Genomic DNA, 105,604 nt, shown 5'->3' on the forward strand with positions numbered 1-105,604 from the left:
CGCCGACGGCCAGATCGTCGACGAGATGCGCGACCCCACCGCCGACCGCGTCCTGGACCGGATGCGCGGCTTCGACGGACAGGGCCGCACCTCATGACCGTCCTCAAGACCTCACTGCGCAGCTTCTTCGCCCACAAGTGGCGGATGCTGCTCTCCGGGATGGCGGTCGTCCTCTCGGTCGCCTTCGTCTGCGGAACGCTGGTCTTCACGGCCACGATGAACAACACGTTCAACAAGCTCTTCGACGTCAGCGCGTCCAACGTGGTGATCAGCTCCGCCGACGCGGACTCGGCGGACGAGTTCAGCCCGGGCGGCTCCAGCGGCAAGCCGGACACCCTGCCCGGCGCGCTGGCGGACGAGCTGGCCGGGCTGCCGGGCGTCGACGTGGCCACCGGGGTCATCACCTCGACCTCGGCGATGGCCATCGACTCGGAGAACGAGAGCGTCAGCCCCACCACGGGCGCCCCGACCATCGCGACCCACTGGTCGCCGATCGACGAGCGCTCGATGACCGTCACCGAGGGCGCCCCGCCGGAGGGCCCCGACCAGGTGATGGTCGACGCCGACACGGCCGACAAGTCGGACCTGGCGGTGGGTGACCCGCTGCGGCTGCTCACCGCGTTCGGCGACTACGAGCTGACGATCAGCGGCATAGCCGGGTTCGAGACCACCAACCCGGGCGCCGCGCTGGTCTACGTGGACGGCGCCAGCGCCAGCGAGTACCTGCTCGGCGGGGCCGACGAGGTCACCAACGTCTTCGTGGACTCCGACGGCAGCGTCTCCGACGACGAGTTGAAGGAGACCATCGCGGCCACGGTCGGCTCCGACACCTACAAGCTCCAGACCGCCGACGAGTACATCGAGGAGAACAGCGACGCCGTCGGGCAGGCGCTGTCGATCTTCGAGTACGTGCTGCTGGGCTTCGCCGGTATCGCGCTGCTGGTCGGGATCTTCCTGATCGTCAACACCTTCTCCATGCTGGTCGCCCAGCGCACCCGCGAGATCGGCCTGATGCGCGCCATCGGGTCCAGCCGCCGCCAGATCAACCGCTCGGTCCTCATCGAGGCGCTGCTGCTCGGTGTGATCGCCTCGGTGATCGGCTTCGGCCTCGGCATAGGTCTCGCCGTCGGCCTGATGGCCGTGATGAGCGCCGTCGGCATGGAGCTGAGCACCGACGACCTGCTGATCGAGCCGTCGGTGCCGATCATCGGCATCGTGCTGGGCGTGCTGGTCACCCTGATCGCGGCCTACATACCCGCGCGTCGGGCCGGCAAGATCAGCCCGATGGCCGCCCTGCGGGACGCCGGGATGCCGGGCGACGCCCGCGCCGGCCGCATCCGGGCCGCCCTGGGCGCGGTGATGACCGTCGCCGGTCTCGGCTTCCTGGCCCTGACGGGCTCGGTCGACAAGGCCTCCGAGGGCGCCGGCTATCTGGCGCTCGGCATCCTGCTCAGCCTGATCGGCCTGATCGTCGTCGGCCCCGCGCTGGTGAGCCTGGTGGTCAAGGGCCTGAGCGTCGTGCTGCTGCGGCCCTTCGGCCCGATCGGCCGGCTCGCCGAGCGCAACGCGCTGCGCAACCCCCGCCGCACCGGCGCCACCGCGACCGCGCTGATGATCGGCCTCTCGCTGGTGGCCGGCCTCTCCGTGGTCGGCTCCTCGATGGTGGCGTCCGCGACCGACCAGATCGACTCCTCGCTCGGCGCCGACTACGTGGTCAGCACGCAGACGATGGGGGAGATCGTTCCCAACGTGGTCGAGGCGGTCTCCCCGGACCAGATCTCCGAGCTGGACCACGTCAGCGAGTACCGGCTCGTCGAGTCCGACGTGACCACGGCCTCCGGCGACGAGTTCGAGGTGATCGCCGGGGCGGTGCCCGAGAGCTTCGCCCAGGACATCGAGATGGAGGTCGTCGAGGGCGACATGGCGTCGGCCTACGCCCCCGGCGGGATCTCCGTCAGCGAGAGCGACGCCGAGGACCACGGGCTCGCCATCGGTGACGAGGTCACGGTCGCCTTCCAGGTCGGCGGCGAGGTCTCCCTCACCGTCCAGGCCATCGTGGCCGACGGCAGCGGGATGTTCACCGGCACCTGGCTCTTCAACGAGCAGGCGTTCCTGGACAACGCTGGGGAGCAGCTGCTTCCCAGCGCCCTCTACATCGGCGCGGCCGACGGCCAGGAGGAGGCCGCCCGCGACGCCCTGGAGGCGGCCGTCCAGCCGTACCCGCAGATGGAGGTCCGCGACCAGGCCGAGTTCAAGGAGATGATCGAGGGCCAGGTCAGCCAGATGCTGAACATGGTCTACGGCCTGCTGGCGCTGGCGATCATCGTCGCGGTGCTCGGCGTGATCAACACGCTGGCCCTGTCGGTCGTCGAGCGGACCAGGGAGATCGGTCTGATGCGCGCCATCGGCCTCTCCCGGGTGCAGCTGCGCCGCATGATCCGGCTGGAGTCGGTGGTGATCGCCCTCTTCGGTGCGCTACTCGGCCTCGGCCTCGGCATGGCGTGGGGCACCGCGGGCCAGCAGCTGCTGGCCCTGGAGGGGATGCCGATCCTGGAGATCCCCTGGGGCACCATCATCGCGGTCTTCCTCGGCTCCGCCGTGGTCGGGCTGCTGGCGGCGCTGATGCCCGCCTTCCGCGCCGGCCGGATGAACGTGCTGAACGCGATCGCGACGGACTGAGTCCGGGCGAGTCCGCTCGCCCACGCGCTCCAGGCGGGGCCGCGCTTCGTGTCTTGTCTCACGGGCAACGAGCTTGCCTAGGGGGCAACGCTCGTGGCTCAATCGGACCGTGGCACCCACGACTTCCATCGAGCACCCCGGCGTCGGAGCGCGGCTGCGTGAGCTGCGCCGGCTCTCCGGGCTGACCCTGGAGGGGGCGGCGCGCCGCGCCGAACTGTCGACCGCGCATCTCTCCCGGCTGGAGACCGGCCAACGCCAGCCGTCGCTGCCCGCGCTGCTCAGCCTCGCCCGTGTCTACGGCACGACGGTCTCCGGTCTGCTCGGCGAGACCCCCGCCCCCACGGACGTGGTGGTCAGGGCCGACGAGGCGCCGGCCAGGGAGGCCGGCGGCTGGCGTTACCGCTCGGTCGGCGGCTCCGGGCGGGCCATGCAGGCGCTGCGGGTGCACGTTCCGCCCGGCACGGGCCAGGGCGAACTGGTGCGGGTCCACCCGGGGGAGGAGTGGCTGCACGTGCTGACCGGCCGGCTGCGGCTCTTCCTCGGCGAGTCCGAGCACCGGCTCGCGGAGGGGGACAGCGCGCACTTCGACTCGTTGACCCCGCACCGGATCAGCGCCGTGTCGCCGGGCGGCGCGGAGCTGCTGTTCGTCCACACGTTGTTGCGGAGTGCGGACACCATGATCTGCCTGGGCGCGGAGGCGCGCCCAGGCGGTACCGGCGGTACCGGCGGTACCGGCGGTATCAGCGACTCAGGGAAGGAACGTCGCCATGTCGAAGATGCGTAGGGAGACGATCCCGAGGGGGCTCTGGATCAGGGTGCTGCTCTACGGCCTGGTGGGTCACCTCTTCGCGGCCTTCCTGATCTTCCTCTTCTCCGTCGGCAAGTAGCGCCTCCGGCGGGGGTGCTGGCGACTACCGGCCTGGCCGGTCTGGGTGGGTTGTCGTCTGCGGCCCGGTGTGTGGTTGCTCGCGCAGTTCCCCGCGCCCCTGGGGTGGGTGGGCGTGGTCGGTCAGGTGCGGGTTCACGTGCGGTAGGTGGCGGCCTGTTTGGGGGCGCGGGGAACGGCGCGGTGCATTCGTGGCGGGGGTTGGTCGACTACTGACCTTGCCGGTCTGGGTGGGTTGTCGTCTGCGGCCCGGTGTGTGGTTGCTCGCGCAGTTCCCCGCGCCCCTGGGGTGGGTGGGCGTGGTCGGTCAGGTGCGGGTTTACGCGCGGTAGGTGGCGGCCTGTTTGGGGGCGCGGTGCATTCGTGGCGGGGGTCAGTCGACCCCGGTGCGCGCCGGCAAGGCGGGTTGTCAGGCGGGGTCCGCGACGCGCGGCTGGCGGCGGCAGGCGCGGGCCGAGGGGGCCACCCCGGCGTGGCAGGCCGCCGAGGCCACCCCGGCCAGCGCGACCAGCGGCCAGTGCGTGGCCAGCGCCGCCGCCACCGTCAACGCGAGCGCCGAGCCGGCCATCGCGCCGCTCGCCGCTGTGCCCAACCAGCCCACCGCGTCGGGCAGTCGGCGCGGGACGGAGAGCCAGCGGCTGGCCCGCCCCGTCACGGCCAGCGCCAGCAGCGCGCCCAGCGCGGCGACGCCCGCCACCCCGGCCAGCCCGGCGGCCAGCGCCTGGGCCGACTGCGGCAGCCAGCCGTCCCGCGCGGTCTCGGCCTGCCCCAGGAGATACCAGCAGGCCAGCGGCAACGGCGCGGTCGACGCCACCACACCCGCGGTGTGCCGCACCTGCGCGAGGGTCAACTCCCGCTGGCAGGAGGCCGCGACCTCCTCGGGCGTGCCGAACTCCGCCTCGGCCCGCCGCGCGGCGCCCGCCTCGTCGAAGCCGGCGGCGCGCCATGCGCGCACCGTGTCGGCGAAGCCGTCGGCGACCTCCTCGACCAGCCGCGCCCTGGCCCGCGCCGGCCCCCGCAGCAGCCGGGCGAACCGGTCGCGGTAGGCGACGACGGCGTCGCCGGCACCGTCGTCCCCGCTCATGTCGCGCTCCCGGGCGCCGGGTCGAGGACCGCGCCGATCGCGGAGGTGAACGCGCGCCAGTCCGCGCGCCGCTCCGCCAGGCCCGCGCGCCCGGAGTCGGTCAACCGGTAGCTGCGGCGGCGCCGTTCACCCGTCGACTCCCAGTCGCTGGCGAGCAGCCCCTGCCGCTCCAGCCGGTTGAGCGCCGGATAGATCGTGCCGGTGCGCAGGTCCAACGCGCCGCCGCTGCGCCGCTGCACGGCGGTGATGATCGCGTAGCCGTGCAGCGGGCCCTCTTCCAGGACGGCGAGCAGCAGCCCGTCGAGATGTCCGCGTACCGCGTCTGCCTTCATGGGTAGGCAGCCTACCTAAGCATCCGATTGGCGTGCTACATATTGGCTGCCAACGTATAACCGAGACCGCACTGGAGTCCCCGGTGGCCAAGCTGCTGCTGTCCCTGCACGTTCTGGCGGCGATCCTGACGGTCGGCCCGATCACCGTCGCCGCCTCGCTCTTCCCCCGCTACGCCCGCCAGGCCGCCGCGCCGGACGGGGGCGGAGCGCCGTCCGCCCGTTCCCTCGCCGTCGCGGGGGTGCTGCACCGGATATGCCGCGGCTATGCCGCCGTGGGAATCGCCGTGCCCGTCTTCGGGCTGGCCACCGGCGCCCAGTTGGGCATCCTCACCGACGCGTGGCTGGTGGCGTCGATGGTGCTGACGGCGCTCGCCGCCGCGCTCCTGGTGCTGGTGATCCTGCCGCGCCAGGAGGATCTGCTCCCCGAGGGCGACGGGCCCGCCGAGCCCCGCGCCCGCGCGCTCGCGGCCCGACTGGCCATGACTACCGGGGTGTTCAACCTGCTGTGGGCGGTCGTCGTCGTGTTGATGATCGTGCGCCCCGGCTCGACGACCAGCGCCTGAGCCCCCGCCCCGGCCCGCGCCGGCGGGCCGGAGGGCCCGCGCGCCCGAGTCGCCCCGCGGCTCAGGCTCCGCGCGCCGCCGGGCCGGTGGACTCCCGGACGAGAAGGCCGGGGGGTCGGACCGCGGTGGGTTCCACCGGCTCGCTGCGGCCGGAGTCCAGCAGCCCGAACATCGCGGTCGCCGCCGCCCGGCCGAGCTGGACGAGGTCCTGGCCGATGGTGGTCAGCCGGGGGTAGACCAACTCGCCGACCGGCAGGTCGTCGTAGCCGATCACCGACAGGTCGCGCGGCACGTCGAAGCCCAGCCGCCGGGCGGCGCTCATGCCGGCCACCGCCATCGTGTCGTTGGCGAAGAGCACGGCCGTCGGCCGCCGGTCCGGCTCGGCGAGCAGTCGGCGCACCGCCTTCACGGCCGCGTCCGCCGTGAACTCGGAGATCACGATCCGCGTCGGCCGCAGCCCCCGTTCGCCCAGGGCGGCCTCGAAGACGCGGCGGCGGAAGACCGTGTGCACCCGGTCCTCGGGGCCGGAGACATAGGCGATGTGCCGGTGGCCCAGCTCGGCGAGGTGGTGGACGGCCTCCCTGATGCCCGCGTCCTGCTCGCCGCCGGCGCGGACCGAGACGATCGGGTCCTCCCGCCAGGGCGTGCCCACCAGCACGGCGGGCAGCCGCAGTTGGCGCAGCAGCTCGAACCGGCTGTCGCCGATGCGGCTCTCGGTGAGGATCACGCCGTCCACCCGCCGTTCCTCGGCCAGCCGCCGGTAGGCGCGCTCCTCGGCGCCCGGCTCCTCGCCGACGATGTGCAGCAGCAACCCGTAGTCGGCGGGGGCGAGTTCGGCCTCTATCCCGGAGATCAGCACGGAGAAGTGCGGGTCGGCGGCGAGCACGTCGGCCGAGCGGCCGGCGACCATCCCGATCGCGCGGGTGCGCGCGCCGCGCAGCGCCACCGCCGTCGCCGAGGGCGACCAGCGCAGCTTCTCCGCCGCGTCCCAGACCCGCTGGCGGGTGGGCGGGGAGATCCCGGGGCGGTTGTTGACCACCTTGGAGACGGCGGAGACCGAGACCCCGGCCAGCGCCGCCACGTCGGCGATCGTCGGCTTGTCGGTCCGGCTTCCGCGTCGGGTGCGGGGGGAGGTGCTCTGCTGAGTGGCCACGCGTCGTCCGTCCTGTGCGGTTCTCGCGCGTCGCACGCCCGGAGCGGGTGGACGGGGGATCGGTGACGCGCCGCGAGAAAACGTTGTCGAGCGGGGAGTTGGACCGGCATCGTAGCCCGTTGTCCCGATGGGCTCAATCTCTCGACAGCCGCCGGGTAAAACGATATACCGAGGGGGTCAGGCTGCCGACCACGAGGGACTCACAGGCATGAGGCGTAACGCGGCGAAGCTCCACACCGCCCCCGGGACCGGGTCGGTCCCCACCACCGGCCCGGACGGCGCGACCGTCTGGATCGGTGTCAACTACTGGTCCCGCACCGGGGGGCCGCTGATGTGGCGGGACTACCGTCCCGAGGTGATCGACGAGGAGCTGCGCGTGATGCGGGAGCACGGCATCACGCTCACCCGCTCGTTCTTCTTCTGGCCGGACTTCATGCCGGCCGAGAACACCCTCGACCCCGCGATGCTCGCCCACTACGACGACTTCCTGGACCGCCACACCGCCCAGGGGATGCACACCATCCCGACGTTCCTCGTCGGCCACATGTCGGGGCAGAACTGGGACCCGGTCTGGCGGGGCGGACGCGACATCTTCGGCGACCCGTCGTTCGTCGCCCAACAGGAGTGGTATGTCCGCGAGTTGGCCGAGCGCTGGAAGGACCACCCGGCGGTCGCCGGCTGGCTGCTGACCAACGAGATCCCGATCTACGGCGACTGGCGCTCCCGAGGCATCGGGACGCTGGACGCGACCACCGTGACCGCCTGGGCGAAGACGCTGGTGAACGCGGTCCGTTCCACCGGGGCCCGGCAGCCGGTCTCGATCGGCGACGGCGCGTGGGGCGTGGAGATGACCGGCGCGGACAACGGGTTCCGGGTGCGGGACCTGGAGCCGTTGATCGACTTCCACGGCCCGCACGTCTACCGGATGGAGAGCGACCCGGTCAGGCTGCACCTGGGCGCCGCCTTCGTCTGCGAGCTGCTCGACATCGGTGGAAAGCCGGTGGTCATGGAGGAGTTCGGCGTCACGTCCGACTATGTCTCCGAGGAGAACGCCGCCCACTACTACCGGCAGATCCTGCACAACACGCTGCTCGCCGGCGCCACCGGCTGGATGCCGTGGAACAACACCGACTACGACGCGCTGTGGGACCAGGAGCCCTACAGCCACCACCCGTTCGAGATGCACTTCGGCATCACCGACGACACCGGCCGGCCCAAGGAGCAGCTGCGCGAGGTCAAGCGGTTCACCGAGCTGCTGGCGCGCGTCGACTTCCCCCGGCTGAGCCGCCCGGACACCGGGGTGGCGCTGGTGGTCTCCTCGTTCCTTGAGGCGCGCTACCCGTTCACCCAGCCCGAGGACGCCAGCAGCGTGCTCAACCACACCCGGCAGGCGTATGTCGCGGCCCGCGAGGCCGACCTGCCGGTGGGCGTGGCACGGGAGGCCGACGGGCTGCCGGACGACTGCGCGCTCTATCTGCTGCCCTCCGCCAAGCAGTTGACGGCCGGCGGCTGGCGGCAGCTGGTGGCGCGGGCCGAGGCGGGGGCGACGGTCTACGCCTCGTTCTTCACCGGCGAGCACGTCGTGCAGCGCGGCCCGTGGTGGCCGAAGCTCGACGAGACGTTCGGCGTGGTGAAGAAGCTGCGGTACGGGCTGACCGAGCCCATCGAGGACGAGGAGCTGACCCTCACCTTCGTGCGGGACTTCGGCACCATAGCCGCCGGCGAGAGCCTGGTCTTCGCCGTCGCCGGCACCGAGCACTCCCGTTCCTACCTGCCGGTCGAGCCGGCCGGCGCCGAGGTGCTGGCCACCGACGCGCACGGCCGCCCCGCGCTGCTGACCCGGCGGGTCGGCGAGGGTCAACTGGTGCTCTCCACCTACCCGTTGGAGCACATGGCGGCCGTCACCCCGCGCGTCAACCCGGAGCCGACCTGGCGGCTGTACGCCGCGCTGGCCGCCGAGGCCGGCGTCACGCCGGAGGTCGCGGTCGACGACCCCCGGGTGCTGGTCGGCGTGATGACGCACGAGGACGGGCGGGCGTTCGTCTGGTTCGTCAGCCAGCACGAGGAGCCGCTGGCGGTGGCCCCGACGCTGGCCGCGGGACGGCTCGCCACCCTGGACGGCGAGAAGCTGGACACCGTCGAACTGCCGCCCTTCGGCGTGCTGGTGGCCGAACTCGTCGACGCCCCCGCCGCCCAGGTCTGAGACAGGACGCCGCACACGCCGCACAGGCCGCACGAGAAAGGGGAGGACACCCACCATGTCACCCAACGAGACACCCCACCGGATCATCTCCGCCGAGACCGTCGTCACCAGCCCGGGACGGAACTTCGTCACCCTGCGGATCACCACGGCCGACGGCGTCACCGGCCTCGGTGACGCCACGCTGAACGGCCGCGAGCTGGCCGTCGACAGCTATCTGCGCGACCATCTCGTCCCGCTGCTGATCGGCCGGGACGCGTCGCGGATCGAGGACACCTGGCAGTACCTCTACCGCGGCGCCTACTGGCGGCGCGGCCCGGTGACCATGGCCGCGATCGCCGCCGTCGACACCGCGCTGTGGGACATCAAGGCCAAGGTCGCCGGGATGCCGCTGTACCAGCTGCTCGGCGGCGCCTCCCGCACCGGGGCGCTCGCCTACGGGCACGCCTCGGGCCGCGACATCCCCGAGCTGCTCGACTCGATCCGCGCCCACCTGGCCGCCGGCTACCGGGCGATCCGGGTGCAGACCGGCATCCCCGGGCTCGACTCGGTCTACGGCGTGGCCGCCTCGGCGGCGGGCGACGGCGAACGCTACGACTACGAGCCGGCCCGGCGGACCGCGCTGCCCGTCGAGGAGAGCTGGGACACCCGCGCCTACCTGCGCCATCTGCCGAACGTCTTCGAGGCGGTGCGCCACGAGTTCGGCCCCGAACTGCCGCTGCTCCACGACGGCCACCACCGGATGACCCCGATCCAGGCGGCGAAGCTGGGCAAGGCGCTGGAGCCCTACGACCTCTTCTGGCTGGAGGACGCCACCCCCGGCGAGGACCAGGCGGCGCTGCGGCTGATCCGGCAGCACACCACCACCCCGCTGGCCATCGGCGAGGTCTTCAACACCGCGCACGACTACACGACGCTGCTCGGCGAGCGGCTGATCGACTACGTGCGTTCGGCCGTCACCCACACCGGCGGCGTCACGGCCATGAAGAAGCTGCTGGACCTGGCGGCGCTGTACGGGGCCAAGTCCGGCATCCACGGGCCGACCGACATATCGCCGGTCGGGATGGCCGCCGCGCTCCATCTGGACCTGGCCATCCACAACTTCGGCATCCAGGAGTACATGCGGCACGACCCGCGCACGCTGGAGGTCTTCCGCACCTCCTACACCTTCGACGACGGGCTGCTGCACCCCGGCGAGAACCCGGGGCTCGGCGTCGAACTCGACGACGAGGCCGCCGCCCGCTTCCCCTACGAGCCGGCGTATCTGCCGGTGAACCGCCTGCTGGACGGCACGGTCCACGACTGGTGACCCCGGTGCCGGCCGGGCACGCGCCCGGCCGGCGACCTCAGTCCGCCGCCTCGCGCGACTCGTGGCCCGGAAGCCGGCTCAGCCGCGTCTCCAGGTCCCCCAACGCGGCGCCGCTCCCGCCCAGTCGCTCGGCGAGGTCCCGCGCGCGCCGGAGGGAGCGCCGCGCCGCCTCGACGTCACCCAGCTCCAGGAGCGCGGCGCCGAGCCGGCTTCTGACCTCGGACTCGTAGTGCCAGTCCTCGCACGAGGCGTAGAGGTCGGCCGCCTGCCGCCAGGCGTCGACGGCGCGTTCCGGCGCGCCGTCGCCGGCGTGCGCGACACCGAGCTGGTCGAACGCCTCCGCCCTGGCCTGCGCCTGAGACGCCAGGGGCATGGCCTCGACCGCCGCTTCGAGATGTCGGATCGCCTCCGCCCACCGTTCCAGCCCCACCTGCGCCCAGCCGATACCGGCCAGGGCGACGGCCTCCTTGAACGTGCTCCCCGCCCTGCCGTACAGCTCCCGCGCCCTGGTGAAGTCGTTCAGCGCCTCGCCGAACGCGCCGAGGTCGATGTGCAACGTGCCCAGGTTGTTCGCCACGGCGGCCTCGCTGTACTCGTCCCGCGCCGCGCGGAACACCGCGACGGCCCTTCGGAACACCGCCTCGGCCTCCTTCGTGCGGCCGACCTCCACGTAGGCGGGGCCGAGGAGGTTGAGCGCACGCCCCTCGGCCGCCGGGTCCCGCAGCGCGGTCGCCGCCGCGAGCGCGGTCTCGCCGGCCGAGACCCACGCGTCGAACAGCCGCCGCGTGGAGAAGTAGCTGAACAGCGTCCAGGGGAGGTACCACGCGTGGCGGTGCAGACCGTGGGCGAGCGCCAGCTCGGGGAGGGCCAGCAGCGTCGCGCGTTCCTCGTCGCACCAGGCCAACGCGGCACCCCGGTCCGCGAACTCCGCGACCGGCGCCTTGGTCAGGCGCGGCGGCTCGACCGCCCGGTCGCGTGGACGCACGCGTCCCATCGCGTGGTGCGCGCTGGTCGTGTACCAGTCGACGACCCGGGTGATCGCCTGGGAGCGCTGTTCCTCGCTCTCCTGCCGCACGGCCTCCTCGTGCGCGAACACGCGGAGCAGGTCGTGCAGTTCGTACCGGGCCCAGGCCGGCTGCTCGACCAGATGGTGTGCGTGCAGCCTGTCCATCGCCCGCCGGGCCACCGCCTCCTCCCAGCCGGTGAGCGCGGCGACCGCGGCGACCGAGACCCGCTCCGGTGGAAGCAGCGCCAGCAGCCGGAACACGCGGGCCAGGTCCTCGGGAAGCTCACGGTAGGAGGCCCGGAAGATGGTGCGCAGGTCGGACCCCAGGTCGTCGTCGGCGCTGAACGCCGCCAACCGGTCCCTGCCGTCGCGCAGTTCCCCGACCACCTCGCCGAGTCCCGCGCCCGGCACCGAGCTGAGCCGGTCCGCCACGACGCGCAGCGCGAGCGGAAGCCCCGCGCACAGCTCCGTGAGCGCCGCGGCGGCCTCCGGCTCGCGCGCGACCCGCTCCTCCCCGAGCATGTCGGCGAGCAGCAGCCGCCCCTCCCCGGTGGCCAGCCCCGGCACCGTGATGCGGCGCCCCGCGTCCCGGCCGATCAGCCCGGGAAGCCGGTGGCGGCTGGTGATCAGGGTCGTGCAGCCGGCGCCCGGCAGCAGCGGGCGCACCTGCTCGGCGTCGTGCGCGTTGTCCAGCACCACGAGCACCCTCCGCCCGGCCACCGTCGAACGGAACAGGGCCGCCAGCTCGTCCAGGCCACGGGAGCCCTCCGAACGGTCCACCCCCAGCGCCCGGAGGAACCCCTCCAGCGCGGCCGTCGGCGACACCGGCCGTCCGGCCCCGTAGCCCCGGAGGTTGACGAAGAGCTGTCCCTCGGGGAAGGAGTCGGCCCGAAGCCGCGCCCAGTGCAGCGCCAGCCGGGTCTTGCCGACACCTCCCATGCCGGTGAGCAGCACCGGCCCGCTCGCCGCCTCGGGCTGGCGCAGCCGGTCGGCCTCCGCCTGGTCGAGCGCGGCGAGCAGCTCCGCGTGACCCACGAACAGCCCCGACTGCGCGGGGAGTTGACGCGGCGCCGGGGGCGTCACCGGCGGCGGTCCCGGGGCTCTCTGCCCCTCGCCGCCGTTCGGGGGAGGCTCCGCGTCCTCGCGGAGGATGCGGCCGTGCAGTTCCGTCAGTTCGGGGCCGGGCTCGATCCCCAGCTCCGCCACCATCACCTCACGCGCCGCCCGGAACGCGTCGAGCGCCTCCGCGCGTCGGCCCTCCGCCCACAGGGCCCTCATCAGCAGGACATGCGCGCCCTCCCGGAACGGCTCGTGGCGCAGCAGCCCGCGGAGTTCGGCGACCGCCTCCCGGTGCCGCCCCAACTCCACGAGGGCGCCCGCCAGTCGCTCGACCACCGACCACCGTTCCTCCCACAGCGGGCGGCGGACCATCTCGTCCACCCAGCGGGAGTGGACGCCGGCCATCGGCTCGCCGCTCCAGCAGTCCAGGGCGGCACGCCAGCGGCGCAGCGCCTCGGCGGGGTCCGCGGTGGTGGAGGCGGCGGCGACAAGGCCACGAAACCGGTGCACGTCCACCTGGTCGCGCCCCACGACCACGCGGTACCCGCCGGAACCCGTCTCGATCAGGCCGGGCAGGTGGCGACGCAGATGGGAGACGCGCACCTGGAGCGCGCCACGCGCCGACGAGGGAGGCTCCTGCCCCCAGCACGCCTCGATCAGTCGCTCGACGGAGACCGTCTGCCCCGGCTCCAGAAGCAGCACACCGAGCACGCACCGCGCCCCCGGCCCCGGCAACTCGACGGACCGCTCTCCTGACCACGCCCCCACGGGGCCCAACAACACGAAACCCAGCTCGTCGTTCGACACCGCGCCCGACGATACAGCGCGGCAGGGCGGGGCGCGTGCCCCCCTCCGAGACGCGCCCCGCCTGACCAGGCCCGTCGCCGCCGCGCGACCCCCCCTCCGCGCGGCGGCGACGGGGGATCAGCAGACCACCGGCTTCCGCCCGTTCGCCCCCGTGTCCCAGATGGCGAAGTTCACCGCGTCGCCCATCCGGACCTCCGTAGAACCCGCCGCATCCCCCTCCGGTGCGGCGCGTTTCGTACTCTCCCGGTCGCCTCCTACCGTTCGCTTACGAAGCGCTTACCGCCCCGCGCGGCCACGCGCGGGGCAGGCTGCCAGACCGCTGGCCGACGGGACCCGCCGGATTCTGGCCGATTCCGTCCGCCCGCCTGGAGTAGAGGCCGCGTTCGCCCCTGCGGGGCCGCTGGTGCCGGTGGTGCGCGTGGTGCGCGGGTGGCTGGTTCCGAGGCGGTCGGCGGGACGGCGCCGACAGGGAAGGTAACGTTGAGTGTCGTGGTTGTGACGGGACGCGCAACCCTGGTGCGAGGCGGGGAGTTTCGGCGTGAGCGGAGAAGAGGACGACTGTTCGGGGCCACACCGGCAGTGCCAGGCGTGCAGCGGCCAGCGGGTCGAGATCCGCGAGACGCTCTACCTCTCCGACACCGGGCAGGCCCAGGGCGTCGCCGCTCCCCACGGCTGCTGGCACTGCGCGGGATACGGCTTCTACTGCACGGCCGCGCCCCGCTGCGTCCGGCCGCTCGTCGGCTGACCCCCGTCCCCGGAGCGGTGGGCCACGCCGCCCGCCGGCGTGGGAAGGGGCGCGGGGAACTGCGCGAGCGACTGCCCGCCGGCGTGCGGTCGACAACTCACCTGTCCGGTCCGGCGCGTTGGTCGCCTGCGGCCCGCCGCGTATGCACCGCGCAGTCCCCCGCGTCCCCGAGCCGCCCAGCGGCGTGGGAAGGGGCGCGGGGAACTGCGCGAGCAACCGCCCACCGGCGGTCAGACGACAACCCACCCGCCCGCCCCCCCACCACACACCGACGCCACAGAGAGAACCCAACCCCAGCAACCCCCCAGCAACCACTCAGCAGCCGTTCAGAACCCCGCTCAGCGCACTCTTCTCCGCCGAGTCGACCGACAGGTCATAGTGCTTCTTGACCTGCACCCAAGCCCGCGCGTACACGCAGTGGTAGGAGCTGCTCGGCGGCAGCCACTCCGCCGGGTCCTTGTCGCCCTTGGACTGGTTGACGTTGTCCGTGACGGCCAACAGCTGCGGCCGGGTCAGGTCGTTGGCGAACGCCTCGCGCTGCGCGGTGGTCCAGTCGCCGGCGCCGGAGTCCCATGCCTCGGCGAGGGGGACCAGGTGGTCGATGTCGACGTCGGAGGCGGCGGACCAGGTGGCGCCGTCGTAGGGGGAGTACCAACTGCCGCTGACGGCGGCGCAGCTGTTGTCGGTCTCCACGTTCTCGCCGTCGCGCTGGAGGATGACCTCGCGGGTGTTGCAGTTGTCGCCCTGGTTGCTCCAGTGCGGGAAGAGGTCGCGGTCGTAGCCGGTGCGGTCCTCGGTCTCGACCGTGAGTTGGGAGAGATAGGTGCGCGCCGTGGAGGCGGCGATGGGTTCGGGGAGGGCGGCCTGTGCGCTGGGTCCGTGGAACAGGGCCGCCAGGGATATCAGTCCGGTGAGCGCCGCCAGCAGGGACAGCTTGCGACGCGCGTAGACGCGCGGGGTGCGGGACACGCGAACTCCCTCTTCGTGGGGGTGACTTCGGCGCGGCGGAACCGCGCACGGCAACAGCGGTTCATCGTGCCGCCGTAACGTTTCCGCTCGACGTGGCCCAGGTTACAAGTCGGGGGCATGGACACGTCAGGTGTGGGATGTGGTGAGCCTGTGACGCTTCTCCCGCGCCTCGGGAGAGGGAGACTGAACCGAGACACCGTTATCGCACCCTGGAGGTCAGATGCGTCAGCCGCGGGATCACCGCTACTCGGTCGGGGTCGCCTGGACGGGCAACACCGGTGAGGGGACCGCCGGCTACCGGGGGTTCGCGCGCGACCACCGGGTGGTCGTCGCCGACAAGCCGGTGATCGAGGCCAGCGCCGACCCCGCCTTCGTCGGCGACCCGGCCCGTTGGAACCCGGAGGAGCTGCTGGTCGCCTCGCTCGCCCAGTGCCACATGCTGACCTATCTCGCCCGGTGCTCGCTGCGCCGGGTCAGGGTGGTCGCCTACCGGGACGCGGCCGAGGGGCTGATGCGGGAGTCCGGCGGGGTGGGGGAGTTCGTCGAGGTGACGCTGAACCCGGTCGTCGAGGTGGCCGACGCCTCCATGATCGATCTGGCCAGCGCGCTCCACGAGGACGCGCACCGGGACTGCTTCATCGCCCGTTCGGTCTCCTTCCCGGTGCGCCACCTGCCGACGGTCACCGTCGCCGGAAGTTGATCACCGGGCCGCACGCGTACCCTGGAAGACCCCCGGCCCGCGGCGCGTGCCGGGTGCTTCGCGTTGCCCCGCGTGCGCGGCTTCCCTGATCGGCTTCCCCGATCGGGCCGCCGTGGCGGGGCCGGTCAACCGGGATGGAAACCCTCATGAGCCTGCACGGCCTGCTCGACGCCGTCATCCAGGAGCCCGCCCTGGGCGAGGCGGTCGCCGCCGCCAAGGGCAAGGGCGCCGGACACCTCGACCTGGTGGGTCCGCCCGCCGCCCGCCCGCTCGCCGTCGCCGCGCTCGCCGGTGCCGGCGGGCGGACCGTGCTGGCGGTCACCGCCACCGGCCGGGAGGCCGAGGACCTGGCGGCGGCGCTGCGCTCGCTGCTGCCGCCGGACAGCGTCGTCGAGTTCCCCTCCTGGGAGACGCTGCCGCACGAGCGGCTCTCCCCGCGCGCCGACACCGTCGGCCGCCGGCTCGCCGTGCTGCGCCGGCTGGCGCACCCCAGGGCCGACGACCCGGGCGCCGGCCCGGTCTCCGTCGTCGTCGCCCCGGTGCGCTCCGTGCTCCAGCCGCAGGTCGCGGGGCTGGGCGACCTGGAGCCCGTGGCCCTGCGCAACGGCCAGAGCGCCGACCTCTCCGAGGTGACCGAGGCGCTGGCCGCCGCCGCCTACACGCGGGTCGAGCTGGTCGAGAAGCGCGGCGAGTTCGCGGTGCGCGGCGGCATCCTCGACGTCTTCCCGCCCACCGAGGAGCACCCGCTGCGGGTGGAGTTCTGGGGCGACGACGTGGAGGAGGTCCGCTACTTCAAGGTGGCCGACCAGCGTTCCCTTGAGGTCGCCGAGCACGGACTGTGGGCGCCGCCCTGCCGCGAGCTGCTGCTGACCGCCTCGGTGCGGGAGCGCGCCGCCGAGCTGGCCGAGGCCCACCCGGAGCTGGACGAGCTGCTGGGCAGGATCGCCGAGGGCGTCGCCGTCGAGGGCATGGAGTCGCTGGCGCCGGTGCTGGTCGACCGGATGGAGCTGCTGCTCGACGTGCTGCCCGCCCAGAGCACGGTGATGCTCTGCGACCCGGAGCGCATCCGTTCCCGCGCCGCCGACCTGGTGGCCACCAGCCAGGAGTTCCTCCAGGCGTCCTGGGCCGCCGCCGCGATGGTGGCCAGCGGCGAGGCGCCCATCGACGTGGGCGCCGCCAGCCTGCGCGGCCTGGCCGAGGTGCGCGAGCACGCCGGCGAGCTGGGGCTGCCCTGGTGGTCGGTCTCGCCGTTCTCGCCCGACGAGGAGCTGGACCCGGAGACCGTGCGGCTCGGGCTGCGCGCGCCCGAGACCTACCGGGGCGACATCTCCCGCGCGCTCGCCGACACCAAGGGGTGGCTGGCCGACGGCTGGCGCGTCGTCTATCTCACCGAGGCCCAGGGGCCGGCGGCCCGCACGGTCGAGGTGCTGGGCGGCGAGGGTGTCGCGGCCCGGCTCGACCCGAGCCTGACCGGCGAGATCGCGCCCTCCGTCGTCCATGTCTCGTGCGGCGCGCTGGAGCACGGCTTCCTGGCGCCCGAGGTGCGGCTCGTGGTGCTCACCGAGACCGACCTCACGGGCCAGCGCGCCGCGGGGCGCGAGGGCGCGCGGATGCCGGCCCGCCGGCGCAAGGCGCTGGACCCGTTGACGCTGGAGACGGGCGACCACATCGTCCACGAGCAGCACGGCGTCGGCCGCTACATCGAGATGGTGCAGCGCACGGTGCAGGGCGCGACCCGCGAGTACCTGCTGGTCGAGTACGCGCCGGCGAAGCGGGGGCAGCCGGGCGACCGGCTCTTCGTCCCGACCGACCAGCTGGACCAGGTGACCAAGTACGTCGGTGGCGAGGCCCCGACGCTGCACCGGCTCGGCGGCGCCGACTGGACCAAGACCAAGGCGAGGGCGCGCAAGGCGGTCAAGGAGATCGCCGCCGACCTGATCAAGCTCTACTCGGCGCGGATGGCCGCCCCCGGGCACGCGTTCGGCGGGGACAGCCCCTGGCAGCGCGAGCTGGAGGACGCGTTCCCCTACGCCGAGACCCCGGACCAGCTGACCACCATCGGCGAGGTCAAGGAGGACATGGAACGTTCCGTCCCCATGGACCGGCTGATCTGCGGCGACGTCGGCTACGGCAAGACGGAGATCGCGGTGCGCGCCGCGTTCAAGGCCGTGCAGGACGGCAAGCAGGTCGCGGTGCTGGTGCCGACGACGCTGCTGGTGCAGCAGCACTTCGGCACCTTCTCGGAGCGCTACGCGCAGTTCCCGGTGAAGGTGCGCCCGTTGAGCCGCTTCCAGTCCGAGTCCGACGCGCGGGCCACCCTGGAGGGGCTGGCGGACGGCGCGGTGGACGTGGTGATCGGCACGCACCGGCTGTTCTCGTCCGAGGTGAAGTTCAAGGACCTCGGCCTGGTGATCGTGGACGAGGAGCAGCGGTTCGGTGTCGAGCACAAGGAGCAGCTGAAGAAGCTGCGGGCCAACGTCGACGTGCTGACGATGTCGGCGACACCGATCCCCAGGACGTTGGAGATGGCGGTCACCGGCATCAGGGAGATGTCGACGATCACCACCCCGCCCGAGGAGCGGCACCCCGTGCTGACCTTCGTCGGCCCCTACGAGGAGCGGCAGATCGGCGCGGCGATCCGCCGCGAGCTGCTGCGCGAGGGGCAGGTCTTCTACATCCACAACCGCGTCGACTCCATCGACCGCGTCGCCGCCCGGCTCCGCCAGATCGTGCCGGAGGCGCGGATCGCCACCGCCCACGGGCAGATGGGGGAGACGGCGCTGGAGCGGGTCGTCGTCGACTTCTGGGAGAAGCGGTTCGACGTGCTGGTCTCCACGACGATCGTGGAGTCGGGGATCGACATCTCCAACGCCAACACCCTGATCGTGGAGCGCGGCGACACCTTCGGCCTCTCCCAGCTGCACCAGCTGCGCGGCCGGGTGGGCCGGGGCAGGGAACGCGGCTACGCCTACTTCCTGTACCCGCCGGAGAAGCCGCTGACGGAGACGGCGCACGAGCGGCTGGCGACCATCGCGCAGCACACCGAGATGGGCGCCGGCATGTACGTGGCGATGAAGGACCTGGAGATCAGGGGCGCGGGCAACCTGCTCGGCGGCGAGCAGTCGGGCCACATCGCCGGGGTCGGCTTCGACCTGTACGTGCGGATGGTGGGCGAGGCGGTCGCCGACTACCGGGCGGCGCTGGAGTCCGGCGGGGAGGCGGAGGAGACGCTGCTTGAGGTGAAGATCGAGCTGCCGGTCGACGCCCATGTGCCGCACGACTACGCGCCGGGCGAGCGGCTGCGGCTCCAGGCGTACCGCTCGATCGCCGCCGCCAGCACGGAGGAGGACATCCGCGCGGTCCGCGAGGAGCTGGCCGACCGCTACGGCCCGCTGCCGGAGCCGGTGGAGAACCTGCTGCTGGTGGCGGGGTTGAGGATGCTGGCCAGGTCGTGCGGCGTGGGCGACGTGACGCTCCAGGGCAGCAGGATCAGGTTCTCGCCCGTGGAGCTGCGGGAGTCCCAGGAGCTGCGGCTGAAGCGGCTGCACCCGGGCTCGGTGGTGAAGGCGGCGAGCCGGCAGGTGCTGGTGCCGAGGCCGACGACGGCGCGGGTGGGCGGCAAGCCGCTGACGGGGCGGGAACTGCTGGCGTGGACCGGGGAGTTCCTCACCACGATCCTGGGGAGCTGACCGGCCGGGGGCCCGCCGCGAGAGGGGTGGGCTCCCCCGCCAGGACTCGAACCTGGACACTACGAGTCAAAGTCGTATGTGCTGCCAATTACACCACGGGGGAAGGCATCCACCGGGCGGCCCGATGACCGGCCGTCCGATCGACCCCCACACTATGCCAGCCCGCGCCCGGCGTCGCGACGTCATACCCCCTATCCTGGCGGAGGAGCCGGCCCGTATGTCACGGCCGGCCCGGGGAGGTGGGGCCCTCCCCAGCCAACCGCGGCGCCGCCGCCAACGGTCCCTGCTCGTGATCACGACGCCCGCGCACCCGGGCGCCGGTCGACGTGTGGGGAGTGAGCGATGACGGCCGACGGACGTGGCCACCGGGACGTCGAACCCGAGCCGATCGACCCCGACCTGCCACCCGAGCCCGGCCCCGGACGCGCACCCGTCCGCCCGCGCGCCGAGGCGCTCACACTGGCGGCCGTCGCCGCCGGCGGCGCGCTGGGCGCGCTGGCCCGGTACGGCGCCGCGCTGCGCTGGCCGACGCGCCCCGGCGCGTTCCCGTGGACGACGGTCGGCGTCAACGTCCTGGGATGCCTGCTGATCGGCGTGCTGCTGGTCGTGCTGACGGAGGCCGTCACGGCCCGCCCGCTGCTGCGCCCGTTCCTCGGCACCGGGGTGCTCGGCGGCTTCACCACGCTCTCCACCTACGCCGTGGACGTCGAGACGCTCTGGCGCGAGGGGCGCGCGGCGGCCGGCTTCGCGCTGCTGGGCGCGACCGCGATGCTCGCGATGCTCGCGGTGACCCTGGGCGCCTGGGGCACGCGCCGGGCGCTGCGCCCGATGCTCGCCCGCGGGGGCGCGCGCCCCGGCGCGGGGCGGCGGTCATGAGCGGCTGGGCCCTGGTCGCCGCCGGCGGCGCGGTGGGCGCCGCGCTGCGCTACGCCGTGGACCGGGGGCTGCGGCTGTGGCACGACGGTCCTTTCCCCTGGGGCACGTTGCTCGTCAACCTGCTCGGCTCGCTGACCCTGGGCGCGCTCACCGGCGCCCTGTGGGCCGGCGCGGCCGGGGAACGGCTCGGGCTGCTGCTGGGCACCGGCCTCTGCGGGGCGCTGACCACCTGGTCGACGTTCTCCTACGAGACGCTGCGGCTGGCGGAGACCGGCCGCTGGCCGGCGGCGACCGGCAACGTGCTGGCGTCGGTCGGCGGCGGGGTCGCCGCCGCCTGGGCGGGCCACGCGCTGGCGGTGTCGTGGTGGGGGTGAACTCCGGGGCTCCGGGGCCGCGATCCGCCGCCGGCCGGGCGGCGCCCGACGGGGAAGAGGCCCGCCCGCGCCCGTAGTCTGGTCGTCATGGATGCGAAGGGGGCACCCACGGCGGGGGAGGAATTCCGCCTGCTGTGGTGGACGCGGCGGCGCAGCGTGGCGCTGGACGCGGGACTCGCACTGCTGTCGGCGGTGGAGTGCGGGTCGCAGGGGGTGGGATTCGCCGGCCAGACCGGGCTGCCGGTCGCGCTGGTGGTGGTGCCGGGGGTGCTGGCCGGGCTGTCCCTGCTGGTGCGCAGGCGCTGGCCGCTGGCCGTCATTCTGATCTCGATCGCCGTGCTGCCGGCCAACATGGGCGTGATGCTGGCGCTGGTCGGCCTCTACACGCTGGCCACCACGGACGCGCCGCGCCGGGTGATCGCCGCGCTGGCCTCGATGGAGGGCCTGGGCACGATCATCGTCACCTATCTGATGCTGGACACCGACCCCGGCATCAGGGAGCAGGACTTCCCCGCCTGGTTCAGGCCACTGGTCGCGTTGCTCTTCGGCATCGCCTCGGTGGTGCCGCCGGTACTGCTGGGGATGTATGTCCGGGCCAGACGGCGGCTCGTGGAGACGCTGCGCGACCGGGCGCTCGGCCTGGAGCGCGAGCTGGGGCTGCTGGCCGATCGGGCCGAGGAGCGCGCCGAGTGGGCGCGGAGCGAGGAACGCCGGCGGATCGCCAGGGAGATGCACGACGTCGTGGCGCACCGGGTGAGCCTGATGGTGGTGCACGCGGCGGCCGTGCAGGCGGTGGCGCCCAAGGACCCGGAGAAGGCCGCGCGGAACGCCGCGCTCATCGGCGACATGGGCCGCCAGGCGCTGACGGAGCTGCGGACCATGCTGGGCGTGCTGCGCTCGGCGCCGGTGGTGCCGGACCGTTCCTCGGAGTCCTCCCGGGCCTCGTCCCGGCTGGCCGAGATCGCCTCGGGACAGGGCCGCGAGGCGCATGACGGCGCGGAGCCCGCGCCGGGCGGCGAGACGCCGGCCGCCCCCGGCCCGAACGGCGACGGGCCCCGGCTGACCGGGCTGCGGGCGCTGGTCGAGGAGTCCAGGGCGGCGGGGATGCGCGTGGAGCTGGCCGTCGAGGGCGAGCAGCGCGGCTATCCCGAGCAGGTGGAGTCCACCGCCTACCGGGTCGTCCAGGAGGCGCTGACCAACGTGCACAAGCACGCGGCGGGCGCCGCCGCCTGGGTGCGGCTGGCCCACCGCGAGGGCGAGATCGCCGTCCAGGTGCGCAACGCGGCGCCCGACGGCGCCGCCCGCCGCCGCGAGGAGGCGATGCTGCCCAGCGGGGGCAACGGCCTGGTCGGGATGCGGGAGCGGGTGACGGCGCTCGGCGGCGGCTTCGTCTCGGGCCCGACGGACGAGGGCGGCTTCCGCGTCTCCGCCGTGATCCCGGACCGGCCGGAGGGGCGCCCCGGTGGCTGAGACCGCGCACGGGGAACGGGCGGCGGAGCCCGGCCTGTTCGGGCCCGGCTTCGTGGCCGACCCGTACCCCGCCTACGCCTGGCTGCGCGCGCACGCGCCGGTGCACCGCGCGACGCTGCCCAGCGGCGTGGAGGCGTGGCTGGTGACCCGGTACCGGGACGCGCGCGCCGCGCTGGCCGATCCCCGGCTGAGCAAGAACCCGTCCCGGCACAGCGCCGACCGCCACGCCTCGGGGCGGGTCGGCATCCCCGGCGAGCGCGGCGCCGGGCTGATGACCCATCTGCTCAACATCGACCCGCCGGACCACACCAGGCTGCGCCGGCTGGTCTCCCAGGCGTTCACCCCGCGCCGGGTGGCCGCGTTCGAGCCCCGGGTGCGGGAGTTGACCGAGCGGCTGGTCGACGGCTTCGCGGGGCGTGGCTCCGCCGACCTGATCGACGAGTTCGCCTTCCCGCTGCCGATCTACGCGATCTGCGACCTGCTGGGCGTGCCGGCGGAGGACCAGGAGGACTTCCGCTCCTGGGCCGGGATGATGCTGCACACCAGCGGGAAGCGCGGCGGCGTGGGGCGCGCGGTGAAGCGGATGCGCGCCTATCTCGCCGAGCTGATCCACCGGAAGCGCTCCGAGCCGGGCGACGACCTGATATCGGGGCTGATCAGGGCCTCCGACCACGGTGAGCAGCTGACCGAGGACGAGGCGGCGGCGATGGCGTTCATCCTGCTCTTCGCCGGCTTCGAGACCACGGTCAACCTCATCGGCAACGGCGTTCACACCCTGCTCGGCCATCCCGCCCAACTCGCCCTGCTCCAGGAGGGGCTGGCGGCCGGCGACGACCGGCTGCTGGCCACCGCCGTGGAGGAACTGCTCCGCTACGACGGGCCGGTCGAGCTGGCGACGTGGCGGTTCGCCACCGAACCGCTGACCCTGGGCGGCCGTTCGGTGGGCGCGGGGGAGCCGGTGCTGGTGGTGCTGGCCGCCGCGGACCGGGACCCGGAGCGCTTCGCGGAGCCGGACACCCTGGACCTGACCCGAAGTGACAACCCTCACCTCGGCTACGGCCACGGGGTCCACTACTGCCTGGGCGCGCCCCTGGCCAGGTCGGAGGCGCGGACGGCGCTGGCCGTGCTGCTGCGGCGCCTGCCGGATCTGCGCCGGGCCGGTGACGCACCGGAGCCGCGCTGGCGCGGTGGGCTGATCATGCGTGGACTGCGTTCGCTGCCCGTGGAGTTCACCCCGGAGCGTGTGACGGAACGTCAGTAGTGTGATCCGCGCGTGATCTGCGCGGGATCGGCTTGTGATCGTGCGGTGCGGACGGCTAGGTTCCCCCTCAACCGCAACAGTGTTCGTTTGGGAGGATCCGCAGATGCGCTCCGGGTCAGGTCGTCATCGTCGCCCACGGCAGGCTCCTGCCTTCATCGTCGCAGCGGGCGTCACGAGCGCGGGCATCGCCATGCCGCTGCTGAGCGCCGGTTCGGCCTCCGCGGTCAGCGACGACGCGTGGGACCGCGCGGCGGAGTGCGAGTCGGGCGGGCGGTGGAGCGCCAACGACGGCAACGGGCAGTTCGGCGGCTTCCAGTTGACCCTGGAGCGCTGGGAGCGGTTCGGCGGGCTTGAGTTCGCGATCCGGCCCGACCTGGCCAGCCGGATGCAGCAGATAGCCGTGGCCGAGCGGATGATGGCCGAGATGGGCCACGGCGCCCTGCCGGGCTGCGGGGTGACCACCGGGGTCTGGAAGGAGTACCGGCAGGAGCAGCGCGACGAGGGGGACCGCGCCGAGGAGGCCGAGGAGGCCCAGGCCGAGGAGGAGATCGGCGCCTCGCCCGAGGACTCGTCCGGCGAGGCCGAGGAGGAGCCGGCGGGCGACGGGACGCCCGAGCCCGACCCGGTGGACGAGGCCCCGGAGGCGGGGGACCAGCCGGACGAGGAGCGCGCCGGTGATCTGCCGGACGAGCGCGAGGAGTCGACGTCCGGCGGCGGGCGCCACCGTGGCGACCCGGACCCGGCGGAGTCGGGGACCGGCGAGGACGCCGGGGACGAACGCGCCCAGGACGAGCGCGAGGAGCGCGCCGACGGCGCCGCGGACGAGGACTCCGCCGAGGAGTCGGGGGACGACCGGCGGCAGGGCGACGGCGAGGGCCGCGGCGACCGGACGGGCGACCGCGCCGACGAGCCGGCGGACGAGGCGGGCGACGGCTACCGGGTGGTGAAGGGCGACACGCTCTCCCAGATCGCCCTGGACCACAACATTTCGGGCGGATGGCCGGCCCTCTACGGAGGGAACGAAACGGTCATCGGGGGCGATCCCGACCTCATTCTTCCGGGGCAGCGACTCGACTTGACCGCCAGCGGTCGTTAAGCGGCGCGCGCCGGGCGCTTCTTGGCGACGCGCGCCCCGCCGTCTGTGTGACGATCCTCTCGGTCCGGGGTGGAGTGCCCCGCTCCTCCCGACTGCCCGTTTTGGTCGCTGACCTGCGAGAAGACTTCATCTGGCGGCCAAAAACGGTCAAGTTGGGGCGATGCGGTGATCTTGATCGTTCTTGAATCGTTAGGTCGCGTGTGTTTAGTGTCCCCTCGCTCGGCCTTCCGCCGGGCGTCCGGGCCGTTACGCCGAATCCTGCCGCCGGCCCGGGGACACCATCGCGCACCACCGCAGGCAGGAGCGGGGGACCCAGCACGGTCGCGGCCACCATGGCCGCACGCACCGACCGTGTCCGCCGGGCCGGCACCGCAGAGGGTGTCGGAACGGCTCGGGGTGAAGCCGGAGCGGCGGTCCAACCGCCCCCGCCGGCCGGGCAACTCACCAGTCCCGAACCCGACAGCTGACCTCGCAGGCGTCCGGTGAGAAGGAACGTCATGCTGTTCTCCGGCAAGGGGCGTCACCGCCGTCCCGGCAAGACCACCCGCATAGCCGCCGCGGCCGGCGTCACCGGGGCGGCCGTGGCCATCCCGCTGATCGGCGCCTCCGGCGCCTCGGCCGCTTCCGTCGACACCTGGGACGCCGTCGCCCAGTGCGAGTCCGGCGGCGACTGGTCCATCAACACCGGCAACGGCTACTTCGGTGGCCTCCAGTTCTCGCAGTCCAGCTGGGAGGCGGCCGGCGGCACCCAGTACGCCGCCAGCGCCGACCAGGCCAGCAAGGAGCAGCAGATCGCCGCCGCCGAGGAGCTGTTGGCCATGCAGGGCCCCGGCGCCTGGCCGGTCTGCGGCGCCCAGGCCGGGCTGACCTCCGGCGGCCCCGCGCCCGAGGTGGACACCGGTTCCGGCTCCGGCGAGGAGTCGGCTCCCGAGGCCACCCCGGAGCCGGAGCCGGCCCCCGAGCCGGAGCCGGAGCCGGCCCCCGAGCCGCGCTCGGCCCCGGCCGAGGACGGCGAGGGCTACACCGTCGTCAAGGGCGACACCCTCTCGCGGATAGCGGACGAGCACGGCACCAGCTGGCGCCAGCTGTGGGCCGACAACGTCGACGTGGTCGGCGACGACCCGAACCTGATCCTCCCCGGACAGGAGCTGACCGTCTGACGGCGACCGTCTGACCGGTTCCTCGCGAACCCCGGGGGAACCCCGAGCGAACCCGGGGAAAGCGCCTGTGCCCGGCCGGTGTTCACCGGCCGGGCACTCGATTTTCTTCAGTGGTTAAACAAAAAGCTTTCCCCCCGGCCGGCCCGCGTTGACCAGCGATTTCCCCGTTTCTCCCGAGGCGTGGCAGGCGCCGCATGGCGGTGGCGGGCGCCGGGACGGTTAGGCTCAGGGGGTCGTAGACGCGTGCGTGCCGCCACCGGACACGCGCGGGTCGACCACACACTCTGACCAAAGGAGAACCTCGTGCCGTCCATCGACGTCGTCGTAGCCCGCGAGATCCTGGACTCGCGAGGCAACCCCACGGTCGAGGTCGAGGTGGGCCTCGACGACGGCTCAACCGGCCGCGCCGCCGTCCCCTCCGGCGCCTCCACCGGCGCCTTCGAGGCGTTGGAGCTGCGTGACGGCGACACCAACCGCTACCTCGGCAAGGGCGTCGAGAAGGCGGTGCTGGCCGTCATCGAGCAGATCGGCCCCGAGCTGGTCGGCTACGACGCCACCGAGCAGCGGCTGATCGACCAGGCGATGTTCGACCTGGACGCCACCCCCGACAAGTCCTCGCTCGGCGCCAACGCGATCCTCGGCGTCTCGCTGGCCGTGGCGCACGCCGCCTCCGAGTCCCGCGACCTGCTGCTCTTCCGCTACCTCGGCGGCCCGAACGCGCACCTGCTGCCGGTCCCGATGATGAACATCCTCAACGGCGGCGCGCACGCCGACTCCAACGTGGACGTCCAGGAGTTCATGATCGCCCCGATCGGCGCGGAGTCCTTCTCCGAGGCCGTCCGTTGGGGAGCCGAGACCTACCACACCCTCAAGAAGGTGCTGAAGGAGCGCGGCCTGGGCACCGGCCTGGGTGACGAGGGCGGCTTCGCGCCGAACCTCTCCTCCAACCGCGAGGCGCTGGACCTGATCGTCGAGGCCATCCAGAAGGCCGGCTACACCCCGGGCCAGGACATCGCGCTGGCGCTGGACGTCGCCGCCACCGAGCTCTACTCGGACGGCACCTACACGCTGGAGGGCAAGTCCCTCACCGCCGAGCAGCTGACCGACTACTACGAGGAGCTGGTCGGCGCCTACCCGCTGGTCTCCCTTGAGGACCCGCTGGCCGAGGAGGACTGGGACGGCTGGGGCCTGCTCACCGCCCGGCTCGGCGAGAAGGTGCAGATCGTCGGCGACGACCTGTTCGTCACCAACCCCGAGCGGCTCCAGCGCGGCATCGACAACAGGTCGGCCAACGCGCTGCTGGTGAAGGTCAACCAGATCGGCTCGCTCACCGAGACCCTCGACGCCATGGAGCTGGCCCAGCGCAACGGCTTCAAGTGCATGATGTCCCACCGCTCCGGCGAGACCGAGGACGTCACCATCGCCGACCTCGCCGTCGCCACCAACTGCGGCCAGATCAAGACCGGCGCCCCCGCCCGTTCCGAGCGGGTCGCCAAGTACAACCAGCTGCTGCGCATCGAGGAGATCCTCGACGACGCCGCCGTCTACGCCGGCCGCAGCGCCTTCCCGCGCTTCAAGGGCTGAGCACCCACCGGGAGTCCGCCAGGAGTGCTCGGGTGGACTTCCCCCGGCCGTCGCCGGCAGCCTGACCGTGTCCCCGCCGTCCGTCCCGTACGGTGGCGGGGACGAGTCGTGGGCAGACCACCAGACGGTGCCAGGGAGGCGATGTGGCCGCGCAGCGTGACCGGTTCTCCACCGCCACCCGGCTGCGGGCGATCGGCGAGCAGGCGGCGGCCCGGGTCTACCGGGCGCAGAACCGCAGGCTCGCCGGCCCCCGCCGCCCCGGCGGCCCGCAGCGGCGCGGCCGGCTCACCGGAAGGGCGGCGCTGCTGGCGCTGGTGATCTGCTCGCTGGTGGTCGCCCTCGCCTATCCGCTGCGGCAGTACGTGCAGCAGCGCTCGGAGATCGCCGAGCAGCGGCGGCAGTCCCGGGAGGCGGCCGACCGCGTGGAGGAGCTGCGGGACGCCAAGGCGCGCTGGCAGGACGACGCCTACGTGGAGCGGCAGGCCAGGGAGCGGCTGCGCTATGTGCGGCCCGGCGAGATCGGCTACGTGCTTCCCGACGGCGCCCCGGGCAGCGAGTCCGGCTCGGACGAACGGCTGCGCAACCGCGGCATGTTGGCGCCCCAGCCCTGGCACCAGAACCTCTGGGACGGCGTCGACCGGGCCGACCGGCCCCGGTGATCCTCCGGCTCCGGGTCGTGCGCGGGGCCCGTTCTCTGTGACACTCGTGGGCGTCGACACTCGTGGTCGTCCGTGAGACACGTTGCCCTGTGAGAAGAGTTCATCCGTGGAAACCCCGACCCCGACCGATGTCTCGGTGATCCGGGAGCAGCTGGGGCGTCCGCCCCGTGGGCTGCGCGCGATCGCCCACCGCTGCGCCTGCGGCAATCCCGACGTGGTGGAGACGGCGCCCCGGCTGCCCGACGGCACGCCGTTCCCCACCACCTACTACCTGACCTGCCCGCGCGCCGCCTCCGCCATCGGCACCCTGGAGGCCAACGGCGTGATGCGGGAGATGACCGAACGACTGGGCAGCGACCCCGAGCTGGCCGCCGCCTACCGGGCCGCCCACGAGGACTACCTCGCGCGGCGGGACGCGATCGAGGTGCTGGTGGGCTTCCCCAGCGCCGGCGGGATGCCGGAGCGGGTGAAGTGCCTGCACGTGCTCGTCGCGCACTCCCTGGTGGCCGGCCCCGGCGTCAACCCGCTGGGCGACGAGGCGCTGGCGATGCTGCCGGAGTGGTGGCGTTCCGGCCGCTGCGCCACGGGGACGGCGCCGACCGGGCCGGCCGAGTCCGCCGAGTCCGCCGAGTCCGTCGAGTCCGTGCGAGGAGAGAACGCGTGAGCCTGACGACCGCCGCCGCCATCGACTGCGGCACCAACTCGATCCGGCTGCTGGTCGCCGACGCCGACCCCGCGACCGGCCGACTGGTCGACCGCGAACGCCGGATGGAGATCGTGCGGCTCGGCCAGGGCGTGGACCGCACCGGCCGGTTGGCGCCCGAGGCGCTGGAGCGCACGCTGGCGGCCTGCCGCGGCTACGCCGAGGTGATCGCCGCGCACGGGGTGACCCCCGACCGGCTGCGGTTCGTCGCCACCTCGGCCTCCAGGGACGCGGAGAACCGCGCGGAGTTCGTCGACGGCGTCCGCGCGATCCTGGGCGTCGAGCCCGAGGTGATCACCGGCGAGGAGGAGGCGGCGCTCTCCTTCACCGGCGCGACCAGGGAGCTGGCCGGCCGGCCCGAGGTGGCGCGGCCGTTCCTGGTGATGGACATCGGCGGCGGCTCCACCGAGTTCGTCCTCGGCGACGAGGGCGTGACGGCGGCCCGCAGCGTGGACATCGGCTGTGTGCGGCTGACCGAACGCCATCTGACGGCGCCGGACGGCACGGTGGCCGACCCACCGGGCGCCGAGGCGCTGGCCGCGCTGACCGCCGACATCGACGCGGCGCTCGAACTGGCCGCCGAACGCGTGCCGTTGGAGCGTGCCGGCACGCTGGTCGGCCTGGCCGGCTCGGTCACCACGGTGGCGGCCATGGCCCTCGAACTCCCCTCCTACGACCCGTCCGCCATCCACCACGCGGTGCTGGAGCGGGACCGCGTGCGGGAGATCGTCGACTGGCTGCTGACGGCCACCCACGAGGAACGGGCCGCCGTCCCCTCCATGCACCCCGGCCGGGTGGACGTCATCGGCGCGGGCGCGCTGGTGCTGCTGCGGGCGATGGAACGGGCCGACGTTCCCCGGGTGACAGTCTCGGAGCACGACATCCTGGACGGCATCGCCTTCCACGCGGCGGGCGAGGTGCGTTAGCGGCCCGTGGGAGCGTTCCGGAGGTCGCCGCGAAAAAGATCGTGAAGTTATTCACATGAGCGAGCTGCACGGGCGTCTCGAAAGCGCCCCGAACGGGGGGTGCGGCGGGATGGTGGCCGTCTCGGCGGCCCCGGTCGTGCGGGGCGTGGCCGGTCGGGTGAGTCGGGGGCGCGGCGCCCTGGAGGGCGGCGGTGCCGCTTCGACCTGGATCGTTCGCTTGTGAGGTGAGGGAGTGCCGGATTCCGGTGCTCCGTCCCGATCCTCACCGGAAGGCGTTCCTCCTCGGTGGGGCGCGAAGTGTAGCAGAAGCCCGGTCGAAGCTTGTGAAGCCCCTCACGAGGTCCCCGTCGAGGCGGGTGGATACTCGATGGCATGAGCACCACGGAGCGTCCGCGCATTCTCGTCGTAGGTGGGGGTTACGTCGGTCTGTACGCGGCCCGCCGCATTCTGAAGAAGCTGCGGTATGGCGAGGCCACCGTCACCGTCGTAGACCCTCGCTCCTACATGACCTACCAGCCCTTCCTTCCCGAAGCCGCTGCCGGCAGCATCTCCCCGCGGCACGTCGTGGTGCCCCTGCGTCGCGTGCTGCCCAAGGCGGAGGTCCTCACCGGCCGCGTCACCACCATCGACCAGGACCGGCAGGTCGCCACCGTGGCGCCGCACGTCGGTTCCTCCTACGAGCTTCCCTTCGACTACCTGGTGGTGGCGCTCGGCGCCGTCTCCCGCACCTTCCCGATCCCCGGCCTCGCCGAGCAGGGCATCGGCATGAAGGGCGTCGAGGAGGCCATCGGCCTGCGCAACCACGTCCTGGAGCAGATGGACAAGGCCGACTCCACCACCGACGAGGAGATCCGCCGCAAGGCGCTCACCTTCGTCTTCGTGGGCGGCGGCTTCGCCGGGGCCGAGACCATCGGCGAGGTCGAGGACATGGCCAGGGACGCCACCCGCTACTACACCAGCATCAAGCCGTCCGACCTGCGTTTCGTGCTGGTCGACGTGGCCGACCGCATCCTGCCCGAGGTCGGCCCCAAGCTCGGCGAGTGGGGCCTTGAGCACCTCAAGCAGCGCGGCATCGAGGTCCACCTCGGGACCTCGCTGAAGTCCTGCGTCGACGGCCACGTCGTGCTGAGCAACGGTGTCGAGGTGGACTCCAGCACCCTGGTCTGGACCGCGGGCGTCAAGCCCAACCCGGCGCTGGCCGAGTTCGGCCTGCCGCTCGGCCCCAGGGGCCACGTGGACACCGAGCCCACCCTCCAGGTCAAGGGCACCGGCCACGTCTGGTCGGCCGGCGACAACGCCCAGGTCCCCGACCTCGCGATGCGCGAGGCCGGCGAGGAGAACGCCTGGTGCCCGCCGAACGCCCAGCACGCGCTGCGCCAGGCCAAGGTCCTCGGCGACAACGTGATCTCCGGGATGCGCGGCTTCCCGCAGAAGGAGTACAAGCACGCCAGCATGGGCGCGGTCGCCGGCCTCGGCCTGCGCAAGGGCGTCGCCATGATCAAGCTCGGCAGGCTCTCCTTCCGCTTCCGCGGCCGGCTCGGCTGGTATCTGCACCGCGGCTACCACGGCATGGCGGTCCCGACGTGGAACCGCAAGGTCCGGGTCTTCGCCGACTGGACCCTCGGCCTCTTCCTCAAGCGCGAGGTCGTCTCGCTGGGCGCGATGGAGCACCCGCGCGACGAGTTCCACGAGGCCGCGGCCCCGCCGGCCGCCGCCAGGCTCGCCCCGCCGCCGGCCGCGCCGGCCGAGGACGGCAAGGCCAGGGAGCGTTCCGGCGCGAACGCCGGCTGACCCGCCGAGCGCACCGAAGCACGCCGAAGGGGCGGGCGACCCGAGTGGTCGCCCGCCCCTTCGGCGTCGCGTCGCGCCACCGCCGTGGGCCGGGCGGACCAATCCGCGCGCGGTCCCGGGGGAAAACGCCGGAATCGGCGGCGGATCAGCGGCGTTCCATGGTCACTGGACGCCAGGGTGAGCCCGGGCGCATGTCCATATCCACGGAGGTTTGTCCCGTGACTGTCGCTTCCCGTCTCTCAGCTCTGACCGAAGAACTACTCGGATCCCCGCCGCCGCTCCGTCTCCGGGCCTGGGACGGCAGCGAGGCCGGCCCCGCGGGGGGCCCGGTCCTCGTCGTCCGCCGCCGCAGGGCGCTGCGCCGGACACTCTTCCGCCCGGGCGAACTGGGCCTGGCCCGCGCCTGGGTGGCCGGCGACATCGATGTCGAGGGTGACCTGTACGAGGCCCTGACCGCGCTCACCGGCCTGGTCTGGGCCCGCCCCGACAGCGCGACCGTCCCCCGCTCCCGGATGGCCGCCGCCGTTCCCGAACTGCTCGCGCTCGCGGGCCCCCTGCCCCTCCCCGTCAGCCCGCCCCGCGAGGAGAACCGCCGCCGGTCCCCGGGGCGCGCGCACTCCCAGCGCCGGGACCGCGGCGCCATCAGCCACCACTACGACGTGAGCAACGAGTTCTACGAGCTGGTGCTCGGCCCCTCCATGGTCTACTCGTGCGCCGTCTGGGGTGAGGAGACCGACGACCTCCAGGACGCTCAGGCCGCCAAGCTCGACCTGATCTGCCGCAAGCTCGGCCTGCGCGAGGGCCAGCGGCTCCTCGACGTGGGCTGCGGCTGGGGCTCCCTGGTGCTGCACGCGGCCCAGCGGTACGGGGTGCGCGCGGTCGGCGTGACGCTCTCCACCGAGCAGGCCGAGTACGCCAGGGAGCGGGTCGCGAAGGAGGACCTGACCGACCGGATCGAGATCCGGGTGCAGGACTACCGGCGGGTGGACGACGGGCCGTTCGACGCGATCTCCTCGGTGGGGATGGCCGAGCACGTCGGCGACGCCAGGTACCAGGAGTACGCCGACCGCCTCTTCCGGCTGCTGCGCCCCGGGGGCCGGCTGCTCAACCACCAGATCGCCCGCCGGCCGATGGCCGACGAGTCCCGCTACCGGCTCTCCCCGTTCATCGACGCCTATGTCTTCCCCGACGGCGAACTCGCGCCCGTGGGACGCACGCTGGACCTGCTGGAGCGGGCCGGCTTCGAGGTGCGGGACATGGAGTCGCTGCGCGAGCACTACGCCCTGACGCTGCGCCACTGGGTGCGCCGTCTGGAGCGGGAGTGGGACCGCGCGGTGCGGCTGGTGGGCCCCGCCAGGGCGCGGATCTGGCGCCTCTACATGGCGGCCTCCGCGATCCAGTTCGAACGCGGCCGGATCGGCGTCAACCAGCTGCTGGCCGTCCGCACCCCGGACGACGGCCGCGCGCCGCTGCCGCTGCGACCGCGCGCCTGGGTGGAGCCGGCCTCGTAGCTCCGGGGCCTCAGACGCCGGTCGGCCCCGAGTGGCCCCTGGCGTCGTACCGCTTCATGTGTTCCAGCACCCGCTCGGCGGTGGGCTCCCGCATGTCGTCCACCACCCGGCCGTCGGCGAGGAAGACCGCGCGGTCCGCGTAGCCGGCGGCCACCGGGTCGTGGGTCACCATGACCACGGTCTGGCCCAGTTCACGGACCGAGTTCCGCAGGAAGCCGAGGATCTCGGCCCCGGCGCGCGAGTCGAGGTTCCCCGTCGGCTCGTCCCCGAAGACGATCTCCGGCTGGCCGGCCAACGCCCTGGCGACCGCCACGCGTTGCTGCTGGCCGCCGGAGAGCTGGGCCGGCCGGTGCTTGAGCCGCTTGCTCAGCCCGACGGTCGCGATCACCTGGTCCAGCCACGCGCGGTCGGGCCTGGTGCCGGCGATGCCCATCGGCAGCGTGATGTTCTCCAGGGCGTTGAGCGTCGGCAGCAGGTTGAAGGTCTGGAAGACGAAGCCGACGCGGTCCCTGCGGAGTTGGGTGAGCTTCCGGTCGCTCAGCCCGTTCAGTTCCGTGTCGCCGAGCCTGGCCGAGCCGGCGGAGATGCTGTCCAGGCCGGCCATGCAGTGCATCAGCGTGGACTTGCCGGAGCCCGAGGGGCCCATGATCGCGGTGAACCGCCCTCGTTCGAAGGCGACGCTGACCCCGTCGAGCGCCACCACCCTCGTCTCGTCGCTCCCGTAGACCTTGGTCAGCCCCTCGGCGCTGGCCGCGAAGCCGTGGGGGCGGGGGCGGGTCGAATCGGTGTGCTGGGCGGGCGCTTGGTAGGACACGGCGTACTCCAGCCAGGACGCGGGAAGGACTCCCCCATCCTGGGCCGAAACGCTCCGTCTGTGATCCCCCCGGTTGCCAACTCCTGGTTGTCCTCGGGGTGGAGACGGCCGGGTGCGTCGCCCTACCTGAGGAGGAGGTGATCCCTGAGTGTGCGGAAGGATGCGGAGGGTTGATTTGCGTCATTCCTCGGGGGCCGGCCGTGCGCCCTTTCGGCCAAAGACGCCTGTAGCAGCCCCAGCGCATACTGACGCGCCGTCAGCAGCTCATAAAATCAGACAACAGCGCTCCGGGGCACCGGTGTTCGGACCGAATCCGGCCGTTAAGCTCGAATGACTCCCTCGGCGCCCCGGCGCCCGGTTCGGCTTGGGATCTGTGCCCGGATGGTGGAATGCAGACACGGTGAGCTTAAAACTCGCTGGCCTTCGGGCCGTGCCGGTTCAAGTCCGGCTCCGGGCACCCAGAGCTTTCTCCTCGTCGAGCGGGGGCGTCGTCCCCGGCGCGGCACCGCTTCACCGTCCGTGAGGTTCGGCGGGTCGAACGGGCGGGCCGGTTCGTCGGCCCCGCGGCCCGGCAAGATCGGCCGGAGTGGACCCCGGGGCTGGGAACAAGACGCCTCTTCCAGTAGTTTCCATGGATGCACCTACCGTGCGGACTTTGCTAACGCATTACTCTGGTAGGCAAGGCCGCGCCGTGCGGCCATGGAGGAGTGAGATGAGGAGCAGCAACCCGGTCTTCACGCGTCGGGGGTTCAGTCGGGACGGCGGCTACGCCGGCTTCAACGCCGGACCGCAGCCGCAGACCGGGAATCCGTACGCGGGAAGCCCTGCCAACCCCTACGCGCCGCAGCCGGGTAACCCGTATGCGCAGCCGCAGGTGGGCCCCGACGGCGGATACGCGCCCACCCGCCCCAACGTGATGACGATCGACAGCGTCGTCTCGCGCACCGCGATCACCCTGGGTGCCGTGGTCGCCTCGGCGGCCGTCTCCTGGGTCGCCGACCTGCCGTTGGCGGCCGGCATCGTCTTCGCGCTGGTCGCCATGGGCCTCGGCCTGTGGCAGTCCTTCAAGCGCGAGCCGTCGCCGCCGCTGATCCTGGCCTACGCGGTCACCGAGGGCCTCTTCCTCGGCGCGATCAGCAACGCGATCAACCAGCAGGTGCCGGGCGCCGCGATGCAGGCGGTCATCGGCACGATGGCGGTCTTCGCCGGTGTGCTGTTCATGTACAAGCAGCGCATCATCCGGGTCAACGCCCGGTTTACCAAGTTCGTCCTCGCGGCGGCCCTGGGCTTCATCCTGCTGTCCATGGTCAACCTCGTCGCCCTGATGATCGGCGGCGGCAACGGCCTGGGCCTGCGGGACGGCACGCTCGGCGTCATCTTCGGCGTGGTCGGCATCATCCTCGGTGCCTGCTTCCTCGCCCTGGACTTCAAGATGGTCGAGGACGGCGTCGCCTACGGTGCCCCGGAGAAGGAGTCGTGGCTGGCCGCTTTCGGGCTGACCCTGACCCTGGTCTGGATCTACCTGGAGTTCCTGCGGCTGATCGCCATCCTTCAGGGCGACTGACCCCGCTGACCGCGCCGGCGCCGCCCAAGCGCCGCCGCACACGGCTTGAGGACCTCGACGACGGGGCCCCGACGAGATCACTCGTCGGGGCCCCGTCCGTCGTTCTCGGCGGCCCGGCGGCGCGTGCCCGCGCCGAAGGGCCTCAGACGGTGAAACCGTTCACCAGCCGCAGCGCCTCGGCCAGTTCGCGCTCCGCGCGCTCCCGGTCCTCGACGCCGGCGAGGGCGCGGGCCAGGTCGTCGCCGGTGACCGCGATCTGGTCGCCCACGGCCCACAGGCCCGCGTCGGGCACCCGCCGGGTGCCGCCCGCGTGCGGCTCCTCCAGCAGCTGCGCCCTGCGCGTCAGCTCGTCGGCGAGCGCGCGGCCCCGCTCGGCCGCGCCCCGGCGCAGCCGGCTCTCCGGCAGCCGCCGCAGGCGGTCCGCCGCGCGCTCCAGCGCGGCGGTCAACTCCGCCGTCTCCACGGTCATTCCGTCCGCCTCCCGTGCCGCTCGTGCCACCCGGGCATCGTACGGCGCGCCGCGGCCCTACTCGGGGCTGGAGGAGGCCACCACGCGGTCGGCCAGCAGATAGACGCTCTCCTCGTCCCCGCAGGAGAAGGTCAACGCGTAGGCGCCCGAGACGGCGGAGCCGCCCATCAGCACCGGCGGGTCGCCGTCGCGCAGCGCTGAGGCCAGCCGCTCGGCGGCCTCCTGGTGGCTGGGGGTGAGACAGAGCGTGGTGCCGTCGGCGAAGAGGAAGACGTCCAGGGTGCCCATCGGGCCCGGCCGGACGTCGGCCAACGGCACGCGCGCCGCCGCCAGTTCCGAGAGCCGGTCGGCGGTGGCCCACGGGTCGCGGGAACGGCCGCAGGCGGCCGGGTCCGCGCGGTCCACCGGCTCGCCGGAGAGGGTGAAGCCGGGGTGCGACGGGTGTCGGCGCCTGGCGGCGGCCAGCTCGGCCGACTCCCCGGACTCCGTCCCCTCCACGGAGTCCTCGACGCCTTCGTCGGCCTGCCGGGGCACGAAGAGCGAGCCGTCGCGGACGCCGGGCGGCAGCGCGGAGTCGCTCAGCAGATAGCGCTCCAGCAGCGCGTCCAGCAGCTCCTCGTTGTCGTCGGCCGCCACATAGCTCAGCCCGCGGCCCGCCAGCAGCGCGCCCGGGTCCTCCTCGTCCCTGGCGTCCTGCTCCGCCCAGTACGCCCTGGCCTCGGCCAGTTCGCGCTCGCGCTCCTCGGAGAGCGCGGCGGCGACGGCGTGCCTGACCTCGGCCGGGGACACCTCGGCCCGCGCCTGCGGCACCCGAGCCGCCTCGGAGGCCAACTCGGCGCGCAGCGCTGCCACGTCGCCGCGCAGGCCACGCACGGTGTAGAGGGACAGGCCGCCCAGCGTGACGGCGGTGGCTGCGCTCACCAGCAGGATGACGGATATGGCGCTCACGGACTCGCTCCCAGTGCTGTCGGTCCCTGACTTCTTATCTCAGGTTTCCGGGGCGCGGACACGGCGTGCAGTGCAAAACGTCATGAACTGGACAGGTCTTTGGTCCTTTACGCGCCCCCCTTTGGTCGCTGACCTGCGAGTTCGAGGGGTCGATACGGCATGGATCACATCCCGGGGCCGCTTCGGTATCGCCCGGATATACCGACGGCCGGACGGCCGCCCGCCGGCGCGCGCCCCCCTTTCGGGTGTGACCGAAGGCACAGAAGCCACAAGGGGGCGCGCGGCGGCCCGCGTTCTCAGCTGAGCCGCTCCAGCACCATCGCCATCCCCTGGCCGCCGCCCACGCACATGGTCTCCAGCCCGAACTGCTTGTCGTGCCAGCGCAGCGAGTTGATCAACGTGGTGGTGATCCGGGCGCCCGTCATCCCGAAGGGGTGGCCCACGGCGATCGCGCCGCCGTTGACGTTCAGCCGGTCCGGGTCGATGCCCAGGTCGCGGTAGGAGGGGATGACCTGGGCGGCGAACGCCTCGTTGATCTCCACCAGGTCGATGTCGTCGATCGTCAGCCCCGCCCGGTCCAGCGCGCGGCGGGAGGCCTCCACCGGGCCCAGGCCCATGATCTCGGGGGAGAGCGCGGAGAGCCCGGTGGAGACCACGCGGGCGAGCGGCGTGATGCCCAACTCCCTGGCGCGGGTGTCCGACATCACCACGAGGGCCGCGGCGCCGTCGTTCAACGGGCAGCAGTTCCCCGCGGTGATCCGGCCGTCGGGGCGGAAGACCGGCTTGAGGCCGGAGACCCCCTCCAGGGTCACCCCGGGGCGCGGGCCGTCGTCGGCGGCGACCACCGTGCCGTCGGGGGTGGTGACCGGGGTGATCTCGCGCTGCCAGAAGCCGTCGGCGATGGCGCGCTCGGCGCGCTGCTGGGAGCGCACCCCGAACTCGTCCATCTCCCGCCGCGAGACCCCCTTCAGCCGGGCCAGGTTCTCCGCGGTCTGGCCCATCGCCATGTAGACGTCGGGCAGCAGGCCGTCCTCGCGCGGGTCGTGCCAGTCCTCGGTGCCGTGCTCGGCGCGCTCGGCGGTGCGGGCCTCGGCGTCGGCGAAGAGCGGGTTGTGCGTCTCGGCGCCCTCCCTGGGGTTGGACGAGATCACCTCGACGCCGGCCGAGACGAAGACGTCGCCCTCGCCCGCCCTGATGGCGTGCATCGCCATCCGCGTGGTCTGGAGCGAGGAGGAGCAGTAGCGGGTGATGGTGGTCGCCGGCAGATGGTCCATGCCGAGCTGTACGGCGACGACCCGGCCCAGGTTGCTGCCCTGGGCGCCCGACGGGATGCCGCAGCCGAGCAGCAGGTCGTCGATCTCGGTCGGGTCGAGCTGGGGCACCTGGTCGAGCGCGGCGCGCACGATCCCGGCCGTCAGGTCGTCGGGGCGCATCTCCCTCAGCGACCCCTTGCCCGCCCGTCCGATCGGCGAGCGGGCTGCTGAGACGATCACTGCTTCGGGCACGGCTTCCTCCGGGGTCGGAAACGGGGCCGGCGCGGCCCACTCGAACGAAGTTACCGGCAGGTAGCGCCTATGTCACGGGCTCGCTCGACCGTCCCGCGCGCCCCCCTGGGCGCCCGTCCGCCGCCTCGTCGTCCTCCTCCGGCCGCCCCAGGGGCTCCGTCGACTCGTCGGGCAACGGGCGCCTGCGCCGGCGCTTGAGGAGCGCCCAGGGCGCGCGACGGCTGCCGCGCTCCGCCGAGCTGACCTCCGTGCCCCCTTCGAGCACCGCGCGCGCCGCCGCCCGGTCCACCGGCAGCAGCCGTTCCCCGCGTGGCACCCCGGGGCGCCGCTCCTCCGGCCAGGCGCCGAGCGCGGCGCAGAGCGTGGGCAGCACGGCCATCGCGGCCGTCGCGTAGCCGGCGGCCGAGGGGTGGTAGCGGTCGGGGCCGAACAACTCGCCGGGGTGGGCGGCGAACTCGGGCCCCAGCAGCGTGCCGAGCGAGACCGTCCGCCCGCCCAGCTCCACCACGGCGATGGTCTGCGCCGCCGCCAGCTGCCGGCACAGCCGCCGCGCCACCCAGCGCAGCGGCTGCCCCACCGGCTCGACCGAGCCCAGGTCGGGACAGGTGCCGACGACGACCTGGCAGCCGGCGGTGCGCAGCCGGGAGACCGCCTCGGAGAGGTGGCGCACCGACTCGGCGGGCGAGACCCGGCCGGTGACGTCGTTGGCGCCGATCATGATCACGCACACGTCGGGGACCGGCGCCCGGCCCGGCTCGGTCAGCAGCAGCGAGACCTGGCGCTCCAGGTCGAGCGACCTCGCGCCGGAGAGCGCGACGCTGTGCAGCTCGACCGGCCGTTCGGAGACCGCGGCGAGCCCCGAGGCGAGCAGCGCGCCCGGGGTCTGCCGCGCCCGGTCGACGCCGAGCCCGGCGGCCGTCGAGTCGCCGAGCACCGCCAGCCGCCAGGGGACGCCGGAGGCCGCGGCGAACGCCGTCCCGTAGACCCCGTCCGCCACCGGCGGCTCGTCGTCGGACGCGCCGTCCCGCACCTGCCGCCTTGCGTAGCGGGCCTCGGTGAGCAGCAGCCCCAGGGCCGCGCCCCCCAACAGGCTGATCCCGCCGCCCCCGAACGCCGCCGCCGTCGCGATTCTCCGTGCCACCCGCGCCCTGGACATCCACCACTCCCTCGTCGACCGCCCCGTACTTCTGTGGTGCCCAACCCGGCAAGCCGCGCAACGCAATAGGGTGCTCTCCATCGCCGTTCACAGCCGTTCACAGCGGAAGAACCCGCCCCTGAAATGCGGAGACCCACGTGCAGTATCACGAGTCGATGATCGAACTGGTCGGCAACACCCCGCTGGTCAGACTGAATCGAGTGACCGAGGGGATCGAGGCCACCGTCCTCGCCAAGGTCGAGTACTTCAACCCCGGCGGGTCGGTGAAGGACCGGATCGCCGTGCGGATGATCGAGGCCGCCGAGCGCTCGGGCGCGCTCAGGCCCGGCGGGGTGATCGTCGAGCCGACCTCGGGGAACACCGGCGTGGGGCTCGCCATCGTGGCCCAACAGAAGGGCTACCGCTGCGTCTTCGTCTGCCCCGACAAGGTCTCCACTGACAAGATCAACGTGCTGCGGGCCTACGGTGCCGAGGTCGTGGTCTGCCCCACCGCCGTCGACCCCGGGCACCCGGACTCCTACTACAACGTCTCCGACCGGCTGGTGCGCGAGACCCCGGACGCCTGGAAGCCGGACCAGTACAGCAACCCGGACAACCCCCGTTCGCACTACGAGACCACGGGTCCCGAGCTCTGGAAGCAGACCGACGGCCGGATCACGCACTTCGTGGCCGGCGTCGGGACCGGCGGCACCATCTCGGGGACCGGGCGCTATCTGAGGGAGGTCAGCGACGGCCGGGTGCGGGTGATCGGCGCCGACCCCGAGGGCTCGGTCTACTCGGGCGGCTCCGGGCGGCCCTACCTGGTGGAGGGCGTCGGCGAGGACTTCTGGCCGACGGCCTACGACCGGGAGGTGGCCGACGGGATCGTGGCCGTCTCGGACAAGGACTCCTTCCAGATGACCCGCCGACTCGCGCGCGAGGAGGGCCTGTTGGTCGGCGGCTCCTGCGGGATGGCGGTCGTCGGCGCGCTGGAGGTCGCCCGCGGGCTGGGCCCGGACGACGTGGTGGTGGTGCTGCTGCCGGACGGCGGGCGCGGCTACCTCAGCAAGATCTTCAACGACGAGTGGATGGCCGACTACGGCTTCCTGGAGGGCGGCGAGCCCGCCACCCGCGTCGGCGACGTGCTGCGCGCCAAGGACGGCGGGCTGCCGTCCCTGGTCCACATGCACCCCGAGGAGACGGTCGGGGAGGCGATCGAGGTGCTGCGCGAGTACGGCGTCTCCCAGATGCCGGTGGTCAAGCCGGGCGCGGGTCACCCCGACGTGATGGCGGCCGAGATCGTCGGCTCGGTGGTCGAACGGGAGCTGCTGGACGCCCTCTTCACCCAGCGCGCGGCGCTGGGCGACCCGCTGGAGTCGCACATGAGCGCGCCGCTGCCGCACGTGGGCTCGGGCGAGCCGATCGCCGACCTGATGGCCACGCTGCACGGCGCGGACGCGGCCGTGGTGCTGGTCGAGGGGAAGCCGACGGGCGTGGTGAGCCGGCAGGACCTGCTGGCGTTCCTGGCGGGGGACCGGCCGACCGGCGCCTGAACGACCGGTGCGCGCGGGGGCGTTCGGGACGGACGGACGGACGTCGGGGCGTCCCCGACCTGCGTGGATGCCCCGTGGTCACGTGGAGATCCCCAAGCGATCCCGAAGTGTCACGGCCGGGCAACGCGACGTTAACACCGCTCCGGCAGAGTTTCGGATGTCGGCACCAAGGACCTCCGGAGCGGCTCCCGGACCTCCCTGGTCGCCCGGACACGAGGCCACGACCCGGCCCGTGTCCCCGCGGGGACCGCCGTCGTCCCGCCCCTGGCCTCGCGCCGGGGTGCGGCGGTCCCCGCCACTCTCCTTCCGGCTCGGCGCCACCGGCCCGGGAGGCTCGGCCCCACTCGGCGTTTCAGTCCCACTCGGAGTTCTTGTCGCCCCTGCCGCCGCCGCGCAGCCTGGTGTGGCCCAGGAAGCACGCGTTGACGCCGACAACGCCGGCCCAGCAGACCATCAGCCCGGCCAGGCCGGTCTGCACGGCGGCGATCGCGGACAGCGGGATGGCCAGCACCAGGGAGAGCGCGGCCAGGCCGAACGCCACCCCGGGGCCCTGCGTGTCGATGACCGAGGAGGACCTGCCGCCACCCCTGGCGATCACCATCTGCTGCTCGGCGACCTGGCGCCGCACGCGCTTGTCCACGGTCGTCTCGATGCGTTGTTCCACCTTCTCCAGGAAAGAGTCGACCAGTTCGGACTCGTACCCCTCGCCCAGCTCCTTGCGGGTCTGCACGGCGGCTTCGAGATCCCGTTTCAGGTCGGTGTCTCGGGTCAGCTCAGGATCGCGGCCACTCTTCATGCCGCTTACGGTATGACCCGCGCCACGCGGGCGGCACGGGGGCTAGCCCCCCAATGCCTCTCGGGTTCCCCGAGTCCCGCGCGGCGGCGCTGCCTACACTGACGCGGATGAACGAGGCGAGCGCGCGCTTGGCTGGGCTGTTCGACGGGCAGCGGCTGACCCCCACCCAGCGGCGGATCGCGCAGGTGCTGGTCAGACGGGCCGAGGAGGCGCCGTTTCTCTCCAGCGTGGAGCTGGCGGAGTCGGCGGGGGTGAGTCAGCCCTCGGTGACCAGGTTCGCCGTGGCGCTGGGCTTCGACGGCTACCCGGGGCTGCGCCGGCGGCTGCGCGAGGCGCTGCGCGCCGGGGAGCGCGCGCCCGCGGATGAACGAGGCGAGCTGAACGTCTACCAGCAGGCGGTGCTGGCCGAGGCGGCGCGGCTGCGCGCGTTGGCGGCCGAGCTGGGCGACCCGGAACGGCTGGAGCGGGCCGGCCGGCTGCTGGCGGCCTCCCGGCCGCTGCCGGTGCTGGGGCTGCGGGCGGCGGCGGCCGAGGCGCGGGGGTTCGCGTACTTCGCGGCCAAGGTGCATCCGGACGTGCGGCTGCTGGACGAGGGCGGCTCCCATCTGGCCGACCGCGTCGAACAGGCGGCGGACGCGGGGGCGCGCGCCCTGTTGTGCTTCGCGCTGCCGCGCTACCCGCGGGAGTTGCCGGCGGCGCTGGCGGTGGCCAGAAGGCTGGGGCTGTCCGTGGTCACCGTGGCGGACAGCCCGCTGACCCCGGTCGCCGAGCCCGCCGACCAGCTCTTCGTCGCGCCGGTGAGCACGGCGCTCTCGTTCGACACGGCGTGCGCCCCGCTGCTGCTGGGGCGCGCGTTGCTGGAGGCGATGTGCGACGCGCTGCCCGACGCCCAGGCCAGGCTGGAACGTTTCGACGAACGGGCCGCCGAGCGGGGCGTCTTCCTCGACTAGGGCTCCTGCCATTCGGTGCCGTGGGGCGGGCGGGGCCGGGGCCCGGCGGGGCCGTCACAGGGAGCCGCCCGCCTCCTCGACCAGCTCGGCCAGGGTCTGCGCCCGTCGCAGCGGGGTGAGCACCGCCGGGCCCCGGCCGTCGACCGAGTAGCCGTAGACGGCGGGGCGCGGGAGCGCGTTGTAGCCGAAGGGCGTGGAGAAGTAGTACGCGCCGGTGTCGAGCAGCGCCACCAGGTCGTCGGGGCGGAGCCTGGGCAGCGGCCGGTCGATCGCGACCAGGTCGCCCGCGAAGCAGCAGGGGCCGGCGACGTCCTGGTTGACCGGGGGCTCCGTGCTGGGCTCGCCGGTCGGGCCGTAGGCGGCGACCCGCAGCGGCCAGGACGCGGGGGCGAAGACGGTCCTGGTCGCGACCTGGGCGCCGGCGTGGGTGACGGCGATCGGCCGGCCGCCCGACTCCTTGGTGTACTCGACGCGGGCCACCACCGTTCCCGCCTTCGCCAGCAGCGACCTGCCGAACTCGGTGACCAGGCCGTACCGCCCGTCGAAGAGGCCGGGCACGGTCTCGGCGAGCAGCCGCGCGTACGCGGCGAAGCTGGGCGTGACCTCGTCGGAGGCGAAGTTCACCGGCAGGCCGCCGCCGATGTCCAGGGTCACCACCTGCCGGCGGCCGGCCGTCGCGTTGATCTCCTCGGCCAGTTCGTAGGTCTCCCGCACGCCCTCAGCCATCCGTTCCAGGGCGATCCCCTGGGAGCCGACATGGCAGTGCAGCCGCGTCAGCCAGGGGCGCTCCAGGAAGGCGCGCACCACCCAGTCGCGCGCCCCCGGGTCGCGGAGCGCGACGCCGAACTTGCTGGTCGCGGTCGCGGTGCTCATCGCGTCGATGGTGCCGCCACCCAGCTGGGGGTTGACGCGCAGTCCGATCGGGCCGTGTCCGGGGTGGTCGGGGAGCAGGGCGTCGAGCCGGGCCAGTTCCTGGGGGTTGTCGGCGTTGCAGGCGACGCCGAGCGTGAGGGCGCGGCGCAGCTCGGCGCCGGTCTTGGCGGGGGAGTCCAGCACGATCCGCTCGGGCGCGAGCCCGGCCGCCTCCGCGAGCGCCAGCTCGCCGGGGCTGGCCACCTCGCTGCCGATGCCGAACCCGTCCAGCAGCCGCAGCACCGGCACCAGCGTGGCGGCCTTCACCGCGAACGTGTGCAGCACCGGTTGGCCGGGCGCGGTGACCGCGTCGAAGGCAGCATGGAGAGCGGAGGCCGACTCCTGGACGCCGCGCAGGTCGAGCAGGGCGGCCAGTGGCTGGTCGTCGGTGAGGAGGCCGTGGGTGAGCAGCGCGCGCACGGCCTGGTCGCGTCGGGTCGGGAGCACCATGCGTCCACCCAAGCACGGCCGCCGCCCCGCGTGCGGGCCCGGTCCCCGGGAAGGCGCGGGGGGTCCGGGCGGGTCCGAGGCGGTCCGGGGGGAGGAACGGAGCACTGTTGAGTCAAAGTATTCAGCGTCTAGAGTGAGTGAATATTCCGCCCACATCGGGGAGGCAGGCGCCATGGCAGGACCGGCAGGACCGTCCCATTCGCCCACGTCACCTTCGTCGGCGCCGGGCGCGCCGCACGGGCCACGCCCGGTGCGCGCCGCCACCGGCGCCACCCGCACCGCCAGGGGCTGGCCGCAGGAGGCCGCGCTGCGGATGCTCCACAACAACCTCGACCCCGAGGTGGCCGAACACCCCGACCGCCTGGTGGTCTACGGCGGGACGGGCAAGGCCGCCAGGGACTGGCGTTCCTTCGACGCGATCGCCGCGACCCTGACCACCCTGGCCGACGACGAGACGCTGCTGGTCCAGTCGGGCCGGCCGGTCGGCGTGATGACCACCCACGAGTGGGCGCCCCGGGTGCTGATCGCCAACTCCAACCTGGTGGGGGACTGGGCGAACTGGGAGGAGTTCCGCCGGCTGGAGGCGCTCGGTCTGACGATGTACGGCCAGATGACCGCCGGATCCTGGATCTACATCGGTACCCAGGGCATCCTCCAGGGCACCTACGAGACCTTCGCGGCTGTCGCCGAGAAGCGGTTCGGCGGCAGCCTCGCCGGCACGCTCACCCTGACGGCCGGACTTGGCGGCATGGGCGGCGCCCAGCCGCTGGCCGTCACCATGAACGGCGGGGTCGCGCTGTGTATCGACTGCGACCCGCGCGCCATCGTGCGGCGGATCGAACACGGCTTCCTGGACGTCCAGGCCGCCAGCCTCGACGAGGCGCTCGCCCTGACCGAACGGGCCCGCGCCGAGCGCCGCCCGCTGTCGGTCGGACTGCTGGGCAACGCCGCCGACGTGGTGCCCCGGCTGCTGGAGCTGGGCGCGCCCATCGACATCGTGACCGACCAGACCAGCGCCCACGACCCGCTGAGCTATCTGCCGCTCGGCGTGGAGCTGGACGGGATGGCGGACTACGCGGCGCGCGACCCGGCCGAGTTCACCGAGCGCGCCAGGGAGTCGATGGCACGGCACGTCGCGGCGATGGTCGGCTTCCAGGACGCGGGCGCCGAGGTCTTCGACTACGGCAACTCGATCCGCGGCGAGGCCCAACTGGCCGGCTACACCCGTGCGTTCGACTTCCCCGGCTTCGTGCCCGCCTACATCAGGCCGCTCTTCTGCGAGGGACGCGGCCCGTTCCGCTGGGCGGCGCTCAGCGGGGACCCGCGCGACATCGCCGCGACCGACCGGGCGGTGCTCGACCTCTTCCCGGAGAACGAGTCGCTGAGCCGCTGGCTGCGGCTGGCGGGGGAACGCGTCCGCTTCCAGGGGCTGCCGGCGCGCATCTGCTGGCTGGGCCACGGCGAACGGGCGCTGGCCGGCGAACGGTTCAACGACATGGTGGCCTCCGGCGAGCTGGCCGCGCCGGTCGTGATCGGCCGGGACCACCTGGACTGCGGCTCGGTCGCCTCGCCCTACCGGGAGACGGAGGGGATGCGCGACGGCTCGGACGCGATCGCCGACTGGCCGCTGCTCAACGCCATGGTGAACGTGGCGTCCGGCGCGTCCTGGGTCTCGCTGCACCACGGCGGCGGCGTCGGGATGGGGCGCTCGCTGCACGCCGGGCAGGTCACGGTGGCGGACGGCACCGAGCTGGCGGGGCGCAAGTTGCTGCGCGTGCTGACCAACGACCCGGGGATGGGCGTGATCCGGCACGTCGACGCCGGCTACGAGCGGGCCACCGAGGTGGCCCGCAGGGACGGAGTGCGGGTGCCCATGGACGAGGTGGACGGAGCCGCCGGAGCCGCCGGAGCCGGGAATGAGTGAGACGGCGGCGCCGGCGGTCGAACCGGGCGGCGGCGCCACGTCGTTCGCCGCCATGTGGGAGCAGCTGGCCCCCGTGGGCCGTGACCCGCGCACCGGCGGCTACCGCCGCCACGCCTGGACCCCGGCCGACGCGGAGCTGCGCGCGTGGTTCCGCGAGCAGGCCCTCGGGCGCGGGCTCACCCACGAGGTGGACCGCAACGGCAACCAGTGGGCGTGGCTGGGCGATCCGGCCGCGGGCGACGCCGTCGTCACCGGCTCCCATCTGGACTCGGTGCCGGACGGCGGCGCGTTCGACGGGCCGCTCGGCGTGGTCTCGGCCTTCGCCGCGCTGGACGAGCTGCGGGCCAGGGGGCGCACGGGCAGCCGCCCGCTGGGCGTGGTCGCCTTCTCCGACGAGGAGGGCGCCCGCTTCGGGGTGGCCTGCGTCGGCTCCCGGCTGGCGGTGGGCGCGCTGGAACCGGAACGCGCCAGGGCGCTGACCGACGCCGACGGCGTCACCCTCGCCGACGCGATGCGGCGGGCCGGCCACGACCCGGAGGGGATCGGGCCCGACCCGGAACGGCTCGCCCGCGTCGGGGTCTTCGTCGAGCTCCACGTCGAACAGGGGCGTGCCCTGGCCGAACTGGGGCGGCCGGTGGGCGTCGGCTCGCTGATCTGGCCGCACGGCCGCTGGCGCTTCGACTTCACCGGCGAGGCCAACCACGCCGGCACCACCCGGCTGGCGGACCGCAGGGACCCGATGCTGACCTTCGCCCACACCGTGCTCGCCGCCCGCAAGCGGGCCAGGCTGGCGGAGGCGCTCGCCACCTTCGGCAAGGTCACCGTCGAACCGGGCGGCGTCAACGCCGTCCCCGGCCGGGTCACCGGCTGGCTCGACGCCCGCGCCCCCGACGGGGAGACGCTGGACCGGCTGGTCACCGCGGTCGAGGGCGGCGCCCGCGAGCGCGCGGCCAGGGACGGCGTCGAGCTCGCCGTGGTCCGCGAGTCCCACACCGCCGCGCAGTGGTTCACCCCCGCCCTGCGCGACAGCCTGGCCGCCCGGCTGGACGACGCGCCCGTGCTGCCCACGGGCGCCGGCCACGACGCGGGCGTGCTCTCCGCCGTCCTGCCCACGGCGATGCTCTACGTGCGCAACCCGACGGGGATCTCCCACGCCCCGGCCGAACACGCCGACCCGCGCGACTGCCTGGCCGGAGTCGCCGCACTCGCCGAGGTACTGGAGGGGCTGGTATGTCGCTGACCGCCCAGACGTACTGGACCGAACACGCCTGGCTCAACGGGACCGTCGAGCCGGGCGTGGTGATCGCCACCGCCGTCGACGGCTCCATCACCGAGGTGCGCCCCGGCGTCGACGAGCCCCCGATCGGCGCCGTCTCGCTGCGGGGCGTCACCGTCCCCGGGCTGGCCAACGCCCACAGCCACGCCTTCCACCGGGCACTGCGCTCCACCGCCCAGGTCGGCGGCGGCACCTTCTGGACCTGGCGCAACGCCATGTACGAACTCTCCTCCCTGCTCGACCCGGACGGCTACTTCGCGCTGGCCCGCGCGGTCTACGCCGAGATGGCGCTGGCCGGCGTCACCTGCGTCGGCGAGTTCCACTATGTGCACCACCAGCCGGACGGCACGCCCTACGGCGACCCCAACGCGATGGCCGAGGCCCTGATCGCCGCCGCCGGCGAGGCCGGTATCCGCATCACCCTCCTCGACACCTGCTATCTGTCCTCCGGCTTCGGCCGGCCGCCCGAACGCCCCCAGCGCCGCTTCTCCGACGGCACGGCCGACGCCTGGGCGGAGCGCGCCGACGCCCTGCGCGCCACCGACACCGCCCGGATCGGCGCCGCGATCCACTCCGTGCGGGCCGTGCCTGCCGAGGCGCTGAGCACGGTGGCCGACTGGGCGGGCCGCCGCGGGGCGCCGCTCCACGTCCATCTCTCCGAGCAGCCGAGGGAGAACGAGGAGTGTCTGGCCGCCCACGGCGCCACCCCCGCCCGGCTGCTCGCGGACCACGGGGCGCTCACCCGGGACACCACCGCCGTGCACGCGACCCATCTGGAGCCGGGCGACCTCGCCCTGCTCGGCGGGGCCGGCACCGGAGCCTGCCTGTGCCCCACCACCGAACGCGACCTCGCCGACGGCATCGGCCCCGCCGTGCGGCTGCGGGACGCCGGCTGCCCGTTGAGCCTGGGCAGCGACAGCCACGCGGTCATCGACCTCTTCGAGGAGGCCAGGGCCGTCGAGCTGGGGGAGCGGGTGCGCACCAGGGCCAGGGGCCACTTCACCGCCGACCAACTGCTGCGCACCGCCACCGAGAACGGCCACGCCGCGCTCGGCTGGCCCGAGGCCGGCCGGCTTGAGGTCGGCGCGCTCGCCGACTTCACCACCGTCTCCCTGGACACGGTGCGGACCGCAGGGCCGCCGCCCCGGCTCGCCGTCGAGGCGGTGATCTTCGCCGCCACCGGCGCCGACGTGCGGCACACGGTGGTGGGCGGCCGGCACATCGTCCGCCACGGCAACCACCAGCTCGTGCCCGACCCGCCGCGCGCGCTGCGCCGAGCGGTCGAGGCGCTGCACGCCCGACGCTGACCGATCCGCCCCTCCGGCCGGCCGTTCGTCCCCGTCGCACCGACCGCCCACCGCCGCACCAGCACCCCCCACCGGGAGCCGCCCCCGATGCCCAGTACCGCGCTCACCCACATCAACACCCTGGTCACCAACGATCCCTCCCTCGGCACCGGACCCCTCGGCCGACTCCAGGACGCCACCCTCGTGATCGAGGGCGACCGCGTCGTCTGGATCGGTGCGTCCAGTAGAGCACCCGCCACTGACAGTCACATCGACGCGGCCGGTCGGAGCGTGATCCCGGGCTTCGTCGACTCCCACGCGCATCTGCTCTTCGCCGGGGACCGCACCGCCGAGTTCCACGCCCGGATGTCCGGCGAGCCCTACGCGGCGGGCGGCATCGCCACCACCGTCGACGCCACGCGCGCGGCGACCGACGACGAACTGGCCGCCGGGCTGGCCCGTTTCCGCCGGGAGATGGCGCGGCAGGGCACCACCACGGTCGAGACCAAGTCCGGCTACGGCCTCACCGTGCGCGACGAGGCCAGGGCGCTGCGGATCGCCTCGGAGCAGCTCGACGAGGTGACCTATCTCGGCGCCCACATCGTCGCCCCCGAGTACCGGGACGACCCGGCCGGCTATGTCGACCTGGTGACCGGGCCGATGCTGGACGCCTGCGCGCCGCACGCCCGTTGGGTCGACGTCTTCTGCGAGCGCGGCGCCTTCGGCGCCGACCAGGCGCGCGCGGTGCTGCTCGCCGGCCGCGCCAGGGGTTTGCGGCCCCGGGTCCACGCCAACCAGTTGGGCCACGGCCCCGGTGTCGCCCTCGCCGTGGAGCTGGGCGCGGCCTCAGCGGATCACTGCACCCATCTCACCGACGCGGACGTCGCGGCGCTCGCCGAAGGCGGCACCGTCGCGACGCTGCTGCCGGGCTGCGAGTTCTCCACCCGTTCGCCCTACCCCGACGCGCGCCGGCTGCTGGACGCCGGCGCGGTGGTCGCGCTCGCCACGGACTGCAACCCCGGTTCGTCCTTCACGAGTTCGATGCCGTTCTGCGTGGCCGTCGCCGTGCGGGAGATGGGGATGACGCCCGACGAGGCGCTCTGGTCGGCGACCGCCGGCGGGGCCGCCGCGCTGGAACGTTCCGATGTCGGCCGGATCGTGCCGGGCGGCCGGGCCGACCTGGCGCTGCTGGACGCGCCCGACCCGGTCCATCTCGCCTACCGGCCCGGGGTGCCGCTGGTCTCCGCCGTCTGGCGGGAGGGGGCGCGCGTCTCCTGACCCGCCGCCGCGCCCGGGAACGGGTCCGCCCCGCGCGGCGCGACGTCCGGCGCGGGCCGGGCCCGGCGGTTGTTCAGCCGGACACCGAGCAGCATCAGCGCCAGCCCCGCCCCCGTCACCCAGGGGCCGGCGAGCACCCGGCAGTCGGTCCAGTAACCCTCCCTGACACCCAGTCCGTTGAGCGACAACGCCAGCGCGGCGGTCGCGACGATGCCGAAGAGCGCGACACCCGTCGCGAACCGCACTATCGCGCGCCGGGGCGTGCGCACCGGGCGCGGCCACGCGGCGGCCAACGAGGCGAACGCCGCGCAGAGCGCCGTCGGCCAGCTCAGGTACTGGAGATATACGTGCGCGAAACCGCCCAACGCGGTGCCGCGCTCGGCCGAGGGAAGCAGCCGCGCCACCTCGTTCAGCGTCAACTCCATGCTGGCGCCGTCGAATTGGAGCGAGATCCAGGTGGTGGTGGAGAAGCCGAAGACCAGGGTGACCAGTCCGACGAAGACGACCAGCAGGCCCGGCGGCTCGGGCGGCGCGCTCGACGGAGGGGCGAGCGTCGGATGTGCGGCATGTGGGGGTTGTGGAGGTGCGGGGGCGGCCATGCCAAAAGCGTTGTCGATCGTGTGTCAGTTGTCCATATGGTCCTCGGCCGTTCCCGATCGGCCCGACGAGCTTCACAGGAGTCACCGACGGGGCGCGCTCCGGGCGCACGAGCGGGGGCGTGTGAAGATATGCCACGCAACACTTGACGGAGCGTAGCTATGGTCGCTCTCGGTGAAACCGGGCAGAATGCCAGGGGTTGGGGCACCATCCCGCTGGGCGCGGCGCTGAGCGGCGCTGGGCGCCGCCGCTTCAGCGGTCGGCGGCGTCCGCCGTGGCCGCCGAAGCGGTCGGCTCCGCCCAGCCGACGGCCTTGCGGTACAGCTCGGTGTGGAGCGCCGTGCCGGCGGCCAACAGCCGCGGGCGCAGGGCGGGTTCGCCGAGTTGGGCGCGGAAGGCGAAGGCCACGGAGACCTCGTGCTCGGGCCGGTGCACGACCTCGATCCGGTCGCCCGCCCGGATCGTGCCGGGCCTCAGCACCCGGAAGTAGGCCCCGGGCAGGGCGGCGCCGGCAAAGCGTTTGACCCAGCCGCGCTGACCGAGCCAGTCGGCGAAGGTCGAGCAGGGGATGCGCGGCGAGGTGGCCTCCAGCAGCAGCTCGCCGCCCACCCGCCATCGTTCGCCGATCCTGACGTCGTTGACGTCGATGCCCTCGGTGGTCAGGTTCTCGCCGAAGACGCCGTTGTGCAGCGGCCGGCCCAGCTCCTCCGACCAGCGGTCGAGGTCCTCGCGGGCGTAGGCGTAGACGGCCTGGTCGTCGCCGCCGTGGTGGCGCAGGTCGGCGACGGTGTCGCCGGCGAGGCCGCTGCCGCCGGTGCCCTTGGGGCCCGGCGCCTCGACCGCGACCCCGCCCTCGGTCGGCCGCTTGTCGATGCCGGTCAGCCCGCCGGGATTGTCGGTCCTGGCGACGGCGGCGCCGCTTCCGGTGTTGACGCTCAGCAGGTGGGGAGGCATGTCGGCACCCTAGCCGGGGCGCTCCGCGGCGCGCACCGGCGTTTCCCTGGCGCCGCCGGCGTGGGGTGGCTCAGCAGGTCACGTCCAGCACCGCCTTGCCGTTCACGGTGCCCTTGTCGAGCGCCGCCGTCGCCTCCGTCAGCCGCGTCCAGTCGCCGCGCCAGCCGACGCTCGCCTCCAGCCCGCCTTCGGCGAGCAGCCGCGCCATCCAGCTCAGGTCCGCCCCCAGCCCCACGCTGTCGTCGAGCAGATAGAACGAGGTGATCGACCGGTCGTGCCCCAGCGGCCCGTCGAAGGCCCCCGGCGGGAAGCTCTCGCCGCGCCGGGCCGTGTGCCCCAGCGCGACCAGCACCCCGCCGGGCGCCAACACCCGGTAGCCGGCGACGAGATGGTCGCCGCCCACCATGTCGAGCACCCCGTGCACCGGGGCCCCGGCGAGCGCGTCGACGCCCTGGGCGCCCCACACCACCTCGTCCGCGCCGAGCCCCCTGAGCAGCGCCTCCTTGCCCGGGTCGGTGGTGCTGGCGATCACGTGCGCCCCGCCGCGCGCCGCCAGCTGCACCGCGAACCGGCCGACGCCGCTGCCGCCGCCGAGGACCAGCACCCGGCGCCCGAGGATCGGCCCGAGTCGGCGCAGTCCGCGCAGCGCCGAGCCGGCCGCCACCGGCAGGGCGCTCGCCGCGCCCGGGTCCAGCCCCTCGGGCAGGACGCCCAGCATGTCGGTCCGCACGGCGCGCAGTTCGGCCCACGCGCCCTCCAGGGCGAGCGTCACCACCGGCGTGCCGGCCGGCGGACCCGAACCGTCGGCCGCGGCCCGCAGCACGACTCCGGCCGCGTCCGAGCCGAGCACCGCGCCCGGTCGGCTGGCGGGCAGACCGTGGACCACCTCGCCGTGGTTGAGGGAGAAGGCCGCCACCCGGACCAGCGCCTGGTCGGGCGCCGGCTCCGGGTCGGCGACCTCGGTGAGGGTCAGGTGCCCCACGGCTTCGGGGTCGGTCGTCCAGGCGCGCATCGCAAGCTCCGTTCGTCGGGGGGCAGCGAGTGCCCGCGGTGGCGCTCGCCCCGGCGACGAGCATAACGCCGGTCACCGGCAAAAGGCAGTCACCGGCGTACTCTGGCGCCCGGCGCGGGCCGGCCGGCACCCGGCTCGATAGGCTGCGGAGGTGAGCGATGGGGAGATGCCGCGGGCCGCGCCGACCCTGCGGGAGCGAAAGAAGCTGCGCACACGGCGGGCGTTGGTGTCGGAGGCGCTGCGCAGGTTCACCGAGCGCGGGTTCGCCGAGACCACGCTGGACGAGGTGGTGGAGGCGGTCGAGGTCTCGCAGCGCACGTTCTTCCGGAACTTCGCGTCCAAGGAGGCCGTCGCGCTCGCCCCCGAGCAGGAGCTGTGGGCGGCCTACACGGCGGTGTTCGCCGGGTTGCCGCCCGGGGGCACCGCGCAGTCCGACTACCGTGAGGCGCTTCTCGCCGCCGTGCTGGCGATGGACGAGGGCTGGGCGGCCAGGTTCCGCGCCTGCCGCGCGCTGGCCGAACGCACCCCCGCGCTGGCCGGCCACAGCCTGCGCGACTGCGCGGAGACCACCGACCGGGTGCTGGAGTTGGCCGCCGCCCGGCACCCCGTCGCGCGTCCCGAGGACGCGGTCCGGCAGCGGCTGCTGCTGGAGCTGATGCTGTCGGCCTGGCGCTGGGCGGTCCACGACTGGCTGCTGGCCGGCGCCCCGGGCGCCGGAACGGCTGACGGCGGCGCCGAAACGGCCGACCGCGGCGCCGGAGCCGCCGGTGACGACGTCGACGACGTCGACGCCCGCGCCGAGTTGGTCGCCCGCACCCGTCGGGCGCTGGCGCTGCTCCCCGGGGTCGCCGCCCTCGCCGCCGACGCCTGACGCTCCCCCGTCGCGCGTGCGCGCCCGTCGCCCCCGCGCCGCACACGCAAAAGCCTGGACGGCGCGCGGAGTGGAGCCGCGCGCCGTCCAGGCTGACCGTTCCTCGGTCGCGGGGTCGGCCGGTCGCCCGGCTCCCGCTCACCCGTGTGCTCCCCGGGACCCCCGAGGTCCCGGGCGGAGGGGGTGCTCTCTCCTTCTCGCTCCTCGCGACTCCTACTCCTCGACCATCAGTCCGCGCCGCAGCTTCCCGAGGGTCTTCGACAGCAGCCGCGAGACGTGCATCTGCGAGATGCCCAGCTCCTCGCCGATCTCCGACTGCGTCATGTTCGCCACGAAGCGCAGCGACAGGATCTTTCGGTCGCGCGGCGCGAGCTGCGCGATCAGGGGCTTCAACGACTCGATGTACTCGATGCCTTCGAGGCCGTGGTCCTCGTAGCCGATCCGGTCGGCCAACGCGCCCTCCGCGTCGTCCTCCTCCGGCTGGGCGTCCAGGGAGCTCGCGGTGTAGGCGTTGGAGGCGGCCATCCCCTCCACGACCTCCTCCTCGGAGAGCCCGAGGCGTTCGGCCAGCTCGGTCACGGTCGGGGAGCGGTCCAGCTTCTGGGCCAGCTCGTCACCCGCCTTGGCCAGGTCGAGACGGAGTTCCTGGAGCCGGCGGGGAACCCGCACCGACCAGGAGGTGTCCCGGAAGAAGCGCTTGATCTCGCCGACGATCGTCGGCATCGCGAAGGTGGGGAACTCCACGCCGCGCTCGGCGTCGAAGCGGTCGATCGCCTTGATCAGGCCGATCGTGCCGACCTGGATGATGTCCTCCATCGGCTCGCTGCGGGAACGGAACCGGGCGGCGGCGAACTTCACCAGCGCCAGGTTGAGTTCCACCAGCGTGTTCCGCACGTACGCGTACTCGTGGGTGCCTTCCTCCAGGTCCCGCAGGCGGAGGAAGAGGCTCTTGGACAGCTCCCGCGCGTCCAACGGCGCCACCTGGTCGAAGGGCGGCAGCTCGGGCAGCGCCGCGAGCACGTCGTCGGCGTCGGCCGCCGTGGCCGCGGGCGCCGGGTCCTCGACGGCCTTCGCGGGGGCGTCGGTGTGCGGTTCGTGGGTACGAGGGGCCGGTGACATGGTGTTGTCCTCCGTAGTCTCTCGGCGTATGGCCGCCGAAGCCGTGACGTGCACTGGGGGTGCGGCGCCTCCAAGCCGGTTCGGAAACTAGGTGCTCTTCTAGCCCTACCCGGATTTCGGTAACTATGGCAAGTCTGCTACGCCCGAATTGCGCGGAAAGTCGGGCCTGTTAGGGTGCCGGACCGGGCTTCCAGAGGCTAAGGTTTCGAACCTAGCCAGCAGAGCGCTCCAATGAGAAGGGGGCCGCATGGACCGCGGAATGCCGGGCGAGCAGTACCGGCGTGGTCTGACGGTCGACGTTCGGCGCGCGGCGGGCTCCGTCGTGATCGCGCCCGCCGGTGAACTCGATCACCATTCCGCCGAGAAGCTTCGCACCGCGTTGCACGAGTGCACGGCTGCCGGAGAGGCGCGGATTGTTGTCGACTGCTCCGGTTTGGAGTTCTGTGACTCGACCGGGCTGAATGTGCTTCTCGCCACACGCGTCGAGGCCGAGGAGGCGGGTGGCGCGGTACATCTGGCCGAAATGCCGCCGATCGTCGCGAGAATTATGGAGATAACGGGCGCCAGCGCCGTGTTCACGGTCCACGCGACCCTGGACGAGGCCCTGGCCGTCCCCTCCGACGACTGAAGCCCCGGTGAGGGCCGCTGTACGGCGCCTCGCTCTCCCGTCACACTGTCTCTGACGGCGCACGTCGGAGCCGCGGGACGCCGTCCGGGCGATTGCCCCGAAGGGGCGGGTGTGCGACCCATACCTCCGGGCAGGAGACCCCTCAGCGCCGAGCCGGACCGAACGGAACGAACCCGGCGAACGGCTCGTTTGAGGAAGCGCCGCCCCGGGGCGGGCGTGAGGATGGCTGACGATGGCTAGGGGAGGCGTGCATGGGGACGACTCGACCGCGCCCCGCTGACGACCAGGGCGCGCACCGGCACCCGGTTGTCTCCGAGGAGTCGGTGCGGCAGGTGCGCAGGCTCCGGCTGATCGGGACGAACGGAGTGGTCTCCAGGGCACGCGAGTTCACGCGCCAGGCGCTCCACGACTGGGGTTGGCTGCCCACCGGCGACGAGGAGCAGACCGCCGCCGTCGAGGATGTGCTGCTGGTCGTCTCCGAGCTGGTGACCAACGCCTGTCTGCACGCCGGGGGCCCCGAGGAGCTGCGGATAGGCCGGGGCGTGAAGCTGGTGCGGATCGAGGTGCTCGACCGGGGCGAGGGGACCCCGGCGCCGCGTTCCACCCGGATGCCGGGCCGGCCGGGCGGGCACGGGATGTTCATCGTGCAGCGGCTCTGCCTGGACTGGGGGGTGGCCCAGGAGGCGGAGGCCGCGGGCAAGACGGTGTGGGCCGAGCTGGGGGCCCCGGTTCCGGACCGGTAGCGCCGCAGCGGGAGACGTTCGCCCCGTTCGCCGCCCTGAAGACGGTACGAGGCCCCGCCCCGGAGCGCGTCCGCGCGTTCCCCCGCCTGCGTCGGTGCCCTTCGTTCCGGGACCTGCCGTGCCGACAGGGCCCTTGCGTCTACCATCAGCCCATGACCCGTGTGCTGCTCGCCGAGGACGACGCATCCATCTCGGAGCCGCTGGCCCGTGCCCTGCGCCGCGAGGGGTACGAGGTGGAAGTGCGCGAGGACGGTCCCGAAGCGCTGCGGGAGGGGCTGCGCGGTGACGTCGACCTGGTGGTGCTCGACCTGGGACTGCCGGGGATGGACGGCCTTGAGGTCTGTCGCCGGCTGCGCACCGAGGGCCTCGGCCTGCCGGTGCTGGTGCTGACGGCCAGGGCGGACGAGGTCGACACCGTCGTGGGCCTGGACGCCGGCGCCGACGACTACGTCACCAAGCCCTTCCGTCTCGCCGAGCTGCTGGCCCGCGTCCGGGCGCTGCTGCGCCGCGGGAACGCGGAGACCGGCCCGGCGCCCGCCGTGCACGGCATCCGCATCGACGTGGAGTCGCACCGCGCCTGGATGGGCGAGGACGAACTCCACCTCACCGCCAAGGAGTTCGACCTGCTGCGGGTCCTGGTGCGGGACGCGGGCAGGGTGGTCACCAGAGAGCAGCTGATGCGCGAGGTCTGGGACACCACCTGGTGGTCGTCCACCAAGACCCTGGACATGCACATCTCCTGGCTGCGCAAGAAGCTCGGCGACGACGCGGCCAACCCCCGCTACATCGTCACCGTCAGGGGAGTGGGATTCCGCTTCGAGAAGAGCTGAGCGGGTCCCGTGCGCCGTCGTCTGATCAACTCCACGCTCTCGGTCGTCCTCGTGGTGATCGCGGTGTTCGGGGTCTCGCTGTTCCTGGTGGAGACCCGCACCATCGAGGCCAGCGCCAGGGACCGGCTGGAGGCGGAGACGGCGCGGCTGCTGGCCGACGTGGAGAGCCGGATCGCCTCGGGCGAGCCGATCACCGCCAAGGAGATGGCGGCCTCCGCGCCGCCCGACCGGCACGTCGTGATCGACCTGCTCGGCCAGCCCCCGATCCAGCTCGGCCCGGCGGCCGGCGAGAACCCGATGGAGAGCACCGAGACCGGCGCGCACGGCGAGACCGTCTCCGTGCAGCAGCCGAGGAGCGTCGTCAGCAACGAGATCGGGCGGATGCTGATGATCATCCTGGTGGTCTCGCTGCTGGCGGTGGCGGCGGCGGCGCTGCTCGCGGTGCGGCAGGCGCGCCGGGTCTCGGCGCCGCTGACCGACCTCGCCGAGACCGCCGAACGCCTCGGCTCCGGCGACCCGCGCCCCCGCCACCGCCGCTACGGGGTTCCGGAGCTGGACCGGGTGGCGGACGTGCTGGACACCAGCGCCGAGCGGATCGCACGGATGCTGACCGCCGAACGCCGGCTCGCCGCCGACGCCTCCCACCAGCTGCGCACCCCGCTGACGGCGCTCTCCATGCGCCTGGAGGAGATCATCGCGACCGAGGACGTGGACACGGTCAAGGAGGAGGCGACCGTCGCCCTGTCCCAGGTCGAGCGGCTGACCGACGTGGTGCAGCGGCTGCTGACCAACTCCCGTGACCCGCGGCTGGGTTCGGCCGTGGGCTTCGACCTGGACGAGGTGGTCGCCCAGCAGGTCGAGGAGTGGCGGCCGGCCTACCGGGGCGCGGGCCGGGCCATCGTGCACTCCGGCAAGCAGGAGCTGCGCGCCGTCGGCACCCCGGGCGCGGTGGCGCAGGTGCTGGCGACGCTGGTGGAGAACGCGCTGATGCACGGCGCCGGAACGGTCGCGCTGCGCAGCCGCGTCACCGGCAACCAGGTGGTGGTCGAGGTCACCGACGAGGGGCCGGGGGTGGCGAAGGAGCTGGGCGCCCGGGTCTTCGAACGCACGGTGAGTGGCCGGAACTCGACGGGCCTGGGGCTCGCCGTCGCCCGCGACCTGGCGGAGGCGGACGGCGGCCGGCTGGAGTTGCTGGGGCTCTCCCCGCCGGTCTTCGCGCTCTTCCTCAGCCGCGAGGCGGAGGGCAGCGAGTTCGTCCCCTAACCCTGGAATCCGCTACCCCTGGAATCCGCGGGTCCCCGCGCGGGCGGGCCGGCGCTCAGCGTGGCGCGGCGGAGCCCACGGGGTGGGCCGGCTGTTCCCGCTCGTCCGAGGCCCGGCGGAAGACCCAGGTGCGGTAGGACCAGAAGCGGAAGAGCGAGCCGATGCCGAGGCCGACCACGTTCTTCGCCAGGTTGTCGGCGAGCGCCGAGGTGAAGCCGAGACCGTAGTGGGAGAGGGCCAGCACGCCGTTCTCGATGACCATACCGACGCAGGAGAAGAGCACGAAGAGCGCGATCTCGCGGCGGCGGCCCGAGCGGTCGCGGTGGCGGTAGGTCCAGTAGCGGTTGCCCACGTAGTTGGTGCAGATGGCGGCCGAGGTGGCGATCACGCCGGAGCGGATCGGGGCCAGGCCGAGCACCTGGGCGCAGACGTTGAAGACGACCACGTTGACCAGGAAGCCGAACGCTCCCACCGTGCCGAACTTCGCCGCCTCCCTGGCGACGCCGCGCAGTCTGTCCCGGAGCGGACGCCCCTCGTTCATGCTCGCCATGCTAACCACGGCGCCCGGTCGGCCACCGCGACCGGCGGGCGGGCCCGGCCCCCGCCGCTCACCCGGCGTCGGCCACCTCGACGTCGAAGGCGCGGTCCGTCTCCGGCTCGTGTTCGCCGCGGTAGAGCCGGGTCAGGGTGATCGTGGTCGCGCCGGGGGCGACGGCCTCGAAGCGCAGCAGCCGGGTCCCTCCGCTGCCCACCTGATCGGGTTCGTCCGTCTCGAAGTCGTCTCCGTCCGCCCGCACCACGGAGTCGTCCGGTTCGGGATCGATCAGTGTCCACGCGTGACCGACGGATGGGTTCTCGCGCAGCGCCAGCACAAAGCTCTCGCCCGCCTCGACCTCGACCGGCTCCGCCGGGTCGTCGAACCGCGCCTCCTCGGAGGAGCCCCCGTCCCCGCAGCCGGTAGCAGCGAGCAGCAGGGCCAGGGCCGCGGCGACCGGCCCCGCGACCCGCCGGCGGGTGCCCCTCGTGCCGTCCCGCGCCCCGGCGCGCGTCCCGCGCCCGCTTCGCACGCCCCCGGTGCCCTTCACGTCTCCCACGCCCCTCGTGTCACACGCCGTTCCTTCGGTGACGCGCTGTGCGCGCCGGGCGACCGACCGCCGGGGCCGGCCACCACCAGCAGTGACGTGGTGGCGGGGCGTCGCGGTTCCGGCCCGGGGAAGGGGCCCGGCGGGCGCCGGATACGCTGGGGCGCGTGACATTTCCCGTGGTCGGCATGGTCGGAGGCGGTCAGCTCGCCCGTATGACCCATGAGGCGGGCATCCCGCTCGGTATCGGTTTCAGGCTGCTCAGCGACACCCCGCAGGACTCGGCGGCGCGGGTGGTGAACGACGTGGTGGTCGGCGACTACCGCGATCTCGCCACGCTGCGTGCGTTCGCCAAGGGGTGCGACGTGATCACCTTCGATCACGAACATGTGCCGACAGAGCATTTGCGCGCCCTGGAGGCCGACGGCATCCCGGTGCGCCCCGGGCCGGACGCCCTGGTGCACGCGCAGGACAAGGGCGTGATGCGCGCCCGGCTGACCGCACTCGGTGTGGCCTGCCCGCGCCACCGGATCGTGACCGACCCGGCCGACGCGGTCAGGTTCGCCGACGAGATCGGCGGCTTCCCCGTCGTGTTGAAGACGGTGCGCGGCGGCTACGACGGCAAGGGCGTGTGGCTGGTGCGCTCCGAGGAGGAGGCCGCGGACGCCTTCCGCGCCGGGGTGCCGGTGCTGGGCGAGGAGCGCGTGGCGTTCCGCCGCGAGCTGGCGGCCAACGTGGTGCGCTCCCCCCACGGGCAGGCGGTCGCCTACCCCGTGGTGGAGTCGCGCCAGGTGGACGGCGTCTGCGACACGGTGATCGCCCCCGCGCCCGGGCTGGCGCCCGCGCTCTCCGCGCACGCGCAGGAGATGGCGCTGCGGATCGCCGGCGAGCTGGGTGTGGTCGGGCATCTCGCGGTCGAGCTGTTCGAGACCGAGGACGGCCGGGTGCTGGTCAACGAGCTGGCGATGCGCCCCCACAACTCGGGCCACTGGACCCAGGACGGCGCCGTGACCTCGCAGTTCGCCAACCATCTGCGCGCCGTGCTCGACCTTCCGCTGGGCGACCCCCGGCCGCGCGCGCCCTGGAGCGTGATGGCCAACGTGCTCGGCGGCGACTACCCGGAGATGTACCCGGCCTATCTGCACTGCATGGCCAGGGACCCGGGGCTGAAGATCCACATGTACGGCAAGGGCGTCCGCCCGGGGCGCAAGGTGGGGCATGTCACGACCTTCGGGGACGACCTCGACGAGGTGACCGGGCGCGCCCGCCACGCCGCCGACTACCTGCGCGGGCTCATCGACGAGTGACCGCCCGGCGGGCGACCGCGCCGCCCGGCCACGGGTGGGCCGGGCGAGGACGTGCCGGAGGGCGGCCGGACGAGCGGCCCGACGAGCTGCCGAGCGCACCAGCCAGAACGACCAACCGACGACGAACGGTGAGGCATGAGTGAAACCCCGGCCCCGCGGGTGGGCATCGTGATGGGCTCCGACTCCGACTGGCCGGTGATGCGGGCGGCGGCCGAGGCGCTGGACGAGTTCGGCATCGCCTACGAGGCCGACGTGGTCTCCGCGCACCGGATGCCGACCGAGATGGTCGCCTACGGTCAGGAAGCGGCCGACCGTGGTCTTTCCGTGATCATCGCCGGTGCCGGCGGTGCCGCTCATCTGCCGGGAATGCTCGCCTCGTTGACCCCGCTGCCGGTGATCGGCGTCCCCGTGCCGCTGAAGCACCTGGACGGCATGGACTCGCTGCTGTCCATCGTGCAGATGCCGGCCGGGGTGCCCGTCGCGACGGTCTCGGTCGGCGGCGCGCGCAACGCCGGGCTGCTGGCGGCGCGCGTGCTGGGGGCCACCGACCCCGCGGTGCGCGCGCGGATGGCCGCGTTCCAGGACCAACTGCGCGACCAGGCCAGGGAGAAGGGACGCCGGCTGCGCGACTCCCTCAAGCGCCCCGAGGAGGGAACCCGATGAGCGACACCACCGCGCGGCTCGCCGAGGCCAGAGAGCTGCTCGCCGAGTATCCGCTGGTCGACGGCCACAACGACCTGCCCTGGGCGCTGCGCGAGACGGTCGGCTACGACCTCGACCGCGCCGACATCGCGGGGGACCTCACGGGCCGTCTCCACACCGACCTGCGCCGGCTGCGCGCCGGCGGGGTCGGCGCGCAGTTCTGGTCGGTCTATGTGCCGGCCTCGCTGAGCGGCGACGACGCGGTCAGCGCCTGCCTCGAACAGATCGACGTGGTCGGCCGGCTGCTGGAGCGCTACCCGGCCGACCTGGCCCCGGCGCTGACCGCCGACGACATGGTGGCGGCCAGGGCGCAGGGGCGGATCGCCTCGTTGATGGGCGCCGAGGGCGGGCATTCCATCAACAACTCGCTGGCGACGCTGCGCGCTTTCCACCGGCTCGGCGTGCGCTATATGACGCTCACCCACAACTCGACGATCGACTGGGCGGATTCCGCGACCGACGACCCGGCGCACCACGGTCTCAGCGCTTTCGGCGAGGAGGTCGTGCGGGAGATGAACCGCGTCGGAATGCTGGTCGACCTCTCGCATGTCTCCGCCGACGTGATGCGGGACGCGCTGCGGGTCACCGAGGCTCCGGTGATCTTCTCGCACTCCTCGGCGCGCGCGGTCTGCGACCACCCGCGGAACGTCCCCGACGACGTGCTGGCCGCGCTGCCCGCCAACGGCGGGATCGCGATGGCCACGTTCGTCCCGAAGTTCGTTCTCCCCGAGGCGATCGAGTGGACCCGGCGGGCCGAGGCGAACATGACCGCGCACGGCTTCCACCCGCTGGACACCACGGAGCCGGCGATGCGGGTGCACCACGCCTTCGAGGAGGCGGACCCGCGCCCGCTGGCCACCCCCGCCACCGTCGCCGACCACCTGGACCACATGCGCGAGGTGGCCGGCGTCGACCACATCGGGATCGGCGGCGACTACGACGGGACGGCGTTCCTGCCGCGGGGCCTGGAGGATGTCTCCGGCTACCCGCTGCTGCTCGCCGAGCTGCTCGCACGCGGCTGGTCGCGCACCGACCTCTCCAAGCTGACCTGGGAGAACGCGGTGCGGGTGCTGCGGGAAGCGGAGACCGCCGCCGCCGACATCGCCGCGCGCCGCCCGGCTTCCCTGGCCACCATCCAGGAGCTGGACGGGCGCCCCGCCTGACGGAACCAATCCGGCGAAGCCGACATAACACCGCGTCGTCCCGGCCCGTGACCTAACTCACGGGCCGGACGCCGTTCCCGACCGCCCGCGCGGTGGCCCTCCGGCCGGCGGGAGCGGAATTCCCCTCACTCGACGGGGAGTTGCTGACTTCCCGGCCGAATGCCGCCGTTGACGGTGTGAAAAACGATCAGAACGCAGAGTCATTCCGGTCGTCCGGTGATATTCGGGTCACGTTCCCCGCGTTCCCGAATTGTTGTCGCAGGCGAATGGGCGGGTTTAACGTTCGGTCCGCGTCGCACTCGCGGCGAGCCGCTCCGGACGCCGAATCCTGTCACCGGAAGCGGGAAACGAGGTAAATCCGTCTGACAGGAGCGGGGGACCCAATTCCGCCGGACACGTTCCGGCTAGGGGTGAAGTCACGGCAGAACCACGCGCCCCGGAGGCGCGCGGCCGGCCGTGGCCGGGCACCACTCCGGCCCGAACCCGACAGCTCACCTCGCAGGCGTCGGAGAGGAGACCCCATGTCCGGAACCGGACGTCACCGCCGTCAGCCGTCCCGGCGCGTTTCCCGCGCCGCCACCCTGCTCGTCACCGCGGGCGCCGCCGGCCTCGCGCTGCCGCTGGTCGCCGCCGGCACCGCTTCCGCCGCACCCGCGGTCCACACGGTCGAACGCGGCGACACCCTGTACCGCATCGCCGCCGACAACGAGGTGGCCGGCGGCTGGGAGGCGCTCTACGAGGCCAACCGGGAGGCCGTCGGCGACGACCCGGGCCGCATCACTCCCGGTGTCGAGCTGACCCTTGAGGTCGGCGAAGCCGCCGACGACGAGGAGACCGAGCCGGCCGAGCCGGCCGAGCCGGCCCCGAGCGGCGACTTCGTCGCGCCCGTCGAGGGCGTCGGCGGCAGCGGCTACGGCAACGCCGGTGCCCTGTGGTCCAGCGGCTACCACACCGGCGCCGACTTCCCCGTCTCGACCGGCACCCCGGTGGTCTCGGTCTCCGACGGCGAGGTGGTCACCGCCGGCAGCGGCGGCTCCTACGGCACCGAGGTCGTGGTGCGCCACGACGACGGCCACTACAGCCAGTACGCCCACCTGTCCTCGCTCTCGGTGAGCGCCGGGCAGACCGTCACCGCCGGCGACCAGCTCGGCCTCTCCGGCGCCACCGGCAACGTGACCGGACCGCACCTCCACTTCGAGATCCGCACCGGCCCGTCCTACGGCTCCGACATCGACCCGCTCACCTACCTGCGCGAGAACGGCGTCACGCTCTGAGCCCGTCCCACGGCGGCGCCGAGCCGACCTCCTGACCGCCGGCGGGCGGGGCCGCCCCCCCTGGCCCCGCCCGCCGGCTCAGTCGGTCAGCCGCTGGTAGCGCCGGATGGCCAGCGGCGCGAACACCGCGATCATCGCCACCGGCCAGACCACCGCGAGCAGCGTCGCGTGCCCGGCCGCCCAGGACTCCCCGCCGAGGCCCGGGTTGCCGAAGAGCTCGCGGCTCGCCGCCACGGTCGACGTGAGCGGGTTCCACTCGGCGACCGTCCCCAGCCAGCCCGGCATCAGCTCCGGTGCGACGAAGACGCCGGAGAGCGCCGTCAGCGGAAAGGCGAGCGGGAAGACGATCGTGCCGACGGTGTCCGGGTTGGGCAGCAGCAGGCCGAGCAGGATGCCGATCCAGGACATCGCCACCCGCAACAGCAGCACGAGTCCCACCGCGAGCAGCGCGTACCCCGGGCCCCTGTGCCACTCCCAGCCGACCAGCAGCCCGCAGACCACCAGCACCGCCATCTCCAGCACGCCCCGCAGCAGGTCCGCCAGACACCGGCCGACCAGCAGCGCGGACCGCGCCATCGGCATGGAGCGGAAACGGTCCACCACGCCCCTGCTGGAGTCGAACGCCACCGAGGTCGCCGTCGCCCCCATCCCGTAGAGCATGGTCATGGCGAAGACGCCGGGCAGCAGGAACTCCCGGTACTCCCCGCCGCCCGGCACCCGCATCCCGCTGCCGAAGACATAGCCGAAGACCAGCACGAAGAGGATCGGCAGGCTGAAGTAGAGCGTGACCTCCTCGGGGGAGCGCGCCAGCTGCGCCATGTTCCGCCGGGTCATCACCAGCCCGTGCGTGAGCGCCACCCCCGACCCGCGCCGTGCGGCCCCCCGCGACCGCACGCCGTCCGCCGGTCCGGCGCTCACGCCGCCGCCCCCTCGTGCCGTTCCTCGCGCCGTCCCTCGCCCGCCGTGTCGCCGGTGAGCCGCAGGAACACCTCGTCCAACGTCGGCCGCCTGGTGCCCAGGTCCTCCACCGGCAGCCCGGCGGCGCGCAGCGCGCCCGCCACGTCGGTCAGCGCCGCGACCCGGTCCCCGACCTCGGCCACCACCCGGCGGGACTCCGCGTCGACGGCCGGTTCCACCCGGCAGACCCGGCGCACCAGCGCCGTCGTCGCCGGCAGGTCCCCGGCCTCGCGCGCCACCACCTCGACCCGGTCGCCGCCGATCCGCGACTTCAGCGCGTCGGCGGTGCCCTCGGCCACCACCCGCCCGGAGTCCACCACCGAGATCAGGTCGGCCAGCCGGTCGGCCTCCTCCAGGTACTGGGTGGTCAGCAGCACCGTGGTGCCCCCGGTCACCAGCGAACGCACCGCCTCCCAGACCTGGTTGCGGCTGCGCGGGTCGAGCCCGGTGGTGGGCTCGTCGAGAAAGAGCAACCGGGGGGTCACGATCATGCTGGCCGCCAGGTCGAGCCGGCGACGCATCCCGCCCGAGTAGCCGTTGACGCTCCGCCCCGCCGCCTCCGCCAGGCCGAACGAGTCCAGCAGCTCCTCGCCGCGCCGCCGCGCCGCCCGTGCCGTCAGCCCGAAGAGCCGGCCGAAGAGGACCAGGTTCTGCCGGCCGCTCAGATACTCGTCCACCGCCGCGTGCTGCCCGGTCAGCGCGATCCTGGCGCGCACCTCGTCCGGCTCGTCCGCCACGTCGAACCCGCAGACCCGCGCGCGCCCCGCCGAGACCCGGGTGAGCGTGGTCAGCGCCCGCACCGCCGTGGTCTTGCCGGCGCCGTTCGGGCCCAGCAGTCCGTGCACGGTGCCCTCCCGCACGGTCAGGTCGAGACCGTCGAGCGCCCATGTGTCCCCGTACCGCTTGCGCAGCCCCTCCGCCTCGATCGCTGTCGCGGTCATCGCGCCACCCCTCCCCTTTCCCGCGGTTCCGGGCACGCCGGGGCGAGCCGAAACCGTGTACGGCGTATATTTTCTCTGTACACCGTACACAAACCATGGACGGTGTACATAGTTCTACGATGGCGACGTCCCTGGCCCGGCGACGAAGGACGAGGAGCGGCGATGGCGGAGGAGACGCGGGGGCGGGACCCGGAGCAACTGCTCGAACTGCTCTGGCGCACCCGCGCCCCCGGCGCGCGCGGCCCCAGAGGCAGCCTCAGCGTCGACCAGGTGGTGGCGGAGGGGGTGCGGATCGCCGACGAGGAGGGGATCGCCGGCGTCTCGATGCGCCGGATCGCCCAGGCGCTCGGCGTCACCACGATGACGCTCTACCGCTATGTCCCGGGCAAGGACGACCTGTTGGACCTGATGTTCGACATGGCGCTCGGGGCGCCCGCCACCGCGGAATGGCCCGACGACTGGCGCGGCGCGCTGCGGAGCTGGGCGGCCGGGCAGCGGCGCGTCCTGCTCGACCGGCCGTGGATGCTGGACATCCCCGTGGGCGCGCCGCCGATGGGCCCCCACAGCCTGTCCTGGATGGAGGCGGCACTGGCCGCGCTGGACCCCACCGCGCTGGACGAGGGCGACACGATCGGCGTGCTGATGATCGTCGGCGGGTTCGTGCTGGGCGACACCCGGCAGGAGCTGGCGATGTCCAGCGCCTCGGCGCGCACCGGCCTCTCCTACGAGGAGTGGGGCCCCGCCTACGGCCGGATGATGGCGCGGGCCGCGATCGACGAGCGGTACCCGACGGTCGCCAAGCTCGCCAGGTCGGGGGTCTTCGAGGCCGAGACCGCGCCCGGCGAGGACTTCGCGTTCAACCTGGAGTTCCTGCTCGACAGCGTGGCCGCCCTGATCGGCCGCCGCGAGCAGGCGGCGGCCTCCCCACCCTCCGGGGGGTGAGGAGGCCGGCGGTGTCCTACGGCAGGTTGCGGGCCATCACGATCCGCTGGACCTGGTTCGTGCCTTCATAAATCTGGGTAATCTTCGCGTCCCGCATCATCCGCTCCACCGGGTAGTCCCGGGTGAAGCCGTAGCCGCCGAGGAGCTGCACCGCGTCCGTGGTGATCTCCATCGCCGCGTCGGAGGCGTAGCACTTCGCGGCGGCGCCGAAGAACGTGAGGTCGCCGTCCTCGCGCTGCGACCTCGCCGCCGCCGCGTAGGTCAGCTGCCGGGCCGCCTCCAGCTTCATGGCCATGTCCGCCAGCATGAACTGGACGCCCTGGAAGTCGCCCACCGGCTTGCCGAACTGCTTGCGTTCGCGCACATACCCCTTGGCGTAGTCCAGCGCGCCCTGCGCGATGCCCAACGCCTGGGCGGCGATGGTGATCCGGGTGTGGTCCAGGGTGCGCATCGCGGTCGCGAAGCCGGTGCCCTCGGCGCCGATCATCCTGTCGGCGGGGACGCGCACGTTGTCCAGATAGACCTCGCGGGTCGGCGACCCCTTGATGCCCAGCTTCTTCTCCGGGGCGCCGAACGAGACGCCCTCGTCGCCCTTCTCCACCACGAACGCCGAGATCCCGCCGCGCGTCCGCTTCTCCGGGTCGGTGACCGCCATCACCGTGTAGTAGTCGGAGACGCCGGCGTTGGTGATCCACCGCTTGACCCCGTTGAGCACGTACGAGTCCCCGTCCCGCACCGCCCGCGTCCTCATGCCGCCGGCGTCCGAGCCCGCGTCGGGCTCGGAGAGGCAGTAGGAGAACATGGCCCGCCCCTCGGCCAGCGGCCTCAGGTAACGCTCCTTCAGCTCCGCCGAACCGGAGAGCACCACCGGCAGCGAGCCGAGCTTGTTGACCGCCGGGATCAGCGAGGAGGAGGCGCACACCCGCGCCACCTCCTCGATCACGACGACCGTGGCCAGCGCGTCCGCGCCCGCGCCCCCGAACTCCTCGGGCACGTGCACCGCGTGCAGATCGCTGCCGACCAGCGCGTCCAACGCCTCCTGCGGGAAGCGCGCCCGCTCGTCCACGTCGGCGGCGTGCGGCCCGATCTTCGCCTCGGCCAACGCCCTGACGGACTCACGGAGCATCTCGTGCTCCTCGGCCGGACGGTAGAGATCGAAGTCCCCGGCTCCTGACACCTGTCTCACTCCCTGCCCACGAAGCGTTCTCGTCCTGGTGCGCGACCCGGTTCTCGTGCTGGCCCGCGACCGGTTCATGACTGTTAAGTAACCTGATCCTAGGGTCATGCCGGGGCTGGGGATAGGTGAGCTTGCCGACAGGGCCGTTCGTCTATGCTCGGGGCCATGCCTCTCAAGATCTCGGTGATCGGTCTCGGCTACCTCGGCGCCACCCACGCCGCGGCCATGGCGGAGTTGGGATTCGAGGTCATCGGCCTCGACGTCGTGCCGTCGAAGGTGGAGGACCTCTCCCGCGGGGTCTCCCCGGTCTACGAGCCGGGCCTTGAGGAGATCCTCCAGCGCCACGTGGCCGGGCTGCCGGGATCGACCGGGCGGCTGTCGTTCACCACCTCCCCGCAGGAGGTGGCCGCCGCGGCCGACGTGCACTTCATCTGCGTCAACACCCCGCAGCGCGCCGGCGAGTACGCGTGCGACATGACCTACTTCGACAGCGCCGTCGAGGCCCTCGCGCCGCACCTGGACCGGCCCGCGCTGGTCGTCGGCAAGTCCACGGTCCCGGTCGGCTCCGCCGCGCGGCTGGCCCGCAGGATCGCCGAGCTGGCGCCGGCCGGCGAGGAGGCCGAGCTGGCGTGGAACCCGGAGTTCCTCCAGGAGGGCTTCGCGGTCCGCGACACCCTGCACCCCGACCGGATAGTGATCGGGGTGACCAGCGAGCGCTCCGAGGCGCTGCTCCGCGAGGTCTACGCGACGCCGCTGGCCGAGGGCAGCCCCCTCGTCGTCACCGACCTGCCCACGGCCGAGCTGGTGAAGACGGCGGCCAACGCGTTCCTCGCCACCAAGATCTCCTTCATCAACGCGATGGCCGAGGTCTGCGAGGTCGCCGACGGCGACGTGGTCAAGCTCGCCGAGGCGCTCGGGCACGACGAGCGGATCGGCCGCAAGTTCCTGCGCTCCGGCATCGGGTTCGGCGGCGGCTGCCTCCCGAAGGACCTGCGCGCCTTCTTCGCCAGGGCCGGCGAGCTGGGTGCCTCCGAGGCGCTCCAGTTCCTCCGCGAGGTCGACTCGCTCAACATGCGGCGCCGTGCCTCCATGGTCGAGCTGGCCAGGGAGGCCCTGGGCGGCTCGCTGCTGGGCCGGCGGATCGCGGTGCTGGGCGCCGCGTTCAAGCCGGAGACGGACGACGTCCGCGACTCCCCGGCGCTGAACATCGCGGGCCAGCTCCACCTCCAGGGCGCGGAGGTGAGCGTCTACGACCCCAAGGCCACGGAGAACGCCCGGGCCGTCTTCCCGACGCTGCGGTACACCGAGTCGGCCGTCGAGGCGGCGCGCGGCGCGCATGTCGTGCTGCATCTGACGGAGTGGCGCGAGTTCCAGGAGCTGGACCCGGCGGCCCTGGGCGAGGTCGTGACCCACCGCCACATCCTCGACGGACGGAACACGCTGGACTCCTCCCTCTGGCGCAAGGCCGACTGGACCTACCGCGCGCTGGGCCGCCCCACGGCCTGACCCGCGGCGCCGGACCCCGAAAAGGGGATGAGCCGGCCGGTTCCCGCCGCACAGAATGGGCCATGCTGATCGACCACTGGCCCCTCGCGGGCCTCCGGCTGCGCACCCCCAGGCTGGAGCTGCGCCTGCCCGACGACGAGGACCTGGCGCGGATGGCGGAGCTGGCGGCGGAGGGGGTGCATCCGCCCGAGGAGATGCCGTTCCTGGTCCCCTGGACCGACCGTCCTCCGCACGAGCAGCGGCTCGCCACGATCCAGCACCACTGGGCCGCGCGCGCCTCCCTCGCGCCCGAGCGGTGGGCGCTGAACCTGGCGGTCCTCGCCGACGGCGAGCTGGTCGGCACCCAGGAGCTGGCCGCCCGTGACTTCGCCGTGCTGCGCGAGACCAGCAGCGGCTCCTGGCTCGGCCTGCCGCACCAGGGCCGGGGGATCGGCACCGAGATGCGGGCCGCCGTGCTGGAGTTGGCCTTCGCCGGGCTCGGCGCCGAGCAGTCGGTCTCCGGCGCGATGGAGGACAACGCCGCCTCGCTGCGGGTCTCCGCCAAGCTCGGCTACGAGGACGACGGCGTCGCCCGGCTGGTGGTGCGCGGGCGGCCGGTGACGGAACGGCGGCTGCGGCTGACCAGGGAACGCTGGCTGGCCCGTCGTCGAACCCCCGTGGAGATCACCGGGCTTGAGCCGTGCCGCGCGCTGCTGGGCGCCACCGGCGCGGGCCCGGCCTCAGACGCCGGGTAGCGGGTCCTGCTCCACCGGCCCGTCCGGCGGCCGGGGTGCGGTGCGCAGCTCCAGCTTGGCGCGGCACTCGGGGCCCAGGCCCCAGGTCCGCGCCTCGCGGTCGCGCAGCGGCCGGCCGCAGAGCCGGCAGTGCACGGGGGGCCGGCGCCGCTCCTCCGGGTCGGGGAGCAGCGCCGGCTGCGGGTCGTTCGCGCCGGACGTCGTGCCTGCCATGGGTCAGGTGTACCACCGCGGGCCGCCGTCCGGGGCGTTCACTGCCCGACGAGCCCGGGGCGCAGCGTCTGGGAGAAGAGCACCCCGCCGCCCACCTCCCGCAGGTGCGCGGTGAGTTCGCCGCTCTCGCCGTCGATCTCGACCTCGCCGAAGAACTGGTAGCCCTCGGCCGGCGAGACGTTGGCCACGGTGGGCGCCTTGACGAAGACCCGGTCGGGGCCGAAGGTGCCGTCCAGGTCGTTGGCGGGGAAGGCACCGGCGTTCAGCGGCCCGGTCACGAACTCCCAGAACGGCGCGAAGTCGCCGAAGGACGCCAGCTCGGGCCGGTAGTGCTGGGCCGAGGTGTAGTGCACGTCGGCGGTGAGCCAGACGGTGCCCGTGATCCGCCGGCGCTTGACGAACCGCAGCAGCTCGGCGATCTGCAGCTCCCGGCCGAGTGGGGCGCCCGGATCGCCGTTGGCGATCGCCTCGAAGTCGGTCTCGCCGTCCGGGACCACCAGCCCGATGGGCATGTCGGCGGCGATCACCTTCCACAGCGCGCGGGAACGCGTCAACTCCCGCTTGAGCCACTCCAACTGCTCGCGGCCCAGGATGCCCTGCGCGTTCTCCCGCTGGTCGTTGGGGGAGTTGCGGTCGCGGAAGGTGCGCATGTCCAGTACGAAGACGTCCAGCAGCGGACCCCGGCGCACGACGCGGTGCACCCGCCCCTCGCGCGCCCCGGGGCGCAGAGTGGAGATCGGGAAGTACTCGCTGAATGCCTGGCGCGCGCGGGCGGCCAGCACATCGGCGGACTTCTCCGTGTAGTTGTCGTCCTCCAGCAGCTCGCCCGGGTACCAGTTGTTGGTGACCTCGTGGTCGTCCCACTGGACGATGGCGGGGACCTGGGCGTTGAAGCGCCGCAGGTTCTCGTCGGCCAGGTTGTAGCGGAAGTTGCCCCGGTACTCGGCGAGGGTCTCGGCGACCTTGGCCTTCTCCTCGACGGTGATGTTCCGCCAGGTCCTGCCGTCGGGCAGCGCCACGGTCTCGGTGAGCGGCCCGTCGGCGTAGATCGTGTCGCCGCTGAAGAGGAAGAAGTCCGGGTCCAGCCGCCGCATCTCCTCGAAGGCGCGGTAGCCGCCCAGCTCCGGGTTGATGCCCCAGCCCTGCCCGGCCAGGTCGCCCGACCAGACGAAACGGGTGCCGGCGGAGCGCCGTGCGGACGGCGTGCGGAACGTGCCGGTCACGGGCCGGCCGGTGCGCCGGTGGTCGTGCGGGTCGACCAGCGTCACCCGGTAGTGGACCTGCTGCCCGGGCTCAAGTCCGCGCAGCCGGGTGGTGCCGGTGAAGTCGGTGCCGGGCCCCAGCAGCGGCCCGGCGAACCGGCGCGGGCGGCGGAACGACTCCGTCGCCGACGTCTCCACGATCATTCGCGCCGGCCGGTCGGAGCGCACCCAGACCAGCCCCGACTCCCCGGTCACGTCGCCGACCTGCACGCCCCAGTCGGCGGACGGGCGGCCACCGAGCGCCTGGGCCGGCGCGGCACCGGCCCACGCGAGCCCCGAGGGCAGCGCCAACGCCGCCGACGCGGTCGCCGCGCCGCGCAGCACGCCCCGCCGGCCGATCGATCCGGTGCTGTTCTCGCCCGCCTGCGCCATTCTCGGTACCTCCCGTGGCCGATTCACGTCATGACGGGCGCCACTATGGTGCGCGAACGGGGCGCAACGGACACCGCTCGTGACAACTCTGGCTGAACAACAGGTGCCGTGGCCCGCCGCCGCCCGTCGCGGCCGGCTCACTCCCCGCGTTCGGCCCGCCGGCAGGCCAGGGCTGTCACCAGCGCCGTCGCCGTGAGCACCACGAGCAGGGGGAGCAGCGGCTGCCGCACCGTGCCGTCCTGGTTCCCGCGCACCAGCTCGGAGACCGCCGCGTTGGCCGGGGAGGCGCCCGCCGCCAGCAACGCGACGGAACCGCCCAGTGCGAGGAGGAACGCGCGGGCCCGCCCGCGCAGCATCGGTCGGCCGCAGAGGGCGCCGAGGGCCGTGCCGGCCAGCACGCAGACCAGCGTCGCCGTCAGCCCCGCTCCGAGCGCCGGAAGCCGGGAGACGGCGGTGGCACGGTCGCCCGCGTGCCCGCCGGCCAGCAGGGCGACGGCCGCGCAGCAGACACCGGCCAGCAGCCCGGCCGCGCCGGCACCGGTGAGCAGACAGGCCAGCTGCGCCCGTCGGGGAGAGGCCGCCGCGGCCGTGCAACTCCGTGCCGCCGGCGGCTCGTTGTGGGTGCAGGCCCAGGTCAGCCAGACGGCGGTCGGCAGGGCGACGGCCGCGTTCACGGCGAGCGAGTCCAGTATCGGGTCGCCGGGGCTGAAACCGACGGCGAGTACGGCGAGGTGGAGCAGGGCGGGCGGCAGCACGTGCCGGGAACGGAGCAGCAGCGTCGTCTGGTACCACAGCAGCGCCCTCACCCCGGGCCCTCCCGCCCCGCCGGCGGCGAGACCGCGTGAACGTGCCAACGGGCCCCGGCCGTCAGCAGACTCCGGAGGACGGCGTCGGAGACGGCCGGCGGCGCGGTGATCCGCACCCGCCCTCGCGGGGCCGGGACCCAGCGCACGCCGGCCGGCAGCGGCGGGGGCGCGGCGCCCGGGGGGCCCTCGGCGATCACGGTCACGGGAGGCTGCCCGACGCCGTCGGCCGGCGCGGGGCCCTCTTCCTCCGCGACCCGGGTGTCCGCGATCCGCAGCACCCGGTCGACGGCGCTCCCCAGCCCCCGGGGCGCGTGGTCGACGAAGACGACGGTGGCCCCGGCGGCGACGCGCTCGGCCGCCACGCTGTCCAGCAGCGCCCTGGCCTCCCGGTCGAGCCCGCTCCACGCCTCGTCGAGCACGAGCAGCGCCGGATCGGCCAGCAGCGCCTGTGCGACGGCGACCTTCCGCGCGGTCCCCTTGGACAACTCGGCCAGCGGGGTGCGCCCGTACCCCGCGGCGCCCAGCCGCTCCAGCCACCGCTCGGCCCGCTCCCGCGCCACAGCGCCACGCAACCCGTGGACCCGCCCCAGATGGCCGAGGTAGCCGAGGGCCGTCAACGGCAGCTCGGCGGGGAAGTGTTCCGGCACGAAGCCCGTGGGGCGCGGCCGGTCGACGATCCGCCCCGCGTCGGGCGCGTCCACCCCGGCCAGCAGCCGCAGCAGCGTCGTCTTCCCGGCGCCGTTGGCGCCGGTGACCCTGACGAGCGAGCCGGCGGTCACTTCGAGATCGACCTCGCGCAGCACCCAGGGGCCGCGCGCGCCCCGGCGCCGGCTCACCCGCGACAGCCTCACGCGCTCTTCCCCGGCCGGTGGACGGTCAGCCGGAACGAGGCGGTGACGGTCGCGGGCGGCGCCCCGGAGGCCGTGCGCGCGGCGGCGTGGTGCGCGTTCGGGCCCATGCCGACCAGCGCGGCGGCCTCGGCGGCGGTCAGCCGCATCCCGAACTCCAGCCGTTCCTCAGCGCGTTGCGTGAAATGGCCGGCGAGGGTGCGGCGCAGCCGTTCCTCCTTGGCCGGGTCGACGGACAACAGGCCGCCGGCGGCGCGGAGTTCGGCCAGATGGTCCGGGCCGGGGGTGACCACCAGCAGGGTGCCGCCGGGGGCGAGCACCCGGCGGAACTCGGCGCCGTTGCGCGGCGCGAAGACGTTCAGCAGCACGTCCACGGCGCCGGAGCGCAGCGGCAGCCCGCGCCACACGTCCGCGCTGGCCGCGCCCATCCGGGGATGCGCCCGCGCCGCCCGGCGCAGCGCGTACTTGGAGACGTCCAGGGTCAGCCCGGCCGCCTCCGGCAGCGCGTCGAGCACCCCGGCGAGATGGTGCCCGGTGCCGCCGCCCGCGTCGACCAGCAGCCCGTCGGCGGGCGCCGCCTCCGCCGCGATCCTGGCCAGCGCCTCGGTCAGCGGCGCGTAGTGCCCGGCACCGAGGAACGCGGACCTGGCCTCGACCATGGCCGCGCCGTCCGCGTGGGCCCCGGCGCCCCGCCCGGCGGCCAGGCTGAGATACCCCTGACGCGCCAGGTCGAAGCTGTGCCCGGCGGGACAGCGCACCGACCGCTCACCCGCGGCGAGCCCCGCGCCGCAGACGGGGCAGCGCAACGCGGGCAGCAGCCGCGCCCAGGGCACGCGTTGATCGAGCCGGCCGCCGTCCATGCGGCCGGATGCTACCGGAGCGGCGGCGCCTCGTAAGCCCGCGCCCGTAGGCGACGGACGGATCGTCGGCCCATGGGCGTGCACACCACATCTCCGTGAGGACCTCACGACCCGAACCGCGCGTTCCGGGGTGCCTCGGGGCGGGGCGGGCGCCGGCCCGGATTCCGCTTCTCCGCCGCGCCCCGGCCGCCTCCGCCGGGGAGGGGGCGTGTGCGACCGGGCGCGGGGTTCCGTGTCACCCCGACCGTCGGGAACGCCGCCGGGCCGGCCGCCGGCCGTGGCCGCGGTGCGCCCGTCGTGCGCGCCTCCAGCGGCGGCGAACTTCACTCTGTGCGAGCGGATACGGCACAGGGCCTGCACCGTTTCCCCGGATGAACGCGGCCCCCTCGCCCTCCGCACGCACGGCCCCGAGGCGGATCGGGTACCGGGGCGTGGGGCCACACGCGTCTCGCACACCGCTCTGACCAGCGGCAACGTCACGCGCGCTCTGCCCGCGGGCCGGGCCGGCCGATGGTCGCCGAGCCGTGGGGGCGCCGGCGTTCCCGGGGAGGGCCGCAACTCGTGTATCGCGCACCGGAGTTACGATCGGTGACGAGTGGCAGTCGCCGCTCCGCCGCGCGGCGCGAACGACGCGTGGTGAGCCGTCATGACAAGGAACGGGGCGCATCAGCATGAGGTTCATACCGGCACGCACACGGGTCGCGGGCGCGGCGGTCGCCGCGATGGCCGCCTTCGGCGCCGTCGCGGCCCTGCCGGCGTCGGCGACCGCCGCCGACCACCACACGACTGCGGCGACGAGCGTCGCTGCGCCGGTGGAGACGATCGAGGGGCCGTTCGCCACCGAGCACGAGTGCAAGGTCACCCGCGCGGACTTCGCCCGCTACTACGAGGTCGGTGTCTGCTACAAGCCGGACACCATCAACGCCTGGTACTTCCACTGGTTCTCCTAGACCCATCGGCCCCGGGGCCGAAGGCCGGACGAGGCGCCCGACCGGGAATCCCCGGTCGGGCGTTCCGCGTCTCGCGGTACCGTCGCCGCACAGCCGAGCCGAGCCGAGCCGAGCGCACCCCGGAGGGCAACCGTGGCCGACCATCTCGCCGTACTCACCACGACCGACGCGGAGGACAAGGCGCGCGCGCTCGCCGCGAGCGCCGTCGAGCGGCGCCTCGCCGCCTGCGCGCAGATCGACGGGCCGGTGACCAGCGTCTACCGGTGGGAGGGGCGGATCGAGAGCGACGCCGAGTGGCGGGTGCTCTTCAAGACGACCGCGGCCCGTTACGACGAACTCGCCGCGCACATCGACGAGACGCACGACTACGACACGCCGGAGATCATCGCCACCCCGATCACCGCCGGAAGCGACGCCTATCTCGCCTGGCTGAGCGCGGAGACGAGCCGCTGAACGCCCGACGCCCCCGGCCTCGGAGGAGGCCGGGGGCGTCGCGGGTGCCGGGGGTCACTCCACCCCGACCGTGACCTCCTCGTCGTTGCGCAGCTGCTCCATCAGCGCGTCGGCCTGCTCGTCGTCCCACAGCACCGCCGAGCTGCCGTCGGGGGCCGCGTAACCGGGGTCGGCGACCGGCATGTTCATGCGTTCCGCGCTGCGCATCGCCCAGAACATGCTCCGCAGGTCCCACAGGCTCATCTCGGTGTCGACGGTCAGCGCGTCCAGGCTGGCGCTCATCGTCGGGTAGAGCTTGAACGGGTTCAGCAGCGTGCCGGGCGAGGCCGCCTGGTCGGCGAGGGTGCCGAGGAACTCCTGCTGGTTCTTGGTGCGCCCGAGGTCGCCCTCGGCCTCCTGGTAGCGCTGCCGGTTGAACGCCAGCGACTCGGCGCCGTCCAGCTGGTGGCAGCCCTCGGCGAAGTCGGCGCCCGAGTTCTCGTCCTGGATCGGCTCGTCGAAGCACATCTCGACGCCGCCGAGCGCGTCGACCACGTTGGCGAAACCGCCGAAGCCTATCTCCACGTAGTGGTCGATGTGGATGTCGAGGTTGTGCTCGATGGTGCGGGCCAGCAGCCAGGGGCCCTCGATGGAGAACGCCGCGTTGATCTTCTGTCCCTGCTCGGGGATGCGGTTGCCGGACTCGGAGCCGGTGAACTCGGGGATGGTCACCCAGGAGTCACGCGGCAGGCTCACCATCGTGTTCCCGTTCGACCCCACGTGCAGGATCATGATCGTGTCCGTGCGGCTGCCCTCTGCGTTGCCCGTGCGCATCTCCTCGCGCTGCTCGTCGCTCAGCCCCTCGCGGCTGTCGGAGCCGACGATCAGGAAGTTGGTGCCCTCGCCGGGCTCCGGGCGGTCCTCCAGCGCTTCCAGGTCCACGTCCCGGTTGAGCTTGCCGTCCGCCCAGAAGTAGGTGGCGGTCCCCACCACGACCAGCACGAGGACCAGCGCCAGCAGGCTGAAGCCTATTCGGCGCCCCCAGCGCGGCCGGGGCTTCGGCTGGTCGGGGCCCTGCCCTCCGTACGGGTGGGGGGCGTCCGGCGGCGGCGGCTCCTGCCGGCCGGCGCCCCGGTAGACCTGGCCGTCGTTCCAGCCGGAGTCGTAGCCGGGGTCCGGCTGGCCGGGCGGCTGCTGGTGGGCGTCGTGGTGTGGCGAGCGCTGTCTCGGCGGTCTCCGGACGTGCGGCATGACCCGGGCGCTTTCCGGGGTCGCGCTGCCGCCTCCCCTGCCGTAACCGCTCCGGTGCTGGTCGTCGTCGGTCCACCCGTCGGGCCAGTCGCTCATAGCACGCCAGTGTGCACCGGTATGCCGTTCGGGGGAAACGCGGGCCACGCACTGTGGCAGACCTGATGCATTATCGGACCGGTCGGGGTGCTTACGCTGGACTTATGACCGATGTGCCCACTGATCCCACTGATCCCACTGGTCCGGCTGATCACGCCGATCCCGGAGGCAAGCCGACCGCGGCCTCGCGGACCACGCTCTCCACCATCATGAGTCAGAACGACGTCAACCTGTTGGGCACGGTGCACGGTGGCGTGATCATGAAGCTGGTCGACGACGCCGCCGGCGCGGTCGCCGGCCGCCACTCCGGGGGGCCGGCCGTCACCGCCTCCATGGACGAGATGCTCTTCCTGGTGCCGGTGCGCATCGGCGACCTGGTCCATGTCCACGCCCAGGTGAACTGGACCGGCCGCAGTTCCATGGAGATCGGCGTCAAGGTGCTCGCCGAGCGGTGGAACGAGTCGACGCCCGCCACCCGGGTCGGCACCGCCTATCTGGTCTTCGCGGCCGTCGACGAGAACGGCAAGCCGCGCCGCGTTCCCTCGGTGCTGCCCGACACCGAGCTGGACCGGAGGCGCTTTCAGGAGGCGCAGATCCGGCGCACCCACCGTCTCGCGCGCCGGCGCGAGATCCAGGAGTTGCGCGCCAGGGGCGCCGACCTGGGCTGAATGCCGCGCGCGCCCCCGTTCCGCGCTCTGCACGCCGCCGTTCCGCGCCCCCGCTCCGCGCCGTTCGCGCCCTCCGCTCACAACCGGGCGATGCGCGCGTGCCGTTGACGCGGCGCCCGCCGGGCCGGGGCGACGCCGCTGAGCAGCACATAGCGGGCGGCCCTGTGCCGCTGCCCCGGGTAGTCGGCCAGCAGCTCCAGCATCCGGGCGTCGTCCGCGTCCCGTTCGCCGGCCAGCGCGTAGCCGACCGTGCCCGGCAGATGCAGGTCGCCGACGGTGATCGCGTCGGGGGAACCGTTGCTGCGCTGCAACGCCTCGGCCGCCGTCCACGGCCCGATGCCCGGGATCGCCCGCAGCCTGGCCAACGCGGCGGGCAGCTCCATCGCCGCCGCCTCCTCCATCCGCCGGGCGACGCGCACCACCCGCATCAGGGTGGCGGAGCGCGAACCGTCGACGTTGGCCCGGTGCCAGTCCCAGGACGGGACGCGGGCCAGCGTCCTCGGGTCCGGCATCACCCACAGGTCCCTGTCCGCGCCAGGCCCCGGCGCCGGCTCGCCGAACCAGCGCAGCAGCCGCCGCCAGGAGCCGTAGGCGTCCTCGGTGGTGACGCGCTGCTCCAGGACGGAGGGGATCAACGACTCCAGCACCAGCCCGGTGCGGATCAGCCTGACCCCCCGGTGCCGCCGCCTGGCCTCGGCGATCAGCCGGTGGCGCGGCACGAACTCCCCGGGGTCGTCCTCGCCGCCGAGCAGCGCGGGCAGCCGGTCCAGCACCCAGTCGGCGCCCGGCCCCCACGCGCGCGCCGCGATCCGCGCCCCGGGGCGCAGCCGCAGCGTGGCCGGCCCGAGCGGGGTGCGGGTGCCGCGCCAGAGGGTGCCGTCGCGCTCCTCGCGGAACGCGGGGTCATACGGCCCGCGCCGCAGCACGAGAAGGCTGCGGCGCAGGTCGTAGGGTTCGGGCGGGGCCCACTCACGGTCCGGCATGACCCGGCAAGGCTACTGTCGGCCCCGCCGCGCACCCCCGCCGGGTGGCCCCGCCGGGGCGGTCACCTGCCCTGGAGCTTGCTGGCCAGCGAACGGACGCCGGGCAGCGCGGAGTACAGCTGGTCGCCGGGGCACTCGGTGGCGAAGCCGTCGCGGTGGCCGGAGATGTTGTACATGTTCACGGTCGTTCCCTTGGCGTACTTGCCGCCGCCCTGGGAGGTGCGGTTGGCCGTGCCGCTCGGGTTCACGTCGAACAGCCCGAGCTTCCAGCCGGTCAGCAGTGACAGGGCGTCGGTGACGTCCTGGTTGGGCTTGGTCGAGCCGTAGGAGCCGATGACCGCGATGCCCATGCTGTTGTGGTTGAAACCGGCCGTGTGGGCGCCCAGCACCGGCTCGATGACGCCGCCGGCGCGGCCCTCGTAGATGGTGCCGCAGCGGTCCACGAAGAAGTTGTAGCCGACGTCGCGCCAGCCCTGACTGACCACGTGGTAGCGGTAGATGGCGCGGATCATCGCCGGCGCCTCGGAGCAGCTGTAGTTGTTGGTGTCGGCGGTGTGGTGGACGAACGCGGTCTTCACCGTGTCCGTGTAGGCGTAGCCGCTCTCCCGCAGGCTCTCGTCCGCGCCCCACTTGGAGCGGATGACGATGCCGGGGCGCGGGCCGACGTGGTCGCCGGCGGCCGGCACCGCCTCCGGCTGGGGCGCCAGCAGGTCGAGCGCCATCTCGCCCGGGTGGACCAGCTCCAGGCTGAGCCCGTCGGGCAGCGCGGCGGTCGTGTCCTCGGGGGCGACCCTGGCCTGTACGCCGTCGGACTCGCCGACCCAGCGCGGCGCGGTGCCGCCTCGGGTCTCGTCGCCCTCGTCGGCCACGGCCCCGGCGTCGGGCGCGTGTTCGGGGTGGGAGTCCAGGGCGATCCAGTCGGACCAGTCGCCGCTCCCGGCGTCCCTGGCGCGTACCTCGATCGTGCCGTGGAACTCCTCGTCGGCGTCGGACCAGACGACGCCGAGCAGCGAGAACGGGTCGGTGTCGGTGGCCGGCAGGCCCTGTCCGGCGAGGGACAGAACGGGCTCGCCGTCCTCGCCCCCCTCGCCTGCACCGCTGCTGCCGGCGAGTGGGGTCATCTCGGAGAGGGACAGGGACTGGGTGGCCGCCGCCGTGCGCGGCGCCGCACCCTCGGCACTGCCGGCCGCCTGCGCCGCGCCCCCGAGCGGGAGGGTCAACGGAACGAGGAGCGCGGCGGTGCACGAACCGATCAACGGAAGGGAACGGAGCGAGAGTGTTCGGAATGCACGCATAGTCCTGATGGTTGTCATACGTCATGACTGATGTCGACTTCTGAGTGTCCGTGAGCTGACTTTCCGTGAGATCGCACGTCGCGTTTCGCGGTCCCCGGGTAGCGCGGACGGCCCAGCGCCCCGGCGTAGGCTGACGGGGATGAACACCGCCGACCGCACCCCCGCCGACCTGCTGCGTTCCGCCCTGGCGAGCGACGCGGGTCGCCCGTTGCTCACCTACTACGACGACGCCACCGGCGAACGGGTCGAATTCTCCGCCGCCACCCTGGCCAATTGGGTGGCGAAGACCTCCAACCTGCTCCAGGACGAGCTGGCCGCTGCCCGGGGCGAGCGGCTCGCGCTGCTGCTGCCGGCGCACTGGCAGACCGCTGTCTGGCTGCTCGCCTGCGCGGCGACGGGGGTGGTCGCCGAGGTGGACGGCGACCCGGCCGACGTCGATCTCGTGGTCGCCGGTCCCGACCGGATCGAGGAGGCGCGCGCCTGCACGGGGGAGCGCGTGGCGTTGGCGCTGCGCCCGCTGGGCGGGCGCTTCCCCGAGGTGCCCGCCGGGTTCTCGGACTACGCGCTGGTCGCGCCGGGGCAGGGCGACACCTTCGCCGCGTTCGACCCGCCGGGTCCCGACGACCCGGCGCTGGTGGTCGGCGGCACCGCGCTCACCGGCGGGGAGTTGCTGGCGCGGGCCAGGGAGGACGCCGCCGCGCTGGGCCTGGGCCCCGGGTGCCGTCTGATGTCCACGCGCGGGTACGGCGGTTGGGACGGCCTGTCCGCCGGGCTCTTCGCGCCGCTGGCCGTGGGCGGCTCCGTGGTGCTCTGCCGGAACGCCGACCGGCTGGGTTCCGAGGCGCTCGCCGCGCGCCGGGAGAGTGAGCGCGTCACCCACTTCGCCGACTGACGGTGGCCGGCCCGGCGGGGCCGCCGCAGGATCGGGGTATGAGGGTCCCGCGACAGCCCGACTACCACCGGCTCGCCGAGCCGGTGGACCGTCGGGCCGACGAGCCGGCGGACGGCGGCCGGGGCGAGGTGCCCGACACCTGGGCCGGCTGGCTGGGGTGGGCCGACGAGGACGACTGGGACGAGTGGAACGCGCGCGACCCGCTCGACCGCCCCCGCTGGCCGCGTTGGGTGGCGCTCGCGGTGGCGGCCGTCGTCCTCCTCACCGCGGCGCTCGGCTGGACCGCCCGAAAGAGTGCCCCGCCGCCGGACTCCCCGGCCGTTCCCCCCGTGGCGACCGAGGTCGACGACGCCCCGAAGGGGCCGTCGCGGGGCGTGGAGATCCCGCTCTCCCTGTAACGAGTTTCGGTCCGGGAACCCATGAAACGGTAAAGAGCAACGCGGTAAAACCCCTCATAGAACGGCCAACCCGGATAATCCGCCGTCCCCTCGCGGGTGGGATCCCTCACCGGCATCGCTTGGCATGGAACCTCCGGGCTAGTGTGTCCCGTCTGATCCTCTAGCAGGGCACACGGAGGGCACGCGAACACGTGGATGCGCGAGGACCTGGCGGCGCGGACGGCGTCGATCCCGCTGACCAGTGGGTATTCAACCCGGAGACCGGCACCTACGAGCTGCGGCTCACGGGTGGCCGGAGAGGCGACGGCGCCGGCCGCCCCGAGCGGCCGTCGGCGCCGGCGGCGACCGATCCGTCGGGAGCACCCAGAGCCCGTCACACTCCGCCACGGCAGCGTCGCGCACCGTCCGCCGAGGAGTCCGAGACCGAGTCGCCGGCCGCCGGCGACCGCGAGCTGCCGGCCCAACGCGACCGCCGTGCCCAGCGCGGCAGCCGCCGCAAGGGCAAGGAGGCCCCGCCCGGCCGTGGGAAGAAGAAGCGCGGGCGCGGCCGGAAGATACTGATGTGGACCGGCGGCAGCCTCGCGTTGCTGCTGGTCATGGGCGCGGCGGGCGCCTGGTGGTTGATCAACCGCCTCAACGACAACATCACCAAGTACGACGTCGGCAAGGACAACGACTTCTCGTCCGACGAGGCGGTCAACCTCCTCTTCATCGGGACCGACACCCGCACCGGCTCGGGCAACGAGTCCTACGGCGGTGACGCCAGCGAGGGTGCCGACACCACGATCCTGATGCACTTCTCGGAGGACCGCAGCCACGCCACCGGGCTGAGCATCCCGCGCGACCTGATCACCGACATCCCGGAGTGCGAGGTCAAGCAGGAGGACGGCAGCACGCGGACCATCCCGGCCTCCGAGAACGTCCGCTTCAACACGAGCATGGGCACCGACGGACGCGGCCCCGGCTGCGTGTGGAACACCGTCGAGCAGCTGACCGGCGTCGAGATCAACCACTTCATGATGGCCGACTTCAACGCGGTCAAGGACCTCTCCAGCGCGGTCGGCGGCGTGCCGATCTGCCTGGAGGAGCCCATCGACGACCCCAAGTCGCACCTCAACCTGCCCGCCGGCGAGCACGTGGTGGAGGGCGAGGAGGCGCTGTCCTTCGTGCGCACCCGCTACTCCGTCGGCACCGGCAGCGACCTGTCCCGGATCAAGCTCCAGCAGCAGTTCGTCGCCTCCATGGCGCGTCAGATCACCGACGGCGGGATGCTGACCGACCCGACCAAGCTGTGGGACCTCGCGGACACCGCGACCCGTTCGCTCTCCGTCGACGACGGCATCGGCAGCATCCAGCGCCTGCGCGACCTGGCGTCGACGCTGGGCGGCGTGCCGATGGACGACATGAACTTCGTGACGCTGCCCGTCGTCGACAACCCCGACGAGCCGGAGGACGCCAAGGCGACCGTGGTCGTCGACGAGGGGCGCGCCGCGCCGATACTGGAGATGATCCGGCAGGACATCTCGCCCAACGAGCAGCGGGAGCGCGAGGCCGAGGAGGACGCCGCCGAGGAGGAGGAAGCCGCCGCCGCGCCGGAGGAGATCCGGGTCGACGTCTACAACGGCGGCGACGTGATCGGCGCCGCGCAGGTGACCCTGGACTGGCTGCAGAACGTGCAGGGCGTGCCGTTGGCGACCAACGCCGGCAACGCGCCCTCGCCGCAGGAGACCACCACCCTGGAGTTCGGCCCGGACCAGGCCGGACAGGCCGCGGCGCTGGCCGACATGATGGGGATTCCGGACTCGGGGCTCAAGGAGCAGTCGGCCGAGGCGGGGGAGCAGCCGATGGTGCTGATCCTCGGCGACGACTTCCGAGGCGCCGGCGAGCCGATAGAGGTTCCGGCGGAGCTGCCGGACGACGTGGACAGCATCACGGCGGACGACGAGAGCGTCTGCGCCTCCTGACCGGGTCCGACCTGAAAGGGTCGGGCCCGATCACGACTGACCCGTCCTGACCAAGGGGCCGTCCGAAGAGACGGAGAGAACGAGCGAGCGAGTGGGGGACCCCTTGCGGAGGAGCGGTATACCGGGCGAGGACGGGACGGGCGGTGCCTCGGGCACCCCCGACAGAGCCTCCGAACTCGGCTGGGACGACTCGCTCTACGAACGGGACCCCGCCGTCCCCGCCCAGCGCTCGGCCCCCGGGGCCCCTGAGCCCGGCGCCGACGGTGGGAACGACGCGAGCGCGGGGGACGAGCCGCCCGGCGAGCCCGGCAGCGCGGCCAGGGGCGGGGGCGGACGGAAGCCGCGCTGGCGGCGGGTGCTGGTCTGGACGGCCGGATCGCTGGCGCTGCTGGTGACCGGGGTGGGCGTCGCCGGCTACCTCTATCTGGAACACCTCAACGGCAACCTGACCAAGAAGCCCCGCAGCGCCGGCAGCGGCGACCTGGAGAAGCCGCCGCCCAACGCGGCGGGCCAGAGCCCGTTGAACATCCTGCTGCTCGGCTCCGACTCCCGCGACGGCGAGGAGAACCAGCAGCTCGGCGGCGCCCGCGACCTCGCCGGCGGCCCGGTCAGGGCGGACGTCCAGATGCTGCTGCACGCCTCGGCCGACCGCAGCAACATCTCCGTGGTCAGCATCCCGCGCGACACCCAGGTCGCCATCCCCGAGTGCACCGACCCCGACAGCGGCGAGACGTTCCCCGCCGCGGAGACCGACTCCATCAACAACGCGCTCGCCAGGGGCGGTCCCGGCTGCGTGCTCGCCACCTGGGAGCAGCTGACCGGCGTCTACATCGACCACTTCATGATGGTCGACTTCGCCGGCGTGGTGGACATGGCCGACGCCGTGGGCGGTGTCCCGGTGTGCGTCGAGGAGAACATCGACGACCCCAAGTCCGGGCTGCGGCTGACCGCCGGGGAGAGCGTCGTCGAGGGCGAGCAGGCGCTCCAGTGGCTGCGCACCCGCAAGGGCTTCGCCGACGGCAGCGACATCGGCCGCACCAAGGCGCAGCAGATGTATCTCTCGCACATGGTCGAGGAGTTGCAGTCCAGCGCCTCGCTGACCAACACCGGCGAGCTGATGGACCTGGCCGAGGCCGCCACCAACGCGCTGACCGTCAACAACGAGCTGGGCTCGGTCCAGGCCCTCTACGACCTCGGCACCGACCTGCGCGAGGTCCCCAACGACCGCATCAACATGGTCACCCTGCCCTGGCAGCCCGACCCGGCCAACCCCGGCGTCACCGTCATACCGGACCCCAGCCGCGCGCCCGCCCTCTTCGAGATGCTGCGCACCGACGTCCCGCTCGACGACCAGGACGCCGAGCCGGCCGAGCCCACGCCCGAGGAGACCGAGGAGGCCCCCGACCCCAGCCCGCCGGCCGAGGTCGCGGTCTCGGTGCTCAACGAGACGGGCTCCGACCTCCAGCCGCCGGTCGACGGCCGCGCCGGGGTGCTCACCGAGGAGCTGGTCCGGCTGGGCTACACCCAGGCCGTCACCGACGCCACGGCCCCCGACACCTCGCCGACCACCGAGGTCCGCTACGCCGAGGAGGAGGACCGGGTGGACGCCGAGGCGCTGGCCGAGGCGCTCGGCATCCCCGCCGAGCGGGTCATGGCCTCGCCCGAGACGGAGGGGCTGGCCCTGGTGATCGGCGAGGACTGGCGCGAGGGCACCGCGTTCCCCGAGGCGCCCGAGGAGCCGGAGGGCGAACGCGCCCCCGAGGGGCCGACGATCGAGGACGACGAGATCATCTCCGGCTCGGGCGGCGACAACTGTATGCCGGTCAACCCGCTCTACACCTGGTAGACCGGTGGCCGGCGCCGCCCGACCGGGTCAGCGGCTGGGCTCGGGCGCCGGCGGGCGGGCGGCGACGACCTTGCGCGCCAGCTTCCTCGGGCTCGTCAGAAAGCCCCAGCCCCACGACATGTGCATGGTCGCCAGCGCCAGCGGGATGCGCACCCGCGCGCCCGGCGACAGCCCCCGTCCGGCCGGCACCGAGCCCAGTACGATCCCCGCCAGATAGCCGCCGGGGACCACCAGCGTCCACGGCGTGAACACCGCGCCCAGCAGCCCGGCGGCGATCGCCAGCACGGCGGCCGGCGGCGCCAGGTAGCGCGGGTTGATCGAGCCCGCGTGGTAGCGGGCCACGACGTGCCGCCAACGCCCGTAGTTCCGGTACTGCTTGGCGAGCGCCCGCACCGAGGGCCGGGGCCGGTAGGAGACCAGCAGCTCGGGGGAGAACCAGACGAGCCCGCCGTCCTGCCGGATGCGGTAGTTCAGCTCCCAGTCCTGGGCACGGATGAACTCGACGTTGTACCCGCCGAGCCGCTCCAGTACCTCGCGGCGGAAGACCCCCAGGTAGACGGTCTCCGCCTCGCCCGCGGCGCCGCCGGTGTGGAAGGCCGCGTTGCCCACGCCGATGCGCGCGGTCATCGCGGCGGCCACCGCGTGCTCCCAGGCGTTCTCGCCCTCGGCGTGCATGATGCCGCCGACGTTGGCTGCGCCGGTCTCCTCCAGCAGCCGCACGGCGGTGGCGATGTAGTTCGGCGAGAGCATCCCGTGGCCGTCGACCCGCACCACGACGGGGTGGCGGGAGGCGGCGATGGCGGCGTTGAGCCCGGCGGGGGTGCGGCCCGTGGGGTTGGGCACCGTGCGGACCCTGGCGTCCTCGGCCGTCAGTTCGGCGGCGATCTCGTCGGTGCGGTCGGACGAGGGGCCGAGGGCGATCACCACCTCAAGCTCGCCCGGGTAGTCCTGTCGCAGGATGTGCCGCACCGAGGTCCGCAGATGGCGCTCCTCGTTCAGCACCGGCATGATCACGGAGACGGCGGGAGTGGGAAGGCTGGTCACCGGCTCACGTTACCGCGAACGGGGGACCCCGGCGCGCGCCGCCTCAAAGCCCAAGATCGTATCTGCGTACCGTGGGCGCTCCGTCTCCGAACGAGCGGGAGTGTGTACCCACCCATGCCAGCCAGAAGCCGTCGTCGTTGGGGTATCCGCATCGCCAGCACGCTCTCCGCGCTGGTGCTCACCGCGAGCGGCGTCGGCCACTCGGTGGTGGCGGGGGTCGCCGACGGGGTGGGGCGGGTGGACGCGTTCGGCGGGCTGCGGGACCGCCCGGACGCCGGCTCGGGGCTCAACATCCTGCTGGTCGGCACGGACAGCAGGGACGGGCTCACCGAGGAGGAACGCGCCCGCTACCACGTGGGCGGCACCTCCTGCCGCTGCGCCGACGCGATCCTGCTGCTGCACGTCTCGGAGGACAGGGAACGCGTCAGCATGGTCAGCCTCCCGCGCGACTCCCTCACGACCCTGCCCGCGCACACCATGCCGGACAGCACCGAGCGGCACGACGCGCACGACGACAAGCTCAACTCCGCGCTCTCGCACGGCGGTCCCCAGCTGATGGTGGAGGCCGTCGAGGGGCTGACCGACACCAGGATCGACCACTACCTCGAAGTCAGCTTCGTCAGCTTCATGCGGGCGGTCGACCAGCTCGGCGGCGTGGAGGTCTGCACCACCGAGCCGCTGCGCGACGCCTACGCGGGGCTCGACCTGCCCGCCGGCACCAGCACCCTGGACGGCCCCGGCGCCCTCGCCTACGTCCGGGCCCGGCACGTGGACGGCGCCTCGGACTTCGGCCGGATGGAACGTCAGCAGCGTTTCCTGGCCGCGTTCGCCGACAAGGCGGTCAGCGGCGGGGTGCTGCTCAACCCGGGGAAGGTCGCCGCGATGGCGGAGGCGCTGCTGGACTCGGTCCGCGCCGACGAGGGGCTGGACGCCGAGCAGATGCTGGAACTGGCGGGGCTGATGCGGCACTTCACCACGGCCTCGGCCGAGTTCGCCTCCGTGCCGGTCGCCGACCGCCAGCACGAGGCGCCCGGGCTCGGCTCCACCGTGCTCTGGGACGAGCGGGCGGCCGACCGGCTCTTCGACGCGCTCCGCCACGACCAGCCGCTGCCCAGGCCCGGACCGGACGCCGGACCGGACGCCGAGACGGGCCCCGGGGCTCCCGCCGAGGAGCCGGCCGCCCCGGCCGACGACGCGCAGGACACCACGGGCGCCGAAGCGATCGTCTGCTGACCGCGCCGCCCGAACGGCGTCAGCGGACGGTGAGAAACGCCTCCGGGTCCCGCGCCGGCCGGGGACGCGGCGGCGCGGCGGCGTGTCCGACCGCGACCGCGCCCATCGGGTCCCAGTCGTCCGGCAGCCCCAACGTCCGCCGGACCACGTCCCGGCAGAACATCGTCGAGGAGACCCACGCCGACCCCAGGCCCTCGCCGGCCAGCGCCACCAGCAGGTTCTGCACCCCGGCCCCGGTCGCCACGACGAACATCTCGCGCTCGGCGCGCGCCCTGCGCTCGTCCGGGTAGTCGTGGGCGCCGTCGGTCACCAGACAGGGCACCACCAGATAGGGCGCGCGGCGCAGCACCTCGCCCCGGCGCACGCGCCGTTCCACGCTCTCCTCGGAGCGCCCGTCGCGCCGCAGGTCGGCGATCCACGCCTCCCGCATCGCGTCCAGCAGCTCCGTCCTGGCCTCGGCCGACTCCAGCAGCACGAAGCGCCAGGGCGTGGTGTGGTGCGGCGCCGGCGCGGTCAACGCGGCGGCCACCGCCCGGCGCACCGCCTCCGGGTCGACCGGCTCCTCGGTGAACTCCCGCACCGTGCGGCGCGAGGTCACCGCCTCCCGCACCGCCTCCGAGGTCCCCAACCGGAACATGTCCATGCTGGCGTCCCGCACCAACTCCCGCGCGCGTGCCTCCCCGCCGGTCCGGTGCGCCAGCCCCCGCAGCACGGCGACCGGCAGCCCGTCGGCCTTCCCCTTCACCAGCTCGCCCGCCGCGGCCAGCTCGTCGGCGACCGCGGTGATCGAGACGCCCAGCGGGTTGCCGTGCGAGTCGGTGCCTCCGCGCAGGTCGTCCAGCACGGTGACGCCGGCGGCCCCGATGGCCACGTCCGTCTGCCCCTCGCGCCAGGGCCGCCCGAAGGTGTCCGTGACCACCACGCCGACCTCGACCGACAGCAGCTCGGCCAGCCCCCGGCGGATCGCCTCGGCCGAGGCGTCCGGGTCCTCGGGCAGCAACAGCACGGTGCCGGGCGGGGTGTTGGAGGCGTCGACGCCCGCGGCTGCCATCACGAAGCCGTGCCGGGACTCCACGATCCTGGCCTCGCCCTTGACGGCGACGACCCGGACGGTCTCCTCCTCTATGGCGTCCCGCCGGTCGTCGGCCCGCCGGACCCGGCCCTCGGCCTTGCTGACGATCTTCGAGGTGACGATGACGATGTCCCCGTCGGCCAGCCCGCCCCCCTCCGAAGCCCGCGCCGCCTCCGCGATCAGCTTGGCCAACTCGTCCCCCGGACGGACCTCGGGGATGCCGGGGAGGGCCCAGACCTGGTAAGCGGGCGCCGTCATACGTCGTCGACCTCCGTGGCGATCGTCAGCGCCGCCCGGGCCATCTCGGCGGTCGCTTCGGTGTCCTTCATCAGCAACGGCACGGCCCGGCAACGGATTCCCGCCGCCTCGACCCCGGCGACGGACGCCGCGTCCACCGTGTCCACCAGCCAGGCGTCCAGCAGCCCCGACCCGTAGTGCAGCGCGACGGCGGAGGCGGTCGCCTCGACGCCGACGGCGGCCAGCACCTTGTCGGCCATCCCGCGCACCGGGGCGTCCCCGACGATCGGGGACAGCCCCACGACGGGCACCCCGGCGTCGGCGATGGCCTCCCTGATGCCGGGCACCGCGAGGATGGTGCCGACGCTGACCACCGGGTTGGACGGCGGGAAGATCACGACGTCCGCCTCGGCGATCGCCTCCAGCACCCCCGGCGCCGGCTTCGACTGGTCGGCGCCGACCGGCACCACGGCCCGCGCCGGCACCCCGGCGCGCATCCGCACCCAGTACTCCTGGAAGTGGACCGCGCGCCGGCCCTCCCGCTCGTCGTCGACCAGCACATGCGTCTCGACCCGGTCGTCGGTCATCGGCAGCAGCCGCACACCCGGGTTCCAGCGCTGGCACAGCGCCTCGGTGACCGCGCTCAGCGGGTAGCCGGCGCCCATCATCTGGGTGCGCACGATGTGCGTGGCGAAGTCCCGGTCGCCGAGCCCGAACCACTCGGGCCCGACGCCGTAGGCGGCCAACTCCTCCTTCACGGAGAACGACTCGTCCGCCCGTCCCCAGCCCTGTTCCTCGTGGATGCCGCCACCGAGCGTGTACATCACGGTGTCGAGGTCGGGACAGACCTTCAGGCCGAAGAGATGGATGTCGTCGCCGGTGTTGCCGATCACGGTGACCTCGGCCTCCGGCGCGGCCCGCAACAGGCCGCGCAGGAAGCGGGCGCCACCGATTCCGCCGGACAGAACCACGATGCGTCGCATGTGGCCCAGTCTGTCAGCAGGCGAGGAGGCCCCGGGGGCTGGGGCGCGACGCGGGGGAGTGCGTCGCCTCGCGCCGGGGGCGCATGGGCATCTCGGTCAGCCCAGGGAAGTAGACGTGCAGGCTGACGGCCGGCTCTAGCGCCGCGTTGACCACCTCGTGGACGTAGCCGGGGGCGAAGACCCGCAGCGAGCCGGGCGTGAGCACCCGCTCGCCGCGCCCGGCGGCGTGCTCGGTCAGCGCGCCGGCGAGCACCGTGTACACGCCGGACGAGGGACCGTGGTCGTGGCGCCCGCTGCCCTGCCCCGGCAGCCAGCTCAGCAGCCAGACCTCGTAGCCAGGGCCGACCCGCAGCCGGTGGTACCAGCGGCTGGTCGCGTCGTACCGCACCAGGGAACGCCAACACTCCCGATCACCCGCGAGCGCGACGGCCAGCCCCGCGAAGCCGGCGACCGTGGTCGGGTGCGCGGCGGGGGCGGGCAGCAGGTGGGGGAGGGCCAGCGGGTCGCCGGCGATGGCGTTGTCGTTGTCCATGGAGTGCGATGCGCCTCGGATGGTCGTGGAGCCCGGCCGCTTCCGTCAGTAGACGGCCTGTCAACAGGGCGTGCTGTCCCCCGCATTGTTTCATCAGATCCGGGCTCCGGGGACCGCCGAAAGGTTTATCCGTGTCCACTCCGGGAGAAGCGCCGGATCATCCGGCCGTCAGCGAGGGCGCGTTGCGCGTCCGTGATCTGGGCGTGACCCTCGCCACCGCCGCGCGCTCCCTCGCAACAAAACCGCGCTCTCGTTCGTTTCTCTGTGCGAGGGCGCCGAACCGGCCGGGGGAACCGGTGGAATGTGGGACGGATGCCCGAAGGTGGTTGAGGGATTTGTGCCGATTTGAACACTTTCCGTGTGAGTGTGGTGCCACAGGGTGAATCATCGGGTGAATGGCAGATCGTGGCTTGACTGCCGGTGAGCGGCCCACCTGTAATTTCACTCATGTCGTTCGACCGGCACGGATAACGACGGCATCACGGGGACGCAACGAAGGCGAGGGGTGCGCACATGACCGAGCTGTTCGAACAACTGCTGGTCGAGGAAGCCGACGAGGAGCTTGGCTGGCAGGAGCGCGCGCTCTGCGCGCAGACCGACCCCGAGTCCTTCTTCCCCGAGAAGGGGGGCTCCACCCGCGAGGCCAAGAAGGTCTGCCTCGCCTGCGAGGTGCGCTCCGAGTGCCTTGAGTACGCCCTCGCCAACGACGAACGGTTCGGCATCTGGGGCGGGTTGTCCGAGCGCGAGCGCCGCCGCCTGAAGAAGGCCGCGGTCTGAGGGGGCGTCCTCCCCGAGCCCCGGACCATCCCGGTGCCTCCCGGCCGAAGGGCGCGGACGGTCCCAGCCGCTAGTGTGGTGCGCTGTCCGAGGCGACAAGCGCCACTCCTCACGGAGCAGCGTCGTCCACCACCGTCCAGCGAACCGGGGCCAGCACCTCGATGTCCGTGCACAGCCAGTCGGCGGCGCAACCGCAGGCCGCCCATCCCGAACTTCCCCGGCACGTCGTCACCGCCGTGCTCGTCTCGCACGACGGCGAACGCTGGCTCCCCGAGGTCCTGCGCGGAATCCTCGGCCAGGAGCGGCCCGTCCAGGACGTGATCGCTGCGGACACCGGCAGCGCCGACGAGTCGGCGAACCTGGTGACCGAAGCCCTCGGCGCGGAACGGGTGTTGCACCTCGCCCGCCGCACCGGCTTCGGCGCGGCCGTCGCCGAGGCGGCCCGCACCGCGCCCGTTCTCACCCCGGACGACCTCCCCTATCTACGGCGGCCCGCCGCCTGGGACCCGGTCAACCGCCGCTGGGACAACAGCACCTACGACCTGCCCGAGCTGCCACACGGCGAACCGGTGCACTGGCTCTGGCTGTTGCACGACGACTCGGCCCCCGCCCCGGACGCCCTCGCGCACCTGCTGCGCCAGGCCGACGCCAGCCCCTCGACCGCCATCGTCGGCGGCAAGCTGCGCGGCTGGTACGACCGCAGGCAGCTGCTGGAGGTCGGCGTCTCCCTCGCCTACAGCGGACGCCGCTGGACCGGCCTCGACCGCCGCGAGCAGGACCAGGGGCAGCACGACCGGGTCCGCCCCGTGCTCTCCGTCTCCACCGCCGGGATGCTCATCCGGCGCGACGTCTACGAGCGGCTCGGCGGCTTCGACCGCCGGCTGCCGCTGACCCGCGACGACGTCGACATCTGCTGGCGCGCCCACGCGGCGGGCCACGGCGTGCTGATCGCCCCCGACGCCGTCTTCCGACACGCGGAGGCCGCCACCAGGGAACGCCGTTCCATCGACTGCGCCGGCCGCCTCGGAGGCAGCCCGCACCGGGTCGACAAGGCCGCCGCCACCTACGCGCTGCTGGCCAACGCCCGCACCCGGGTGCTGCCCTGGGTCGCCTTCCGGCTGGTCCTCGGCACCCTGCTGCGCATCCTCGCCTATCTCGTCGGCAAGCAGCCGGGACGCGCGCTCGACGAGGCCGCCGGGCTGCTCGCCACCGTGCTGCGCCCCGGCCGGCTGATCGGCGCCCGGCGCAGCCGCGCCGCCGCCAGGGCTCCCGACCAGGACCCGAAGGAGCTGAGAGCGCTCCTGCCACCGCCGGGCGCCACCGTCCGCTCCACCATCGAGCAGGTCGCGAGCAACCTCGGCGGTCGCGCCGAGCCTGCCTCCGCCTCCAGCGGCCGGCACGGCGCCGTCGAGTCCGGGCCGAGCGACGACGACGGCGACGTGTTGGACGTCGAGCAGTTCGCCCGCCTCAAGCGGCTGGCGCGCCGGCCGGGGCCCGTGCTCTTCCTCGTGCTGCTCGTGGTCTCGCTGCTCGCCTGCCGTGACCTGGTCGGCGGCGGCGCGCTCAGCGGCGGCGCCCTGCTGCCGATGCCGGCCGACGCCGGCACCCTCTGGGACCGTTACCTGACGACCTGGCAACCCGTCGGCACCGGCGGCACGGAGTCGGCGCCGCCGTTCGTCGGGCTGCTGGCGTTCCTGTCCAGCCTGCTGCTCGGCAACACGGGTCCCGCGATGACCCTGCTGCTGGTCTGCTCCATCCCGCTGGCCGGCGTCAGCGCCTATCTGACCTCGCGACCGCTGGTCATGTCCCGGCTGCTGCGCGCCTGGGGCAGCGTCGCCTACGCGTTCCTGCCCGCCGTCACCGGCGCGCTCGCCGGCGGACGGATCGGCACCGCGCTGCTCGCCGTGCTGCTGCCGCCGCTGGCCCGCGCCGCGGTCGCCGCCGCCGGCCACACCAGGGGCGACGGCATCGGCCCCTGGCGCGCGGTGTGGGCCGCGGCGCTGCTGCTGACGCTGGGCTCCGCGTTCACGCCCGTGATCTGGCCGATGGCGGTGCTGCTCGCCGTCCTCGCGCTGCTGCTGCCACTGCGGATGCCCGTGGCGGTCCGGCGGGCGCGCGCGCTGCGGTTCGCCGCCGCGCTGGCCACGCCGGTGCTGGTGCTCGCGCCCTGGTCGCTGTCGACGCTGCTGAGCCCCGACGCGTTCCTCGACGAGGTCGGCCTGTCGTACGAGACCGGTTCGGCCGACGCCACGCAGCTGCTCAACCTCAGCCCGGGCGGCCCGGGAACGCCCTCCTCCTGGCTGCTGCTCGGCGTGCTGCTCGCCGCGCTCGGCGCGCTGCTGCGCGGCGAGCGCCGGCTGGCCATCCACACCGCCTGGGCCGGCGCCCTGGTCGCGCTGCTCTTCGCCATCTGGTCCGACACCGACGGCTGGGCCGGCCCCGCCGTCCTGGTCTACGGCCTGGCGCTGCTGAGCGCCGCGCTCCTCGGCGCCGACGGCGCCCGCTACCGCGTCGCCGCCCGCAGCTTCGGCTGGCGCCAGCCGCTGGCCGTCGCCGTCGCCGGCGCCGCCGCGATCGGCCCGCTGCTGGCCGCCGCCGGGTGGGTGCTCGACGGCGCCGACGGGCCGCTGCGCCGCAGCGACCCGGTGCAGGTCCCGGCGTTCGTCGCCGAGGAGAGCGCCGCCCGCGACCAGGCCCGCACCCTGGTCCTGACCGCCGACGGCGGGCGGGAGGCCGAGGTCGACGAGGTCTCCTACGCGCTGGTGCGCGGCTCGGGCGCCCGCCTCGGCGACGCCGACCTCGCGGAACTCCTCGGCGAGGACGAGACGTTGAGCGAGGCCGTCGGCGACCTCACCGCGGGCACGGGCGCCGACCAGACCCGGGCGCTCGCCGACTACGCGGTCCGCTACGTCCTGGTCCAGGACGGCAGCCCGCGCGAGCTGCACCGCACCCTCGACACCACCCCCGGCCTCCAGCGCCTCAGCCAGGAGGACGGCAGCGCCCTGTGGCGGGTCAACCGGGACGTCGCCCGCGCGATGGTCCTGCCAGCCGAGGAGGAGGGCCCGGACGCCGAGCCCGTTCCGCTGCCGGCCGAGGCCGTCGAGGTCCACACCGACCTGCCCGAGGGGCCGGCCGGCCGGGTGCTGCGACTCGCCGACCGCGCCGACGAGGGCTTCCGGGCCACGCTCGACGGCCAGTCGCTCACCCCGGTGACCGTCAACGGCTGGGCGCAGGGCTTCGAACTGCCGGCCGGGGGCGGCCGGTTGGACGTCGTGTACGAGACCTCGGGGCTGCACACCCTGTGGGTCTGGGCGCAGGGCTTCGGCCTGCTGGTGCTGGTGGTGCTCGCGCTGCCGGACCGCCGCCGTGAGCTGGACGACGACCTGCCGGAGGCCGAGGCGCCGGCGCCGCAGGGCCGCCGCGCCAGGCGCGCCGCCGTTCCCGCGCAGGGCGCGGCGCCGGCCGACGAGTCCGTCGACCACGAGGCGCCCGCCGCGCCGGCCGAGACTCCGCCCGAGCCGCCGGCCGCCCCCGAGTGGCGGCCGGAGCAGCCCGAGCCCTACGCGCCGGCGGGCGAGCCGCACGGGGGGACTGTTCCCCCGCCGCAACAGCCCTACGACGACTGGACGGCCCAGCCCTACCAGCAGCCCTACGACCCGTCCGGCCAACAGGGCTACGACCCGTCGTACGGCCAGGGCCAGGGCCAGAGTCAGGGCTACGGCCAGGGCCAGGGCTACCCCTCCCCCTATGACTATCCGACCGACTATGGCGACGGGAGTGATCGCCGGTGAACCGCCTCCCCCTGCCGCTGCTCGGTGTCCTGGTGGCGTTGCTCGCCCTGACCGGCGTCGCCACGATGCGCGGCGACGCCGGCGAGGAGCAGACCACCCGGCAGGCCCAGCCCCTCCCGGTGGAACGCACCGCGTTGACCTGCCCGCGCCCGACCGGCGCGGCGGCGCAGACCACCTGGTACACGGGGTTCACCCCGCCCACCGAGAGCGTCCGCTCCGAGGAGGGCGCCGCCACCCTGCTGCCCGCCCCCGAGCACACCCCCGACCCCGGCGCCACCGACCCGGACGAGGACGGCGGCGGGAGCGACGAGGAGAACGAGGAGGACGCCGAGGCCCCCGAGCCCGTTCTGGAGCTGACCGAGCCCGGCCTGCCGGTCACCGCGACCGTCGACGACGCCGACGCCCCCGCCCTGACGGGCACGGCCGACCACCTGCTGGCGCCGGGATGGACCGTCCAGCAGACCACCGTCGTCGACTCCGGCGAGGGCAAGGGCGCCCTGGGCACCTCCTGCCAGACGCCGGACACCGAGTTCTGGTTCACCGGCGCCAGCGCCGCCGAGGACCGCCACGACTACGTCCACGTCACCAACCCCGACGAGGCGGCGACCGTCGTCGACATCGAGGTTTACGGCGCCGAGGGCGAGTTGGACGCCGAGCAGGGGCAGGGCATCACCGTCCCCGGCCACAGCGGCGTCGCGATCCGCCTCGCCACCCTGCTCGGCGAGGCGGAGCCGGACCTCGCCGTGCACGTCGCCGCCCGCAGCGGCCGGGTCGGCGCGCAGATCGAGGTCGTCGACGAGTCCCTCGGCACCGACTGGCTGCCGCCCGTCACCGACCCGGCGGCCGACACCCTGGTGCTCCCCGGCATCCCCGCCGGGGTGAACGGGGTGCGGCTCTCGGTCTTCGCCCCCGGCGGCCAGGACGTGTCGCTGAACGTCGGCCTCGCCGGCCCCGGCGGCACCATCACCCCGGCGGGCAACGAGTCGGTCAACGTCGTCGCCGGCACCGTCACCACCGTCGAACTCGGCGACCTCACCCAGGGCGAGGCGTCCTCCCTCGTGCTGACCAGGCAGGACGGCACGGGCTCCGGGCCCGTGGTCGCCAGCCTGCACGTGGTGGCGGGCGGGGAGGGGGACCGCGAGTCCGCGTTCCTCCCGGCCACCGAGCCGATCGACGAGCGCGCCACCATCTCGGGGAACACGACCTCCGGCACCCGGCTCGCCCTGCTCGCCCTCGACGAGACGGTCGAGGTGGACCTCACCTACTCCGCGGGCGCGGACGGCGGCGAGCCGGTCACCGAGACGTACACCGTGGACCCGGGAACCACCGTGGAGATCGCCCCCGAGCTGGACGGCACGGAGGGGAACTACGCGATCACCCTGGAACCCTCGGGCGGCGGCACGCTCCACGCCGCCAGGACCCTGCTGGTGGACAGGGACGGCGCCACGGCGTTCACCACCCAGACGATCCCGGACGACGGCTCCACCGTCTCCGTCCCCGAGACGGACCCCGACCTGTCCCTGCTGGTCGACTGAGTACCCTCCGCCACCGGCGCGCGCCGGGGTGGTCGCCTTCGGGTGACCGCCCCGGCGCGCCGCTTTCCCCACGGCTTTCCCGACGCTTTCCGGCCCGGTTTCGGCGTTTTCCGGCCCGGTTCAGTCCTGTCCGTACTGCGGGTCGACCGACTCGGGAGCCAGCCCCAGCAGCTCGGCGGCCTGCTCGACCACCACCTCGTGGACCAGCTGCGCGCACTCGTCGCGACTGCGGCTGCGCAGCTCGACCGGCCTGCGGTAGACCACGATCAGGGCCCGCCGCCCGCGCGACGCCCGCACGATCCCGCCCAGCGGCACGGCGCCGTCCTGCGAGGAATCGCGCAGCACCGGCACCTCGCGGACCAGGAACTCCACCCCGTCCAGCTGCGGCAACCGCCGCCGCAGCCGCTCCGCGGAGTCGTCCACCAGCGAGTCGAAGGTGTCCGCGCGGCTCACCGCGAGCGGCACCTGCGGCGGGGCCAGGGGACCGCGCATACCTCGACCGTGCCGGTCCCGGCGCCGATGGCGCTCGGGCTGGCCGGACACGGGTGGGGGGACTCCGCCGGACTTGTCCATCGCATCGACGATAGATCAGAAAGCCCTCCCCCGGTCAGAGCGCCTCGGACCGGGGCACGCCCCCGGCCCCCACCGCCACGCAACACCCGTCCGCCCTGGGCGAATCCGGGCACTGCGGGCGGGAACGGGACGACACGGCGGGGTGACGCCGCCCCGAGTCGTCGCGGCCCGCTCAGGAGTGCGGTACGGTCCAACATCGTGAGCCCCGTACGTCGCTGTTCGCGCACCGCGTGCGGCCGTCCCGCCGTGGCGACGTTGACGTATGTCTACGCGGACTCCACGGCCGTCCTCGGTCCGCTCGCCACCTATGCCGAACCCCACTGCTACGACCTCTGTGCGGAGCACTCGGAGCGCCTGACCGCGCCGCGCGGCTGGGAAGTGGTCCGCCTCGCCATGGACCCGGCGACCACCCGGCCCAGCGGCGACGACCTCGAAGCCCTGGCCGACGCCGTCCGCGAGGCCGCCAGGACCCCGACGCCGCCGCCCGAGCCCCCGCCGGGCCCGCCCGTGCCGCGCGGCGGCACCGGCGACCCGGTCGAGGTCGCCCGGCGCGGACACCTGCGCATCCTGCGCTCCCCCGAGCCGTAGGGTCGCCCCGGTACATTGAGGGCGCGCGCACCGTGGCGCCGCCGTTCACCGCACCGCCGTTCACCCGAAGCCTCAAGACAAGGGGTCAGCTGTGCCGGACCTGTCGCAGATCGTGAAGGCCTACGACGTGCGGGGCGAGGTCCCCGACCAGTGGGACGAGTCGCTGGCCGAGCTGTTCGGCGCCGCGTTCGTCCAGGTCACCCAAGCCGCCGCCGTGGTCATCGGCCACGACATGCGTCCCTCGTCGCCCGGCCTCGCCGGGGCCTTCGCCCGGGGCGCCGCCGGCCGCGGCGCCGACGTCACCGAGATCGGCCTCTGCTCGACCGACCAGCTGTACTACGCGAGCGGCGCACTCGACCTGCCGGGCGCCATGTTCACCGCCAGTCACAACCCCGCGCGCTACAACGGCATCAAGATGTGCCGCGCCGGCGCCGCCCCCGTCGGCCAGGACACCGGCCTCGCCGAGATCCGCGCGCTCGTCGAGCGCTGGGCCGAGGAGGGCGCCCCGGCCCCCGTGGAGACCCCGGGTACCGTCGGCCGGCGCGACGTCCTCACCGACTACGCCGCCCATCTGCGTTCCCTCGTCGACCTGGAGACCATCAGGCCGCTGCGGGCCGTCGTCGACGCCGGCAACGGCATGGGCGGCCACACCGTGCCCACCGTCTTCGACGGGCTGCCGGTCCACCTCGACCCGATGTACTTCGAGCTGGACGGCACCTTCCCGAACCACGAGGCCAACCCGCTGGACCCCGCCAACATCGTCGACCTCCAGGCCCGCGTCCGCGAGACGGGTGCCGACATCGGCCTCGCCTTCGACGGCGACGCCGACCGCTGCTTCGTCGTCGACGAACGCGGCGAGCCCGTCTCCCCGTCCGCGATCACCGCCCTCGTCGCCGCGCGCGAACTGGCCAAGGACCCCGGCGCCACCGTGATCCACAACCTGATCACCTCCTGGTCGGTCCCGGAGGTGGTCAGGGAGAACGGCGGCAACCCGGTCCGCACCCGCGTCGGCCACTCGTTCATCAAGGCCGAGATGGCCCGCACCGGCGCGATCTTCGGCGGCGAGCACTCGGCGCACTACTACTTCCGCGACTTCTGGAACGCGGACACCGGGATGCTCGCCGCGCTCCACGTGCTCTCCGCCCTCGGCCACCAGGACCAGCCGCTCTCCGGGCTGGTCGCCGCCTACGACCGCTACCCCGCCTCCGGCGAGATCAACAGCCGCGTCGCCGACCAGGCCGGCCGCGCCGCCGCCGTCCGCGCCGCCTACGCCGACCGGGACGGAGTCACCCTCGACGAGCTGGACGGGCTCACCGTCACCGCCGACGACTGGTGGTTCAACCTCCGCGCCTCCAACACCGAGCCCCTGCTCCGGCTGAACATCGAGGCCAGGGACGCCGACACCGTCGAGAAGGTACGCGACGAGGTGCTCGCCCTCGTCCGCGCCTGACCCGCCAAGGCCCTGTCGAGCACCACCCGGGCGGCCGGGCACCCGGTGCCGGGCCGCCCACCCTGCGGGTAGGGTTGACCGTCGCGTCACCCGCCCACCCACGCTCCGCCGGAGGAAGCCGTGCCGCTCGTCGAAGACGCCCTGCTGGACATCCTCGCCTGCCCCGTCTGCCACGCCCCGCTGCGCGCCGACGAGCAGGAGAACGAGCTGGTCTGCACCGGCGACGCCTGCGCCCTCGCCTACCCGGTGCGCGACGGCATCCCCGTCCTGCTGGTGGACGAGGCCCGCCGGCCCGGCTGAGCCCGCCCGGCCCCGACGGAGCCCGCCATGTTCGACGAAGCGCTGCTCGACGCCCCCGACCAGCTCCTGCGTGCCGACCCCCGAGGGCTGCTGCGCGCCGCCGCGAGCGCCGGCGCGCAGGTGCGGAGCGCGGCGCGCGGCGCCGCCGAGTCGCCCCTCGTGCGGCTCACCCCCGAGGGCCGGCCGGGGACCGTGCTGCACGCCGGGCTCGGCCCCCAGGTCCCGCTGCTCGCCGACCTGTTCGGGGCGCTGGCCGGGGACGCCCTGCGGGTCGAGACCCTGCGCCCCGGCGGCCCCGCCGCCGACCCCGGCGCCCTGACCTGGTCGCTGCCCCGGTGGGTCGGCCCCCTCGACCTGCTGCTGATCACCAGCCTCGACGGCGTCGAGCCCGGGCTCGCGCTGCTCGTCGAGGCCGCCGCGCGACGCGGCTGCTCCGTCGTCGCCGTCACCCCCGAACGCTCCCCGCTCGCCGAGGCCGTCACCCACCGCAGGGGGCTGCTGCTTCCGTTGACCGGCGCCCCGTTCCAGGAGCCGACCGGCACGCGCGCCGCGCCCGGCCCGGCGTGGGCGCTGCTCACCCCGCTGCTGCTGCTCGGTGACCGGCTCGGCCTCTTCGAGGCCTCCGACGCCACCCTCCAGCTGGTCGCCGACCGCCTCGACGGCGTCGCCGAACGCTGCGGCCCCGCCACCCGCACCCAGGACAACCCGGCCAAGGAGCTGGCCGCCCACCTCGGCGCCGCGCTCCCGCTGCTGTGGAGCGAGGGCCCGCTGTCCGGCGTCGTCGCCCGGCACGCCCGCCGCACCCTGATCGGCCTCGCCGGCCGCCCCGCGCTTGAGGCCGCGCTGCCCGAGGCGCTGGAGACCCACGCCCCGCTGCTCAGCGGCGACCTCGCCGGAGCCACCGACCCCGACGACTTCTTCCGCGACCGCGTCGAGGAGCCCGAGCCGCTGCGCCCGTACCTCCTGCTCTTCCGCGACCCGCCGCCGAACGGTGCCCCCGGCGGACTGCCGTCCGCGGCGGACGCGGCGCGCGACCTCGCCTTCGACCGCGGGGTCGGCGTCGCCGAGCTCGCCCCCGAGCCGGGCGAACCCCTGGTCGCGCTCGCCCGTTCGCTCGCCGAGACGGACCTCGCCGCCGTCTATCTGACGCTCGCCGCCGGCCCCCGCGGCTGACGCCCACCCGCACGAAGGACCCCCCCATGGACCGCCTGCAGAACACCGTCCGGCCCTATGCCTGGGGCTCCACCACCGCGCTCCCCGAGCTGCTCGGCACCGAGCCGACCGGCGAGCCGCAGGCCGAGCTGTGGATGGGCGCCCACCCCGGCGCCCCCTCCCGCCTGGACCGCGGCGCGGGCGCCGTGACGCTGGACCAGGTGATCGCGGCCGACCCCGAGGGCGAGCTGGGCGCGGCGACCACCGCCGCGCTCGGGGCCCGGCTCCCGTTCCTGCTCAAGCTGCTCGCGGCCGGCGCCCCGCTCTCGCTCCAGGTCCACCCCGACCTCGCCCAGGCCGCCGCCGGCTTCGCCGAGGAGGAGGCCAACGGCGTCCCGCTGGACGCCCCGCACCGCAACTACCGCGACGCCAACCACAAGCCCGAGCTGATCTGCGCGCTCACCGCGTTCGACGGGCTCTGCGGCTTCCGGCCGGCGTCCGGGACTGCCGAGCTGTTCGACGCGCTGGGCGTCGACGAACTCAAGCCGTACGCCGACCTGTTGCGCGCCCGCCCGGAGGGCGACGCGCTGCGCGAGGTCTTCACCGCCGTGCTGACCGCCGAACCGGAGGCCGTGGCCCGGACGGTGGAGCTGGCCGCCGGTGCCGCCGCGCGGCTCGCCGCCGAGCACCCCGACCACCGCTTCGCCGAGGCGTGCGCCGCCTACGCGGAGATCGCCCGCCACTACCCGGGCGACCGGGGCGTCATCGCCGCCATGCTGCTCAACCACGTCCGGCTGGCCCCCGGCGAGGCCCTCTACCTGGGCGCCGGCGTGCCGCACGCCTACCTCGAAGGGCTCGGCGTCGAGATCATGGCGAACTCGGACAACGTGCTGCGCTGCGGCCTCACCCCCAAGCACGTCGACGTTCCCGAGCTGCTGCGCGTCGTCCGCTTCGAGTCCGGCGACCCCGGCGTGCTGCGGCCCGAGCCGGATGCCACGGGCGCCGAGGTCTACGCGACGCCGATCGACGAGTTCCAGCTCTCCCGCCATCTGACCGAGGGCGCCGCCGGGACCGTGCTGCCCGACGGCCGCCCGCAGCTCCTGCTGTGCGTCCGGGGGCGGGTCACGCTGCGCGGCGCGGACGGCGCCCCGTTCGACCTCGCGCCGGGCGACTCGGTCTTCGCGCCCGCCGGCGAATCGGTCGAACTGGGCGGCTCCGGCACGCTGTTCCGCGCCACGGTCGCCGACCGGGTCGCCCGCTGACGGTGGTTCGGGCGCCGGCTGGCCGAGATGAGACCGTTCGCATAGTGCCGCCCGGGGCGCGCGGTGTACATTCGGTGCGTTACCAGATGTCGTTGCTGATGGCAGTCGGGTGCGGTGAGCCGTCACCGCTCAGCCCGGCAGAGGGGTAAGAAGGCCCTCCGACGGACCGTGGCGCAGCGGAAGCCCCGCCCCCACCACCCCTGGGGAAGCGGGCCTCACCGCCGCAGCCTCCTGTCCGCCCACACTCGTCACCGCGTGAGGAGCAGCCGTCATGACAACGACCGCAAACGCCGCTCAGGACTTCAAGGTCGCCGACCTGTCGCTCGCCGAGTTCGGCCGCAAGGAGATCACCCTCGCCGAGCACGAGATGCCGGGACTGATGTCCATCCGCGAGGAGTACGCGGCCAGCCGGCCGCTCGCCGGGGCCCGGATCACCGGCTCGCTGCACATGACCGTGCAGACGGCGGTGCTCATCGAGACGCTGGTCGCCCTCGGCGCCGAGGTCCGCTGGGCCTCGTGCAACATCTTCTCCACCCAGGACCACGCCGCCGCCGCGATCGCCGCCGCCGGCATCCCGGTCTTCGCCTGGAAGGGCGAGACCCTCGACGAGTACTGGTGGTGCACCGAGCAGGCGCTGACCTGGCCCGGCACGCCGACCGGCGGCCCCAACATGATCCTCGACGACGGCGGCGACGCCACCCTGCTGCTGCACAAGGGCGTCGAGTACGAGAAGAGCGGGCAGGTGCCCGACGTCTCCACGGCGGAGAGCGAGGAGCACGAGGTCATCCTCAAGCTCCTCACCCGCACCGTCGCCGAGACCCCGCGGAAGTGGACCCAGGCCGCCTCCGAGATCCGGGGCGTCACCGAGGAGACCACCACCGGCGTGCACCGCCTGTACGAGATGTTCCGCGACGGGACGCTGCTCTTCCCGGCGATCAACGTCAACGACTCGGTGACCAAGTCCAAGTTCGACAACAAGTACGGCTGCCGCCACTCCCTGGTGGACGGCATCAACCGCGCCACCGACGTCCTGATCGGCGGCAAGGTCGCCGTGGTCTGCGGCTACGGCGACGTCGGCAAGGGCTGCGCCGAGTCCCTGCGCGGCCAGGGCGCGCGCGTGATCATCACCGAGATCGACCCGATCTGCGCGCTCCAGGCCGCGATGGACGGCTACCAGGTCGCCCGCCTCGAAGACGTCGTCGAGACCGCCGACATCTTCGTCACCGCCACGGGGAACCGCGACATCATCCTCGCCTCCCACATGGAGCGGATGAAGCACCAGGCGATCGTCGGCAACATCGGCCACTTCGACAACGAGATCGACATGGCCGGCCTCGCCGCCCTGCCCGGCGTCGTCAAGGACGAGGTCAAGCCCCAGGTGCACACCTGGTCGTTCCCCGACGGGCGCAGCATCATCGTGCTCTCCGAGGGCCGCCTGCTGAACCTGGGCAACGCGACCGGCCACCCGTCGTTCGTCATGTCCAACAGCTTCGCCAACCAGACCATCGCCCAGATCGAGCTGTTCACCAAGCAGAGCGAGTACCCGACCGGGGTCTACGTGCTGCCCAAGCACCTCGACGAGAAGGTCGCCCGCCTCCACCTGAGCGCGCTCGGCGTCCAGCTCACCGAGCTGACCGAGGACCAGGCCGGGTACCTCGGCATCCCGGTCGAGGGCCCCTACAAGCCGGACCACTACCGGTACTGAGCGAAGGCAGTCCGGGCCCGCCGTCCGCGCGGGCCCGGACGCGCCACCGCCCGCACCCATGCCCCAAGGCCGCTACCGCGTCAGCGACCCCGAGGACGGCAGTCCCCTGGGCGAGGAGCGCTTCCACTGCGCCCCCGGCCCGGCGGGCTGGCGGTACACGGGGCGACTCACCGCGCCGGACGGCAGGACGCTGCTGACCACCGACCTCACCCTGGACGCGCTCGGCCGCCAGCTCCGCGTCGAACTCCACGCCGGCGGCTGGCAGTTGCGCGGCGGCGCGCTCGACGGACTGACCTGGGTGCGGATGGCCGGCGACGGCACCGCGCCCGAGGAGGGCAACGCCAGGGCCACCGCCTTCAGCGGGCCGTCCCCCGGCTTCCTCGTCGCCCTGGCCGCCCTGCTGCGGCCCGACGCCACGGAGGACGGCGCCCCCGCCCGCGCGCGGCTCGTCACCGTCACCGCGCCGGCCCTGGCCACCCGCACCCGCGACGAGAGCTGGACGCACCTCGGCGCCGAGAGCCACCCCACGGACAGCGGACCGCTGGTCGTGGACGCCTACGAGATCGCCGACCTGGAGACCGGGGAACGCCACACCGCGCATCTCGCCGGTGACGTCGTACTCGCGGCCCCGGGCGTCGAGTTGGAGGAGCTGGACTCTCCACCCTCCGCCTTCCCCGGAGGACGCTGAGCCGGCGGCCCCGGTCAGGCCGGCGGGGCGAAGCCCGTCCGCCGTCCCGGCACCGGCTCCGGCACCGGCTCCGGCACCGGCTCCGACGCGGCGGCCGGCTCGGGGGCCGCGCCGGGTATCTCCGCCCCCGGCCGGGCCGCCGCCACGGGGGCGCCCACGATCGGCTGGAAGCCACCCGCCGCCGGCACCGCGCCCGCCGCTTCCCCCGCGGCGGCGCCCGGCATCGCCCGGGCCGCGTCCCGGCGCTGCCGCTCGGCCGTCAGCGCGGCCAGAAACTCGTCGGGGGACACGCCCTCCGGCGCCGGCTCCCCGATCCGCGCCACCATGTCGTCGGCCAGCCGCACCGCCAGCGACCACCCCACCGCCGGGTCCAGCTGCCCCGCACGCCCGAGGTAGCGCCGCACCGTGAGCCACAGCTCCTCCGGCACCTGCGACAGGTCCGTCTCCGAGAACCGCCCGTCCCACTCGGCTGACACCGCCGGCATCCGCTCCCGCCTGCGCCCGCGCCACCCGCCGGCCACCCGCTCGCGCACCACCAGCGTCCCGGCGAACACGTCCCCCAGCCGGCGTCCGCGCTCGGAGACCAGCGAGGCCACGCAGGCCACCGAGCCGGCCGTCATCAGCAGCTCGACAAAGCCGATCGCCCCGCGCACCAGCGCGTGCCGAAACCGGATCGGCCCCCCGTCCTCCCGCACCACCCGCAGCCCGCACGCCAGCTTCCCCAGCGACCGCCCGTGGCTGAGGGTCTCCACCGCCACCGGGCCGCCGACCACGACCGCCAGCAGCAGCCCCACCTGCACGGCCGCCGCCGTCGCCGTCCCCAGCGGAAGCACCGTGCTCAACACCACGACGGACAGCAGCAGATAGAGCCCCACGACCGCCACCAGGTCGATCGCCACCGCCAGCGCCCGGCTCGGCAGCCGCGCGGGCTGGAGCCCGAGCACGACGGCGTCCCCCGTGACCACCTGGCCGCTCATCGAAGGCCCCTCTCACCGGACGTGACCGCCGTTTCCCACTTCCGCTGGACAGTGTGACACCGGGGTCTGACAAGCTGCCTCCCATGGACCTCGACGTGTTCGTCGCCGCGCACCGCGCGGAGTGGGAACGGCTCGACGCCCTGATCCGCCGCCGCGGTCGGCTCACGGGGGCCGAGGCCGAGGAGCTGGTGCGGCTGTACCAGCGCGTCGCCACCCAGCTCTCCCAGCTCCAGTCGTCGGCCCCCGACCCCGCGCTGACCAGCAGGCTGACCACCCTGGTCGCCCGTGCCCGCAGCGCGGTGGTCGGCTCCCGCCGGGCGACCTGGCGGGACGCGCTGCTCTTCTTCACGGTCCGCTTCCCCGCCGCCTGCTACCGCACCCGCCACTGGTGGGTGCCGACGGCGCTGCTCTTCACGGCGGTGGTCGCCGCGCTCGGCTGGTGGATCGCCGACGACCCCCAGGTGCGCGCCAGCATCGCCGCGCCCGACGAGCTGCGCGAGATGACCCGACCGGGCGGCGCCTACGAGTCGTACTACTCCAGCAGCCCGGCCGCCGCCTTCTCCGCCCAGGTGTGGACCAACAACGCGCAGGTCGCCGGGATGTCGCTGGCCTTCGGCGCGTTTCTGGGCCTGCCGGTCCTCTGGGTGCTCCTCCAGAACGCGGTCAACCTGGCGACCGGTCTCGGGTTGATGGCCTCCGCCGACCGGCTCGACGTCTTCCTGGGACTGGTCCTCCCGCACGGGCTGCTGGAGCTGACGGCCGTCTTCGTCGCGGCGGGCGTCGGGCTCCGCCTCGGCTGGACGGTGATCGACCCCGGCCCGCGGCGCAGGACGACCGCGCTGGCCCAGGAGGGCAGGGCCGCGCTGGGAATGGCGTTGGGACTGGCCGCCGTGCTGCTGGTCGCGGGAGCGATCGAGGGCTTCGTGACCCCCTCCGGGCTGCCGACCTGGGCCAGGATCGCGGTCGGCGTCGCCGCCGAAGTGGCCTTTCTGCTCTATGTCTTCGTCGTCGGCCGCCGCGCCGTCGCCGCAGGTGAGACGGGCGACGTGGCCGCCGCCGACCGCCCCGTCGAGGCCCCGGTCGCCGCCTGAGCGAGCGCGGCTTGACGGCGCGGGGGGCGAGGCGTAACGTTCTCCGAGCTGCCTCAAAGGCGGTCGTCGTTTTCGGCCGGCCACGGGGAAGCATCCCGCCGCCATGTGTGGCACCCACTTCGTGTGAACCTGATTCCCGGTGAGGGTCTGCTTCGGCTTGTCCGAGGTATGTCCGAATTGGGGTTCCGGAGCCCGGATTTGGAATTCGGGCGGGGTTGGTTCTA

General features: G+C 73.7%; 94 protein-coding genes, 2 tRNA genes, 1 pseudogene and 1 riboswitch. Of the genes and pseudogenes, 61 read left to right on the plus strand and 36 right to left on the minus strand.

From position 1 onward, the window contains the following. From FH715_RS24400 to FH715_RS29165, 4 genes and pseudogenes are all read left to right on the plus strand, one after another. Positions 1 to 97 (plus strand): annotated as a pseudogene (locus FH715_RS24400) (ABC transporter ATP-binding protein); the annotation flags it as partial. Continuing rightward, positions 94 to 2,679, plus strand: coding sequence for an ABC transporter permease (locus tag FH715_RS24405; RefSeq protein ID WP_139648964.1), 2,586 nt, complete (start codon positions 94 to 96; stop codon positions 2,677 to 2,679). The pseudogene FH715_RS24400 and the gene FH715_RS24405, both read left to right, overlap by 4 nt. A 109-nt stretch (positions 2,680 to 2,788) precedes the next feature. Continuing rightward, the gene (locus FH715_RS24410) at positions 2,789 to 3,463 is read left to right on the plus strand and encodes a helix-turn-helix domain-containing protein (RefSeq protein WP_139648966.1); all 675 of its coding nucleotides are present in this window, start codon (positions 2,789 to 2,791) and stop codon (positions 3,461 to 3,463) included. Further along, a complete protein-coding gene (locus FH715_RS29165) occupies positions 3,447 to 3,566 on the plus strand; it encodes a DUF6126 family protein (RefSeq protein WP_246108949.1) in 120 nt (39 codons plus the stop codon). Before FH715_RS24410 ends, FH715_RS29165 begins: the two co-directional genes overlap by 17 nt. Positions 3,567 to 3,974: 408 nt before the next feature. Here FH715_RS29165 and FH715_RS24415 read toward each other — a convergent pair whose 3' ends face one another. After that, positions 3,975 to 4,649 carry a permease prefix domain 1-containing protein gene (locus tag FH715_RS24415; protein ID WP_246108950.1) on the minus strand — a complete coding sequence of 225 codons (675 nt, stop codon included), beginning with the start codon at positions 4,647 to 4,649 and terminating at the stop codon, positions 3,975 to 3,977. Further along, positions 4,646 to 4,981: a PadR family transcriptional regulator gene (locus FH715_RS24420; RefSeq protein ID WP_139648970.1), complete on the minus strand. Its 336-nt coding sequence runs from the start codon at positions 4,979 to 4,981 to the stop codon at positions 4,646 to 4,648. The genes FH715_RS24415 and FH715_RS24420 overlap by 4 nt, the downstream gene beginning before the upstream one ends. An 83-nt stretch (positions 4,982 to 5,064) precedes the next feature. Here FH715_RS24420 and FH715_RS24425 point away from each other — a divergent pair, with 83 nt between their 5' ends. After that, positions 5,065 to 5,544 (plus strand): hypothetical protein, encoded by a 480-nt coding sequence (locus FH715_RS24425; protein ID WP_139648973.1) that lies wholly within the window; start codon positions 5,065 to 5,067, stop codon positions 5,542 to 5,544. 61 nt (positions 5,545 to 5,605) lie between these two features. Here the strand turns inward: FH715_RS24425 and FH715_RS24430 are convergent, their stop codons facing one another. After that, entirely contained in the window at positions 5,606 to 6,697 is a 1,092-nt protein-coding gene (locus FH715_RS24430) for a LacI family DNA-binding transcriptional regulator (protein WP_139648975.1), read from the minus strand. 208 nt (positions 6,698 to 6,905) lie between these two features. Between FH715_RS24430 and FH715_RS24435 the strand changes: the two genes are divergently transcribed. Both FH715_RS24435 and manD read left to right on the plus strand, forming a co-directional pair. Then, a complete protein-coding gene (locus FH715_RS24435) occupies positions 6,906 to 8,900 on the plus strand; it encodes a cellulase family glycosylhydrolase (protein ID WP_139648977.1) in 1,995 nt (664 codons plus the stop codon). A gap of 55 nt (positions 8,901 to 8,955) precedes the next feature. Next, the gene (manD, locus tag FH715_RS24440) at positions 8,956 to 10,206 is read left to right on the plus strand and encodes a D-mannonate dehydratase ManD (RefSeq protein ID WP_139648979.1); all 1,251 of its coding nucleotides are present in this window, start codon (positions 8,956 to 8,958) and stop codon (positions 10,204 to 10,206) included. Between the two features lie 37 nt (positions 10,207 to 10,243). On the opposite strand, the gene FH715_RS24445 is transcribed toward manD, so the two are convergent. Then, positions 10,244 to 13,078, minus strand: a complete 2,835-nt coding sequence (locus FH715_RS24445) for an AfsR/SARP family transcriptional regulator (RefSeq protein ID WP_139648981.1) — start codon at positions 13,076 to 13,078, stop codon at positions 10,244 to 10,246. 538 nt (positions 13,079 to 13,616) lie between these two features. On the opposite strand from FH715_RS24445, the gene FH715_RS24450 reads away from it, so the two are divergent. Further along, positions 13,617 to 13,823 carry a hypothetical protein gene (locus tag FH715_RS24450; RefSeq protein WP_139648984.1) on the plus strand — a complete coding sequence of 69 codons (207 nt, stop codon included), beginning with the start codon at positions 13,617 to 13,619 and terminating at the stop codon, positions 13,821 to 13,823. A 315-nt stretch (positions 13,824 to 14,138) separates the two neighbouring features. On the opposite strand, the gene FH715_RS24455 is transcribed toward FH715_RS24450, so the two are convergent. Beyond that, positions 14,139 to 14,792, minus strand: coding sequence for an HNH endonuclease family protein (locus FH715_RS24455; RefSeq protein ID WP_139648986.1), 654 nt, complete (start codon positions 14,790 to 14,792; stop codon positions 14,139 to 14,141). A 220-nt stretch (positions 14,793 to 15,012) separates the two neighbouring features. Here FH715_RS24455 and FH715_RS24460 point away from each other — a divergent pair, with 220 nt between their 5' ends. Then, positions 15,013 to 15,492 carry an OsmC family protein gene (locus FH715_RS24460; RefSeq protein ID WP_139648987.1) on the plus strand — a complete coding sequence of 160 codons (480 nt, stop codon included), beginning with the start codon at positions 15,013 to 15,015 and terminating at the stop codon, positions 15,490 to 15,492. A 146-nt stretch (positions 15,493 to 15,638) separates the two neighbouring features. After that, positions 15,639 to 19,181 (plus strand): transcription-repair coupling factor, encoded by a 3,543-nt coding sequence (gene mfd / locus FH715_RS24465; RefSeq protein ID WP_139648989.1) that lies wholly within the window; start codon positions 15,639 to 15,641, stop codon positions 19,179 to 19,181. Between the two features lie 31 nt (positions 19,182 to 19,212). Here mfd and FH715_RS24470 read toward each other — a convergent pair. Continuing rightward, a tRNA-Gln gene (locus FH715_RS24470) sits at positions 19,213 to 19,284 on the minus strand. Positions 19,285 to 19,523: 239 nt separating this feature from the next. Between FH715_RS24470 and FH715_RS24475 the strand changes: the two genes are divergently transcribed. The 12 genes from FH715_RS24475 to FH715_RS24530 all read left to right on the plus strand — a co-directional run bounded on the left by FH715_RS24475 (position 19,524) and on the right by FH715_RS24530 (position 32,592). After that, entirely contained in the window at positions 19,524 to 20,057 is a 534-nt protein-coding gene (locus FH715_RS24475) for a fluoride efflux transporter FluC (RefSeq protein ID WP_139648991.1), read from the plus strand. Continuing rightward, positions 20,054 to 20,431: a fluoride efflux transporter CrcB gene (gene crcB, locus FH715_RS24480; protein ID WP_139648993.1), complete on the plus strand. Its 378-nt coding sequence runs from the start codon at positions 20,054 to 20,056 to the stop codon at positions 20,429 to 20,431. The genes FH715_RS24475 and crcB overlap by 4 nt, the downstream gene beginning before the upstream one ends. 87 nt (positions 20,432 to 20,518) lie before the next feature. Then, complete coding sequence (locus FH715_RS24485) at positions 20,519 to 21,901, plus strand: sensor histidine kinase (RefSeq protein WP_139648995.1); 1,383 nt, start codon at positions 20,519 to 20,521, stop codon at positions 21,899 to 21,901. After that, the gene (locus FH715_RS24490) at positions 21,894 to 23,162 is read left to right on the plus strand and encodes a cytochrome P450 family protein (RefSeq protein ID WP_139648997.1); all 1,269 of its coding nucleotides are present in this window, start codon (positions 21,894 to 21,896) and stop codon (positions 23,160 to 23,162) included. Before FH715_RS24485 ends, FH715_RS24490 begins: the two co-directional genes overlap by 8 nt. Before the next feature lie 190 nt (positions 23,163 to 23,352). Beyond that, positions 23,353 to 24,258 (plus strand): transglycosylase family protein, encoded by a 906-nt coding sequence (locus tag FH715_RS29410; RefSeq protein ID WP_281290775.1) that lies wholly within the window; start codon positions 23,353 to 23,355, stop codon positions 24,256 to 24,258. A gap of 497 nt (positions 24,259 to 24,755) precedes the next feature. After that, positions 24,756 to 25,418 (plus strand): LysM peptidoglycan-binding domain-containing protein, encoded by a 663-nt coding sequence (locus tag FH715_RS24500; RefSeq protein WP_139649001.1) that lies wholly within the window; start codon positions 24,756 to 24,758, stop codon positions 25,416 to 25,418. Positions 25,419 to 25,721: 303 nt separating this feature from the next. Next, on the plus strand, positions 25,722 to 27,002 hold the full coding sequence (gene eno / locus FH715_RS24505; protein ID WP_139649003.1) for a phosphopyruvate hydratase: 1,281 nt from the start codon (positions 25,722 to 25,724) through the stop codon (positions 27,000 to 27,002). A 143-nt stretch (positions 27,003 to 27,145) separates the two neighbouring features. Next, on the plus strand, positions 27,146 to 27,661 hold the full coding sequence (locus tag FH715_RS24510; protein WP_139649005.1) for an FtsB family cell division protein: 516 nt from the start codon (positions 27,146 to 27,148) through the stop codon (positions 27,659 to 27,661). Between the two features lie 106 nt (positions 27,662 to 27,767). Beyond that, positions 27,768 to 28,325 (plus strand): DUF501 domain-containing protein, encoded by a 558-nt coding sequence (locus FH715_RS24515; RefSeq protein WP_246108951.1) that lies wholly within the window; start codon positions 27,768 to 27,770, stop codon positions 28,323 to 28,325. Positions 28,326 to 28,327: 2 nt separating this feature from the next. Then, positions 28,328 to 29,290 carry a Ppx/GppA phosphatase family protein gene (locus tag FH715_RS24520; RefSeq protein ID WP_139649127.1) on the plus strand — a complete coding sequence of 321 codons (963 nt, stop codon included), beginning with the start codon at positions 28,328 to 28,330 and terminating at the stop codon, positions 29,288 to 29,290. Between the two features lie 372 nt (positions 29,291 to 29,662). Further along, the gene (locus FH715_RS24525; protein ID WP_139649007.1) at positions 29,663 to 31,081 is read left to right on the plus strand and encodes an NAD(P)/FAD-dependent oxidoreductase; all 1,419 of its coding nucleotides are present in this window, start codon (positions 29,663 to 29,665) and stop codon (positions 31,079 to 31,081) included. 191 nt (positions 31,082 to 31,272) lie between these two features. Beyond that, positions 31,273 to 32,592: an SAM-dependent methyltransferase gene (locus FH715_RS24530; protein WP_139649010.1), complete on the plus strand. Its 1,320-nt coding sequence runs from the start codon at positions 31,273 to 31,275 to the stop codon at positions 32,590 to 32,592. Between the two features lie 10 nt (positions 32,593 to 32,602). Here the strand turns inward: FH715_RS24530 and FH715_RS24535 are convergent, their stop codons facing one another. Continuing rightward, positions 32,603 to 33,406, minus strand: coding sequence for an ABC transporter ATP-binding protein (locus tag FH715_RS24535; RefSeq protein WP_139649012.1), 804 nt, complete (start codon positions 33,404 to 33,406; stop codon positions 32,603 to 32,605). 375 nt (positions 33,407 to 33,781) lie between these two features. Here FH715_RS24535 and FH715_RS24540 point away from each other — a divergent pair. Together FH715_RS24540 and FH715_RS24545 are read left to right on the plus strand one after the other, a co-directional pair. Continuing rightward, positions 33,782 to 33,863: transfer RNA gene (locus tag FH715_RS24540), tRNA-Leu, on the plus strand. Positions 33,864 to 34,118: 255 nt separating this feature from the next. Then, on the plus strand, positions 34,119 to 34,970 hold the full coding sequence (locus FH715_RS24545) for a Bax inhibitor-1/YccA family protein (RefSeq protein ID WP_139649013.1): 852 nt from the start codon (positions 34,119 to 34,121) through the stop codon (positions 34,968 to 34,970). Between the two features lie 142 nt (positions 34,971 to 35,112). Here FH715_RS24545 and FH715_RS24550 read toward each other — a convergent pair whose 3' ends face one another. The 4 genes from FH715_RS24550 to FH715_RS24565 form a co-directional block, all read right to left on the minus strand. Beyond that, positions 35,113 to 35,469, minus strand: a complete 357-nt coding sequence (locus FH715_RS24550) for a hypothetical protein (protein WP_246108953.1) — start codon at positions 35,467 to 35,469, stop codon at positions 35,113 to 35,115. A 27-nt stretch (positions 35,470 to 35,496) separates the two neighbouring features. After that, positions 35,497 to 36,387 (minus strand): hypothetical protein, encoded by an 891-nt coding sequence (locus FH715_RS24555; RefSeq protein ID WP_211367762.1) that lies wholly within the window; start codon positions 36,385 to 36,387, stop codon positions 35,497 to 35,499. Positions 36,388 to 36,683: 296 nt separating this feature from the next. Beyond that, a complete protein-coding gene (locus FH715_RS24560; RefSeq protein ID WP_139649015.1) occupies positions 36,684 to 37,892 on the minus strand; it encodes an acetyl-CoA C-acetyltransferase in 1,209 nt (402 codons plus the stop codon). Positions 37,893 to 37,959: 67 nt separating this feature from the next. Next, positions 37,960 to 39,048 carry an SGNH/GDSL hydrolase family protein gene (locus FH715_RS24565; protein ID WP_211367763.1) on the minus strand — a complete coding sequence of 363 codons (1,089 nt, stop codon included), beginning with the start codon at positions 39,046 to 39,048 and terminating at the stop codon, positions 37,960 to 37,962. A 137-nt stretch (positions 39,049 to 39,185) separates the two neighbouring features. Here FH715_RS24565 and FH715_RS24570 point away from each other — a divergent pair, with 137 nt between their 5' ends. Beyond that, complete coding sequence (locus tag FH715_RS24570; protein WP_139649017.1) at positions 39,186 to 40,580, plus strand: cystathionine beta-synthase; 1,395 nt, start codon at positions 39,186 to 39,188, stop codon at positions 40,578 to 40,580. A gap of 352 nt (positions 40,581 to 40,932) precedes the next feature. On the opposite strand, the gene FH715_RS24575 is transcribed toward FH715_RS24570, so the two are convergent. Then, positions 40,933 to 41,376, minus strand: a complete 444-nt coding sequence (locus FH715_RS24575; protein ID WP_139649019.1) for a hypothetical protein — start codon at positions 41,374 to 41,376, stop codon at positions 40,933 to 40,935. A 107-nt stretch (positions 41,377 to 41,483) separates the two neighbouring features. Between FH715_RS24575 and FH715_RS24580 the strand changes: the two genes are divergently transcribed. Then, positions 41,484 to 42,326, plus strand: a complete 843-nt coding sequence (locus tag FH715_RS24580; protein ID WP_139649021.1) for a MurR/RpiR family transcriptional regulator — start codon at positions 41,484 to 41,486, stop codon at positions 42,324 to 42,326. A gap of 54 nt (positions 42,327 to 42,380) precedes the next feature. On the opposite strand, the gene FH715_RS24585 is transcribed toward FH715_RS24580, so the two are convergent. After that, complete coding sequence (locus FH715_RS24585) at positions 42,381 to 43,688, minus strand: type III PLP-dependent enzyme domain-containing protein (protein WP_139649023.1); 1,308 nt, start codon at positions 43,686 to 43,688, stop codon at positions 42,381 to 42,383. Between the two features lie 172 nt (positions 43,689 to 43,860). Between FH715_RS24585 and hutU the strand changes: the two genes are divergently transcribed. The 4 genes from hutU (at position 43,861) to hutI (ending at position 49,452) form a co-directional block, all read left to right on the plus strand. Next, positions 43,861 to 45,612 carry a urocanate hydratase gene (hutU, locus tag FH715_RS24590; RefSeq protein WP_139649025.1) on the plus strand — a complete coding sequence of 584 codons (1,752 nt, stop codon included), beginning with the start codon at positions 43,861 to 43,863 and terminating at the stop codon, positions 45,610 to 45,612. Beyond that, positions 45,605 to 46,852, plus strand: a complete 1,248-nt coding sequence (locus FH715_RS24595; RefSeq protein WP_246108955.1) for an allantoate amidohydrolase — start codon at positions 45,605 to 45,607, stop codon at positions 46,850 to 46,852. The genes hutU and FH715_RS24595 overlap by 8 nt, the downstream gene beginning before the upstream one ends. After that, complete coding sequence (locus FH715_RS24600) at positions 46,843 to 48,195, plus strand: formimidoylglutamate deiminase (protein WP_139649027.1); 1,353 nt, start codon at positions 46,843 to 46,845, stop codon at positions 48,193 to 48,195. The genes FH715_RS24595 and FH715_RS24600 overlap by 10 nt, the downstream gene beginning before the upstream one ends. Before the next feature lie 87 nt (positions 48,196 to 48,282). Continuing rightward, positions 48,283 to 49,452, plus strand: a complete 1,170-nt coding sequence (gene hutI, locus FH715_RS24605; RefSeq protein WP_139649029.1) for an imidazolonepropionase — start codon at positions 48,283 to 48,285, stop codon at positions 49,450 to 49,452. Here hutI and FH715_RS24610 read toward each other — a convergent pair. From FH715_RS24610 to FH715_RS24620, 3 genes are all read right to left on the minus strand, one after another. Beyond that, positions 49,392 to 50,051 carry a hypothetical protein gene (locus FH715_RS24610; RefSeq protein ID WP_139649031.1) on the minus strand — a complete coding sequence of 220 codons (660 nt, stop codon included), beginning with the start codon at positions 50,049 to 50,051 and terminating at the stop codon, positions 49,392 to 49,394. The genes hutI and FH715_RS24610 overlap by 61 nt on opposite strands. Positions 50,052 to 50,301: 250 nt before the next feature. Further along, the gene (locus FH715_RS24615; RefSeq protein ID WP_139649034.1) at positions 50,302 to 51,003 is read right to left on the minus strand and encodes an MOSC domain-containing protein; all 702 of its coding nucleotides are present in this window, start codon (positions 51,001 to 51,003) and stop codon (positions 50,302 to 50,304) included. Positions 51,004 to 51,073: 70 nt separating this feature from the next. Further along, entirely contained in the window at positions 51,074 to 52,015 is a 942-nt protein-coding gene (locus FH715_RS24620) for a zinc-binding dehydrogenase (protein WP_139649036.1), read from the minus strand. Between the two features lie 151 nt (positions 52,016 to 52,166). Between FH715_RS24620 and FH715_RS24625 the strand changes: the two genes are divergently transcribed. Next, the gene (locus FH715_RS24625; RefSeq protein ID WP_246108956.1) at positions 52,167 to 52,886 is read left to right on the plus strand and encodes a TetR family transcriptional regulator; all 720 of its coding nucleotides are present in this window, start codon (positions 52,167 to 52,169) and stop codon (positions 52,884 to 52,886) included. Between the two features lie 213 nt (positions 52,887 to 53,099). Here the strand turns inward: FH715_RS24625 and FH715_RS24630 are convergent, their stop codons facing one another. Continuing rightward, complete coding sequence (locus FH715_RS24630) at positions 53,100 to 54,005, minus strand: RNA polymerase sigma factor SigF (protein WP_139649038.1); 906 nt, start codon at positions 54,003 to 54,005, stop codon at positions 53,100 to 53,102. A gap of 247 nt (positions 54,006 to 54,252) precedes the next feature. Between FH715_RS24630 and FH715_RS24635 the strand changes: the two genes are divergently transcribed. The 4 genes from FH715_RS24635 to FH715_RS24650 all read left to right on the plus strand — a co-directional run bounded on the left by FH715_RS24635 (position 54,253) and on the right by FH715_RS24650 (position 57,469). After that, positions 54,253 to 54,633, plus strand: a complete 381-nt coding sequence (locus tag FH715_RS24635; RefSeq protein ID WP_139649041.1) for an STAS domain-containing protein — start codon at positions 54,253 to 54,255, stop codon at positions 54,631 to 54,633. Between the two features lie 251 nt (positions 54,634 to 54,884). Then, positions 54,885 to 55,376: an ATP-binding protein gene (locus FH715_RS24640; protein WP_139649043.1), complete on the plus strand. Its 492-nt coding sequence runs from the start codon at positions 54,885 to 54,887 to the stop codon at positions 55,374 to 55,376. 152 nt (positions 55,377 to 55,528) lie between these two features. Beyond that, complete coding sequence (locus FH715_RS24645) at positions 55,529 to 56,206, plus strand: response regulator transcription factor (RefSeq protein WP_139649045.1); 678 nt, start codon at positions 55,529 to 55,531, stop codon at positions 56,204 to 56,206. Positions 56,207 to 56,215: 9 nt separating this feature from the next. Beyond that, positions 56,216 to 57,469, plus strand: coding sequence for an ATP-binding protein (locus FH715_RS24650; RefSeq protein WP_139649047.1), 1,254 nt, complete (start codon positions 56,216 to 56,218; stop codon positions 57,467 to 57,469). A 55-nt stretch (positions 57,470 to 57,524) separates the two neighbouring features. Here the strand turns inward: FH715_RS24650 and FH715_RS24655 are convergent, their stop codons facing one another. Together FH715_RS24655 and FH715_RS24660 are read right to left on the minus strand one after the other, a co-directional pair. Then, a complete protein-coding gene (locus FH715_RS24655; RefSeq protein WP_139649049.1) occupies positions 57,525 to 58,010 on the minus strand; it encodes a GtrA family protein in 486 nt (161 codons plus the stop codon). Between the two features lie 67 nt (positions 58,011 to 58,077). Continuing rightward, positions 58,078 to 58,554 (minus strand): protease inhibitor I42 family protein, encoded by a 477-nt coding sequence (locus tag FH715_RS24660; protein ID WP_170184810.1) that lies wholly within the window; start codon positions 58,552 to 58,554, stop codon positions 58,078 to 58,080. Positions 58,555 to 58,718: 164 nt separating this feature from the next. Between FH715_RS24660 and FH715_RS24665 the strand changes: the two genes are divergently transcribed. The 4 genes from FH715_RS24665 (at position 58,719) to FH715_RS24680 (ending at position 62,997) form a co-directional block, all read left to right on the plus strand. Further along, the gene (locus tag FH715_RS24665; RefSeq protein ID WP_139649054.1) at positions 58,719 to 59,858 is read left to right on the plus strand and encodes a 5-(carboxyamino)imidazole ribonucleotide synthase; all 1,140 of its coding nucleotides are present in this window, start codon (positions 58,719 to 58,721) and stop codon (positions 59,856 to 59,858) included. Positions 59,859 to 59,993: 135 nt separating this feature from the next. Next, positions 59,994 to 60,521, plus strand: coding sequence for a 5-(carboxyamino)imidazole ribonucleotide mutase (purE, locus tag FH715_RS24670; RefSeq protein ID WP_139649055.1), 528 nt, complete (start codon positions 59,994 to 59,996; stop codon positions 60,519 to 60,521). Continuing rightward, positions 60,518 to 61,723 (plus strand): dipeptidase, encoded by a 1,206-nt coding sequence (locus FH715_RS24675; RefSeq protein ID WP_139649057.1) that lies wholly within the window; start codon positions 60,518 to 60,520, stop codon positions 61,721 to 61,723. Before purE ends, FH715_RS24675 begins: the two co-directional genes overlap by 4 nt. Positions 61,724 to 62,063: 340 nt before the next feature. After that, positions 62,064 to 62,243: riboswitch (cyclic di-AMP (ydaO/yuaA leader) on the plus strand. 1 nt (position 62,244) lies between these two features. Beyond that, on the plus strand, positions 62,245 to 62,997 hold the full coding sequence (locus tag FH715_RS24680) for a M23 family metallopeptidase (RefSeq protein WP_139649059.1): 753 nt from the start codon (positions 62,245 to 62,247) through the stop codon (positions 62,995 to 62,997). 78 nt (positions 62,998 to 63,075) lie between these two features. Here the strand turns inward: FH715_RS24680 and FH715_RS24685 are convergent, their stop codons facing one another. After that, positions 63,076 to 63,915 carry an ABC transporter permease gene (locus FH715_RS24685; RefSeq protein ID WP_246108957.1) on the minus strand — a complete coding sequence of 280 codons (840 nt, stop codon included), beginning with the start codon at positions 63,913 to 63,915 and terminating at the stop codon, positions 63,076 to 63,078. Further along, positions 63,912 to 64,895: an ATP-binding cassette domain-containing protein gene (locus FH715_RS24690; RefSeq protein WP_139649061.1), complete on the minus strand. Its 984-nt coding sequence runs from the start codon at positions 64,893 to 64,895 to the stop codon at positions 63,912 to 63,914. The genes FH715_RS24685 and FH715_RS24690 overlap by 4 nt, the downstream gene beginning before the upstream one ends. Before the next feature lie 162 nt (positions 64,896 to 65,057). Between FH715_RS24690 and FH715_RS24695 the strand changes: the two genes are divergently transcribed. Next, on the plus strand, positions 65,058 to 65,837 hold the full coding sequence (locus FH715_RS24695) for a TetR/AcrR family transcriptional regulator (RefSeq protein WP_139649062.1): 780 nt from the start codon (positions 65,058 to 65,060) through the stop codon (positions 65,835 to 65,837). Between the two features lie 16 nt (positions 65,838 to 65,853). Here the strand turns inward: FH715_RS24695 and FH715_RS24700 are convergent, their stop codons facing one another. Further along, positions 65,854 to 67,014, minus strand: coding sequence for an acyl-CoA dehydrogenase family protein (locus tag FH715_RS24700; RefSeq protein WP_139649065.1), 1,161 nt, complete (start codon positions 67,012 to 67,014; stop codon positions 65,854 to 65,856). A 165-nt stretch (positions 67,015 to 67,179) separates the two neighbouring features. Between FH715_RS24700 and FH715_RS24705 the strand changes: the two genes are divergently transcribed. Both FH715_RS24705 and FH715_RS24710 read left to right on the plus strand, forming a co-directional pair. Then, a complete protein-coding gene (locus tag FH715_RS24705) occupies positions 67,180 to 68,520 on the plus strand; it encodes a UDP-glucose dehydrogenase family protein (protein WP_139649067.1) in 1,341 nt (446 codons plus the stop codon). Positions 68,521 to 68,582: 62 nt separating this feature from the next. Next, positions 68,583 to 69,254 (plus strand): GNAT family N-acetyltransferase, encoded by a 672-nt coding sequence (locus FH715_RS24710; protein WP_139649068.1) that lies wholly within the window; start codon positions 68,583 to 68,585, stop codon positions 69,252 to 69,254. On the opposite strand, the gene FH715_RS24715 is transcribed toward FH715_RS24710, so the two are convergent. From FH715_RS24715 to FH715_RS24735, 5 genes are all read right to left on the minus strand, one after another. Continuing rightward, positions 69,240 to 69,467, minus strand: a complete 228-nt coding sequence (locus FH715_RS24715; RefSeq protein WP_246108958.1) for a DUF6011 domain-containing protein — start codon at positions 69,465 to 69,467, stop codon at positions 69,240 to 69,242. The genes FH715_RS24710 and FH715_RS24715 overlap by 15 nt on opposite strands. 38 nt (positions 69,468 to 69,505) lie before the next feature. Further along, positions 69,506 to 71,101 (minus strand): alkaline phosphatase D family protein, encoded by a 1,596-nt coding sequence (locus FH715_RS24720; protein ID WP_139649070.1) that lies wholly within the window; start codon positions 71,099 to 71,101, stop codon positions 69,506 to 69,508. 137 nt (positions 71,102 to 71,238) lie between these two features. Next, entirely contained in the window at positions 71,239 to 71,907 is a 669-nt protein-coding gene (locus tag FH715_RS24725) for an ABC transporter (RefSeq protein ID WP_139649072.1), read from the minus strand. Then, positions 71,904 to 72,758: an ABC transporter ATP-binding protein gene (locus tag FH715_RS24730; protein WP_139649074.1), complete on the minus strand. Its 855-nt coding sequence runs from the start codon at positions 72,756 to 72,758 to the stop codon at positions 71,904 to 71,906. Before FH715_RS24730 ends, FH715_RS24725 begins: the two co-directional genes overlap by 4 nt. Beyond that, positions 72,755 to 73,615: a putative RNA methyltransferase gene (locus tag FH715_RS24735; RefSeq protein WP_139649076.1), complete on the minus strand. Its 861-nt coding sequence runs from the start codon at positions 73,613 to 73,615 to the stop codon at positions 72,755 to 72,757. The genes FH715_RS24730 and FH715_RS24735 overlap by 4 nt, the downstream gene beginning before the upstream one ends. A gap of 671 nt (positions 73,616 to 74,286) precedes the next feature. Here FH715_RS24735 and FH715_RS24740 point away from each other — a divergent pair. Beyond that, on the plus strand, positions 74,287 to 74,565 hold the full coding sequence (locus FH715_RS24740) for a hypothetical protein (RefSeq protein WP_139649078.1): 279 nt from the start codon (positions 74,287 to 74,289) through the stop codon (positions 74,563 to 74,565). A 132-nt stretch (positions 74,566 to 74,697) separates the two neighbouring features. Next, complete coding sequence (gene cutA / locus FH715_RS24745; protein ID WP_139649080.1) at positions 74,698 to 75,018, plus strand: divalent-cation tolerance protein CutA; 321 nt, start codon at positions 74,698 to 74,700, stop codon at positions 75,016 to 75,018. A 54-nt stretch (positions 75,019 to 75,072) separates the two neighbouring features. Here cutA and FH715_RS29610 read toward each other — a convergent pair whose 3' ends face one another. Further along, positions 75,073 to 75,792: an LCP family protein gene (locus FH715_RS29610; protein ID WP_425472774.1), complete on the minus strand. Its 720-nt coding sequence runs from the start codon at positions 75,790 to 75,792 to the stop codon at positions 75,073 to 75,075. Between the two features lie 656 nt (positions 75,793 to 76,448). Between FH715_RS29610 and FH715_RS24755 the strand changes: the two genes are divergently transcribed. Beyond that, positions 76,449 to 77,012 carry an acyl-CoA thioesterase gene (locus tag FH715_RS24755; RefSeq protein ID WP_139649084.1) on the plus strand — a complete coding sequence of 188 codons (564 nt, stop codon included), beginning with the start codon at positions 76,449 to 76,451 and terminating at the stop codon, positions 77,010 to 77,012. A gap of 77 nt (positions 77,013 to 77,089) precedes the next feature. Here the strand turns inward: FH715_RS24755 and FH715_RS24760 are convergent, their stop codons facing one another. Together FH715_RS24760 and FH715_RS24765 are read right to left on the minus strand one after the other, a co-directional pair. After that, a complete protein-coding gene (locus tag FH715_RS24760) occupies positions 77,090 to 77,995 on the minus strand; it encodes a DNA-3-methyladenine glycosylase family protein (RefSeq protein WP_139649086.1) in 906 nt (301 codons plus the stop codon). A 62-nt stretch (positions 77,996 to 78,057) separates the two neighbouring features. After that, positions 78,058 to 79,290, minus strand: coding sequence for a peptidoglycan recognition protein family protein (locus FH715_RS24765; protein ID WP_246108959.1), 1,233 nt, complete (start codon positions 79,288 to 79,290; stop codon positions 78,058 to 78,060). Between the two features lie 139 nt (positions 79,291 to 79,429). On the opposite strand from FH715_RS24765, the gene FH715_RS24770 reads away from it, so the two are divergent. The 4 genes from FH715_RS24770 (at position 79,430) to FH715_RS24785 (ending at position 84,390) form a co-directional block, all read left to right on the plus strand. Continuing rightward, positions 79,430 to 80,182, plus strand: a complete 753-nt coding sequence (locus FH715_RS24770) for a TIGR03089 family protein (protein ID WP_139649090.1) — start codon at positions 79,430 to 79,432, stop codon at positions 80,180 to 80,182. A gap of 38 nt (positions 80,183 to 80,220) precedes the next feature. Next, positions 80,221 to 80,580 carry a hypothetical protein gene (locus FH715_RS24775; RefSeq protein ID WP_139649092.1) on the plus strand — a complete coding sequence of 120 codons (360 nt, stop codon included), beginning with the start codon at positions 80,221 to 80,223 and terminating at the stop codon, positions 80,578 to 80,580. Between the two features lie 191 nt (positions 80,581 to 80,771). Beyond that, positions 80,772 to 82,544, plus strand: coding sequence for an LCP family protein (locus FH715_RS24780; protein ID WP_139649094.1), 1,773 nt, complete (start codon positions 80,772 to 80,774; stop codon positions 82,542 to 82,544). Between the two features lie 103 nt (positions 82,545 to 82,647). Further along, positions 82,648 to 84,390, plus strand: a complete 1,743-nt coding sequence (locus FH715_RS24785) for an LCP family protein (RefSeq protein ID WP_246108960.1) — start codon at positions 82,648 to 82,650, stop codon at positions 84,388 to 84,390. A gap of 27 nt (positions 84,391 to 84,417) precedes the next feature. On the opposite strand, the gene FH715_RS24790 is transcribed toward FH715_RS24785, so the two are convergent. Continuing rightward, positions 84,418 to 85,434 carry a glycosyltransferase family 2 protein gene (locus tag FH715_RS24790; protein WP_281290776.1) on the minus strand — a complete coding sequence of 339 codons (1,017 nt, stop codon included), beginning with the start codon at positions 85,432 to 85,434 and terminating at the stop codon, positions 84,418 to 84,420. Positions 85,435 to 85,548: 114 nt separating this feature from the next. Here FH715_RS24790 and FH715_RS24795 point away from each other — a divergent pair, with 114 nt between their 5' ends. Next, positions 85,549 to 86,667 (plus strand): LCP family protein, encoded by a 1,119-nt coding sequence (locus FH715_RS24795; protein WP_170184811.1) that lies wholly within the window; start codon positions 85,549 to 85,551, stop codon positions 86,665 to 86,667. Positions 86,668 to 86,686: 19 nt separating this feature from the next. On the opposite strand, the gene FH715_RS24800 is transcribed toward FH715_RS24795, so the two are convergent. From FH715_RS24800 to FH715_RS24810, 3 genes are read right to left on the minus strand one after another with little or no spacing between them, the layout of a single operon-like run. Continuing rightward, positions 86,687 to 87,997 (minus strand): coenzyme F420-0:L-glutamate ligase, encoded by a 1,311-nt coding sequence (locus tag FH715_RS24800; protein ID WP_139649098.1) that lies wholly within the window; start codon positions 87,995 to 87,997, stop codon positions 86,687 to 86,689. Beyond that, on the minus strand, positions 87,994 to 88,959 hold the full coding sequence (gene cofD, locus FH715_RS24805; protein WP_139649101.1) for a 2-phospho-L-lactate transferase: 966 nt from the start codon (positions 88,957 to 88,959) through the stop codon (positions 87,994 to 87,996). Before cofD ends, FH715_RS24800 begins: the two co-directional genes overlap by 4 nt. Positions 88,960 to 88,972: 13 nt before the next feature. Continuing rightward, positions 88,973 to 89,491, minus strand: coding sequence for a cysteine dioxygenase (locus FH715_RS24810; RefSeq protein ID WP_139649103.1), 519 nt, complete (start codon positions 89,489 to 89,491; stop codon positions 88,973 to 88,975). A 513-nt stretch (positions 89,492 to 90,004) separates the two neighbouring features. Between FH715_RS24810 and FH715_RS24815 the strand changes: the two genes are divergently transcribed. From FH715_RS24815 to FH715_RS28385, 3 genes are all read left to right on the plus strand, one after another. Next, complete coding sequence (locus FH715_RS24815) at positions 90,005 to 90,268, plus strand: WhiB family transcriptional regulator (RefSeq protein WP_003950432.1); 264 nt, start codon at positions 90,005 to 90,007, stop codon at positions 90,266 to 90,268. Positions 90,269 to 90,429: 161 nt separating this feature from the next. After that, positions 90,430 to 94,059: a glycosyltransferase family 2 protein gene (locus FH715_RS24820; RefSeq protein ID WP_139649105.1), complete on the plus strand. Its 3,630-nt coding sequence runs from the start codon at positions 90,430 to 90,432 to the stop codon at positions 94,057 to 94,059. Beyond that, complete coding sequence (locus FH715_RS28385) at positions 94,056 to 95,594, plus strand: DUF5719 family protein (protein WP_170184812.1); 1,539 nt, start codon at positions 94,056 to 94,058, stop codon at positions 95,592 to 95,594. The genes FH715_RS24820 and FH715_RS28385 overlap by 4 nt, the downstream gene beginning before the upstream one ends. A 120-nt stretch (positions 95,595 to 95,714) precedes the next feature. Here FH715_RS28385 and FH715_RS24830 read toward each other — a convergent pair whose 3' ends face one another. Continuing rightward, positions 95,715 to 96,167 (minus strand): metallopeptidase family protein, encoded by a 453-nt coding sequence (locus FH715_RS24830; protein ID WP_139649108.1) that lies wholly within the window; start codon positions 96,165 to 96,167, stop codon positions 95,715 to 95,717. Between the two features lie 198 nt (positions 96,168 to 96,365). On the opposite strand from FH715_RS24830, the gene FH715_RS24835 reads away from it, so the two are divergent. The 7 genes from FH715_RS24835 to FH715_RS24865 all read left to right on the plus strand — a co-directional run bounded on the left by FH715_RS24835 (position 96,366) and on the right by FH715_RS24865 (position 103,312). Continuing rightward, positions 96,366 to 96,755, plus strand: a complete 390-nt coding sequence (locus FH715_RS24835; RefSeq protein ID WP_170184813.1) for a DUF3499 domain-containing protein — start codon at positions 96,366 to 96,368, stop codon at positions 96,753 to 96,755. A gap of 91 nt (positions 96,756 to 96,846) precedes the next feature. Next, positions 96,847 to 98,205, plus strand: a complete 1,359-nt coding sequence (locus FH715_RS24840) for a phosphomannomutase/phosphoglucomutase (RefSeq protein WP_139649110.1) — start codon at positions 96,847 to 96,849, stop codon at positions 98,203 to 98,205. A gap of 120 nt (positions 98,206 to 98,325) precedes the next feature. Continuing rightward, positions 98,326 to 98,505, plus strand: coding sequence for a Trm112 family protein (locus FH715_RS24845; protein WP_139649112.1), 180 nt, complete (start codon positions 98,326 to 98,328; stop codon positions 98,503 to 98,505). Positions 98,506 to 98,532: 27 nt separating this feature from the next. Beyond that, complete coding sequence (locus tag FH715_RS24850) at positions 98,533 to 99,678, plus strand: SIS domain-containing protein (RefSeq protein ID WP_139649114.1); 1,146 nt, start codon at positions 98,533 to 98,535, stop codon at positions 99,676 to 99,678. A gap of 26 nt (positions 99,679 to 99,704) precedes the next feature. After that, positions 99,705 to 100,919, plus strand: a complete 1,215-nt coding sequence (gene manA / locus FH715_RS24855) for a mannose-6-phosphate isomerase, class I (RefSeq protein WP_139649116.1) — start codon at positions 99,705 to 99,707, stop codon at positions 100,917 to 100,919. 271 nt (positions 100,920 to 101,190) lie between these two features. Continuing rightward, positions 101,191 to 102,624, plus strand: a complete 1,434-nt coding sequence (ahcY, locus tag FH715_RS24860; protein ID WP_139649118.1) for an adenosylhomocysteinase — start codon at positions 101,191 to 101,193, stop codon at positions 102,622 to 102,624. Positions 102,625 to 102,682: 58 nt separating this feature from the next. Next, positions 102,683 to 103,312, plus strand: a complete 630-nt coding sequence (locus FH715_RS24865; protein WP_139649120.1) for a hypothetical protein — start codon at positions 102,683 to 102,685, stop codon at positions 103,310 to 103,312. Between the two features lie 14 nt (positions 103,313 to 103,326). On the opposite strand, the gene FH715_RS24870 is transcribed toward FH715_RS24865, so the two are convergent. Continuing rightward, positions 103,327 to 104,289, minus strand: a complete 963-nt coding sequence (locus FH715_RS24870) for an RDD family protein (RefSeq protein WP_139649122.1) — start codon at positions 104,287 to 104,289, stop codon at positions 103,327 to 103,329. Between the two features lie 83 nt (positions 104,290 to 104,372). On the opposite strand from FH715_RS24870, the gene FH715_RS24875 reads away from it, so the two are divergent. After that, on the plus strand, positions 104,373 to 105,380 hold the full coding sequence (locus FH715_RS24875; RefSeq protein ID WP_139649125.1) for a stage II sporulation protein M: 1,008 nt from the start codon (positions 104,373 to 104,375) through the stop codon (positions 105,378 to 105,380). The last annotated feature ends 224 nt before the right edge of the window (positions 105,381 to 105,604 follow it).

This window comes from Streptomyces sedi (genome assembly GCF_006335015.1).
In the GTDB taxonomy this organism is placed as follows: Bacteria; Actinomycetota; Actinomycetes; order Streptomycetales; family Streptomycetaceae; genus Streptomyces; species Streptomyces sedi.

Coding starts and splice junctions, on each gene's coding strand:
- FH715_RS24405 (WP_139648964.1), top strand. CDS start 94: ATGACCGTCCTCAAGACCTCACTGCGCAGCTTCTTCGCCCACAAGTGG.
- FH715_RS29165 (WP_246108949.1), top strand. CDS start 3,447: ATGTCGAAGATGCGTAGGGAGACGATCCCGAGGGGGCTCTGGATCAGG.
- FH715_RS24415 (WP_246108950.1), bottom strand. CDS start 4,649: ATGAGCGGGGACGACGGTGCCGGCGACGCCGTCGTCGCCTACCGCGAC.
- FH715_RS24420 (WP_139648970.1), bottom strand. CDS start 4,981: ATGAAGGCAGACGCGGTACGCGGACATCTCGACGGGCTGCTGCTCGCC.
- FH715_RS24435 (WP_139648977.1), top strand. CDS start 6,906: ATGAGGCGTAACGCGGCGAAGCTCCACACCGCCCCCGGGACCGGGTCG.
- manD (WP_139648979.1), top strand. CDS start 8,956: ATGTCACCCAACGAGACACCCCACCGGATCATCTCCGCCGAGACCGTC.
- FH715_RS24460 (WP_139648987.1), top strand. CDS start 15,013: ATGCGTCAGCCGCGGGATCACCGCTACTCGGTCGGGGTCGCCTGGACG.
- mfd (WP_139648989.1), top strand. CDS start 15,639: ATGAGCCTGCACGGCCTGCTCGACGCCGTCATCCAGGAGCCCGCCCTG.
- FH715_RS24475 (WP_139648991.1), top strand. CDS start 19,524: ATGACGGCCGACGGACGTGGCCACCGGGACGTCGAACCCGAGCCGATC.
- crcB (WP_139648993.1), top strand. CDS start 20,054: ATGAGCGGCTGGGCCCTGGTCGCCGCCGGCGGCGCGGTGGGCGCCGCG.
- FH715_RS24485 (WP_139648995.1), top strand. CDS start 20,519: ATGGATGCGAAGGGGGCACCCACGGCGGGGGAGGAATTCCGCCTGCTG.
- FH715_RS29410 (WP_281290775.1), top strand. CDS start 23,353: ATGCCGCTGCTGAGCGCCGGTTCGGCCTCCGCGGTCAGCGACGACGCG.
- FH715_RS24500 (WP_139649001.1), top strand. CDS start 24,756: ATGCTGTTCTCCGGCAAGGGGCGTCACCGCCGTCCCGGCAAGACCACC.
- FH715_RS24525 (WP_139649007.1), top strand. CDS start 29,663: ATGAGCACCACGGAGCGTCCGCGCATTCTCGTCGTAGGTGGGGGTTAC.
- FH715_RS24530 (WP_139649010.1), top strand. CDS start 31,273: ATGTCCATATCCACGGAGGTTTGTCCCGTGACTGTCGCTTCCCGTCTC.
- FH715_RS24545 (WP_139649013.1), top strand. CDS start 34,119: ATGAGGAGCAGCAACCCGGTCTTCACGCGTCGGGGGTTCAGTCGGGAC.
- FH715_RS24565 (WP_211367763.1), bottom strand. CDS start 39,048: ATGTCCAGGGCGCGGGTGGCACGGAGAATCGCGACGGCGGCGGCGTTC.
- FH715_RS24575 (WP_139649019.1), bottom strand. CDS start 41,376: ATGAAGAGTGGCCGCGATCCTGAGCTGACCCGAGACACCGACCTGAAA.
- FH715_RS24580 (WP_139649021.1), top strand. CDS start 41,484: ATGAACGAGGCGAGCGCGCGCTTGGCTGGGCTGTTCGACGGGCAGCGG.
- FH715_RS24585 (WP_139649023.1), bottom strand. CDS start 43,688: ATGGTGCTCCCGACCCGACGCGACCAGGCCGTGCGCGCGCTGCTCACC.
- hutU (WP_139649025.1), top strand. CDS start 43,861: ATGGCAGGACCGGCAGGACCGTCCCATTCGCCCACGTCACCTTCGTCG.
- FH715_RS24595 (WP_246108955.1), top strand. CDS start 45,605: ATGAGTGAGACGGCGGCGCCGGCGGTCGAACCGGGCGGCGGCGCCACG.
- FH715_RS24600 (WP_139649027.1), top strand. CDS start 46,843: ATGTCGCTGACCGCCCAGACGTACTGGACCGAACACGCCTGGCTCAAC.
- hutI (WP_139649029.1), top strand. CDS start 48,283: ATGCCCAGTACCGCGCTCACCCACATCAACACCCTGGTCACCAACGAT.
- FH715_RS24610 (WP_139649031.1), bottom strand. CDS start 50,051: ATGGCCGCCCCCGCACCTCCACAACCCCCACATGCCGCACATCCGACG.
- FH715_RS24615 (WP_139649034.1), bottom strand. CDS start 51,003: ATGCCTCCCCACCTGCTGAGCGTCAACACCGGAAGCGGCGCCGCCGTC.
- FH715_RS24620 (WP_139649036.1), bottom strand. CDS start 52,015: ATGCGCGCCTGGACGACCGACCCCGAAGCCGTGGGGCACCTGACCCTC.
- FH715_RS24630 (WP_139649038.1), bottom strand. CDS start 54,005: ATGTCACCGGCCCCTCGTACCCACGAACCGCACACCGACGCCCCCGCG.
- FH715_RS24635 (WP_139649041.1), top strand. CDS start 54,253: ATGGACCGCGGAATGCCGGGCGAGCAGTACCGGCGTGGTCTGACGGTC.
- FH715_RS24640 (WP_139649043.1), top strand. CDS start 54,885: ATGGGGACGACTCGACCGCGCCCCGCTGACGACCAGGGCGCGCACCGG.
- FH715_RS24645 (WP_139649045.1), top strand. CDS start 55,529: ATGACCCGTGTGCTGCTCGCCGAGGACGACGCATCCATCTCGGAGCCG.
- FH715_RS24655 (WP_139649049.1), bottom strand. CDS start 58,010: ATGAACGAGGGGCGTCCGCTCCGGGACAGACTGCGCGGCGTCGCCAGG.
- purE (WP_139649055.1), top strand. CDS start 59,994: ATGAGTGAAACCCCGGCCCCGCGGGTGGGCATCGTGATGGGCTCCGAC.
- FH715_RS24675 (WP_139649057.1), top strand. CDS start 60,518: ATGAGCGACACCACCGCGCGGCTCGCCGAGGCCAGAGAGCTGCTCGCC.
- FH715_RS24680 (WP_139649059.1), top strand. CDS start 62,245: ATGTCCGGAACCGGACGTCACCGCCGTCAGCCGTCCCGGCGCGTTTCC.
- FH715_RS24690 (WP_139649061.1), bottom strand. CDS start 64,895: ATGACCGCGACAGCGATCGAGGCGGAGGGGCTGCGCAAGCGGTACGGG.
- FH715_RS24695 (WP_139649062.1), top strand. CDS start 65,058: ATGGCGGAGGAGACGCGGGGGCGGGACCCGGAGCAACTGCTCGAACTG.
- FH715_RS24705 (WP_139649067.1), top strand. CDS start 67,180: ATGCCTCTCAAGATCTCGGTGATCGGTCTCGGCTACCTCGGCGCCACC.
- FH715_RS24710 (WP_139649068.1), top strand. CDS start 68,583: ATGCTGATCGACCACTGGCCCCTCGCGGGCCTCCGGCTGCGCACCCCC.
- FH715_RS24715 (WP_246108958.1), bottom strand. CDS start 69,467: ATGGCAGGCACGACGTCCGGCGCGAACGACCCGCAGCCGGCGCTGCTC.
- FH715_RS24720 (WP_139649070.1), bottom strand. CDS start 71,101: ATGGCGCAGGCGGGCGAGAACAGCACCGGATCGATCGGCCGGCGGGGC.
- FH715_RS24735 (WP_139649076.1), bottom strand. CDS start 73,615: ATGGACGGCGGCCGGCTCGATCAACGCGTGCCCTGGGCGCGGCTGCTG.
- FH715_RS24740 (WP_139649078.1), top strand. CDS start 74,287: ATGAGGTTCATACCGGCACGCACACGGGTCGCGGGCGCGGCGGTCGCC.
- FH715_RS24755 (WP_139649084.1), top strand. CDS start 76,449: ATGACCGATGTGCCCACTGATCCCACTGATCCCACTGGTCCGGCTGAT.
- FH715_RS24760 (WP_139649086.1), bottom strand. CDS start 77,995: ATGCCGGACCGTGAGTGGGCCCCGCCCGAACCCTACGACCTGCGCCGC.
- FH715_RS24765 (WP_246108959.1), bottom strand. CDS start 79,290: ATGCGTGCATTCCGAACACTCTCGCTCCGTTCCCTTCCGTTGATCGGT.
- FH715_RS24770 (WP_139649090.1), top strand. CDS start 79,430: ATGAACACCGCCGACCGCACCCCCGCCGACCTGCTGCGTTCCGCCCTG.
- FH715_RS24775 (WP_139649092.1), top strand. CDS start 80,221: ATGAGGGTCCCGCGACAGCCCGACTACCACCGGCTCGCCGAGCCGGTG.
- FH715_RS24795 (WP_170184811.1), top strand. CDS start 85,549: ATGCCAGCCAGAAGCCGTCGTCGTTGGGGTATCCGCATCGCCAGCACG.
- FH715_RS24800 (WP_139649098.1), bottom strand. CDS start 87,997: ATGACGGCGCCCGCTTACCAGGTCTGGGCCCTCCCCGGCATCCCCGAG.
- cofD (WP_139649101.1), bottom strand. CDS start 88,959: ATGCGACGCATCGTGGTTCTGTCCGGCGGAATCGGTGGCGCCCGCTTC.
- FH715_RS24810 (WP_139649103.1), bottom strand. CDS start 89,491: ATGGACAACGACAACGCCATCGCCGGCGACCCGCTGGCCCTCCCCCAC.
- FH715_RS24815 (WP_003950432.1), top strand. CDS start 90,005: ATGACCGAGCTGTTCGAACAACTGCTGGTCGAGGAAGCCGACGAGGAG.
- FH715_RS24820 (WP_139649105.1), top strand. CDS start 90,430: ATGTCCGTGCACAGCCAGTCGGCGGCGCAACCGCAGGCCGCCCATCCC.
- FH715_RS24830 (WP_139649108.1), bottom strand. CDS start 96,167: ATGGACAAGTCCGGCGGAGTCCCCCCACCCGTGTCCGGCCAGCCCGAG.
- FH715_RS24850 (WP_139649114.1), top strand. CDS start 98,533: ATGTTCGACGAAGCGCTGCTCGACGCCCCCGACCAGCTCCTGCGTGCC.
- manA (WP_139649116.1), top strand. CDS start 99,705: ATGGACCGCCTGCAGAACACCGTCCGGCCCTATGCCTGGGGCTCCACC.
- ahcY (WP_139649118.1), top strand. CDS start 101,191: ATGACAACGACCGCAAACGCCGCTCAGGACTTCAAGGTCGCCGACCTG.
- FH715_RS24865 (WP_139649120.1), top strand. CDS start 102,683: ATGCCCCAAGGCCGCTACCGCGTCAGCGACCCCGAGGACGGCAGTCCC.
- FH715_RS24870 (WP_139649122.1), bottom strand. CDS start 104,289: ATGAGCGGCCAGGTGGTCACGGGGGACGCCGTCGTGCTCGGGCTCCAG.
- FH715_RS24875 (WP_139649125.1), top strand. CDS start 104,373: ATGGACCTCGACGTGTTCGTCGCCGCGCACCGCGCGGAGTGGGAACGG.